General features: G+C 67.2%; 114 protein-coding genes, 9 tRNA genes and 1 riboswitch (1 of these 124 only partly in view). Of the genes, 38 read left to right on the top strand and 85 right to left on the bottom strand.

The features are described 5' to 3' along the window. Positions 1–17: 17 nt before the first annotated feature. Positions 18–650, bottom strand: a complete 633-nt coding sequence (gene rlmE, locus BLS66_RS11500) for a 23S rRNA (uridine(2552)-2'-O)-methyltransferase RlmE (RefSeq protein WP_005409014.1) — start codon at positions 648–650, stop codon at positions 18–20. Positions 651–715: 65 nt separating this feature from the next. On the opposite strand from rlmE, the gene yhbY reads away from it, so the two are divergent. Both yhbY and BLS66_RS11510 read left to right on the top strand, forming a co-directional pair. Continuing rightward, the gene (yhbY, locus tag BLS66_RS11505) at positions 716–1,021 is read left to right on the top strand and encodes a ribosome assembly RNA-binding protein YhbY (RefSeq protein WP_049469012.1); all 306 of its coding nucleotides are present in this window, start codon (positions 716–718) and stop codon (positions 1,019–1,021) included. 13 nt (positions 1,022–1,034) lie between these two features. Then, positions 1,035–1,409: an Mth938-like domain-containing protein gene (locus BLS66_RS11510; RefSeq protein WP_014646710.1), complete on the top strand. Its 375-nt coding sequence runs from the start codon at positions 1,035–1,037 to the stop codon at positions 1,407–1,409. A 27-nt stretch (positions 1,410–1,436) separates the two neighbouring features. On the opposite strand, the gene BLS66_RS11515 is transcribed toward BLS66_RS11510, so the two are convergent. From BLS66_RS11515 to surE, 5 genes are all read right to left on the bottom strand, one after another. Next, positions 1,437–1,925, bottom strand: coding sequence for a YqhG/Tai3 family protein (locus BLS66_RS11515; RefSeq protein ID WP_049469045.1), 489 nt, complete (start codon positions 1,923–1,925; stop codon positions 1,437–1,439). Between the two features lie 448 nt (positions 1,926–2,373). Continuing rightward, positions 2,374–3,159 carry a peptidoglycan DD-metalloendopeptidase family protein gene (locus BLS66_RS11520; protein WP_049464679.1) on the bottom strand — a complete coding sequence of 262 codons (786 nt, stop codon included), beginning with the start codon at positions 3,157–3,159 and terminating at the stop codon, positions 2,374–2,376. Further along, complete coding sequence (locus tag BLS66_RS11525) at positions 3,156–3,770, bottom strand: YqaA family protein (RefSeq protein WP_014036746.1); 615 nt, start codon at positions 3,768–3,770, stop codon at positions 3,156–3,158. Before BLS66_RS11525 ends, BLS66_RS11520 begins: the two co-directional genes overlap by 4 nt. An 18-nt stretch (positions 3,771–3,788) precedes the next feature. Next, positions 3,789–4,466 carry a protein-L-isoaspartate(D-aspartate) O-methyltransferase gene (locus BLS66_RS11530; RefSeq protein ID WP_053507014.1) on the bottom strand — a complete coding sequence of 226 codons (678 nt, stop codon included), beginning with the start codon at positions 4,464–4,466 and terminating at the stop codon, positions 3,789–3,791. Further along, positions 4,463–5,242 (bottom strand): 5'/3'-nucleotidase SurE, encoded by a 780-nt coding sequence (surE, locus tag BLS66_RS11535; RefSeq protein ID WP_049464682.1) that lies wholly within the window; start codon positions 5,240–5,242, stop codon positions 4,463–4,465. The genes BLS66_RS11530 and surE overlap by 4 nt, the downstream gene beginning before the upstream one ends. A 209-nt stretch (positions 5,243–5,451) precedes the next feature. Between surE and BLS66_RS11540 the strand changes: the two genes are divergently transcribed. After that, entirely contained in the window at positions 5,452–5,991 is a 540-nt protein-coding gene (locus BLS66_RS11540; protein ID WP_049464684.1) for a Smr/MutS family protein, read from the top strand. 122 nt (positions 5,992–6,113) lie between these two features. On the opposite strand, the gene truD is transcribed toward BLS66_RS11540, so the two are convergent. From truD to BLS66_RS11585, 9 genes are all read right to left on the bottom strand, one after another. Then, positions 6,114–7,145: a tRNA pseudouridine(13) synthase TruD gene (truD, locus tag BLS66_RS11545; protein ID WP_049464685.1), complete on the bottom strand. Its 1,032-nt coding sequence runs from the start codon at positions 7,143–7,145 to the stop codon at positions 6,114–6,116. Beyond that, positions 7,142–7,639, bottom strand: a complete 498-nt coding sequence (gene ispF, locus BLS66_RS11550; protein ID WP_049464687.1) for a 2-C-methyl-D-erythritol 2,4-cyclodiphosphate synthase — start codon at positions 7,637–7,639, stop codon at positions 7,142–7,144. The genes truD and ispF overlap by 4 nt, the downstream gene beginning before the upstream one ends. Positions 7,640–7,673: 34 nt before the next feature. After that, complete coding sequence (ispD, locus tag BLS66_RS11555) at positions 7,674–8,372, bottom strand: 2-C-methyl-D-erythritol 4-phosphate cytidylyltransferase (RefSeq protein WP_074725914.1); 699 nt, start codon at positions 8,370–8,372, stop codon at positions 7,674–7,676. Then, the gene (ftsB, locus tag BLS66_RS11560; protein ID WP_053506901.1) at positions 8,369–8,722 is read right to left on the bottom strand and encodes a cell division protein FtsB; all 354 of its coding nucleotides are present in this window, start codon (positions 8,720–8,722) and stop codon (positions 8,369–8,371) included. The genes ispD and ftsB overlap by 4 nt, the downstream gene beginning before the upstream one ends. Positions 8,723–8,726: 4 nt before the next feature. Next, positions 8,727–10,019, bottom strand: coding sequence for a phosphopyruvate hydratase (gene eno, locus BLS66_RS11565; RefSeq protein WP_053442798.1), 1,293 nt, complete (start codon positions 10,017–10,019; stop codon positions 8,727–8,729). 181 nt (positions 10,020–10,200) lie between these two features. After that, positions 10,201–10,548 carry a hypothetical protein gene (locus BLS66_RS11570; RefSeq protein WP_074725915.1) on the bottom strand — a complete coding sequence of 116 codons (348 nt, stop codon included), beginning with the start codon at positions 10,546–10,548 and terminating at the stop codon, positions 10,201–10,203. Next, positions 10,545–11,375: a 3-deoxy-8-phosphooctulonate synthase gene (gene kdsA, locus BLS66_RS11575; RefSeq protein WP_053463431.1), complete on the bottom strand. Its 831-nt coding sequence runs from the start codon at positions 11,373–11,375 to the stop codon at positions 10,545–10,547. The genes BLS66_RS11570 and kdsA overlap by 4 nt, the downstream gene beginning before the upstream one ends. Positions 11,376–11,464: 89 nt before the next feature. Next, positions 11,465–13,129 carry a CTP synthase gene (gene pyrG / locus BLS66_RS11580; protein ID WP_053506902.1) on the bottom strand — a complete coding sequence of 555 codons (1,665 nt, stop codon included), beginning with the start codon at positions 13,127–13,129 and terminating at the stop codon, positions 11,465–11,467. Positions 13,130–13,526: 397 nt separating this feature from the next. Beyond that, complete coding sequence (locus BLS66_RS11585) at positions 13,527–13,760, bottom strand: hypothetical protein (RefSeq protein WP_005416022.1); 234 nt, start codon at positions 13,758–13,760, stop codon at positions 13,527–13,529. A 160-nt stretch (positions 13,761–13,920) separates the two neighbouring features. Between BLS66_RS11585 and parE the strand changes: the two genes are divergently transcribed. The 3 genes from parE (at position 13,921) to BLS66_RS11600 (ending at position 18,191) form a co-directional block, all read left to right on the top strand. After that, positions 13,921–15,810 (top strand): DNA topoisomerase IV subunit B, encoded by a 1,890-nt coding sequence (parE, locus tag BLS66_RS11590; protein WP_049464702.1) that lies wholly within the window; start codon positions 13,921–13,923, stop codon positions 15,808–15,810. A 195-nt stretch (positions 15,811–16,005) separates the two neighbouring features. Next, on the top strand, positions 16,006–16,584 hold the full coding sequence (locus BLS66_RS11595) for a GNAT family N-acetyltransferase (protein WP_049464706.1): 579 nt from the start codon (positions 16,006–16,008) through the stop codon (positions 16,582–16,584). Positions 16,585–16,694: 110 nt separating this feature from the next. Then, entirely contained in the window at positions 16,695–18,191 is a 1,497-nt protein-coding gene (locus tag BLS66_RS11600; protein ID WP_074725916.1) for a S10 family peptidase, read from the top strand. Between the two features lie 349 nt (positions 18,192–18,540). Here BLS66_RS11600 and BLS66_RS11605 read toward each other — a convergent pair whose 3' ends face one another. Together BLS66_RS11605 and BLS66_RS11610 are read right to left on the bottom strand one after the other, a co-directional pair. Then, a complete protein-coding gene (locus BLS66_RS11605; protein ID WP_049464772.1) occupies positions 18,541–19,662 on the bottom strand; it encodes an inorganic phosphate transporter in 1,122 nt (373 codons plus the stop codon). 13 nt (positions 19,663–19,675) lie between these two features. After that, a complete protein-coding gene (locus tag BLS66_RS11610; protein WP_004152833.1) occupies positions 19,676–20,302 on the bottom strand; it encodes a DUF47 domain-containing protein in 627 nt (208 codons plus the stop codon). 292 nt (positions 20,303–20,594) lie between these two features. Here BLS66_RS11610 and BLS66_RS11615 point away from each other — a divergent pair, with 292 nt between their 5' ends. Both BLS66_RS11615 and BLS66_RS11620 read left to right on the top strand, forming a co-directional pair. After that, on the top strand, positions 20,595–21,899 hold the full coding sequence (locus tag BLS66_RS11615) for a hemolysin family protein (RefSeq protein WP_032959200.1): 1,305 nt from the start codon (positions 20,595–20,597) through the stop codon (positions 21,897–21,899). Beyond that, the gene (locus tag BLS66_RS11620; protein WP_074725917.1) at positions 21,883–22,542 is read left to right on the top strand and encodes an exopolysaccharide biosynthesis protein; all 660 of its coding nucleotides are present in this window, start codon (positions 21,883–21,885) and stop codon (positions 22,540–22,542) included. Before BLS66_RS11615 ends, BLS66_RS11620 begins: the two co-directional genes overlap by 17 nt. A gap of 561 nt (positions 22,543–23,103) precedes the next feature. On the opposite strand, the gene BLS66_RS11625 is transcribed toward BLS66_RS11620, so the two are convergent. From BLS66_RS11625 to BLS66_RS11640, 4 genes are all read right to left on the bottom strand, one after another. Further along, entirely contained in the window at positions 23,104–23,601 is a 498-nt protein-coding gene (locus BLS66_RS11625) for a pyridoxamine 5'-phosphate oxidase family protein (RefSeq protein ID WP_014646688.1), read from the bottom strand. Between the two features lie 67 nt (positions 23,602–23,668). Next, positions 23,669–24,664 (bottom strand): LLM class flavin-dependent oxidoreductase, encoded by a 996-nt coding sequence (locus BLS66_RS11630; protein ID WP_074725918.1) that lies wholly within the window; start codon positions 24,662–24,664, stop codon positions 23,669–23,671. A gap of 216 nt (positions 24,665–24,880) precedes the next feature. Continuing rightward, entirely contained in the window at positions 24,881–25,648 is a 768-nt protein-coding gene (locus tag BLS66_RS11635; RefSeq protein ID WP_074725919.1) for a sulfurtransferase, read from the bottom strand. A 356-nt stretch (positions 25,649–26,004) separates the two neighbouring features. Beyond that, complete coding sequence (locus BLS66_RS11640) at positions 26,005–26,370, bottom strand: DUF6164 family protein (RefSeq protein WP_074725920.1); 366 nt, start codon at positions 26,368–26,370, stop codon at positions 26,005–26,007. 69 nt (positions 26,371–26,439) lie between these two features. Between BLS66_RS11640 and BLS66_RS11645 the strand changes: the two genes are divergently transcribed. Both BLS66_RS11645 and BLS66_RS11650 read left to right on the top strand, forming a co-directional pair. Continuing rightward, positions 26,440–26,874 (top strand): FKBP-type peptidyl-prolyl cis-trans isomerase, encoded by a 435-nt coding sequence (locus BLS66_RS11645; RefSeq protein ID WP_053463440.1) that lies wholly within the window; start codon positions 26,440–26,442, stop codon positions 26,872–26,874. Further along, positions 26,861–28,108, top strand: coding sequence for a TIGR03862 family flavoprotein (locus BLS66_RS11650; protein ID WP_074725921.1), 1,248 nt, complete (start codon positions 26,861–26,863; stop codon positions 28,106–28,108). Before BLS66_RS11645 ends, BLS66_RS11650 begins: the two co-directional genes overlap by 14 nt. Positions 28,109–28,145: 37 nt before the next feature. Here BLS66_RS11650 and BLS66_RS11655 read toward each other — a convergent pair whose 3' ends face one another. From BLS66_RS11655 to BLS66_RS11670, 4 genes are all read right to left on the bottom strand, one after another. Next, positions 28,146–28,607: a GNAT family N-acetyltransferase gene (locus BLS66_RS11655; RefSeq protein ID WP_057493671.1), complete on the bottom strand. Its 462-nt coding sequence runs from the start codon at positions 28,605–28,607 to the stop codon at positions 28,146–28,148. 84 nt (positions 28,608–28,691) lie between these two features. Further along, positions 28,692–30,314: an FMN-binding glutamate synthase family protein gene (locus BLS66_RS11660; RefSeq protein ID WP_049468556.1), complete on the bottom strand. Its 1,623-nt coding sequence runs from the start codon at positions 30,312–30,314 to the stop codon at positions 28,692–28,694. A 55-nt stretch (positions 30,315–30,369) separates the two neighbouring features. Further along, positions 30,370–31,656 (bottom strand): nucleotide sugar dehydrogenase, encoded by a 1,287-nt coding sequence (locus tag BLS66_RS11665; RefSeq protein ID WP_074725922.1) that lies wholly within the window; start codon positions 31,654–31,656, stop codon positions 30,370–30,372. A gap of 143 nt (positions 31,657–31,799) precedes the next feature. Then, positions 31,800–32,234, bottom strand: coding sequence for a BLUF domain-containing protein (locus BLS66_RS11670; protein WP_049468552.1), 435 nt, complete (start codon positions 32,232–32,234; stop codon positions 31,800–31,802). Positions 32,235–32,365: 131 nt separating this feature from the next. Here BLS66_RS11670 and BLS66_RS11675 point away from each other — a divergent pair. Beyond that, positions 32,366–32,452, top strand: a tRNA-Leu gene (locus BLS66_RS11675). Positions 32,453–32,473: 21 nt separating this feature from the next. On the opposite strand, the gene hemN is transcribed toward BLS66_RS11675, so the two are convergent. Together hemN and BLS66_RS11685 are read right to left on the bottom strand one after the other, a co-directional pair. Next, on the bottom strand, positions 32,474–33,883 hold the full coding sequence (gene hemN, locus BLS66_RS11680; protein ID WP_053463579.1) for an oxygen-independent coproporphyrinogen III oxidase: 1,410 nt from the start codon (positions 33,881–33,883) through the stop codon (positions 32,474–32,476). 44 nt (positions 33,884–33,927) lie between these two features. Next, complete coding sequence (locus BLS66_RS11685) at positions 33,928–34,368, bottom strand: group III truncated hemoglobin (RefSeq protein WP_049468550.1); 441 nt, start codon at positions 34,366–34,368, stop codon at positions 33,928–33,930. A 179-nt stretch (positions 34,369–34,547) separates the two neighbouring features. On the opposite strand from BLS66_RS11685, the gene BLS66_RS11690 reads away from it, so the two are divergent. After that, entirely contained in the window at positions 34,548–34,835 is a 288-nt protein-coding gene (locus BLS66_RS11690) for a hypothetical protein (protein WP_049468548.1), read from the top strand. Further along, positions 34,832–35,872, top strand: coding sequence for a 4Fe-4S dicluster domain-containing protein (locus BLS66_RS11695; RefSeq protein WP_057493667.1), 1,041 nt, complete (start codon positions 34,832–34,834; stop codon positions 35,870–35,872). Before BLS66_RS11690 ends, BLS66_RS11695 begins: the two co-directional genes overlap by 4 nt. A gap of 9 nt (positions 35,873–35,881) precedes the next feature. On the opposite strand, the gene BLS66_RS11700 is transcribed toward BLS66_RS11695, so the two are convergent. Next, positions 35,882–36,118: a hypothetical protein gene (locus tag BLS66_RS11700; RefSeq protein ID WP_049468543.1), complete on the bottom strand. Its 237-nt coding sequence runs from the start codon at positions 36,116–36,118 to the stop codon at positions 35,882–35,884. A gap of 352 nt (positions 36,119–36,470) precedes the next feature. Beyond that, positions 36,471–36,680: a helix-turn-helix domain-containing protein gene (locus tag BLS66_RS11705; protein WP_074725923.1), complete on the bottom strand. Its 210-nt coding sequence runs from the start codon at positions 36,678–36,680 to the stop codon at positions 36,471–36,473. Between the two features lie 111 nt (positions 36,681–36,791). On the opposite strand from BLS66_RS11705, the gene BLS66_RS11710 reads away from it, so the two are divergent. Beyond that, on the top strand, positions 36,792–37,193 hold the full coding sequence (locus BLS66_RS11710) for a hypothetical protein (protein WP_053463447.1): 402 nt from the start codon (positions 36,792–36,794) through the stop codon (positions 37,191–37,193). A gap of 22 nt (positions 37,194–37,215) precedes the next feature. Beyond that, positions 37,216–37,278, top strand: a riboswitch (Fluoride riboswitch). 81 nt (positions 37,279–37,359) lie between these two features. Continuing rightward, positions 37,360–37,752, top strand: coding sequence for a fluoride efflux transporter CrcB (gene crcB / locus BLS66_RS11715; RefSeq protein ID WP_049468539.1), 393 nt, complete (start codon positions 37,360–37,362; stop codon positions 37,750–37,752). Positions 37,753–37,755: 3 nt separating this feature from the next. On the opposite strand, the gene BLS66_RS11720 is transcribed toward crcB, so the two are convergent. Continuing rightward, positions 37,756–38,589, bottom strand: a complete 834-nt coding sequence (locus BLS66_RS11720) for an AraC family transcriptional regulator (RefSeq protein WP_049468537.1) — start codon at positions 38,587–38,589, stop codon at positions 37,756–37,758. Positions 38,590–38,684: 95 nt separating this feature from the next. After that, positions 38,685–39,203, bottom strand: coding sequence for a P-loop nucleotide/nucleoside kinase family protein (locus BLS66_RS11725; protein ID WP_074725924.1), 519 nt, complete (start codon positions 39,201–39,203; stop codon positions 38,685–38,687). A gap of 261 nt (positions 39,204–39,464) precedes the next feature. Between BLS66_RS11725 and BLS66_RS11735 the strand changes: the two genes are divergently transcribed. Beyond that, a complete protein-coding gene (locus BLS66_RS11735; RefSeq protein WP_074725926.1) occupies positions 39,465–40,538 on the top strand; it encodes an alpha/beta hydrolase family protein in 1,074 nt (357 codons plus the stop codon). A gap of 179 nt (positions 40,539–40,717) precedes the next feature. Here BLS66_RS11735 and BLS66_RS11740 read toward each other — a convergent pair whose 3' ends face one another. The 5 genes from BLS66_RS11740 to BLS66_RS11760 all read right to left on the bottom strand — a co-directional run bounded on the left by BLS66_RS11740 (position 40,718) and on the right by BLS66_RS11760 (position 42,674). Continuing rightward, a complete protein-coding gene (locus BLS66_RS11740) occupies positions 40,718–40,987 on the bottom strand; it encodes a hypothetical protein (RefSeq protein WP_005415995.1) in 270 nt (89 codons plus the stop codon). 217 nt (positions 40,988–41,204) lie between these two features. After that, entirely contained in the window at positions 41,205–42,119 is a 915-nt protein-coding gene (locus BLS66_RS11745; RefSeq protein ID WP_074725927.1) for an ADP-ribosylglycohydrolase family protein, read from the bottom strand. A 121-nt stretch (positions 42,120–42,240) separates the two neighbouring features. Next, a tRNA-Cys gene (locus tag BLS66_RS11750) sits at positions 42,241–42,314 on the bottom strand. 66 nt (positions 42,315–42,380) lie between these two features. Further along, positions 42,381–42,456 (bottom strand) — tRNA-Gly (locus tag BLS66_RS11755). A 142-nt stretch (positions 42,457–42,598) separates the two neighbouring features. Next, a tRNA-Gly gene (locus BLS66_RS11760) sits at positions 42,599–42,674 on the bottom strand. 128 nt (positions 42,675–42,802) lie between these two features. Here BLS66_RS11760 and BLS66_RS11765 point away from each other — a divergent pair. The 4 genes from BLS66_RS11765 (at position 42,803) to BLS66_RS11780 (ending at position 45,924) form a co-directional block, all read left to right on the top strand. Continuing rightward, positions 42,803–43,204 (top strand): hypothetical protein, encoded by a 402-nt coding sequence (locus tag BLS66_RS11765; protein WP_057493625.1) that lies wholly within the window; start codon positions 42,803–42,805, stop codon positions 43,202–43,204. After that, positions 43,197–43,670: a hypothetical protein gene (locus BLS66_RS11770; protein ID WP_074725928.1), complete on the top strand. Its 474-nt coding sequence runs from the start codon at positions 43,197–43,199 to the stop codon at positions 43,668–43,670. The genes BLS66_RS11765 and BLS66_RS11770 overlap by 8 nt, the downstream gene beginning before the upstream one ends. 115 nt (positions 43,671–43,785) lie before the next feature. Continuing rightward, on the top strand, positions 43,786–45,480 hold the full coding sequence (locus BLS66_RS11775) for a hypothetical protein (protein ID WP_074725929.1): 1,695 nt from the start codon (positions 43,786–43,788) through the stop codon (positions 45,478–45,480). Beyond that, positions 45,481–45,924: a hypothetical protein gene (locus BLS66_RS11780; protein WP_074725930.1), complete on the top strand. Its 444-nt coding sequence runs from the start codon at positions 45,481–45,483 to the stop codon at positions 45,922–45,924. It begins immediately after the preceding gene. A 6-nt stretch (positions 45,925–45,930) separates the two neighbouring features. Here BLS66_RS11780 and BLS66_RS11785 read toward each other — a convergent pair whose 3' ends face one another. The 19 genes from BLS66_RS11785 to BLS66_RS11875 all read right to left on the bottom strand — a co-directional run bounded on the left by BLS66_RS11785 (position 45,931) and on the right by BLS66_RS11875 (position 65,859). After that, a complete protein-coding gene (locus tag BLS66_RS11785) occupies positions 45,931–46,851 on the bottom strand; it encodes an HlyD family secretion protein (protein ID WP_057493623.1) in 921 nt (306 codons plus the stop codon). Then, complete coding sequence (locus BLS66_RS11790; protein WP_074725931.1) at positions 46,848–47,576, bottom strand: ABC transporter ATP-binding protein; 729 nt, start codon at positions 47,574–47,576, stop codon at positions 46,848–46,850. Before BLS66_RS11790 ends, BLS66_RS11785 begins: the two co-directional genes overlap by 4 nt. 10 nt (positions 47,577–47,586) lie before the next feature. Next, positions 47,587–48,726, bottom strand: coding sequence for an ABC transporter permease (locus tag BLS66_RS11795; protein ID WP_053463476.1), 1,140 nt, complete (start codon positions 48,724–48,726; stop codon positions 47,587–47,589). Next, a complete protein-coding gene (locus tag BLS66_RS11800) occupies positions 48,723–50,186 on the bottom strand; it encodes an efflux transporter outer membrane subunit (RefSeq protein WP_049470087.1) in 1,464 nt (487 codons plus the stop codon). Before BLS66_RS11800 ends, BLS66_RS11795 begins: the two co-directional genes overlap by 4 nt. A gap of 367 nt (positions 50,187–50,553) precedes the next feature. Continuing rightward, positions 50,554–50,629, bottom strand: a tRNA-Gly gene (locus BLS66_RS11805). A gap of 113 nt (positions 50,630–50,742) precedes the next feature. Continuing rightward, the gene (locus tag BLS66_RS11810) at positions 50,743–51,849 is read right to left on the bottom strand and encodes an NAD(P)/FAD-dependent oxidoreductase (RefSeq protein WP_074725932.1); all 1,107 of its coding nucleotides are present in this window, start codon (positions 51,847–51,849) and stop codon (positions 50,743–50,745) included. A 138-nt stretch (positions 51,850–51,987) separates the two neighbouring features. Then, a tRNA-Gly gene (locus BLS66_RS11815) sits at positions 51,988–52,063 on the bottom strand. A gap of 235 nt (positions 52,064–52,298) precedes the next feature. Next, entirely contained in the window at positions 52,299–52,925 is a 627-nt protein-coding gene (gene pgsA, locus BLS66_RS11820; protein WP_049464736.1) for a CDP-diacylglycerol--glycerol-3-phosphate 3-phosphatidyltransferase, read from the bottom strand. 18 nt (positions 52,926–52,943) lie between these two features. Further along, positions 52,944–54,788: an excinuclease ABC subunit UvrC gene (uvrC, locus tag BLS66_RS11825; protein ID WP_049464739.1), complete on the bottom strand. Its 1,845-nt coding sequence runs from the start codon at positions 54,786–54,788 to the stop codon at positions 52,944–52,946. Then, entirely contained in the window at positions 54,785–56,197 is a 1,413-nt protein-coding gene (locus tag BLS66_RS11830) for a hypothetical protein (protein ID WP_074725933.1), read from the bottom strand. The genes uvrC and BLS66_RS11830 overlap by 4 nt, the downstream gene beginning before the upstream one ends. Beyond that, entirely contained in the window at positions 56,194–56,682 is a 489-nt protein-coding gene (locus BLS66_RS11835; protein ID WP_057493619.1) for a low molecular weight protein-tyrosine-phosphatase, read from the bottom strand. The genes BLS66_RS11830 and BLS66_RS11835 overlap by 4 nt, the downstream gene beginning before the upstream one ends. Continuing rightward, entirely contained in the window at positions 56,679–57,452 is a 774-nt protein-coding gene (kdsB, locus tag BLS66_RS11840; protein WP_074725934.1) for a 3-deoxy-manno-octulosonate cytidylyltransferase, read from the bottom strand. Before kdsB ends, BLS66_RS11835 begins: the two co-directional genes overlap by 4 nt. 75 nt (positions 57,453–57,527) lie before the next feature. Then, a complete protein-coding gene (gene lpxK, locus BLS66_RS11845) occupies positions 57,528–58,547 on the bottom strand; it encodes a tetraacyldisaccharide 4'-kinase (RefSeq protein WP_049464747.1) in 1,020 nt (339 codons plus the stop codon). Then, positions 58,547–60,295: a lipid A export permease/ATP-binding protein MsbA gene (gene msbA, locus BLS66_RS11850; RefSeq protein ID WP_057493616.1), complete on the bottom strand. Its 1,749-nt coding sequence runs from the start codon at positions 60,293–60,295 to the stop codon at positions 58,547–58,549. The genes lpxK and msbA overlap by 1 nt, the downstream gene beginning before the upstream one ends. Further along, a complete protein-coding gene (locus BLS66_RS11855; RefSeq protein WP_019658998.1) occupies positions 60,292–60,714 on the bottom strand; it encodes an ExbD/TolR family protein in 423 nt (140 codons plus the stop codon). Before BLS66_RS11855 ends, msbA begins: the two co-directional genes overlap by 4 nt. Before the next feature lie 3 nt (positions 60,715–60,717). Further along, entirely contained in the window at positions 60,718–61,380 is a 663-nt protein-coding gene (locus tag BLS66_RS11860; RefSeq protein WP_019658999.1) for a MotA/TolQ/ExbB proton channel family protein, read from the bottom strand. A 3-nt stretch (positions 61,381–61,383) separates the two neighbouring features. Beyond that, on the bottom strand, positions 61,384–63,783 hold the full coding sequence (locus tag BLS66_RS11865) for a DNA internalization-related competence protein ComEC/Rec2 (RefSeq protein WP_074725935.1): 2,400 nt from the start codon (positions 63,781–63,783) through the stop codon (positions 61,384–61,386). 59 nt (positions 63,784–63,842) lie between these two features. Beyond that, positions 63,843–65,186, bottom strand: a complete 1,344-nt coding sequence (locus BLS66_RS11870) for a sensor histidine kinase (protein ID WP_074725936.1) — start codon at positions 65,184–65,186, stop codon at positions 63,843–63,845. 1 nt (position 65,187) lies between these two features. Then, on the bottom strand, positions 65,188–65,859 hold the full coding sequence (locus BLS66_RS11875; protein ID WP_005415973.1) for a response regulator transcription factor: 672 nt from the start codon (positions 65,857–65,859) through the stop codon (positions 65,188–65,190). Between the two features lie 176 nt (positions 65,860–66,035). Here BLS66_RS11875 and BLS66_RS11880 point away from each other — a divergent pair, with 176 nt between their 5' ends. Then, on the top strand, positions 66,036–66,320 hold the full coding sequence (locus tag BLS66_RS11880; RefSeq protein ID WP_053463487.1) for a hypothetical protein: 285 nt from the start codon (positions 66,036–66,038) through the stop codon (positions 66,318–66,320). Between the two features lie 96 nt (positions 66,321–66,416). Here the strand turns inward: BLS66_RS11880 and BLS66_RS20765 are convergent, their stop codons facing one another. Then, on the bottom strand, positions 66,417–66,557 hold the full coding sequence (locus tag BLS66_RS20765; protein WP_164688803.1) for a hypothetical protein: 141 nt from the start codon (positions 66,555–66,557) through the stop codon (positions 66,417–66,419). Positions 66,558–66,739: 182 nt separating this feature from the next. Here BLS66_RS20765 and BLS66_RS11885 point away from each other — a divergent pair, with 182 nt between their 5' ends. Continuing rightward, complete coding sequence (locus BLS66_RS11885) at positions 66,740–67,048, top strand: hypothetical protein (protein WP_074725937.1); 309 nt, start codon at positions 66,740–66,742, stop codon at positions 67,046–67,048. 132 nt (positions 67,049–67,180) lie between these two features. Here the strand turns inward: BLS66_RS11885 and BLS66_RS11890 are convergent. The 3 genes from BLS66_RS11890 to uvrB all read right to left on the bottom strand — a co-directional run bounded on the left by BLS66_RS11890 (position 67,181) and on the right by uvrB (position 69,560). After that, positions 67,181–67,255: transfer RNA gene (locus tag BLS66_RS11890), tRNA-Val, on the bottom strand. Positions 67,256–67,353: 98 nt separating this feature from the next. Beyond that, positions 67,354–67,428: transfer RNA gene (locus tag BLS66_RS11895), tRNA-Val, on the bottom strand. 107 nt (positions 67,429–67,535) lie between these two features. Then, positions 67,536–69,560 carry an excinuclease ABC subunit UvrB gene (gene uvrB, locus BLS66_RS11900; protein WP_049464761.1) on the bottom strand — a complete coding sequence of 675 codons (2,025 nt, stop codon included), beginning with the start codon at positions 69,558–69,560 and terminating at the stop codon, positions 67,536–67,538. A gap of 128 nt (positions 69,561–69,688) precedes the next feature. Between uvrB and BLS66_RS11905 the strand changes: the two genes are divergently transcribed. Then, positions 69,689–70,234, top strand: coding sequence for a GspH/FimT family protein (locus tag BLS66_RS11905; RefSeq protein ID WP_074725938.1), 546 nt, complete (start codon positions 69,689–69,691; stop codon positions 70,232–70,234). Between the two features lie 52 nt (positions 70,235–70,286). Here BLS66_RS11905 and BLS66_RS11910 read toward each other — a convergent pair. The 11 genes from BLS66_RS11910 to grxD form a co-directional block, all read right to left on the bottom strand. Next, positions 70,287–70,363 (bottom strand) — tRNA-Asn (locus BLS66_RS11910). A gap of 47 nt (positions 70,364–70,410) precedes the next feature. Then, complete coding sequence (locus BLS66_RS11915) at positions 70,411–70,818, bottom strand: type IV pilin protein (RefSeq protein WP_053463490.1); 408 nt, start codon at positions 70,816–70,818, stop codon at positions 70,411–70,413. Positions 70,819–70,841: 23 nt separating this feature from the next. After that, entirely contained in the window at positions 70,842–74,594 is a 3,753-nt protein-coding gene (locus tag BLS66_RS11920) for a pilus assembly protein (RefSeq protein WP_057495214.1), read from the bottom strand. Positions 74,595–74,607: 13 nt separating this feature from the next. Beyond that, a complete protein-coding gene (locus BLS66_RS11925; protein WP_074725939.1) occupies positions 74,608–75,129 on the bottom strand; it encodes a pilus assembly PilX family protein in 522 nt (173 codons plus the stop codon). 5 nt (positions 75,130–75,134) lie between these two features. Then, entirely contained in the window at positions 75,135–76,292 is a 1,158-nt protein-coding gene (locus BLS66_RS11930) for a PilW family protein (protein ID WP_053506820.1), read from the bottom strand. 8 nt (positions 76,293–76,300) lie between these two features. Then, complete coding sequence (gene pilV / locus BLS66_RS11935; RefSeq protein WP_057495216.1) at positions 76,301–76,798, bottom strand: type IV pilus modification protein PilV; 498 nt, start codon at positions 76,796–76,798, stop codon at positions 76,301–76,303. Further along, positions 76,795–77,310, bottom strand: coding sequence for a pilus assembly FimT family protein (locus BLS66_RS11940; protein WP_053463494.1), 516 nt, complete (start codon positions 77,308–77,310; stop codon positions 76,795–76,797). Before BLS66_RS11940 ends, pilV begins: the two co-directional genes overlap by 4 nt. 160 nt (positions 77,311–77,470) lie before the next feature. Beyond that, complete coding sequence (ppnN, locus tag BLS66_RS11945; RefSeq protein ID WP_049467539.1) at positions 77,471–78,859, bottom strand: nucleotide 5'-monophosphate nucleosidase PpnN; 1,389 nt, start codon at positions 78,857–78,859, stop codon at positions 77,471–77,473. A 239-nt stretch (positions 78,860–79,098) separates the two neighbouring features. Continuing rightward, entirely contained in the window at positions 79,099–82,302 is a 3,204-nt protein-coding gene (locus tag BLS66_RS11950; protein ID WP_229301983.1) for a TonB-dependent receptor, read from the bottom strand. A gap of 232 nt (positions 82,303–82,534) precedes the next feature. After that, positions 82,535–83,311 carry an SDR family NAD(P)-dependent oxidoreductase gene (locus tag BLS66_RS11955; RefSeq protein WP_049467535.1) on the bottom strand — a complete coding sequence of 259 codons (777 nt, stop codon included), beginning with the start codon at positions 83,309–83,311 and terminating at the stop codon, positions 82,535–82,537. After that, on the bottom strand, positions 83,308–83,628 hold the full coding sequence (gene grxD, locus BLS66_RS11960) for a Grx4 family monothiol glutaredoxin (protein ID WP_049467533.1): 321 nt from the start codon (positions 83,626–83,628) through the stop codon (positions 83,308–83,310). Before grxD ends, BLS66_RS11955 begins: the two co-directional genes overlap by 4 nt. Positions 83,629–83,749: 121 nt before the next feature. On the opposite strand from grxD, the gene BLS66_RS11965 reads away from it, so the two are divergent. Then, positions 83,750–84,328 carry a superoxide dismutase gene (locus BLS66_RS11965; RefSeq protein WP_074725984.1) on the top strand — a complete coding sequence of 193 codons (579 nt, stop codon included), beginning with the start codon at positions 83,750–83,752 and terminating at the stop codon, positions 84,326–84,328. A 114-nt stretch (positions 84,329–84,442) separates the two neighbouring features. On the opposite strand, the gene BLS66_RS11970 is transcribed toward BLS66_RS11965, so the two are convergent. The 3 genes from BLS66_RS11970 to purE form a co-directional block, all read right to left on the bottom strand. Then, entirely contained in the window at positions 84,443–84,784 is a 342-nt protein-coding gene (locus BLS66_RS11970; protein WP_049467531.1) for a carboxymuconolactone decarboxylase family protein, read from the bottom strand. Positions 84,785–84,894: 110 nt separating this feature from the next. Then, complete coding sequence (locus BLS66_RS11975) at positions 84,895–86,043, bottom strand: 5-(carboxyamino)imidazole ribonucleotide synthase (RefSeq protein WP_074725940.1); 1,149 nt, start codon at positions 86,041–86,043, stop codon at positions 84,895–84,897. After that, entirely contained in the window at positions 86,040–86,543 is a 504-nt protein-coding gene (purE, locus tag BLS66_RS11980; protein WP_005412808.1) for a 5-(carboxyamino)imidazole ribonucleotide mutase, read from the bottom strand. The genes BLS66_RS11975 and purE overlap by 4 nt, the downstream gene beginning before the upstream one ends. Before the next feature lie 58 nt (positions 86,544–86,601). On the opposite strand from purE, the gene BLS66_RS11985 reads away from it, so the two are divergent. The 4 genes from BLS66_RS11985 to BLS66_RS12000 all read left to right on the top strand — a co-directional run bounded on the left by BLS66_RS11985 (position 86,602) and on the right by BLS66_RS12000 (position 89,254). Beyond that, complete coding sequence (locus BLS66_RS11985; RefSeq protein ID WP_005408847.1) at positions 86,602–86,871, top strand: Trm112 family protein; 270 nt, start codon at positions 86,602–86,604, stop codon at positions 86,869–86,871. Beyond that, on the top strand, positions 86,868–87,719 hold the full coding sequence (gene nadC, locus BLS66_RS11990; RefSeq protein WP_074725941.1) for a carboxylating nicotinate-nucleotide diphosphorylase: 852 nt from the start codon (positions 86,868–86,870) through the stop codon (positions 87,717–87,719). The genes BLS66_RS11985 and nadC overlap by 4 nt, the downstream gene beginning before the upstream one ends. A gap of 115 nt (positions 87,720–87,834) precedes the next feature. Next, on the top strand, positions 87,835–88,836 hold the full coding sequence (locus tag BLS66_RS11995; RefSeq protein WP_057495221.1) for a DUF2272 domain-containing protein: 1,002 nt from the start codon (positions 87,835–87,837) through the stop codon (positions 88,834–88,836). Positions 88,837–88,903: 67 nt separating this feature from the next. Beyond that, positions 88,904–89,254, top strand: a complete 351-nt coding sequence (locus BLS66_RS12000; RefSeq protein WP_005415950.1) for a DUF3301 domain-containing protein — start codon at positions 88,904–88,906, stop codon at positions 89,252–89,254. Between the two features lie 85 nt (positions 89,255–89,339). Here BLS66_RS12000 and BLS66_RS12005 read toward each other — a convergent pair whose 3' ends face one another. From BLS66_RS12005 to BLS66_RS12035, 7 genes are all read right to left on the bottom strand, one after another. Further along, positions 89,340–89,792, bottom strand: a complete 453-nt coding sequence (locus BLS66_RS12005) for a ClpXP protease specificity-enhancing factor (RefSeq protein WP_014646584.1) — start codon at positions 89,790–89,792, stop codon at positions 89,340–89,342. Between the two features lie 84 nt (positions 89,793–89,876). Next, positions 89,877–90,512 (bottom strand): glutathione S-transferase N-terminal domain-containing protein, encoded by a 636-nt coding sequence (locus BLS66_RS12010; protein ID WP_021203577.1) that lies wholly within the window; start codon positions 90,510–90,512, stop codon positions 89,877–89,879. Positions 90,513–90,646: 134 nt separating this feature from the next. Beyond that, positions 90,647–91,396, bottom strand: coding sequence for a cytochrome c1 (locus tag BLS66_RS12015; protein WP_032960911.1), 750 nt, complete (start codon positions 91,394–91,396; stop codon positions 90,647–90,649). Then, complete coding sequence (locus BLS66_RS12020) at positions 91,389–92,648, bottom strand: cytochrome b (protein WP_049467520.1); 1,260 nt, start codon at positions 92,646–92,648, stop codon at positions 91,389–91,391. Before BLS66_RS12020 ends, BLS66_RS12015 begins: the two co-directional genes overlap by 8 nt. Further along, positions 92,648–93,268: a ubiquinol-cytochrome c reductase iron-sulfur subunit gene (gene petA, locus BLS66_RS12025; protein WP_004151998.1), complete on the bottom strand. Its 621-nt coding sequence runs from the start codon at positions 93,266–93,268 to the stop codon at positions 92,648–92,650. Before petA ends, BLS66_RS12020 begins: the two co-directional genes overlap by 1 nt. Before the next feature lie 201 nt (positions 93,269–93,469). After that, positions 93,470–94,399: a lytic transglycosylase domain-containing protein gene (locus BLS66_RS12030; protein WP_049467518.1), complete on the bottom strand. Its 930-nt coding sequence runs from the start codon at positions 94,397–94,399 to the stop codon at positions 93,470–93,472. 46 nt (positions 94,400–94,445) lie between these two features. Beyond that, a complete protein-coding gene (locus tag BLS66_RS12035; protein ID WP_057495223.1) occupies positions 94,446–95,414 on the bottom strand; it encodes a helix-turn-helix transcriptional regulator in 969 nt (322 codons plus the stop codon). A gap of 80 nt (positions 95,415–95,494) precedes the next feature. Between BLS66_RS12035 and BLS66_RS12040 the strand changes: the two genes are divergently transcribed. Both BLS66_RS12040 and miaB read left to right on the top strand, forming a co-directional pair. After that, entirely contained in the window at positions 95,495–96,115 is a 621-nt protein-coding gene (locus BLS66_RS12040; RefSeq protein WP_049467515.1) for a glutathione S-transferase family protein, read from the top strand. A gap of 160 nt (positions 96,116–96,275) precedes the next feature. Next, the gene (gene miaB, locus BLS66_RS12045) at positions 96,276–97,694 is read left to right on the top strand and encodes a tRNA (N6-isopentenyl adenosine(37)-C2)-methylthiotransferase MiaB (RefSeq protein WP_049467513.1); all 1,419 of its coding nucleotides are present in this window, start codon (positions 96,276–96,278) and stop codon (positions 97,692–97,694) included. Positions 97,695–97,744: 50 nt separating this feature from the next. Here the strand turns inward: miaB and BLS66_RS12050 are convergent, their stop codons facing one another. From BLS66_RS12050 to BLS66_RS12060, 3 genes are read right to left on the bottom strand one after another with little or no spacing between them, the layout of a single operon-like run. Continuing rightward, positions 97,745–98,857 (bottom strand): ABC transporter permease, encoded by a 1,113-nt coding sequence (locus BLS66_RS12050; RefSeq protein ID WP_049467511.1) that lies wholly within the window; start codon positions 98,855–98,857, stop codon positions 97,745–97,747. After that, complete coding sequence (locus tag BLS66_RS12055) at positions 98,854–99,777, bottom strand: ABC transporter ATP-binding protein (RefSeq protein WP_049467509.1); 924 nt, start codon at positions 99,775–99,777, stop codon at positions 98,854–98,856. Before BLS66_RS12055 ends, BLS66_RS12050 begins: the two co-directional genes overlap by 4 nt. A 20-nt stretch (positions 99,778–99,797) precedes the next feature. Next, positions 99,798–100,754 (bottom strand): HlyD family secretion protein, encoded by a 957-nt coding sequence (locus BLS66_RS12060; protein WP_074725942.1) that lies wholly within the window; start codon positions 100,752–100,754, stop codon positions 99,798–99,800. A 396-nt stretch (positions 100,755–101,150) separates the two neighbouring features. On the opposite strand from BLS66_RS12060, the gene BLS66_RS12065 reads away from it, so the two are divergent. The 8 genes from BLS66_RS12065 (at position 101,151) to BLS66_RS12100 (ending at position 107,799) form a co-directional block, all read left to right on the top strand. After that, complete coding sequence (locus BLS66_RS12065) at positions 101,151–102,137, top strand: PhoH family protein (protein WP_049469470.1); 987 nt, start codon at positions 101,151–101,153, stop codon at positions 102,135–102,137. Beyond that, positions 102,134–102,619, top strand: a complete 486-nt coding sequence (ybeY, locus tag BLS66_RS12070) for an rRNA maturation RNase YbeY (protein ID WP_049469473.1) — start codon at positions 102,134–102,136, stop codon at positions 102,617–102,619. The genes BLS66_RS12065 and ybeY overlap by 4 nt, the downstream gene beginning before the upstream one ends. 48 nt (positions 102,620–102,667) lie before the next feature. Beyond that, the gene (locus BLS66_RS12075; RefSeq protein ID WP_057495228.1) at positions 102,668–103,273 is read left to right on the top strand and encodes a hypothetical protein; all 606 of its coding nucleotides are present in this window, start codon (positions 102,668–102,670) and stop codon (positions 103,271–103,273) included. Positions 103,274–103,348: 75 nt separating this feature from the next. Continuing rightward, the gene (locus BLS66_RS12080; protein ID WP_074725943.1) at positions 103,349–103,957 is read left to right on the top strand and encodes a hypothetical protein; all 609 of its coding nucleotides are present in this window, start codon (positions 103,349–103,351) and stop codon (positions 103,955–103,957) included. Next, the gene (locus BLS66_RS12085) at positions 103,957–104,565 is read left to right on the top strand and encodes a hypothetical protein (RefSeq protein ID WP_080355582.1); all 609 of its coding nucleotides are present in this window, start codon (positions 103,957–103,959) and stop codon (positions 104,563–104,565) included. Before BLS66_RS12080 ends, BLS66_RS12085 begins: the two co-directional genes overlap by 1 nt. A gap of 64 nt (positions 104,566–104,629) precedes the next feature. Beyond that, positions 104,630–105,511, top strand: a complete 882-nt coding sequence (locus tag BLS66_RS12090; RefSeq protein ID WP_049469485.1) for a CorC family transporter — start codon at positions 104,630–104,632, stop codon at positions 105,509–105,511. A 35-nt stretch (positions 105,512–105,546) separates the two neighbouring features. Next, on the top strand, positions 105,547–106,770 hold the full coding sequence (locus tag BLS66_RS12095; protein ID WP_143025158.1) for a lipoprotein N-acyltransferase Lnb domain-containing protein: 1,224 nt from the start codon (positions 105,547–105,549) through the stop codon (positions 106,768–106,770). Between the two features lie 6 nt (positions 106,771–106,776). After that, positions 106,777–107,799, top strand: a complete 1,023-nt coding sequence (locus BLS66_RS12100; protein ID WP_049469491.1) for a magnesium and cobalt transport protein CorA — start codon at positions 106,777–106,779, stop codon at positions 107,797–107,799. A 75-nt stretch (positions 107,800–107,874) separates the two neighbouring features. On the opposite strand, the gene BLS66_RS12105 is transcribed toward BLS66_RS12100, so the two are convergent. Then, the gene (locus BLS66_RS12105) at positions 107,875–109,239 is read right to left on the bottom strand and encodes an NAD-dependent succinate-semialdehyde dehydrogenase (protein WP_064238021.1); all 1,365 of its coding nucleotides are present in this window, start codon (positions 109,237–109,239) and stop codon (positions 107,875–107,877) included. 83 nt (positions 109,240–109,322) lie between these two features. Beyond that, positions 109,323–110,129: the 3' portion of an ABC transporter permease subunit gene (locus tag BLS66_RS12110; RefSeq protein ID WP_005415928.1), read on the bottom strand. 36 nt of this gene lie beyond the right edge of the window; 807 of the gene's 843 nt are visible here — the last part of the coding sequence; its start codon lies off the right edge, out of view; its stop codon occupies positions 109,323–109,325.

Consider the following 110,129-nt stretch of genomic DNA (forward strand, 5'->3'; position numbering starts at 1 on the left):
TTGCGTACAGTGCGAGCTTACTTCATGTGGGCGCGTTTTCCCTGACCCAAGGCATACACCTCGGGGGAGCGCTTGCGCGAGGCTTCCGGCTTGCGGATGGAGACCTTGTCGTACCGGCGGCGCATGTCGCGCACGTAGTCGTCAAAGCCCTCACCCTGGAACAGCTTGATCAGGAATGCCCCACCGGTCTTGAGGTGGTTGTCGGCAAAATCCAGGGCCAGCTCCGCCAGGTGCATCATCCGCGGCTGGTCGACCGCGCCCACACCACTCTTATTGGGGGCCATGTCCGACAGCACAAGGTCTACCGGCTGGTCCCCGAGCATGGCTTCAAACTGTGATAGGACGGCTTCTTCCCTGAAGTCACCATGAAGGAACTCCACGCCGGCCAGCGGCGGCATGTCCAGGATGTCCAGTGCCAGCACGCGACCGGTGTCGCCGATCTGTCTCCGAACCTGCTGAGACCAGCCACCGGGGGCCGCGCCAAGGTCGACCACCACCATGTGCGGCTTCAGCAGGCGGTCACGTTCGAGCAGCTCCTCGAGCTTGTAGGCGGCGCGCGAGCGCATGCCCTCGGCCTGCGCCTTCTTCACGAAGGGGTCGGAGAAGTGTTCCTTGAGCCAGCGCTGGCTGCTTTTGCTGCGGGTAGCCATTGAAAATAGGGGCTGATGGGGTCCTCATGATACCCTGATCGCCCCATTCAACCGTGTTTTCCTGCATGTCCATCGCCCTGACCGCCTCCCAGACCCGTTTCCTGCGCGGCCAAGCCCACGACCTGAAGGCCCTGCTGCAGACCGGCGGCAAGGGTGTGACCCCGGCCTTCATCGCGGAGCTGAACGAAGTGCTGGAGCGCCACGAACTGGTCAAGGTGAAGGTCGCCGCAGAGGATCGCGACGCCCGTGACGCGATGATCGGCGAGATCGTCGAAGCTACCGGGAGTGCACTGGTGCAGCGCATCGGCCACGTCGCGGTGCTGTACCGCCCGAGCAAGGAACAGCGTCAGATCGTGCTGCCGCGCGGCTGATCGTCCCACCGTCATGCAGCTGAACCACGAACCGCCGGATTACGCCTACAGCCTGCGCGCCGCCGATGGCCGCTCGGCCAAGGTGAATGACCAGGTGCTGGGCGGCAGTTTCTTCCTCACCCCGGACCAACTGGTCACGCACTGGCCGGTGGCAAGTGCCGCCGCGCTGCAGCTGGCGGACCTGGAGCCGATCCTGGCGCTGAACCCGGCGCTGATCGTGCTGGGCACGGGTGACCGTCAGGTGTTCCCGCCTGCGGTGGTGATGGCCGCCTGCCTGTCGCGTGGCATCGGCCTGGAGGTGATGAACAATCCGGCCGCCGCGCGCACCTTCAACATCCTGGCCGGCGAAGGCCGCAAGGTCGCCGCCGCCTTCATCCTGGAAGGCTGAATTCGAGGCGCCGGGTGCCGCCCGGCGCTAGCTGCGCGAAGGCGTGCAGCGGAACGCGGAGAACGCCTGCAGCCGACCGATCAGGTTGCCGCCCTGCCCCCAGCGGATTTCCATGACCTGCCAGTCCTGGCCCTGCCGCTGCAGCAGGACCCGGTCGGTCCAGCGATAGTCACCCACCGCCAGATCGACCGGGACCCACGTGGCGTTGCCGGTGGATCCGGGCATTCCCACGCTCACCGTCTGCGGTCGATCCGGCGCCATCAGGTAGGGACTCTGGTCGAGCATGTGCGGCTTCTCGTCAGGCGCAGCCAGTGTGGTACATGCCCGCTCGTAAGCGCGCTGCGCCTCGACCGCTGAGCGCAGGGCATCGCCCAGCAGCGGCGCAATGGCCGCGTCGTCCGACGCCGGCGCCTGGACGACAGCGTACAGGCGGGTAACCACCTCGCGCGGATCGGTGCTGGCGGCGGCCAGCGGCGCGACGATGAGCAGCGGCAGGAAGACGGCGAAGCGGCTCATACGGCACCGGGTTGGCTGGGTGCGCAGCAGCATGCCGCGTTCCGCGCCCGTCGGGAAGGTTGAGATACGTCTCTCAAACGCGCGCCTCGCCCGGCCCGACGCCACCAGGCGAGGACGCCGGGCGCGGCTCGGCGCTTGCGCATCCGGCGATCAACGCGCCGGGAGGTATTGCTGCGGGTCGACCGGCTTGCCGTTCTAGCGGGTGAGCTGACGGCGCTTGCGGCCCATGGGCCGTGCCGTCGGTGAACGCCCGGCGCGCTGCGCCGGGCCGGGGATCCGCCCAGATGGCGAACCCGCGATCAACGCGCCGGGAGGTATTGCTGCGGGTCGACGGGCTTGCCGTTGTAGCGGGTGAGCTGACGGCGCTTGCGGCCCATGGGCCGTGCCGTCAGTGAACGCCCGGCGCGCTGCGCCGGGCCGGGGATCCGCCCAGATGGCGAACCCGCGATCAACGCGCCGGGAGGTATTGCTGCGGGTCGACCGGCTTGCCGTTGTAGCGGATCTCGAAGTGGACCATGTCGCGGTTCGCGCCGGTGCGGCCCATCTCGGCGATCTGCTCGCCTGCCTTCACGCTCTGCCCTTCGTTCACCAGGCGCTTGCGGTTGTGGCCATAGGCCGACAGCCACTGGTCGCTGTGCTTGATGATGATCAGCTCGCCGTAGCCGACCAGGCCGGCGCCGGAGTACACCACCACACCGTTGGCGGCGGCCTTGACCGGCTGGCCGCTGGTACCGGCGATGTCCACGCCCTGCTTGGTCGCATCGCCGGCAACGTAGCGGCCGACGATGGCGCCATCGGCCGGCCAGCGCCAGGCGATATTGCTCTTCACCGGACCGGCCGGTGCCGGGGTCGGCGCAGTACTGCCAGCGCTGCTGCCACCCGGGCGCGGCGCAGTGACCACCGTGGTCGGCGCACGACCACCGCCCGCACCCGGCGGATACAGGCGGATCACCTGGCCCGGGTAGATGGTCGAAGGATTGTCCAGGCTGTTCCACGCGATCAGGTCGGCCGGCGTGATGTCATGGATGCGGGCCAGCGCATAGATGGTGTCGCCTTTGCGCACCACCACGGTCTGCCCGGGCTTGGGCACCGAGGTCTTCGGCGTGGTCACCGCACCGCCGGCACTGCCGCCGCCCGGGCGGACCACGGTGGCGGTGCCGCAGGCGGCCAGGGTGGAAACCAGCAACGCCAGCGCGCCGATGCGCACTCCCTTGCTCAGACGATCAGGACTCATGCGAACTTCGACCTCCATACAAGCCAGGCGATCAGCACCACCACCAGCGCGGTGGCAATCCAGCCCAGCGGTTCAATCCAGCGACGCAATGCCGCTTCGGCACGCGCACCACCGATACGGATCACCGCAGCCAGCACGAACACGCGCTTGCCGCGACCGATCAGCATGCTCAACAGATACTGCGGCATCGGCACGCCGACGATACCCGATGCCCACGTGAAGACCTTCATCGGGATCGGCATGAAGCCGCCCAGCACCAGGAAGGTGAACACCGCCCACGGCGATTCGGCCATCTTCGCCTGCACGGTGGTAATGCCCTGTTCGATCGCAGGCAACATGCCCAGCGCTTCGAACAGTGGCTTGATCGCCTCGAAGGCGTAATGCCCCAGCGCGTAGCCGACCAGTGCGCCGACCATCGAGCCCGCCAGGCTGAGGGTGGCGAACCACCAGCCCCGCTTGGGCTGGGCCACGCACATCGGCGCCAGCATCACCTCCGGCATCACCGGGAAGATGATGGCTTCGAAGAAACTCAACACCGTCAGGTAGGTCGGCGCGCGTTCGTGCGCCGCCCACTTCATCGCCCGCTCGTACAGCGGCCCGAAAATCTTCATGCAACCCTGCTCCGTGGATTAGTCGAGCATGCCAGACAGCAGCGGCACGAACGTGACCGGCGCCAGCACGCGTTGTTCGATGCTGCCATCGGGTTTGCGGTCCAGCTGCACCAGCGACTGCCCGCCCGGGCCACCGACCGGTGCGACCAGACGCCCGCCTTCGGCCAGCTGCCCGACCAGTTCGTCGACCAGCGCCGGCGCCGCGGCAGTGACCACGATGGCATCGAACGGACCGTGCTCGGCCCAGCCAGCGCGGCCGTCGTCATGCTTGGTGCGGATGTTCATGCCCAACGCACGGAAGCGCTTGCGCGCCTGGCGCAGCAGGTCGCCGATCCGTTCCACGGTGTAGACCTCCAGGCCCAGCGCGCCGAGGATGGCGGCCTGGTAGCCGGAACCGGTGCCGACTTCCAGCACCCGCTTCGGCGCGACCTGGAGGACCGCCTCGGTCATCCGCGCAACCACCCAGGGCTGCGAGATCGTCTGCCCGTGGCCGATCGGCAGCGCGGTGTCCTCATAGGCACGCGACGCCAGCGCTTCATCAATGAACAGATGGCGCGGCACCACGCGGATCGCATTCAAGGTGGACTCATCGGCGATGCCGGCCTCGCGCAGGCGGTCGACCAGGCGGTCACGCACGCGCTGCGAGGTCATGCCGATACCCACGGCCTCCGGCTGCAGTCGCAGGCGCGGACTCATGCCGGCTGGTCCAGCGCGGCGCTGAGGCCGCCGACCCAGCTGGCCACCTTTTCCAGGGCCTGGTAGCGGGTCAGGTCCACCTGGATCGGCGTGATCGAGATATGGCCGGTGCGCACGGCGTGGAAGTCGGTACCGGGGCCGGAGTCCTGCTCGCGGCCGGCCGGGCCGATCCAGTACACCTCGTTGCCGCGCGGATCCTTCTGCGCGATGCAGCCCTCGGCGCGGTGCCGGTTGCCGAGACGGGTGACCTCGAAGCCCTTCACCTCGCTCCACGGCAGGTCCGGCACGTTGACATTGAGGATGGTGTCGGCCGGCAGCGGATCGGCCTTGAGCCGGGTGACGATCTCCACCGCCGCGCGCGCCGCGGTTTCGTAGTGCTTCGGATCGTGGTTGCGGCTGACCAGCGACACCGCCACGGCGGGCAGTCCAAGGAAGCGACCTTCCATCGCTGCCGAGACGGTGCCGGAATAGATCACGTCGTCGCCGAGATTGGCGACATTGTTGATGCCGGACACGACAATGTCGGGCTCGAACTCAAGCAGGCCGGTCAACGCCAGATGCACGCAGTCGGTCGGTGTACCTGCCACCGAAACGGTGTAATGGTCGATGCGCTTGAGCCGGATCGGCAGGTCCAGGGTCAGCGAATTGCTGGCACCGGAGCGGTCGCGGTCGGGCGCGACCACCGTGACTTCGTGTCCAGCCTCGCGCAGCACCGAGGCAAGCATCCGGATGCCTGCGGCGTCGACGCCATCGTCATTGCTGACCAGGATTCGCATCTTCGATTTAACCGCTTGATTTTCCAAGAATTCGATTCCGTCACCGTGCAGTGTGGGCGGGACCGTCGCGCTCCCCTGCGGAAGCCGTCGACCCTGCAAGGGCATCGTCTATTGTGCCGCATGCGGGCCGCCGGTCCTACCCTGCCGGCGGTCACGACCGGCATCGAACCGTCATAGGCAGACCTGCGCCGGCGGTTTACCCTGTGCGCATGTCGCACCCTGAAGACGAAGATCCCGCCGCGCTGTTCCGTGCGGCCATCGGCGCAGTGACGCCGCTGCGCAAGGATGCCGAGCCGGCGCCTGCCGCGCCCCGGCCGAAACCACGCGCGCGGATGGCCGAACGTGACGAGGCCGAGGCAGCCGGCGAGTTCGCCCGGCTGCTGCGCGACAGTACTCCGCTGGAAGCTGGCGACGTGGCCAGCTATCGCCGCGACAACCTGCCGCCGCGCCTGTTCCAGCGCCTCAAGCGCGGCCAGTACTCGGTGCAGGACGAGCTGGACCTGCACGGTGCCACCGCCGCGCAGGCCGAAGCCCTGCTGCGCCAGTTCCTGCTCGAAGCGCATGCCCATGAGTATGGCTGCGTGCGCATCATCCATGGGAAGGGACTGCAGTCCGACGGCGGCGCGCCGGTGCTGAAGAACCTGGTCGACCGCCTGCTGCGGCTGCGCAACGACGTGCTGGCGTTCCATTCGGCGCCGACCGGCCAAGGCGGGACCGGCGCGGTACTGGTGCTGCTGGCACGGCGCTGAAAAAAGGGACGCCGTGTGTCCAGGTAGAGTCGACTGTCAGTCGACTGCTCTTCCAGCGGCAAGCGAATACCCCGCGCTGCGCGCGCAAGTCGACTGACAGTCGACTCTACCGCGCGCCCTGCTCAGGCCTGCGACGCGTCTTCGACGGGGCCGAGTTCGTGCAGTACGGCAGTGGCGTAGCAGCCCGGCGGCAGCGCGAACGAGAGTTCAAGTACATCACTGGCCAGCCACTGATGCTGCAGCAATGCCGGGCGCAGGCGCAGCGCGCGCCGTTCCTGCTTCAACCGCGCCTCTTCCAGGCCGGCCCGCAGCGCCTTCGATTCGTCGTCGTCCAGCGCGGCCAGCTCCAGCGCGCGTGCGGCATCGGCGCTGCGCAGCTCGCCCTCGCCCCACAGCGGCGCGCTGGGATGGATGTCGAAACGCGCCAGTCGCTCGGCCAGCACATCGGTGTACGGCTCGGGACCGAACACGCTGCGGCTGCCGTCGAGCATCCACACTTCACCCTGCAGCGGCTGATCCCAGTTGCCCTGCTCCACGCGCGCGGCGAGCACGCGGTTGAACAGCGCCGAACGGGCAGCCGACAGCAACAGCGAACGCTGGTCCTTGCGCATGCGGCGACCACCGAACATCGCCAGTGCCGCTGGCACGTTGCCGCCATCGCGCCCGAAGCGCTGTTCGCCGAACCAGTTCGGCAGGCCGCGTTCGGCAATCTGCTGCAGGCGTTCGCTGATTGCGGCGGCATCACCCCGCACCTCGCGCAGCACCAGCCTGAAGCGGTTGCCGGCCAGTGCGCCGCGCTGCAGCTTGCGGTTGTGCCAGGTCGCGTCGAGCACCTCGATCTCGTCGCTGGCCAAACCGGCCAGGTCCGGTGCGATGCGCTTGGGCAGGTGCACGCTGAAACGCTGGGTGGTGACCGCGTTGCGATCCTTCATGCCGGCATAGCTCACAGCCATCTCCGGCAGGCCCGCCCACGTGGCCAGCCGCTTGGCCACATGCACGGTGTTGGCACCGCGCTTGCGGATGTGCAGCAGCAGGTGCTCGCCTTCGCCGGTGGCCTCGAACGCCGGCAACTCGTCCACCTGGAAATCCTCCGGCGTGGTGCGGATGCGAGCCGACAGCAACGGCGCACCAAATGCCAACGGCAGCGGGATCATGCCGCCACCAGCAACACGACCGCCTGTGCGGCGATGCCTTCGCCACGGCCGGTGAAACCGAGCTTCTCCGACGTGGTGGCCTTGACGCTGACCGCATCCAGCGGCAGCTGCAGCAGGCCGCCGATGCGCTCGCGCATGGCCAGCGCATGCGGGCCGACCTTCGGACGCTCGCAGATCACCGTGATGTCGGTGTTGCCGACGCGCCAGCCCCGCTCGCGCAGCAGGCCGTCGCAGTGGCGCACGAAGTCACTGCTGTCGGCACCCTTCCAGCGGTCGTCACTCGGCGGGAAGTGCTGGCCGATGTCACCCAGCGCCAGCGCACCGAGCATCGCGTCGCACAGGGCATGCAGGATCACGTCGCCGTCGCTGTGCGCGAGCACGCCGCAGCTGTGCGGCACGTTTACCCCACCGAGCATGATGTGATCGCCCTCACCGAAGGCATGGACGTCGTAGCCCTGGCCGATGCGGACGGGCGGGAACGGTGCGGTGCTCATGGATGCAACCCTTGCAGCAGGGCCGCGCGGGCGGTCAGCCGGCGCGGCGGGAAAGTACGAATTCGAACCGGTCGAGATCGGCCGGAGTGGTGACCTTGAAGTTGTCCTCGCTGCCTTCCACCAGCAGCGGGCGCTGGCCCTGGCGCTCCATGGCCATGGCCTCGTCGGTGACTTCGACACCGGCGGCAGCGGCTTCGGACAGCGCGCGGCTGAGCTGGTGGCGGCGGAACAGCTGCGGCGTCAATGCACGCCACAGGCGCTCGCGCGGCTCGGTGCCATCGATGCCACCGTCGTCGCCGGCGCGCTTGAGGGTGTCGCGCACCGGTGCGGCCAGGATCGCCCCGACCGGGTCGGCACGACCGACTTCAAGCAGGCGGCCAAGGTCGGCCAGCGACAGGTTGGGCCGGGCCGCATCATGGACCAGCACGAACTCATCGGCGCGCACCGAATCCGGCAGCGCCTGCAGCCCGGCCAGCACCGAGGCGGCACGGGTTGCGCCACCGATGCAGGTCCGTACCGGCTTGCCGGCCCACTCATTCCAGCCGGGCCAGTCCGCATCGTCCTGGCCGATCACCACCATTGCCCCGGCCACGGCCGGGTGCGCCAGCAGGGCGTCCAGGGTATGGGCAAGCAGGATCTGCCCGCCCGCCTGCAGGTACTGCTTGGGCAGCGGCGCGCCGAAGCGGGTGCCGCGGCCTGCGGCCGGAACCACCACCCAGATCGCCGCGCTCATGGCACATCCGCCGGGTGTTCGCCCGCCGGCGCGTTGGCCCCTGCAGCAGGCTGCGCCGGAGCGACCGGCGCATCCTCGACCACGCGGTAGAACTTCTCGCCGGGCTTGATCATGCCCAGCTCGCTGCGCGCGCGCTCCTCGATGGCGGACTGGCCTTCCTTGAGGTCCTTCACTTCGGCAGCCAGCGCGTCGTTGCGCTGCTGCAGGCCCTCATTGTCCCGCTCCTGGTTGGCGACCTGGGCTTCGAGCATCATCACTTCGCCCGAATTGCCCGGACCGAACCAGAAGCGGTACTGCAGCCAGCCCAGCAACAGGGCCAGCACCAGCAGCATCCAGCGCCAGTCGCGCATCGGCTCAGCGCTTCAGCGAAACGAACGCGTCACGACCGGCGTAACGCGCGCCGGCGCCGAGGGCTTCCTCGATGCGCAGCAGCTGGTTGTACTTGGCCACGCGATCGCTGCGGCACAGCGAACCGGTCTTGATCTGGGTGGCGGTGGTGGCCACGGCGATGTCGGCGATGGTGGTGTCTTCGGTTTCGCCCGAGCGGTGCGAGACCACGGCGGCATAGCCGGCGCGGTCGGCCATGGCGATCGCTTCCAGGGTTTCGCTGAGCGTGCCGATCTGGTTGACCTTGATCAGGATCGCGTTGGCGGTGCCCGAATCGATGCCTTCCTGGAAGATCTTCGGGTTGGTCACGAACAGGTCGTCACCGACCAGCTGCACCTTCTTGCCGATGCGGTCGGTCAGCAGCTTCCAGCCGGCCCAGTCATTCTCGGCCAGGCCATCTTCGATCGTGATGATCGGGTACTGCGCGGCCCAGTCGGCGAGGAAGTCGACGAACTGCTCGGAGGTCAGGCGCTTGTTCTCGCCGACCAGGTTGTACTTGCCGTTCTCGAAGAACTCGCTGGAGGCCACGTCCAGGCCCAGCAGCACGTCTTCACCGGCGGTGTAGCCGGCCTTGCCGATCGCTTCGAGGATGGTGTCGAGTGCTTCGACGTTGCTGCGGAAGTCCGGCGCGAAACCGCCCTCGTCGCCCACCGCCGTGCTCAGGCCGTGGCCCTTCAGCACCGACTTCAGCGAATGGAAGATTTCGGTACCGGCACGCAGCGCTTCGGAGAACGAGGTGAAGCCGACCGGCAGCACCATGAACTCCTGGAAGTCGACGTTGTTGTCGGCATGCGCGCCGCCGTTGATGATGTTCATCATCGGCACCGGCAGCGACGGGGTCACCCCGGTCTTGGCCGCCAGGTACTGCCACAGCGCCTGCTTGTTCGACGCGGCAGCGGCGTGCGCGGCGGCCATCGAAACACCCAGCAGTGCGTTGGCGCCCAGCCGACCCTTGTTCTCGGTGCCGTCCAGATCGATCAGTCGACGGTCGAGGCCGGCCTGGTCGGTGGCTTCGAAGCCCTTCAGCGCGGCGGCAATCGTGGTGTTGACGTTGTCGACGGCCTTGCGCACGCCCTTGCCCAGGTAACGGGTCTTGTCGCCGTCACGCAGCTCGACCGCTTCCTTGGTGCCGGTCGAGGCGCCGGAGGGAACCGCGGCGCGACCGAACGATCCGTCCTCCAGGATGACTTCGGCTTCCAGCGTGGGGTTGCCACGGCTGTCGAGGATTTCACGGGCGTGGATGCTGCGGATCGTACTCATGGTCGGGCCGGTTACCTGTCTGGAGAGGGGGCGACAAAACGAATGCCGCGTGATTATCCCCGGCTGCCCGCCACTTGCCAAATGGCGCGGGCGCCGTCAGGCCAGACTGGCCCAGCAACGCGCCGCCAGCGCCGGCGCGATCAGACCCCGGGCCGATCACGCCTTGCCAGGGTCGCATTCATCAGAGCAGCCCGGAGAACAGGGCGCCGAGCCACAGCGAGAGCAGGATGATCGCCAGGCCGGCCGCCACCTTGCCACGGTTCAGGCGCCACGCCAGTCCGGCGGCAGCGATGCAGCCCACGGCCGCCACCAACTCCCCGATCAGCAGCGCGATGAAGCAGGCGCGCAGGTTGAAGCCGCTGCCACCATCACCCGGCGGGCGCACGGACGCGGCGCCGATCAGCACCAGCCCGAACATGCCCGCGGTGAACAGCACGGCCAGGCCCAGCGCGATCAGGCCCCACGGCCACTGCCTCCAGTGCCGGCGCTGACGCTGGCTTTCCAGCGCCAGCCACGGGTCACGGCTCACGCAAAGCGCGAGAAGCCGTGCTTCTTGGTGACCGCGTCGAGCTCCATCAGGGTCTCGAGCAGTGCTTCCATCTGGTCCAGCGGCCACGCATTGGGGCCATCGGACAGGGCCTTGGACGGATCCGGATGGGTCTCGGCGAACAGGCCGGAGATGCCCACTGCCACTGCAGCGCGCGCCAGCACCGGCACGTGCTCGCGCTGGCCACCGGAACTGGTGCCCTGCCCGCCCGGCAGCTGCACCGAATGGGTGGCATCGAACACCACCGGGCAACCGGTATCGCGCATCACCGCCAGCGAGCGCATGTCACTGACCAGGTTGTTGTAGCCGAAGCTGGCACCGCGCTCGCAGACCATGATCTGCTCGTTGCCGGTGGCCTTGGCCTTCTCCACGACCGGCTTCATGTCCCACGGCGCCAGGAACTGGCCCTTCTTGATGTTGACCGGCTTGCCGGCCGAGCACACCTTGCGGATGAAGTCGGTCTGGCGGACCAGGAACGCCGGGGTCTGCAGCACATCCACCACCGAGGCCACTTCGTCCATCGGGGTGTATTCGTGGACGTCGGTCAGCACCGGCACGCCGATCTGCTTCCTGACCTCGCCCAGGACCTTCAGGCCCTCTTCCATGCCCGGGCCGCGGAACGCGGTGCCCGAGGTGCGGTTGGCCTTGTCGAAGCTGGACTTGAAGATGAAGTTGACGCCGAGCTTGTCGGTGATTTCCTTCAGCTTGCCGGCGGTATCGAGCTGCAGCTGCATCGACTCGATCACGCAGGGTCCGGCGATCAGGAACAGGGGCTGGTCCAGCCCGACCTCGAATCCACACAGTTTCATGGCGTTTCCTTGTTGTCCGCGGCACCGGCCGGGCCGGTGCGCTGGGGGTTTAAGCATGCAGGATGGGGGCCGAAGCCCCCATTCACAAGTCAGGCGCGCGCTTCGGAAAGCAGCTTGCCGCCCGCCTTGCGCTCGCGCGCGGCACGGATGAAACCGATGAACAGCGGATGGCCGTCACGCGGCGTGGACAGGAATTCCGGGTGCGCCTGGCAGGCCAGGAACCACGGATGGGTATCGCGCGGCAATTCGACCACTTCCACCAGCGTGTCATCCATCGACTTGCCAGCGATCACCAGCCCCGCATCTTCCAGCTGGGTGCGGTAGCGGTTGTTGAACTCGTAGCGGTGGCGATGGCGCTCGGCGACCACGTCCTTGCCGTACAGCTCACGGGCCAGCGTGCCCGGCTTCAGGCGCTGCTCCTGCAGGCCAAGGCGCATGGTGCCGCCAAGATCGCTCTTGTCGTCACGCTTCTCGACATCGCCGCTGGCGGTGCGCCATTCGGTGATCAGGCCGATCACCGGGTTCGGCGACTGGCGGTCGTTCTCGGTACTGTTGGCGCCTTCCAGGCCGACCACGTTGCGCGCGTAATCGACGACGGCCGCCTGCATGCCGTAGCAGATGCCGAAGTACGGCACGTGCTGCTCGCGGGCGAACTTCGAGGTCAGCACCTTGCCTTCGAAACCACGGTCACCGAAGCCGCCCGGCACCAGGATGCCGTCGACATCGGCCAGTGCGGCCATGTCGGTGCCTTCCAGATCCTGTGCTTCCAGCCACTTCAGGTTGACCTTGGTGCGCTGGCGCAGGCCGCCGTGCTTCAGTGCTTCGCCGACCGACTTGTAGGCATCCTGGTGATCCACGTACTTGCCGACCACGGCGATGGTGACTTCATCCAGCGGATGCAGGGTCGCATCGACTGCGTCCTCCCACATCGACAGATCGACCGGACCGGCCTTGTCAGCCAGCTTCAGCTGGTTGACCACGATCTCGTCCAGGCCCTGCGCGTGCAGGCCCGACGGAATGCGATACAGCACGTCGACGTCCGGCACGCTGATCACCGCGCGCTCGGAGACGTTGGTGAACTGGGCGATCTTGCGGCGCTCCGAATCCGGCACGGTCTGTTCGGAGCGGCACAGCAGCACGTCCGGCTGGATGCCGATCGAGCGCAGTTCCTTCACCGAATGCTGGGTCGGCTTGGTCTTCAGCTCACCCGCGGCGCCGATGTACGGCACCAGGGTGAGGTGCATGAACAGCGCCTTCTCCGGGCCGCGCTCGGTGCGCACCTGGCGGATCGCTTCCAGGAACGGCAGCGACTCGATGTCGCCGACGGTACCGCCGATCTCGACCAGCGCGACGTCGTAGCCCTCGGTGGCCTCATCGATGCAGCGGCGGATCTCGTCGGTGATGTGCGGAATGACCTGCACGGTCGCGCCGAGGTAATCACCACGACGCTCCTTGCGGATCACGTTCTCGTAGATGCGACCGGTGGTGACCGAGTTCTTGCGGCTCAGGCGGGTACGCACGAAGCGCTCATAGTGGCCCAGGTCGAGGTCGGTCTCGGCACCGTCGTCGGTGACATAGACCTCGCCGTGCTGGAACGGACTCATCGTGCCCGGGTCCACGTTGATGTACGGGTCGAGCTTCATCATCGTGACCTTCAGGCCACGGGCTTCGAGAATGGCGGCCAGCGACGCGGCGGCAATGCCTTTGCCGAGCGAGGACACCACGCCGCCGGTTACGAAAATCAAGGGAGTCATGGCTGCAAGCATCCTGTCTGGAAATGGAAAACGGCAGCGCCACGCGCCGCCGGAGGGCGGGCATGGTGCTCAGAGGGGGTTTTCCGGTTCGCTGGAACAGCGAGGGAGTTGCGGATCCGCACGGCAAGCGCCGGACGGGGACCACCGTGCGAGGTCGGGGCGGCCGTGCCGGCCACATCGACCGTCACCTGCGACCCGCATTGCTGGCGGCCACGCTTGGCCGTGCCAGCCCATTCGCAAAGGGTGGACACGCACTTACTCCCGGAAAGCCATAGTTTACAGATTGATGGCCGCCAACCCAAGGGGCAGACGCCACGTTCCTCAAAAGAAACGCCCCGCTGGGCGGGGCGTTCCGGAGCGCAGCCCTTGTCGCAAGGGCGTCTGGCAGGCTGCGGGATCAGCGCTTCTTGCGCGCTTCCTCTTCCTCTTCCTGCTGCGGGGCCGGCTGGCCCTGCGCCTTCATTTCGGCATTGGCCTGGGCACGGCGCTTGGCCTTGGCGTCGGCCTCGGCCTGCGCCTTGTCGGCCTGGTCACCCTGCTGGGGGGCCGGCTGGCCGGCGTTCTGCGCCACCACCAGCGGCACTGCAACGGCGGCAGCGGCCAGGATCGCAATGGTCAGCAACTTCTTCATGGAGTCCTCCTCGCGGTATGGCTGGGATGTGCGGGCGCCGGCGTTCAGAATCCAGCGGCTGTCATTTTACCCCCTCCCCGCCATCGAGGCTGAACCGCAGGCGTGCAAAATCGCCGTCCAGACCGCACACTTGCGCGTCGCTCCGCGCTTTAGAACATAGATGAACGCCCGCTATAACGCCGCCGATATTGAAGTCCTGTCCGGCCTTGACCCGGTCAAGCGCCGTCCCGGCATGTACACCGACACCGCGCGCCCGAACCACCTGGCGCAGGAAGTGATCGACAACTCGGTGGACGAGGCCCTCGCCGGCCACGCCCGCTCGATCGAGATCACCCTGTACAAGGACGGCAGCGTGGAGGTCAGCGATGACGGCCGCGGCATGCCGGTGGACATCCATCCGGAAGAGAAGATCCCCGGCGTCGAGCTGATCCTCACCCGCCTGCATGCCGGCGGCAAGTTCAGCAACAACAACTACACCTTCTCCGGCGGCCTGCACGGCGTCGGCGTCAGCGTGGTCAACGCGCTGTCGACCCTGGTGGAGGTGCACATCAAGCGCGAAGGCGCCGAGCACCGCATCACCTTCCGCAACGGCGATCGCGCCACGCCGCTTGAAGTGGTCGGCAGCGTCGGCAAGAAGAACACCGGTACCCGCGTGCGCTTCTGGCCGGACCCGAAGTACTTCGATACGCCGAAGTTCGCGGTGCGCGCGTTGAAGCACCTGCTGCGCGCCAAGGCCGTGCTGTGCCCGGGCCTGACCGTGAAGCTGACCGACGAAGCCACCGGTGAAGTCGATACCTGGTACTACGAGGACGGCCTGCGCGATTACCTGAAGCTGGAACTGGGCGAACGCGAATCGCTGCCGGCCGACCTGTTTGTCGGCAACCTCAAGAAGGACACCGAGGTGGTGGACTGGGCCGTGGCGTGGCTGCCGGAAGGCGAGCTGGTGCAGGAAAGCTACGTCAACCTGATCCCCACCGCCCAGCATGGCACCCATGTCAACGGCCTGCGTACCGGCCTGACCGAGGCGCTGCGCGAGTTCTGCGACTTCCGCAACCTGCTGCCGCGCGGCGTCAAGCTGGCCCCGGAGGACGTGTGGGACCGCGTGTCGTTCGTGCTGTCGCTGAAGATGACCGACCCGCAGTTCAGCGGCCAGACCAAGGAACGCCTGTCCTCGCGCCAGGCGGCCGGCTTTGTCGAGGGCGCCGCCCACGACGCCTTCAGCCTGCTGCTGAACCAGAACGTGGAACTGGGCGAGAAGATCGCGCAGATCGCCATCGAGCGCGCCAGTGCACGCCTGAAGACCGAGAAGCTGGTCGTCCGCAAGAAGGTCACCCAGGGCCCGGCCCTGCCCGGCAAGCTGGCTGACTGCATCAGCCAGGACCTGTCCCGCACCGAGCTGTTCCTGGTCGAGGGTGACTCGGCAGGTGGCAGTGCCAAGCAGGCGCGCGACAAGGACTTCCAGGCGATCCTGCCGCTGCGCGGCAAGATCCTCAATACCTGGGAAGTCTCGTCCAACAGCGTGCTGGCCTCGGAAGAAGTGCACAACCTGGCCGTGGCCATCGGCTGCGACCCGGGCAAGGACGACATCACCGGCCTGCGCTACGGCAAGGTGGTGATCCTGGCCGACGCGGACTCCGACGGCCTGCACATCGCAACCCTGCTGACCGCGCTGTTCCTGAAGCACTTCCCGGCGCTGGTCGATGCCGGCCACGTGTTCGTGGCGATGCCGCCGCTGTTCCGCATCGATGTGGGCAAGCAGGTGTTCTACGCCCTGGACGAGGAAGAAAAGCGTTCGATGCTGGACAAGATCGAGCGCGAGAAGATCAAGGGCGCGGTCAACGTCACCCGCTTCAAGGGCCTGGGCGAGATGAACCCGAACCAGCTGCGCGAGTCGACCATCCACCCGGATACGCGCCGCCTGGTGCAGCTGACGGTGGACGATGGCGAACAGACCCGCTCGCTGATGGACATGCTGCTGGCCAAGAAGCGTGCCTCCGACCGCAAGGGCTGGCTGGAGTCGAAGGGCGACCTCGCCTCCCTGGAAGTCTGATACCGGCGTGGGGTCGGATCCGTTTCCTGACAGGAAACGGCTCTGACCCGGTTGCCCGGTAGTGCCGGCCGCTGGCCGGCAACCTCGACGGCCGGCCAGCGGCCGGCACTACCGGTTCATGCGCCCTTGGCATTACGCCCCCATCGGCAAACCCGGCAGCGCCATAATGCGCGTCCACCCGTGTGGACCATCGTATTGGCCAGCCACTCGCTGCTGTTCCCCGGCCTGCCGCTGCACAGTGCACGGCTGGTCCTGAGCCCGATCCGCCGTGACGACGCCGCCGCGCTGTTCACGCTGCAGTCCAACCCCGACGTGATGCGCTGGTGGAACCATCCGGCCTGGACACGCCAGGCCGAAGCACGCGCGCAGATCGACGATGATCTGGCCGCCCAAGCCATCGGCAGCCAGCTGAAGCTGGCGGTGCGTGAATCGCTGGAGGGTCCGCTGCTGGGCATCTGCGTGGTGTTCGCGGTGGACCGCGATGCAGCGCGCGCCGAGATCGGCTACCTGCTGTCGCCTGATCGGCAGGGACAGGGCTACATGCACGAGGCCCTGCAACAGGTGCTGGCCTACCTGTTCCGCACCCTGCACCTGCATCGGGTGGAAGCCGAGATCGATCCGCGCAATGCGCCATCCGCGCACGTGCTCGAACGCCTCGGCTTCCATCGCGAAGGCGTGCTGCGCCAGCGCTGGCGGATCCAGGGAGAACTGGCCGACTCGGCCGTCTATGGCCTGCTGGCCGATGACGAAGCGGCCGCCACCCTGCCGGCTTGACCCAATCTGGCCAGTCGTGGCCGCAACGCCACGCCATGCCTTTGGACACATACGGCATGGGCTGCCACCGGCCTAGCATCGGAATCCCCTTCCGCTGCCGATCCGGTGCCATGAAGTCCCTGCTGCTCACTGCCGCGCTCTGCGTCGGCCTGCTCGTCGCCCCTGCCAGCGTGCTGGCGGCGCCCGACGCCGACCCCAAGCCCGACCCGAAAGACGAGAAGACCGAAGCGCCTGCGCTGCCCGCCGATGCCTCGGCCCGCCAGAGCATGCGCCTGGCAGGCCGCACGCTCGACTACACCGCCACCGTCGGCACCCTGCCGGTGCGCGATGCCAAGGGCAAGGTGATCGCCGATGTGGTGTTCACCGCCTATACGATGCCGGGCAAGGACCGGCCGGTGACCTTCGCGCTCAACGGCGGTCCCGGCGCGTCGTCGGTGTACCTCAACATGGGCGCGATCGGACCCAAGGTGGTGACCTTCGGCTCCGAGGGTGACAGCGCGTCGGCGCCGGCGACCCTGCACGACAACCCGGGTACCTGGCTGGACTTCACCGATCTGGTGTTCATCGATCCGGTCGGCACCGGCTTCAGCCGCGCGCGCATTGGCGACGAGGAAGCGAAAAAGCAGCTGTACAACCCTGCCGCCGACATCGAATACCTGTCGCGCTCGATCTACGACTGGCTGCTGCGCAACCAGCGCATGGCATCGCGCAAGTACCTGACCGGCGAGAGCTACGGTGGCTACCGTGGCCCGCGCATCACCCACTTCCTGCAGACCCGGCTGGGCGTGGCGATGAACGGCCTGGTGCTGGTTTCGCCCTACCTGAGCCCGACCCTGGAAGACAACGCCGACGTCTCGCCGATGGCGTGGATGCAGACGCTGCCGTCGATCGCTGCCGCGCACCTGGAGCGCCAGGGCAGGTTGACCGATGCGGCGATGCGTGAGGTGGTGGAGTACACCCGTGGCGACTACGCCACCGCATTGATGAAGGGCCGCAGCGATCCGCAGGCAACCGAGGCGATGCTGCGCCGGGTGACCGAGCTGACCGGGCTGGACCCGCAGTTCGTGCGCCGTGCCGGTGGCCGCCTGGAAACGCAGGCCTACCTGCGCGAGGTGTTCCGCGACAAGGGCACGCTGGGCAGCCGCTACGACTCCAACGTGACCGCGTTCGACCCATTCCCGAATGATCCGGAACAGCGCGCCAACGATCCGCTACTGGACAGCATCATCGCGCCGACCACCACGGCGATGGTCGACTTCGTGACACGCGTGGTCGGCTGGAAAGTAGATGCGCGCTACCAGGCGCTGAACTACGACGTGAACCGGCTGTGGGACCGCAATGGCGAACTGCGCCAGGGCGCGGTGACCCAGCTGCGCCAGGCAGTGGCGATCGACCCGCACCTGCAGGTGCTGATCGTGCATGGCTGGAACGACCTGTCGTGCCCGTTCATGGGATCGATCCTGACCGTGGACCAGATGCCGACGATGGGCAGCAATCCGGACCGGGTGCAGGTGCGCAGCTATCCGGGCGGGCACATGTTCTACAGCCGTGCCGACAGCCAGGCGGCGTTCCGCAAGGATGTGCAGGCCCTGTTCCAACGGAATTGAGGGGTTCGGCCGGGCCTGTGGCCCGGCACCCGCTGACAGCAACGGCAAGATCAACGGCAAAGCTGGCTTCGTGAGGGCTTGCGAGGCGGGGTGGATAGGCAGGGCACGCCGTAAACCCGTCCATGGGGGCTCGATGGCGCCATCCATGGCGCCAACGGTCCTGCCTATCCACCCCACCCCGCCGCTGACAGGTTCCTGCTGCTGTTGGTGCCGACCGTTGGTCGGCACGCTGGATACCGAAGAATGATCGACCATGAAAAAAGCCCGCCGGAATCCGGCGGGCTTTTTCGATTGTCGGGGTCAGATCCCTTTCCTCAGGGGAAGGGCTCTGACCCCAGGGCTGCGGGCATCAGGTCCAGCCGAACAGCTCGAACAGCTTCAGGATCAGGTAGGCGCAGCCGCCGGCCGCCGGGATGGTCAGGATCCAGGCCCAGACGATGCGCTCGATCACGCCGAACTTCAGCGAACGCGGGTTCTTGGCGAAACCGACGCCCATGATCGCGGTGGAGATGCTGTGCGTGGTCGAGACCGGCATGCCGAAGTGGGCCGCCAGGGTCAGGATGGTGGCCGAGCTGGTCTCCGCGGCGAAACCGTGGATCGGGTGCAGCTTGACCATCTTGTGGCCCAGGGTCTTGATGATCTTCCAGCCGCCCGAAGCGGTACCGGCCGCCATCACCACCGCACAGGTCAGCACGATCCACATCGCGATGCCGTCACCGGCATGCGCGTCCGGGTGCATGAAGGCCAGCCAGGACGGCAGGTCATCCAGTGCGCCGGTGGCTTCGGCACCGATCAGGGTCATGGCGATGATGCCCATCGTCTTCTGGGCGTCGTTGTGGCCGTGGGCAAAGCCCATGTAGGCCGCCGACGCGATCTGCGCCTTGCCGAAGAACGCGTTGACGATGCGCGGACGGGCCAGGCGGCCGATGGCGCCACCGACCTTGGCCAGGCCGGCAATCAGCGCCCACAGCAGCACCATCACCACGATGCCGAGCAGGAAACCGGCGATCGGCGAGGTGATCATCGGCACGAACACCTTCCACAGCAGGCCCTTGTTCTGCGCCCAGCTGCCCAGGCGCTCGGACCAGATCAGCGCGTCCCAGTTGTTGTGGGCCGCGGCCAGGCCGGCACCGCAGAGGCCACCGATCAGCGCGTGCGAGGACGAGGACGGCAGGCCCTTCCACCAGGTGATCAGGTTCCAGATGATGCCGCCCAGCAGGGCGCACAGGATCACCTGCGGGGTGACCTCGACCACGTTGGTGTTGAGCAGGCCCGAGGCGATGGTCAACGCCACCGCGGTGCCGGTCAGCGCACCGATGAGGTTCATGAAGGCGGCCAGCATCACCGCCCAGCCGGGCGAGAGCACCTTGGTCGCCACCACGGTGGCAATGGAGTTGGCAGTGTCGTGGAAGCCGTTGATGAACTCGAAGACGAGCGCGGCCAGGATCACCACCAGGACAAGGGTCAACATGCGGCGGCGTCCGTCAGCTGTTCTTCAACACGATCTGGTACGCCACCACGCCGGCCTCGCGGCAGCGGTCGATGGCCTTTTCCAGGATCTCGAAGAATTCCTTCAGCAGGAACATCTGCAGGTTGTCCAGGCGGCCCGAATAGATGTCGCGGTACAGCTCGAGCATCAGGCGGTCGGCCTCGTTCTCCAGCGAGCGCAGCTTCTCGTTAAGCGCGGTCATCCGGTCCAAGTTCATGTGGCGCAGGTCTGCCACCATCTCCACCACCACGCCGGCGGCCTGTTCCAGCATCGCCGCGCGCGGCGCGAAGTCGATGTGCTCCAGGTGGGTCGTGGCCAGCGAATAGCGATCGGCGAACTTCTCGATCTGCTTCGGAATCTTGTACAGCGCCGAGCCCAGCGCTTCGATGTCTTCGCGCTCGATCGGGGTCATGAAGCTGTCCACCAGCGCCTGGCTGATCTTGTCCGAGGCGGCGCGTTCGCGCAGGCGGGCCAGCTTGAAGGCGTCCAGCGCGGGCTGGCGATCGGCCTCGCGCAGCATGGAATGCAGTGCCTTGGCGGCGTCGGAAGCCGCGACGGCAGCCTCATCGAGCAGGGTGTAGAACTGTTTGCCGGAACCGAAAATGGTCTGCAGAGAGAACATTGAGAAACCTGTCAGCCGTCGCGGGAAGGACGGCACCAGACGGAATTATGACGGCTAGATGACCATCACGGGTATCCCCGCCCCCTTTCGGGGCGCCGGAACCCCCAACCTGAACAGGCGGTTGCCACCCTGCCACGCCCCTTTGCTAAGATGCCAGCGCGCCTTCGGGCGCACCTTATGGACGACGACCCTTATCCCCCTGCGCCGCGCCGGACCCCGTTCCTGAGCGCCTGCCGCCATCGCAAGCACCCGCCCTCCCTGCCACCAACCGGGGACGACGCCCGTGTTTGAAATGATCCTGATTGTCTTCGCGCTTGTTCTGCTGAACGGCTTCTTCGCCATGTCCGAGATGTCGGTCATGACCTCGCGCAAGAGTCGCCTGAAGCAGATGGCTGCCACCTCCAAGCGCGCGGCCAAGGCGCTGGAGCTGTCGGAGAAGCCGGAGAGCTTCCTGTCCACCGTGCAGATCGGCATCACCGTGATCGGCGTGCTGACCGGCTACCTCGGCGGTGAGGCGCTGGGCGAGGCCTTCGCCGGCTGGATCCAGGGGCTGATGCCGGGGTTTGCGTACGCGGGCAACATCGGTACCGCACTGGCCGTCAGCCTGATCACCTTCATCACGCTGATCTTCGGCGAACTGGTGCCCAAGCGCCTGGCGCTGACCCGCTCAGAGGCGATTGCCGGCCTGGTCGCGATGCCGATGAGCTGGTTGGCCAAGCTGGCCCTGCCCTTCGTCTGGCTGCTGTCCAAGACCACCCAGCTGGTGCTGCGCCTGTTCGGCCTGGGCAAGGATGAAGTCGCCTCGGTGACTGAAGAAGAGATCCGCATGCTCGTGGCCGAGAGCCATGAAGCCGGCGTGATCGACGCCCACGAGCGCGACATGATGAACCGTGTCATGCGCCTGGGTGACCGCACCGCCGACAGCCTGATGACCCCGCGCAACCGCATTGCCTGGCTGGACACCCAGGCCGGGCTGGAGCGCAACCTGGAAATCATGGCCGAGCACGAGTTCTCGCGGTACCCGGTGTACCGCGACAACGACATGGACGTGGTCGGCGTGCTTGAACTGAAGTCGCTGGCCACGCGCATGGCGCGCGGCGACAACGCGCTGTTCCAGACCCTGCGCGAACCGCTGTACGTCTCCGAATCGACCCATGCGATGAAGCTGCTGGAGATCTTCCGCGAGGAACAGCAGTCGATGGCGCTGGTGGTGGACGAGTACGGCGAGATCCAGGGCCTGGTGACCATCAGCGACCTGATGGGCGCCGTCGTCGGCCGCCTGCAGGCGGTGGAGAATGCCGATGAAGACGCGCTGGTGGTGACCCGCGAGGACGGTTCGCTGCTGGTGGATGGCTCGCTGCCGATCGAAGACCTACGCGAGCTGATCGGCAGCAACGAGCTGCCCGATGCCGAGGACGGCGATTACTACACCCTGGCCGGCATGTGCATCCACTACTTCGGCCGCATCCCGCACGCAGGCGAGTACTTCGACTGGGCCGGCTGGCGCTTCGAAGTGGTCGACCTGGACGGTGCGCGGGTGGACAAGCTGCTGCTGCGCACGCTGTCCGACGAGCAGGCCGATGAGCTCACCGCCTGAGGCCGGCCAGGGTCCAGGCGGCGAGCGCCCGGCCTACCGCAACGAGGGCATCCGCACCCTGCTGGAGATGTTTGCCTCCGGCGACCCGGCCGAGCACATGCCGCTGGGCCAGATTCTCGGCAACCTGCAGCAGAGCGCGTTCGGCGTGTTCCTGTTCGTGGCGATCCTGCCGTCCTTCATCCCGATCCCGGGCATGGGCGGCGCGGTCAGTGGCCCGCTGGTGATCCTGATCGGCCTGCAGATGCTGTTCTGCCTGCGACGGCCCTGGCTGCCCGGTTTCGTCGCCCGCCGCGGGCCCAAGCGCGGCACCATGCACCGTTTCCTGGACCGCATCGACCGGCCGCTGCGACGCCTGGACAGGATGCTGAGGCCACGCCTGCCGCAGCTGCTGACGCCTCTCCCCGCCCACGCCTTCAGCGGCCTGCTGCTGGTGCTGCTGGGCCTGCTGCTGTCGTTGCCGATTCCCTTCACCAACTTCCTGTTCGGCTTCCAGCTGCTGCTGTTTTCGTTGGCGCTGCTGGAACGCGATGGCGCGCTGATGCTGTTCAACTGGATCGCCGCGTTGGCGGCGATCGCCTTCTTCGGTTTCAGTTCGGGGCAGCTGGTGGGTTACACGGTGGACCTGTTCCAGCGCTGGTTCTGAGCCGGAACCCGGTAGAACCGGCCGCTGGCCGGCCGCCACGTTTCCAGGTTTGCCGGCCAGCGGCCGGCACTACCAATACGGGACGACGGGCATCACCGACTGAGGCTGTTCAACTGGATCGCCGCGACGGTGGACCTGTTCCAGCGCTGGTTCCGAGCCGGAACCCGGTAGAGCCGGCCGCTGGCCGGCTGCCACGTTTCCAGGTCTGCCGGCCAGCGGCCGGCACTACCAATACCCGGACACCGATCATCACCGACTGAGGCTGTTCAACTGGATCGCCGCGACGGTGGACCTGTTCCAGCGCTGGTTCCGAGCCGGAACCCGGTAGAGCCGGCCGCTGGCCGGCTGCCACGTTTCCAGGTCTGCCGGTCAGCGGCCGGCACTACCCGTACCGGACATCGGTCATCACCGACTGAGGCTGTTCAACTGGCTCGACGCGACGGTGGACCTGTTCCAGCGCTGGTTCTGAGCCGGAACCCGGTAGAACCGGCCGCTGGCCGGCCGCCACGTTTCCAGGTCTGCCGGCCAGCGGCCGGCACTACCAATACCGGACGTCGGTGATCACCGAAGATCGATGAAGCCGTTGTCGGCCAGTTGCGCCGGCTCGTCCTGCACCGCCGACAGCACGAAATTCAACGCCTTGCCCAGCAGCGTGCCCGGACCATCCCAATACTCGGCCGAATCGGCCCGCACGTGGATCAGGCGCAGGTTCGGGTCGTCCTTGCCGCCGGGGAAGAACAGCTTCATCGCCGGCGACCACAGTTCCTCGATCTTCGCGCGGTCGTCAACGATGCGCGCGCGCCCTGCCACCGAGACGTAGGTGTTCTTCGAAGGCGAGGCATAGGCCACGTTGACGTGCGGATCAAGCGCGATCTCGGCAACCTTCGGGCTGTCGGCGGTGATGACGAACCACAGGTCACCGTCGAAGGTGACCTGCTGGGTGGCCAGCGGCCGGCTGTAGAGCCGCCCGTCGACGCCGGTGGTGGTGAACATCGCCACCTCCACGTCCTTGATCAGTTCGGCCAGCTGGGCGATGTGTTCGGCGCGGGTATCCGCCATGGGAGGCTCCAATGGGTAGAGCCCCCATCAGACCCGTCGCGGCTGCAACGGGCCGTGACGCCATTGTTCAGCCCGCGTGGCGGGCGTGCCAGGCCTGCATCGCCAGTTCGAACGAACGCAGGCGCGCGCGGTGGTCATACAGGTTGGCGGTGAGCATCAGCTCGTCCGGCGAGTGCCGCTCAACGAACGCGGCGATGCCATCGGCCACCTGCTGCGGATCGCCGAGCACGGTGCAGGCCAGGGCCCGCTCCACGCCGAGCTTTTCGTGCGGCTCCCAGAACGCTTCAATGTCGTCGATCGGCGCCGGAATCTTGCCCGGCCGGCCGCGGCGCAGGTTGACGAAACTCTGCTGCTGGCTGGTGAACAGGCGGCGCGATTCAGCCTCGCTGTCACTGGCGACGACATTCAGGGCCAGCATCGCTTGCGGCTGCTTCAACGTGGCTGAGGGGCGGAACTCGCGGCGGTACACCGCCAGCGCCTCGTCCATGGCGTCGGGCGCGAAGTGCGAAGCGAACGCATAGGGCAGGCCCATCGCGGCGGCCATGCGCGCGCCGAACAGGCTGGAGCCCAGGATCCAGGTCGGCACCCGCAGGCCACCGCCCGGAACCGCCTGCACCGCCTGCCCGGGCTGTACCGGCTCGAAGTAGTGCAGCAGCTCGCGCACGTCCTGCGGAAACTGGTCGGCGCTGTCAAAGTAGCGGCGCAGTGCACGCGCAGTCGGCTGATCGGTGCCCGGCGCACGGCCGAGGCCGAGATCGATGCGGTCCGGATACAGCGACGCCAGCGTGCCGAACTGCTCGGCCACCTGCAGCGGCGCATGGTTGGGAAGCATGATGCCGCCGGCACCGACGCGGATGCGCCGCGTGCCGCCCGCGACGTGGCCGATCAGCACGGCCGTGGCCGCGCTGGCGATGCCCGGCATGTTGTGGTGTTCGGCCAGCCAGTAGCGGCGGTAGCCCAGCGCATCGGCATGCTGGGCCAGTTCCAGCATGTTGGCGAAGGCGGCGGTGGTGTCACTGCCCTCGCAGACCGGGGCCAGGTCAAGGATCGACAACGGGATCATCAGCGGTTTTCCGTCACAGGATCCCCCCTGCATGGGGTCGGCCGGGCGCAGCGGCCAGTGCCGGTGGCAGGATGCTGATTCCCGCGGCGCGGGTTCGGCGCTGACCGGGCCGATCCGGGTGCCCTCATCCGCGACAAGCGCGATTGGTGGTGCCGGCCGCTGGCCGGCATTCAGGTAGAGGGCAGCCGGCCAGCGGCCGGCTCTACCGGAGCGCAGTCAGAACGCGCTCGGGCGCGGCTCCGGCAACGGCTGGTCGACCATCGGCTTCAGTTCCGCATCCAGCGCAATGCGCTCGTCGAACACGAAGCAGCGGCCTTCGTAACCCTCGCCGCCCACCTCCTCGAAGTACCCCAGGATGCCGCCGTCGAGCTGCAGGACGTTGTCCATGCCGTCGTTGACCATCCACAGCGCCGCTTTCTCGCAGCGGATGCCACCGGTGCAGAAGCTGACCACCGTGCTGTCCTTCAACGCTTCGCGGTGCGGCGCCAGCGCCTCGGGCAGCTCGGTGAACTTGTGGATGGGCAGCACCAGCGCATCCTTGAACGTGCCGTACTCCACTTCCTGCAGGTTGCGGGTATCGAGCATCACCACCGGCTTGCCGGCGTCGTCATGCCCCTGCCGCAGCCAGCGCTGCACGGTGGCCGGGGCGACCGCCGGTGCGCGCGGATAGTCCAGCGGCTGGCCGTCATCGCGACGGAAGCTGATGATCTCGTCCTTCACCTTGGCCTTCAGCCTTGCGAACGGCTGGTGCTCGCTGAGGCTGGTCTTGACCCGCATACCGGCGAAACGCACATCGGCGCGCAGCGCCGCGTAGAAGTCCTCGACCGCGTCCGGTGCACCGGCCAGGAACAGGTTCAGTCCCTCGCCCGCCACCAGGATCGTGCCCCGCAACCCGCCCGCCTGGGCACACGCCAGCAGCTGGTCGCACAGGGCCTGGGGGTGGTCGATGACGGCGAAATGGTAGGCAGCGGTGTTGGCGATCATCCCGCCATTTTAGCGCCTCCCGCCCGCACAGACAGATTCAGGGGTCAGCGCCCTCTGCACGGCAGAGGGATCCGGCCCCGGCAGGCACCCGAAACCTGTCAGAGGCAGGGCGGTGTGGGCAGGCGGGACCGTTGGCGCCATGGATGGCGCCATCGAGCCCCCAAGGGTGAGGGCGCTTTGCTTGCGAAGCACTGCTTCGCAAGCGCCCGAACGCACAGTCGCCAGCGGCTGGGCCGGACCGCGGAGCGGGGTTTACGGCGTGTCCCGCCTGCCCACACCGCCTGCCCGCCACGGATTGCCTGCTGTTGCTGTTGCCGTTGCATCGGCGGGTGCCGGGTGCAACCCGGCCGAACGCTCTACCCCCGCAACAGCACGAACGGCAGCAGCATCAGCGCCGCCGCAGCCACCATCCCCAGCAGTACCAGCACCACGTAGACCGGCCGCCGCCGGAACAGGCTGCCGAAGGTCTCCGCCGTGCCATCACGCAACGCCTGCTCGCGCTCGGCCCGCACGCGCACGCCGCGCGCCGCCTGGTACTCGGCCATCAGCGCCTTCGCGCGCGGATGATCGGCGTCCTCGCGCAGCCACAGGCCACCGTTGGAAATGCCCCAGGGGCTGGGTTCGGTGCGATACCAGGCGATGCCGTGCTGGTCGAGCAGCGTGCAGACATCGGCATATTCGTCGTCACCGACATTGCGCAGATTGAGCAGGAGTTTTGCCATGCCGCCATGATACCCGGCGCCGATGCGCTACCCTTGCCGCCCTCGACCTGCGCCTACCGGAGACGCCCGATGCGCCGCCTGCTGCTTCCCCTGCTGCTGTCCCTCGCCGCCGCTGGCTGCTCGACCGAACCGTCCGGCCCGCCGCCGGGGGGCACCCTGACCACCTTCGAGCGCATCGATACCGTCGCCGGCACCGGCACCGAAGCCGTTCCCGGCACCAAGGTCACCGTGCACTACACCGGCTGGATCTACGACAACCGAACCGAGACCAAGCACGGCAAGACCTTCGACAGCTCCTTCAAGCACGGCCAGCCGTTCACCTTCGCGCTCGGCGCCGGCCAGGTCATCCGCGGCTGGGATGAGGGCGTGGCCGGCATGAAGGTCGGCGGCAAGCGCACGCTGATGATCCCGCCGGACTATGGTTACGGCGACCGCGGGGTCGGCCCGATTCCGGCCGGTTCGTCGCTGGTGTTCGACGTCGAGCTGCTTGATGTCAAACCGTAATTCCGCCGATGCGCGTCGGGTTGCCGTGATCGGCGGTGGCCCGGCCGGCCTGTTCGCTGCCGAGCGCCTGCGCGCCGCCGGGCTGGACGTCGACCTGTACGAGGCGAAGGGGTCGCCTGGCCGCAAGTTCCTGATCGCCGGCAAGGGCGGGCTCAACCTCACCCACTCCGATCCGCGTCCGCTGTTCGACCGCCGTTACCGCGAACAGGCCGCTGCCGTGGGCCGCTGGCTGGACGGCTTCGACGCGCAGGCACTGCGCGACTGGGCGGCCGGCCTGGGCGTGGAGACCTATGTGGGCAGCTCGGGCCGCGTGTTCCCGGTCGACCGCAAGGCCGCGCCGCTGCTGCGCGGCTGGGTGCGCCGCCTGAAGGAACAGGGCGTGCGCCTGCATGCCAACCATCGCTGGATCGGCTGGAGTGACGACGGCGCGCTTCGCTTCGCCACTGAAGCGGGCGAAATCGAGGTTCACGCCGATGCCACCGTGCTGGCCATGGGGGGCGGCAGCTGGCCACAGCTGGGCAGTGATGGCGCCTGGGTCGCTGCCCTGCAGGCGCGTGGCGTGGATGTCGCGCCGCTGCAGTCGGCCAATTGCGGTTTCGATGTGGACTGGACGCCGTTCTTCGCCCAGCGCAACGCCGGCGCGCCGTTGAAGCCGGTAGTCGCGCACTGGATCGACCTGGACGGACAACCACAGTCGCTGCAGGGCGAATGCGTGGTCAGCGGATACGGCATCGAAGGCAGCCTGGTGTACGCACTGGCGGCGGATCTGCGCGAGACCGTCAACCGTGATGGCCACGCCATGCTGTGGTTGGACCTGGTGCCGGGCCGCGACGAGGCGCGCCTGCAGGCCGAACTGTCGCGCCCGCGCAAGGGCCGCAGCTTCGGTGAGCACCTGCGCCGCCAGGCCGGCCTGGACGCGGTGAAGGCCGCGCTGGTGTTCGAGTTGCTCGGCAAGGACGCGGGCAACGACCTAGCGTCGGTCGCTGCCACGCTCAAGCGCCTGCCGCTGCGGCTGCTGCGGCCGCGACCCATGGCCGAAGTGATCAGCACTGCCGGCGGCGTGCGCCTGGATGCGATGGACGACGGCCTGATGCTGCGGGCAGTGCCCGGCGTGTTCTGCGCCGGCGAGATGCTGGACTGGGAAGCGCCGACGGGTGGCTACCTGCTGACTGCGTGTTACGCCAGTGGCCTGCGCGCGGCCGAGGGCGTGATCGCGTGGTTGGCCGGGCGGTGATGCCTGCGTTGTAGCGTCGAGCAAGCTCGACGCTACATCACCACGGCCGGCGCATGCTCACCGAGGCCAGCGCCACGCCGCTGGGATGCGGGTAAGTCTCTTCGCGCACGCTGACAAAGCCCTGACGTTGATAGAACGGCACGGCATTGAGCGAGGCCGACAGCACCACCTCACGCCCGCGGTCTGCCATCGCCAGCAACCGCTGCATCAGGGCCTGGCCGATGCCCTGCCCACCGCGGTCCGGATCAACGAACAATGCATCGACTTCGTTGGCGTCGATATCGAACACGCCGAAGCCGAGCAGGCCGCCCTGCCCGTCCTCGGCCACCACGCAACCGCCCTGCCCCAGCAACCGCGCGTACTGCGAAGGTGGCGGCGATGCCGACCACGGTGCAATGACCTCGGGAGGGTAGTGACTGCTGCAGGTTTCACGTACACAACGCGTGCGCAGCGCCCACAGCGTGGCGACATCATCGATGGTGCCGGTCCTGAACTGCATCACGTCTCCTTGTAGCGTCGAGCCCTGCTCGACTGTTCTTCGTTCCAGACAAGCAGTCGAGCATGGCTCGACGCTACAGGGACATTAGCGCGACTTGCTGGCGCGCAGCGCCTGGATCTTCGGCGGCGGCTGGAACGAGTCGCTGCGCGCATCGGCCCAGAACGCATGGAACACCGCATGGTCGGGCACCTTGTGCAGCAGCTCACCGGGTTCCAGATAGCGGTACAGCGACGCCAGCGAGCGGATCTCCACGGGCGAAACACGACGCAGGATGTGCTCCGGCCCCAGCTCGGCCGGATCGTTCAGGCCCGCGGCACACAACAACTCCTTCAACGCATGCAGCGTGTGCTCGTGATAGCTGTACACCCGGGTGGCCTTGTCCGGTGCATCCAGGTGCTTCCAGCGCGCCGGGTCCTGGGTGGCGATGCCGGTCGGGCACTTGTCGGTGTGGCAGCTCAGCGACTGGATGCATCCCAGTGCGAACATGAAGCCACGACCGGCGTTGCACCAGTCGGCACCGAGGGCGATGGTGCGCGCGATGTCGAATGCACTGGTGATCTTGCCGGCCGCGCCGATGCGGATGCGCTCGCGCAGGTCCAGGCCGACCAGGGTGTTGTGCACCAGCAGCAGTGCTTCGTGCATCGGTACGCCGACATGGTCGACAAATTCGGCCGGTGCCGCGCCGGTGCCGCCCTCGGCACCATCGACGACGATGAAGTCCGGCAGCAGCCCGGTTTCCTGCATCGCCTTGGCGATGCCGAACCATTCCCACGGGTGGCCGATGGCCAGCTTGAAACCAACCGGCTTGCCACCGGACAGCTCGCGCAGCCGGGCCACGAACTGCAGCAGCTCGACCGGCGTGGAGAAGGCCGAGTGACGCGACGGCGAGACGCAGTCCACGCCCATTGGCACGCCACGGGTGGCCGAGATCTCGGCGGTCACCTTCGGTGCCGGCAGCACGCCGCCGTGGCCGGGCTTGGCGCCCTGCGACAGCTTGATCTCGATCATCCTGACCTGGTCGTGGGTGGCATTGGCGATGAAGCGCTCTTCGCTGAAGCCGCCCTTCTCGTCACGGCAACCGAAATAGCCCGAGCCGATCTCCCACACCAGGTCGCCGCCCATCTCGCGGTGGTACGGCGAAATCGAACCTTCGCCGGTGTCGTGGTAGAAACCACCGCGCCGCGCGCCTTCGTTCAATGCGCGGATCGCATTGGCCGACAGGGAACCAAAGCTCATCGCCGAAATATTGAACACGCTCGCCGAATACGGCTTTGCACAGTTGGCACCGATCAGCACGCGGAAATCGTGCTTGGCGATGGCGGTCGGCGCCAGCGAGTGGTTGATCCACTCATAATCCACCGCATAGGTGCTGCGCAGGGTGCCGAACGGCACCGTGTCCATCTCGTTCTTGGCGCGCTGGTAGATCAGCGCACGCTGCTGGCGCGAGAACGGCACGTCCTCCAGGTCGCTCTGCACGAAGTACTGGCGGATCTCCGGGCCGATCGATTCCAGGCCGTAGCGGAAATGCGCCATCACCGGATAGTTGCGGCGCAGCGTGCTGCGCTTCTGCAGCAGGTCCCAGGTCCCCAGCGCCACCATCGCGGCAGTCAGGCCGACGCCCCAGTACCAGGCTGGCCAGATCGTGGCCAGCCACAGGCAGATGGGAAACATCAGGATGGCGAGCAGGTAGACGATATACCGGTGCATGGCGTTCCTTGGTTGCAACTGCCTGCGAGTCTACCGCGCCGGCCAGCACCGGCGTTTACAGGCGAGCGTCAACCACATTGCGCGGCCAGGCCGATTTCACGTCGTAGACCAGGCCATCAGGTGCCAGCAGCGCCTGGATCTGCGCCTCGCCCATCGCCTTGAAACGGGCGTGGGCCACCGCCAGCACCACCGCGTCGTAACGCCCCGCCTGCGGCTCGGGCCGCCAGTCCAGGCCTGCATCGGCCAGTGCCGCCGGGCCGACCCACGGGTCGCTGACCTCGACCTCGGCGCCGGCATCACGCAGGCGCTGCGCCAGCTCGAGCGCGCGGCTGTTGCGCAGGTCCGGGCAATCCTCCTTGAAGGTCACGCCCAGCACCAGGATGCGCGACTGTGCGGGTGCGCGGCCGCGTTCGGCCAGCATCGCCAGCACCCGCGACGCCACATGTTCACCGACGCGGTTGTTGACCTGCCGCGCGGTGTGGATCAGGTCTGGGTGGTAGCCCACGCTCTCGGACTTGTGCAGCAGGTAGTACGGGTCCACGCCGATGCAGTGGCCGCCGACAAGCCCCGGCCGGAAAGGCAGGAAGTTCCATTTGCTGCCGGCAGCATCGAGTACATCCTGGGTATCGATGCCGAGCCGGTCGAAGATCAGCGCCAGCTCATTGACCAGCGCGATGTTGACGTCACGCTGGATGTTCTCGACCACCTTGGCCGCTTCGGCCACGCGCATCGATGGCGCCGGGAAGGTCCCGGCGGCGATGATGCGCTGGTACAGGCCATCGATCACCGCCGCCACTTCCGGCGTCGAGCCGGAAGTGATCTTGCGGATGTCGGCCAGGCGCCGATGGCGGTCGCCGGGACTGACCCGTTCCGGGCTGTAACCGCAGTAGAAGTCCACGTTGAAGCGCAGCCCGGAGACCTGCTCCAGCAGCGGCACGCAGACTTCTTCGGTGGTGCCGGGATACACCGTGGATTCGTAGATCACCAGGTCGCCCGCGCGCAGATGGCTGGCGATCAGGCGCGTGGCCGAACGCAGCGGCTCCAGGTCGGGCTGCTCGTAGGCATCGATCGGCGTCGGCACGGTGACGATGTAGACGTTGCAGGCATCCAGCAGGTCCGGCTCGCTGCCATACTGCAGCAGTTGCGCAGTGGCCAGCTCGTCGGCCTCCATTTCCAGCGTATGGTCCCGGCCATCGCGCAGCTCGGCGATGCGACCGGCATCGATGTCAAAGCCGAGGGTCGGCCAGTGCCGGCCGAAGGCCACGGCCAGCGGCAACCCCACGTAGCCCAGCCCGATCACCGCGAAACGCGGCGACTCCGCCGCCGACAGCGGCGCGCTCACTGGCGCATCCCGCGCAACCGATGAAATCGCATGCGCGCTGGCATGGCTTCGGCCGACCTGCTCATTCGCTGTACCACCCCGGGATGATCCACACCAGAAAGGCCCCAGCGTAACGGTCCGCGGGCCTCGCCGCCAAGGCGGGTTCAGGACCCCAGCGCGACCGCCGCCGGTTCCAGTTCACCGTCGGCGCCGGTCCAGGCCTGCAGCAGCCGTTCGAAACCACCGCTGCCGAGCAGGAAACCCGGCCACGCGGCGTCGACGATCTGTGCCAGCAGCTCCGCCTCGATGCGGCGGGTGCCCATCGACCAGCGCGGAAACGCCCGCTGCGCCACCGGTGCCCGGCACAGCACCTTCAGCTGGCCATGGCTGCGCGCGTTGACGATGCGCTGATACACCGAATCGATGCCATCCTCCGGCCCTTCCAGGTACTGCAGGAAACGGCTGCCATCGAACATCAGCACACCGGTGACACCGGCTACCCGGTTGAATGCCGTGGCGTCGGCCAGCACGCGGTCAAGATCGGTTGTCCGCAGATCGGCGCGGGCCTCACTGGCATAGGCAATCGCGTGCAGCGACATCGGGCAGCTCCCCCCCTGGGAACAATGGCTTGGACTATGACATGAACGGGAGCGACAGTTAAGCATGCCGCCGTCGTTCCGCAATCCGGCCGGAAATGCGCAGCTGGGCTACAATCGGCGCCGCGCTGCAGGCCCGGATGGCGAAACTGGTAGACGCATCGGACTTAAAATCCGCCGGGGGCAACCCCATGCCGGTTCGATTCCGGCTCCGGGCACCACGCCTTTCGCACCACGCAGCGTCAGATCGCACGCGAGTAGCGCGGCTGCTCATGCGCCGCACGCAGGTACGGGTCGAAGCACATCGCCAGCAGCCGCAGCAGCGGCCGCCCCGGCTCGCTGGCGCGCACCACACCGTCGCGGTATTCGGCCAGCCCGTCTTCCTGCAGCCGCTGCACCGAGCGCAGGTCTTCGGCGAAGTACTGCTCGAATGCGATGCCATGGCGCTGCCCCAGCATGGCGCCGTCCACCTCGCCCTGGCACATCAGCTGCTGGATCAGTTCGGCGCGCAGCTGGTCGTCGGCACTCAACGCTACGCCACGCCAGACCGGCAACTGGCCCTGGTCCACCGCGTCCTCCCACGACGGCAGGTCGCGCGGGTTCTGGCTGTAGGTGGCACCGATGTGGCTGATCGCACTCACGCCCAGGCCCAGCAGATCGGTGTCGGCATGGGTGGTATAGCCCATGAAGTTGCGATGCAGCTGGCCGGCACGCTGCGCGCGCGAGAGATCTTCTTCCGGCAGCGCAAAATGATCCATGCCGATGTACTGGTAGCCTGCGGCCGAGAGCTTCTCCACCGCCAGGCCCAGCAGCGCCAGCTTGTCTTCCGGTGAAGGCAACCGGCGTTCATCGATCTGCTTCTGCGCGCGGAACAGATGCGGCAGATGCGCATAGCCATACACCGCCAGGCGATCCGGGCGCAGCGCCAGCACCTGTTCGAGGGTGCGGCCGAATCCCTGCAGGCTCTGCCCCGGCAACCCATAGATCAGGTCGACGTTGACCGAACGCATGCCGCTGTCACGGCACGCACGCAGGATGTCCAGCGTCTGCTGCACGCCCTGCACGCGGTTGATCGATTCCTGCACCTGCGGATCGAAATCCTGCACGCCCAGGCTGGCCCGGTTGAAGCCCAGCCGTGCCAGCATCGCCACGTCGTGGGTATCGATGAAGCGCGGGTCGAGTTCGATCGAAAAATCGCGCTGCGGCGAATCGCTGAAGTCGAAGCGCCGGCGCAGGCCTTCCACCAGCGTGGTCATCGCCTCGGCATCGAGGAAGTTCGGCGTACCGCCGCCCAGATGCAGCTGGATGACCTCACGGCCATCCTCGAACTGCGGTGCCAGCAGATCGGCCTCGGCCAGCACGCGCGATACATAGCTGTGGCCACGACCGCGGTCGCGGGTGATCACCCGGTTGCAGCCGCAGTAGAAACAGGGACTGGAACAGAACGGCACGTGCACGTACAGCGACAACGCGCGGGCCAGCCGGTTGCTGTCGGCGATTGCCTGGCGCAGCGCCGGTGCGTCGAAGCCATCGTGGAAGTGCGGTGCGGTCGGATACGAGGTGTAGCGCGGCCCTGGCCGGTCGTGCCGGCGCAGCAGGTCGGGGTCGAAGGTCCAGGCCAGGCCACCGGCGGCGGGAGAGAACGTGTCCATGCGGCCAGCATCGCGCGGCCTGGCCGCAACCGCCTTGACCCAGATCAATCCCGGGCGGGGATCCCCAGCACCGGCAGGCCGACCTGTGGCCAGCGCAGCATCTGGTAGCGCTTCCAGAAGGTGTCACCGATGCGCGCGGCCACGTCGTTGGCCAGTTCCTGCATCGGCGCATTGCCGCACTCGGCAGTGGTGATGCGGAACAGCGCCAGCCAGCGGTCAAACAGGTCCTTGTCCAGCTCGATGGCCATGTGCTTGGACATCGGCGAGCCCTTGAAACGGCGCGTACCGCGCAGCATCGCAGACCAGAAATCGACCAGCTGCGCCAGGTGTTCCGGCCAGTCGCGCACATGCGCGTCGAACACCGGCCCCAACCGTTCTTCCCCGCGCACGCGCGCATAGAAATCGTGGACCAGGCGGGTCACTTCCTGCTCGCTGCAAAGCTCGGCCGAAGCGACGGGAAGGACAGGCGGCGGTGTTGCGTTCATCGGGGCACCCAGGGCTTGCCGGCAGTGTGCCGCGACAGGCCGGCACCACCGTTGATCCAGATCAATGTCGGCGCGGTCCACTGCACCTAGGCTGGCACGCCTGCAGGAAACATGCCCTGCGGATGCTGCGCCGGCCTCGGCGGAGTATACGCGCCGCCCTCATTCCGATCCGGGAAAGCATGAACAGACCCTCTCCCAGCCGTCGCCAGCAGCTGATCCAGCACTGGGGTGCCATTCTCTGGCCAAGCTTCATCGCGGCCGGCGTGGCCAGCGTGGTGTTCTTCGCCTTCGTCGACCCGCTCCGGCTGCAGGCGATCAGCTTTCCGGCTACGCCGATCAGCCGCGAACTGGGCTACACGGCAGGCTTCTTCATGTTCTGGACGGTGACGGCACTGTCCAGCGCGGTCACCTGGTACCTGCAACGGCCCATGCCCGGCGACGACGACGACGAGCTGCCACTGGGATGACCACGAAGCCCACCCGCCCCTGGCGTTGGCGCGGCATGCTCAGCGTGCTCGTGCTGGCCCTGTTCTATGCGCTGCCGTGGCTGCGTTGGGAGGGCCACCAGGCCGTGCTGCTGGACATCAACGCACGGCGCTTCGACCTGCTTGGCTGGACGCTGTGGCCAGGCGACGTCGGCGTGCTGATCGGGATGCTGGCCGTGATGGCGGTGGGGCTTGCACTGCTGACCCACCTGGCCGGACGCGTCTGGTGTGGCCATGCCTGCCCGCAGACGCTGTGGCGCCGTGCCTTCGACGGGATCGCACGCGGCATGGCCCGGGTGCTGCCGGTGCCGGCCGTAGGCCCCGCCACCCAGGTAGCCTGGGCGGTGCTCTCGCTGTGGACCGGCATCACCTTCGTCGGCCTGTTCAGCCCGATCAGCGAGCTGGTGGCAGCGGCACCGCGCGTCGGCTGGAGCGGCTGGGAAACATTCTGGGTGCTGTTCTATGCCGCAGCCACCTGGGGCAATGCCGGCGTGCTGCGCGAACAGGTCTGCCGATCGCTGTGCCCGTTTGCACGCATGCAGCCGTTGCTCACCGATCCGCATACACCGCGGATGCTGTACGACGCACGCCGGGGCGAACCGCGCGGCGCACGCCCGTTCGGCCTCGGCGGCGTGCTGGGCCGCGGCCGCGGCCTGCTCGACCCGGTGACCGCCCAGGACTACGTGTTCCGCGCGGCACATCCGCTGCTGGCCGGACCCATGCCGACCTTCAGCGCAGACCGCCTGGGTGATTGCAGCGATTGTGCCGCCTGTGTCCGCGCCTGCCCGATGCAGCTGGACATCCGCCAGGGACCGCAGGCCGACTGCCTGGCCTGTGGCGCCTGCCTGGACGCCTGTGCGCAGGAACAGCACCAGGCCGGTTTCGGGCCGGGCCTGGTGCGCTACTGCAGTCCGCAGGCAATGGCCGGGCAACCGCGGCAGTGGTGGCGACCGCGGACCCTGGCACTGCTGTCGATGCTGCTGGCGCTGCTGGCCTGCGGCGCCTGGCGCCTGCTGTGAATCAACCGGTCAACGCGGCCCGCTGGCGTGCGGCGGAACCAGCTGCGCACGCCGTACGATGCCGAGCTGCTCGATGATGAGCGCCATTTCATTGGTGAATTCGGTGCGCTCGGTCCCCTGCGGAACCAGGCGGTCAAGCACCTGCTGGTAGGTATCCCAGAACGCCGGACCGCATCCGTGTTTGTGATAACTGGCTTCCAGTTCGCGGCGTACCCGTTCAGCCAAGCCATGCATGCCGTATTCCATACGACCTCCGTTGGACTTGTTCTGCATCGTTGACGGTCTACCGACTCACTTGCGAGCTACTGAAAGACTCCCGGGCTTCACGTCCGGTTGATCCCAATTAGTCACAGATTTCACTACAGGTCAATTACATACGGCGACTTTCGTGATTGAAATTATTAATCGTTCACGAAATTACATACGGGGAGGCGGGTTCCCCGGATGGGCTGGACCCGACACAGCCTTCCATCCTCCATCCGCCGCTCCGTTAGGCATCGTCGATGGTCAATCCCGTGCCCATCGAACTTTCCTATGTTGCTAAGCATACTTTGCAAATGGCCCATGGGGTGTTGCATGCGACAAAAGGCGGCGTAACTCACGCCTGTTCGGGCTGTGTTGCCTGAGTTGCAGGGAACAGCTTGGGGTATCGCTGATGCAGGATGTATTGACGTAGCGCAGGAATCGGGAAATCCCGAGGCCATTGCGACACTGCGGATCGGCTTATGCCAAAGAAGCGCGCCAGTTCGGCGTCGGTCCGGAAACCCAGCCGGGTGCGCACCTGCCGCTTGCTCCAGAAATCGGTCACGGTCGGTCCTTCTGTTAACCAGACTTATTCTTGGAACAAGGGTTCTTTGCGATCCACGCGTTAAGCTGGCTTGCATAGATGAATACTCTCGGCCAACGACTCGCCATTGCCATGAAGAAAGCCGGCCACCCGCGCCCGGCCGATCTGGCCCGCGCCGCCGCTTCGACGACGGCAACCATCAGCAACTGGCTCAACGACCATGTCAGCCCCGCCCACGTGAAGGCCGAACAGCTGTTCCGCATCGCCGATGCGGCCAAGCTGGACGCGCGCGAATTGCTGTACGGCGTGAGCGGGCTTGGCGTCGGTGAGCGGGGCAACACCTATATCCCCAGCCAGGCCCACCTGGATGTCTGGCAGGACGCCTACGAACTGGTCAGCCACCTGGTGGAGGAGAAAGGGCTGGAGATCGACCATCGCCGCCACGCGGCCCTGGACCTGCTGGCCTTCGAGCTGCTGATGGACGGCTTCAGCCGCAGCAAGGTCATCCGGGTGCTGACGACCTCCATGACGTGAATGCACCGCCGCTGGTAGCATGGTCGGCGATGGGGATGGGGCTCCCCCGATAACCGCCTGAACGGCTGATGGCTCCTGCCAGGACGAACCGGCGTTCGTCGATGGCAGGCGGTGCCTGCCCTCGGCGTTCGCCATCGAATCAGCGAACCCGCACCCGAGGCACGTGATGCACGCACTGAACAACTACCTCCTGGTTTTCATCGGCGGCGGGCTCGGCGCCTGCGTTCGCCACGCCTGCAACCTGATGGGTGCGCGGGTAGCCGCTGGCAGTCCGTGGCCCTGGTCGACCTTCCTGATCAACATCAGCGGTGCGCTGCTGATGGGCGTGCTGGTCGAGGCCTTCGCCCTGCGCAACGGCGCGTCACCGCAGCTGCGCCTGCTGTTGGCCACCGGCATCCTCGGCGGCTACACCACGTTCTCCACCTACGCGCTGGAAATCGGCGTGCTGCTGCAGCGCGGGCAGCTCGGCCTGGCCGCGCTGTATGCCGGCGGCTCGGTGGCACTGGGCCTGGTCGGCCTGTTCGCTGGCATGAAGCTGGCCCGGCTGGTTCTGGGCTGAGGCTCAGGCCGCGCCCGCGCGCGCCTGCCCCCGCCACTCCCGCGGCGACTGCCCGGTGTGCGCCTTGAACGCGCGCGACAGTGCCGCCTCGCTGCCATAGCCCACTTCGTCGGCAATCCGCTTCAACGGACGCCCCTGACGCAGTGCCTGCTGCGCCAGGCCCACCCGCCAGCCCTGCAGGTACTGGCCCGGCGTGGTGCCCATGGCTTCGCGGAAGCTGGAGGCGAACACGCTGCGTGACATGCCGGCGACCTCGGCCAGGTCTTCCAGGGTCCACGACTGCGCCGGCGCCTCATGCATTGCCACCAATGCCAGCCGCAGCCGCGGATGACCCAGCCCGGCGAACAGGCCACCCCGCATCTCGCCCCCTTCCATCAGCTGGCGCAGCACCTGGATCATCACCACCTCGAACAACCGGTTGACCATCGCCGCACGCCCGCAGCGCTGCTCGAAGGCTTCTTCGAACAGCAGCTCCAGCGCGGCATTGCCGCCATGCAGATCCGTCAGGGGCATGCAGATGAAATCGGGCAACGCCGCGCTGATCGGGTTGAGCCGGCCGCCCTCGAAATGCAGGCTTGCGCAGGCCATGTCGGCGCCGTGCTGCGGATCGGTAACGAAGCGGTGCGGCAGCGGCCGCGGATACAGCAGCAGGCTCGGCACCTCGACCTGCACGGTATGCGGCCCATGCGTGACCTGGAGCGGGCCTCGCCTTACCAAATGCAGTTGGCCGGCCTCATCCTCGCCGTCCAGCGTGTTGATGCCGCACAGCGCGCCGGCATGGAACACCGAGGCGGTGACCGCGAAACGTTCCAGCAGAATGGCAAGGCGGTCGACCATGACGGGACTCCGGGTCAAGCGAGGCGAACTCAATGCGACAGATCGTATCGAAATCGGCGATTGAGTGGGCGGCAGCGGCTGAGTGACCGGCCGCGCTATGCCGGGCCTGCCCCGGTATAGCGCATCACCACGAAGCCCTCTTCCGCGGCCGGTGCAGCGAAGTGGCGGGTGATCCGTTCGAACTCCTCGTCGCTGGCCTGGAACGGATGCTCGCCGAGAGCATTGCGCGCGCGCAGCCGCGCCTTGCAGACCTCATCGGCAACGTCGAGGAAATGCAGTTGATGTGCGGCGCCAACCGGCGAGAACACTTCACGTGCCCACGCGCGGCTGGCTGGCGTATTGAATGGAAAATCGAGCACCACCGAAACACCGGCCTGCAGCAATGCGCGCAGATGATCGGCCAGCACATTGCGCAACGCGGCGGCGCGCTGCAGATAGTCGGCAATGGAATGGATTTCGCCCGGATACAGCGCCGCCAGCCATGCGTCTTCGCTGATCAATACATGGCGCGGCTTCAACGCCAACTGCTGCGACAGGGTGGATTTTCCAGCACCGATCTTGCCGCACACCAGGTGCAGGGTCGGCGCAGGGCCGTTCGATGAAAGGTCGTGCATCTGCGTTCTCCTTGGTGGATTCCACTACCCGGGAGAGCGCCGTATGCAACCCGCCTTCCCGGGCGGGTTGCTTGGCCGTGATGACCGCGCGCTACCCCGCCTTCCCGAAAGGAATGCGGATAATCGATGCGGTGCTGTGCAGGGCCATGCCGCCAGCATAGAGCGCAGTACGCCCGACCGGCAATGCCCTGCGGCAGTGCAGCGCGCGCAAGGTAGTGCGGGGATCTATGCTCGGGGCCATTCCCGCATGGAATGGCCCCGATGCACCCCTTGCTTCGATGTGCTCTTGCCCTCTGCCTGCTGCCTTGGATGACATCGCTGGCTGCACTACCGCCAGCAACGCGCACGCTCAGCGGCGAGCTGCGGGGCGCACCGTGGCGGCTGGATGTACCGGCCAATTGGAACGGCGACCTGGTGATGCTGGCCCATGGCTACGAACCGGTCGGCGTGCCGCGCACCGCACCCATGGCGGCCAGTGACAGCACCGCGCCACTGCTGGCAGCAGGTTACGCCGTCGCGCAGAGCGCCTATGCCAGCCAGGGCTGGGCAGTGGCCGATGCGATCACCGATACGGAACGCCTGCGCCAGCAGGCAGTGGGTGAACTCAGGCATGTCCGCCACACCTGGATGCTGGGATTCTCGATGGGCGGTGCCGTGACCATCGGCAGCCTCGAGCGCTTCCCACAACACTACGCAGGCGGTGTGTCGCTGTGCGGCGCCAATCTCAGTGGCGAACAGATCGCGTCCGATCTGCTGACCACGCTGGTCGCATTCGACTACTTCTTCCCCAAGGCCGATGGGCTACCGCCCGCCGGCCTGGTATCGCGCGAAGCCGCCGCGCTGCCACAGGGCGAGTTGTACCAGGGCATCGCCAGTGCGCTGCAGCGCGGTCCGCCGCACGCCGCTGTACTGGCGCGGCGGCTGCAGGTCTCCCCTGATGCACTGGCCGGCACGATCAGCCTGCACGCGCTGGTCCTGCACCAACTGGCTACACGGAGCGGCGGCATGCCGATCGGCAACATCGGCATGATCTACAGCGGATTCGGTGATGACGCCGCGTTCAATGCCGGCGTGCAGCGCATCGATCCCGTGCCTGCGGCGCAGGCGCAAGTGCGCAGCACGCTGGCAATGACCGGCGCACTGAAGCGACCGCTGGTGATCCAGTTCAACCACAACGACCCGACCATCGTGCCGCACATGCAGACGGTGTATCCGCAATTGGCCGCACGGGCTGGCGCACGCCCGCTGCCACGCGTGCTGCCGCCGGTGGGCGAAGGTCACTGCGGTTTTTCTGGAGCGCAGGTGGTCGACGCCTTGAAGGCAGTGCAACGCTGAGTCCAGCGCGTGCCGCAACGCATCGCATCAAGTACCTGCCGGAAGGGGCTGCTCTGGTGGCAGGGGGCGTTCAGCCGCCGGGGCCTCGGCCTTACCCGCGGGGTGCTGCACGATGCACGCGGCCCGATCGGCATCCAGGGCCAGGCGCTGACCGCGTGAGCGCAACGATGACGGCCCAATCAGCCGCCCAGCGTGCCCATCGTGAAGGTGTAGCCCGAGCTCATCAGGAATTCGCGCATGCGCATTTCCGCGCGCCGCGGTGAGGCCAGGTTGGCCGGCGCATACAGGGCATACACCAGGCCCGACCCTTCGATATGCTCGCGGCGCACTCCGCAGCGGGCGGTTTCCGAGGCGATGACCCATCCGTCCTTCAGCCGATCCGGGCCAATGGATTGCCCGTTCTTCAAGCGGAAGGTCAACCAGCGCACATCTGCCGTGACTTTGCTCATTTCCGTATCGCTCCCTGGCTGGAGCGATACCTGGTGCCCTTGCTCGCCATTGCAGCTCCCTGAGACGTGGAACCCGACCATAGCGCCTTCCCATGTCGTGGGCGGCTGAGACTGGCCGCCACGGCGCGGCCAACTGCCGCAGGGGACGCCCGTCGCGTCGGAAAGGGTGGCAGCCAAGAGCGCCGTGCCCGCGCAGTTCGCAGGCACTGGATGGGCCTTATGCGGTGCGGGCGATGCCTTGGTTGAGGGCGTGCAGCGCATCGGCCAGCGCCTGGATTTCGGTGCGCAAGGCCAGCCGCTGCAGCCATCTCTCAGGGATTCCGCGCGCGCCATGGAATGCGCCCGCCAGCTGCCCGGCGATGGCGGCCGTGGTGTCGGCATCCTCGCCAAGATTGGCCGCCTCGAGTACGACGGCTTCAAAGGCATCGTGGCGATCAAAGCACCAGAGCGCAGCTTCCAGACTGTCGACAACATAGCCATTGCCACGGATCTGCTCACGCGTCGCATCACGATAGCCGCCCGCTGCGATCTGCTGCAGCCGCGCGCTCTCGACGGGAACATCGCTGAGATCCAGCACTCCGTCGCGGGTGCTCCCCGCCAGCGCCCGCTCCAGCGCGACGGCCAGCAGGCGGCACGCCTCCAGGCACTCCTGCGCAGCGTGCGTGGTTCGCGAACTCAACGCGGCCATGGCTTGCAGATCGGGGGTCCCGGCGTAGCGCAACGCGACCGGCGCCAAACGCATGATCGAGCCATTGCCAGCGCTGCGCGGGTCGTCACTTCCCGCCAGCGGATGGCCATCCTGCAGAAACCGGTCGATGGCAGCCCGTGTCGCGATGCCGATATCGAAACACTCCCCGGTCGCACTCCAGTAACCATGCCGGTACCAGTTGGCGTAGCGGTTCATCTGATCGCGCGCGTCGAAGGTTTCGCAACGCACCAGGCTCTCGGCCAGGCACATCGCCATGGAGGTATCGTCGGTCCACTGCCCCGGCTGCAGCTGGAACGGCCCGCCACCCACCATGTCGGTGATCGGGGTGAAGCTGCCACGAGGCTTGAACTCCAGCGTGGTACCGACGGCATCGCCGCACGCGAGGCCGAGCAACGCACCCCGGAAGTGATCAATCTGGTTCATCAGGCAAGTGTAGCGCCGCCGCCTCCGCCATGACTGGCCGCCAGGTCGCGCAACGATCGCGCGAGCGGGAAAGCGATCGCAGCCAAGAAAAAAGCCCTGACCGGAGTCAGGGCTTTTCCATTGGAGGCCTCAAGCGGAATCGAACCGCTGTAAACGGATTTGCAATCCGGTGCATAGCCACTCTGCCATGAGGCCAACGTACTGCACGCCAGGAACACCGCCCTGACAAGACAAAACCCCAAGATGGGGCCTGTCGGAACATGGAGCGGGAAACGAGACTCGAACTCGCGACCTCAACCTTGGCAAGGTTGCGCTCTACCAACTGAGCTATTCCCGCGTAAGCCGACATGGTACCGGAAATCCGGGACACACACCAGCGATTTCACCTTTCTGACTGCGCGCAGAGCCTTGTGGCCCAACGTGCCCCGCCTTGCCGTGGCGGGAGAAAAACAAGGCCCCTGTCGGGGCCCTGTAGAATCTGGAGCGGGAAACGAGACTCGAACTCGCGACCTCAACCTTGGCAAGGTTGCGCTCTACCAACTGAGCTATTCCCGCAGATTCTTCGACCTGCGTCGAAGGAGCGCCATTGTGTCCAAATTCCTTCACGCCGTCAACAGTCTTCACATCATGCGGTCACGGGCGTCCGCAGTGGGGTACGCTGCCCCGCCCGGCCCCGCTCGCCCATGCTCCTTCGCGGCACGCCCCTGTTGATCGCCCTGCTGCTGCATCTGCTGGTGGCCCTGCTGTACTGGGCACTGATGCCGATGGGAATGAACTGGTATCGCGACCATTTCGGCTTTGCTTCACATCGTGACATCGGCTTGGGCATCGCCCAGTTCCATCTGTTCTGGATGTTCATTGGCGCCCAGCCGCTGATCGCGGTGCTGCGGCCGCTGTTTGCCAAGCTGCTGGTGCTGGCGATTCCCTTGGCGTTCGCGAGCTGGACACTGATGCACAACCATCCGCTCCGCCTGCTGTACTTCACCCTCGGGCCCGGCCTGCTGGCACTGGCCGCGATTGCCATTTCCGCGTGGTATGCATCACACAACCGCCTGCCTGCCACCACGGACACCACCAATGCCTAGACGCTACGTCCGCCTGTTCTGGCTGCTGGTTTCATTGACCTGGCTGGCGCTGATCGCGGCCTTGGTCAACGCCGGTTTCACCCCGGACTACTGGCTGCTGCACCACCTGGAAGGTGCCGAGTCGCCCTACCCGACCAGCACTGTCATCGTGTTCGCGTTGCTGGGCACGGTCGAACTGGTGGTGGCCGCCTTGATCGTGCGGCCGTGGAGACTGAAACGCCTGTGGCTGCGCCTGCTGATCGCCTTCGCCCTGCTGCTGCTGTGGTCGGTGCCGTGGATGCTGTCGGCGATGCACCAGCCGCCGGTACAAGGCATGCACCTGCTGTGGCTGCTGCTGTTGGACGTGGGCCTGCTGCTGGCGCTGTGCGGGGTGTCGGCGGTGAGCGCGTGGCGGGCGTTCATAAGCTCACCGCATGGCTGCCGCCGGGAGAAGACGCGCAGAGATGGCCTACGCATTTCAGAATAGTTGCATGGACCCGCAGCGGACCGGCGAAGGACAGTACCTGACCCGAGGCCCACAGCGCTGGCAGTACTTTCACTGCCGCTGCTCTGCATATGCCTCTGCCAAACCGGGATAAATCATGCAGCAGTCGAGCCAGCACGCATCACAGCTCCCCGACGACGCGGATCCGCTTGACGCAGCGTTGCCAGCAATGGCTGGAGACCGCCCGATTACGCCCTTGGAACTTGCCACGCGACTTTCCGCAGCCTGCCCCTTTCAGGTCGTCCGATACGCCGACATCAAGGGCGAGGTACCGCAGGACTCAACATACGCACCAGAGCACTACGTCTGGGCTGATCCCGATGAGTTGGTTCTCTTGGTTGATGGCGACCTGAAGCTCGACACGCTGGACCTGGACGACCCGCTGGCTCCGTGGCGGGAAGAAGATCTTGGTGCGTACATCCGTTTCATCTTGGTTCGCGGCAATGCAGAGATAGCACGCCATGTTCACAGCCTTGAAACCGACGGCGCATGCGGATTGCTTGTCTCGGGCGACCTGACGACAGCCAATGCCATCGTCGGCGGACAGGAAATCCGCGTAGGCGGCAACCTACTGGTCCGCGAGCTGTTCTGGGGCGACTACAACCACGGCGAACTGCACGTGGTCGGGAACACCCAGGCAGCGCTTCTCATTCAGACCGACTACTCCATGCAGTTCGATGGCTCGGTTCACTGCATTCGCAGGATGGACGACGAAGCCATCATTGACGACGGAATTGAGCAGATCATCGAACCCGATTGTCTGTTACGCGAATCCGAGGGTCCGGACAGCTTCTGGTCATTGGACGCGGGAGCCATGCTGCAAAGGCTCACTGCCGGGAAGAGCGTCATCCGTGCGGAGGGTCTGTCAGCGCGAGACCCGATGCTATGCACAATGAACCTGTTTGGCGATGCCACTGTCAGTGCAGAAAGCCTGCTACGCATTTGTGGAGAAGACATGCTTCCCATGGATACCCGGACATATGAATTCCACCGCAGCGGCATCTCACTTCTAGCGAGTGCTGGCACCGCCGACGCCCGCGTATACACCGTGCAGATGGAAGATCCTTCGAAGAACATCGCTGCACGCCTCGTAATGTGGCGCACCGATGCAACCGCCAGCACCACGGCCTCCTACATAGGAGGTGCTGGATCTGGCTGGAGCCTACTGAAGTACATCTGCAGCGATGCTGGACAGGATCAGCGCGAATGGGACGAGGTTGAGTCACATGACATCCAGCCACCCTTCATCGCACTCATCCTCGGCGGGTGGCGATTTCTTGAGGAAGGCGCATCGAACCGAAAAAGGACTGCGGAGACAATTTCAGCGGCCGAGATACGCGGTCTACTGGCGCTTCCGATCTGTCAGCCATACGACGACTATGGCGATGGTGACCGTTGCGGATTGTGGGTGGGTCACTGTCATGCGGCGTTTCGCCAAGAGAAACGCGGGCCCGGCGGCGAGGGGCCCATGCTCCGACTTTCACGGGAACTCCAACAGACCGACGGTAGCAGCGTCACCGAAAGCTACTACTACTACGTTGAGACCTGCATGGATGGACGGGAGCGCGTTCACATTCGTTACAAGGCAGACCTGCGCACTGAAGACTCGCCGGTTCAGATAGATCCTGTCGGAGGGGAGGCGTTGGCCGACGCACTACAACTTTTCAAGCGTGGCGCAAGGGAAATGCGCGGCACAAATTCAGGCCTACTGAAAGGAAGAACACCCTACTTCGCAAAAGATCATGCGTTCGCGGTGAACTTCTGGAAGCAGCAGGGATACCTGCCCGAGTAGATGCCAGAGTTCTTTCAGAAACCGACGGCAGTCCAGGCCTTCTGGCTATCCGCATCCGTTGTATGGCTGCTGCTGGCCTTCGCACTCATCCATGCCGGCTTCAAGCCAGACTACTGGCAACTGTGTCACATCGAGCCCGGGACACTGCCTTACCCCACAGATTCAGTCTTCACCTTCGCGCTGATCATTCTGGTGGAGATTGTTGTCCTGGGCCTGATCGTGCAGCCATGGCGGTTTCACCGCCTGTGGCTGCGGATGTTTGTCTGTGCCTTTCCCTGGCTGGGCTGGACAGTACTTTGGGGCGCGTCCGCCATGCACCAATCACCCGTGCGCGATGTGCATTTGAACTGGGTGCTCGCCGTTGCCGCCCTTCTTCTTGTGGCACTACTGGTCGTGGTCGCGGCCTCCGCCTGCCCGCGCCTACGCCGCTGGCTCAACGGCTGACCGGACCTACTTCCGGAACTCCACCCGCACATGCTGGCCGAAGCGTGCCTTGGCCTCGCCGTCGAACTCCAGCACGCACTCCACCACCTTGGCCACGCCACGCCCCGCGTCTTCAGGCAGGCGGGCCTGCGCGAACACCGGGCTGATGCGTACCACGCGTGCGGTCGGCAGCGTGCCGGTGTTCTCGGCACCATCGCTGTCCGGTACCACCGTCGCTTTCATGCCTACCTGCACCGCGTCGGCATAGGCGGCACTGAGTTCGGCACGCACCTGCAGCGGGCGTGCCGGCAGCAGCGAGATCGCCGGCTTGCCGGCCTGCACGAAGGCACCCAGGCCCGGCACCTGGCCGACCACGGTGCCGGCTTCCGGTGCACTCAACGACATCTGCTGCAGTTTCAACCTGGCGTGCTCCAGCTTGTGCTGGGCCATGTCGACCTGCGCACCCGCCACGTCGACGTCGGCGCGAACAACCGCCAGCTGCTGCCTGGCCGCATCGGCCTGCTGGTTGGATGACACCCCTTCGCTGGCGCCGGTGGACAGGCGGGTGGCGTTGCGCTCCAGTTCGCGCAGCTGCGCCTGGCTGCCCTTCAGGCGATCATTGGCCAGGGCCAGATCGGCGGTGGCCATCGCCACTTCCTGCTGCAGCAGCGCGCCATCCAGCGACAGCAGCAGCTGCCCCTTCTTGACCGTGGCGCCCTCCTTCACCGGCGCAGCGGTGATCGAGCCATCCACCGGCGGTGCAAGCGCGATCAGGCCGCCCTCGACATCGATGATGCCGCGCGCGACCGCAACCTTGCCGGCGGCGGCTGCATCGGCCTTGCCCGAAGGCGGCTGTACAGGCGCGGGCGCGTCCCTGGAACAGGCGCCGAGCAGCAGTGCCGCGGAGAGGGCCAGGCTGAGGGGAAGCAGGTGCGGCGTCTTGATCATGGGGCGGACTCTACGGTTTCGTTCTGGCGGCGGTCATCACGGACCATGCCGTCTTCCATGGCGATCACCCGATCCGCATGCCGGATCAGGCGCGGATCGTGGCTCACGCACAGCACGGTGGCGCCGTGCGCCCGCGCATAGCGATGCAGGATGTCGATCACGCGCTGACCGTTCTCGGCGTCCAGCGCGCTGGTGGGTTCGTCGGCGAAGATCAGCGTTGGCGACTTGGCGAAGGCACGGGCCACCGCCACGCGCTGCTTCTCACCGCCGGACAGCTGCGCCGGGCGCATGTGGCTGCGGTGGCTGAGGCCAACCTCTTCCAGCGCCCTGCGGGCCAGTGGTTCGCTTTCGCGATCGCGCATGCCGCGGTAGCCCAGCGGCAGCTGCACCTGCTCCAGCGCGGTCAGCGCCGGGAACAGGTTGAAGCCCTGGAACACGAAGCCGACATGGTGCAGGCGGAACCGCTCCACCTCGCCGCGGGTCATGTGCCCCACATCCTGGCCCAGCGCGTGCACCCGCCCACCATCGGGCGCGGACAGGCCGGACAGCAGCGACAACAGCGTGCTCTTGCCGCACCCCGAAGGCCCCGACACCAGGGTCAGCTCGCCGGGGTAGATGTCCAGCGACAGGCCACGCAGCACCGGCACCTGTACATCGCCGGACATGAAGCCTTTCTCCAGTGCGTCGGCCTGCAATGTGGGGGCGATGGCATGTTTGGAGGTCATCGGCCGGTCCTCAACGCAGCAGCAACGATGGATCGGAGCGGACCACACTGCGCACCGCCATGATGCTCGACAGCATGGCCATCACCGCGACCAGCGCCACGCAGCCCAGGATCACCATCGGCGTCAGCTGCACCGGTACGCGCTGGGTCTGCGCGATCAGCAGCACCACGGTACTGAAGGCCGCTGCCAGCAACATGCCTACGCCGCCGATCAGCAAGGCCTGCTCGAACACCACCCGTGCCAGCGCGTAGCGACCGGCACCGAGTGCATTGAGCGTGGCGTACTCGCGCACCGAGCCGGCCACCACCGAGGCGAATGACTGGTTGGTGATCACCGCACCGACGAAGCAGACGATGACCGCCATGAACAGCACCGCGATGCCGGCGCCGGTATCGAACAGCCAATATTGCTGCGAGCGGCTGGCGAACTCCGGCGCGGTCCAGAACTCGACCGGCGTCGCCTGGCCCATCGATGCAGACAGGCGATCGCGCACGTGACCGGCGAGGTCCGGCGAACGCAGGCCCGCCACGAAATAGGTACTGCCCTCGTGCGGATCCGTGCCGGCAATGGCGCGCGCGGTATCCAGCGAGGCCAGCACATTGACGCCGCCAAGGCCCCGCAGCCCCGGTTGCGCGGCGACCACGCGCACGGCCTTGCCGTTGATCCACGCGCGGTTGTTCTGCAGGTCCACGCCCAGCGTATCCAGGTCGGCGCTGTCGACGATCACCGCGCCGGGCTCGCGCAGCTGTGCGCGCAGGTCGGCAGGCAGGATGCGCGCGAACATCATTGCGTCGTCGCGGGTGGAGATGCCGGACAGGTACACCGACACGTTGCCGGTGCCCTGCGCGCCGGAACGCCATTCGCCGTCAACCCACTCGTAGGGCTCGACGCGGGTGACATCCGGGTCCATGCGCAGGTGGCTTTCCACGTCGGCGCTGATCGCATGGCCGTAGTTGACGCTCTGCGTGCCCGGGAAACCTGCCCAGATATCGGCCGAGGATGCCTTCACGTAGATCGCGGCGGTACCAAAGATGCCCAGCACCAGCGCCGCCTGCACGATCAGCAGCACGCCGGCAAAACACATCGCCAGCACCACCGGCAGGAACCGGCGCCACTCATAGGCCAGGGTCTTGCGGGCCAGCGCGATCATTGTGATGGCTCCCCAGCTCCGGCCGGCAGCGGCGCGCCCCCGAGGGCGCGGTACAGCGAGGCGAACGCCAGCACGCGTGCGCCCTGTGCACCGATGAGATCGGCCTGCGAGGCCAGTGCGGCACGCTGCGTGTCCAGACCCTCGAACTCGCTGGACAGGCCCAGCTGCACCTGCCGCACCTGGCGCTTGACCTGCTGGCGTGCGGCATCATTGGCCGCACGCAGCGACTGGATGCTGCTGTCCTGGCGCGCCAGGCTGCCCAACGCGCCCTCCACCTCGCTCACGCCTTCCAGCACCGCCTTGCGGTAGCCCAGCAAGGCGGCATCCAGTTGCTTCTCATCGGCATGGAAGCGCGCTCGACGCTGCCCCCAGTCCCACAGCGGAATATCGATGTACGGGCCGATCGACGGGCTGGAGTCGGAATTGGAACGGGCGTTCTGGGTGAGGTTGTAGGCGTACAGGATCGAGCCACCCAGGCTGATCCGCGGATACATCGCAGCGCGCGCCGCGCCCTTGCTGGCGGCGGCCTGCATCACTTCCGATTCGGCCAGCAGGATCTGCGGTCGATGTCGCAGCAGGTCAGCCGGGACCTGCTGCAGCGTGAACGCACCCAGCGTCGGCGGGGTGCGGTAGGCGTGCCAGGCCGGATCCGGACGCTCGCGGCCCAGCAGCAATGCCAGCGCACGGGCGGCGTTGTCGGCGTTTTCCCGCGCCTGCGCGATGGCCGCACGGGTGGCCGCCTGCCGCGCGCGCAGCCGTTCCAGCTCGCCCGGCTCATCCAGACGCAGCCGCTGCCGCACCAGCGCCAGCTGTTCGCCGCGGTCGTCCACGGCCTGCTGTCGGGCCAGCAGATCCTGCTGGGCCTGCGCTACGGTCAGGTCGAGATAGCTGCGTACCACATCGGCGATCACCGCCACCTGTGCGGCATTGCGCAGGGCCACGGCGTTGCCGGCCGAGGCCTGAGCGCTCAACTGCGCGCTCTCGGCGGCACCGAACAGGCCCAGGTCCCAGATCGCTTCGATGCCGGCATGGAAGTAGGTGTCGACAGCGGCAGCGTCCTGCACCTGCTTGGCGCTGGCGGTGATTTCCGGCAGGAAGCGCGAATCGGAGGTACCGGCGACGATCCGTACGGCCTGCAGCCGCAACGTCGCCTGCTGCAGGTCCAGATTGCCGGCGATGGCCTGATCGACCAGGCCGTCCAGCGCCGGGTCGGACAACACTTTCCACCACTGCCTGGCGTCCACCGCCACGCCCTGCCCCTGCGGCACCTGGGCCCAGGCGGTGGGTGTGCGGTCAGGCAGGTCCGGAACCGGTACCGACATGCAGCCGGCCAGCGCCAGGCTTGCAAACAATGCGCCGGGCCGCAGCAGCCCCTGCAGGGAGAATGCTCGCCCGGTCCTGGGCACCGCCACTGGAGTGATACGCCTGACCACCAGCCCGCCAACGTGTAGAAGGAGCATGAAGGCTACCGTGCGATTGTGGAGCGAACATGGAGAAATGGTCCGAAAACGGTCACAACACGCGTGCGGTTCAGGCAACGATGGCGCAGGCCTTTCGCCAGCCTTTCACTGCCTGCAGCAGGCGGAACACTGATGCGGATTCCAGGTCATTGCCTCTTGCAGCAGCCCACCTCGCGCCAGGGCTTCCGATCGTCCCCACGATCGCCGCGCCCCCGTCATGCCGATTGCGACGCAAATGTCGGAATCGCCCCCAGAGGCACACTTACCACGCCCACCATGAAAATGTCGTGGCCTGACTGTAGCGACCCGCGTGGCCAACGCCATGACAAACGAAAAACGCCCCCTTGCGGGAGCGTTTTTCTGAATCTGGAGCGGGAAACGAGACTCGAACTCGCGACCTCAACCTTGGCAAGGTTGCGCTCTACCAACTGAGCTATTCCCGCAGATTTCGTTCGACCTGCGTCGAAGGAGCGCTATTGTGTCGGGATTGCTGCACGGCGTCAACCGGAATTTTCACCTGTGCCACGGGGTAGCGTTCAGGCGCTTGGCCTTGGCTTCAGGCACGCAGGCCACGGCGGTGGAAGTAGACCTGCTCGGCAATGCGACGCGTGGCCGTCGTGTGCAGCAGCGCGTTGAGCGGCCAGTCGGCCTGCAGATGGTCCATCGCCCAGCGCAGCAGGCGCTTGCCATGGAAGGCCGGCGCCACCTGCCGCGCCACCCGCTCGGCGTCCGGCCCCTGGCCACGCAGATGCCGGGCAATCGCCTCGCCGACGGCCCAGCCATGCCGCCATGAGGAATGGATGCCCCCGGCCGAGAGCGGAGAGACGATGCCCGCCGCGTCGCCGGTCAGGACCACGCGCTGGCCGGTGATCGGCCCGTCCGGCCGGCCGCAGGGCACCAGCCCTGCGCGGGTGCCCGAGGGACGCGCCGAAGGCGGAATGCCGACCCCATCGCGCACGTGGTCGAGGAAGCCATCGATATCCGGCGGCCGTACCTGTTGCGGGTCATGACGCAGCGCCAATCCGACCTGCAGGCCGGTTGGATTCTGCGCGACCCAACCGATATAACCCGGCGCGTAGCGCTTGCTGACAAAGCAATGCAGCGCATTGCCCTGCGCCACCTGCAGGCCGGCGAACTCGCGCTCGACGCCGTAGAGGGTGTCGCGCACCTGGCCAAGGCCGGTGCGCTGGGCCACGCGTGAGCGTGCGCCATCAGCACCGACCAGATAGGCGCAGCGCCCTGCCCCTTCCACCTGCCAGCCGTCACCACAGCGACGAGCGTCGGTGAAGGACTGCTGCAGGCGCAGGTCGACACCGTTCGCGCGCAGTTCGCTGGCCAGCCAACGCATCACGTTCGGCGTATCGGTAGTGAGGAAGTAATAGCCCGGCGCGGCCAGCAACACGCTGCGCAGGTTCGGCGCATACAGGCGCACGTTGGCAACGCGCTGCACGAGGTGCTCGGGCATGCGCCCCAGCCAGGTCTGCTCCATCGCCTCTTTCACCACGATGCCGGTGGTGTGCAGGCGCTCGCCGGGGTCGGCCTTGCGTTCCAGCACGCAGACGCGCAGACCGTACTGGGCGGCAGCCAGTGCGCAGGCGGCACCGGCGAAACTGGCGCCGACGATGATGACGTCGTGGTCGTAGGCGGAGGGAGTGTGAGGCATTGCGGCATCGCCGTGGAGAATCGGAGATGCAGCTTCGAACTGCCGCGTGGCGAGCCGAAGGAGTGGCGGTGAAGTGGGGATGAAGCGCGGAATACGCAAACGAAAAACGCCCCCTTGCGGGAGCGTTTTTCTTGAATCTGGAGCGGGAAACGAGACTCGAACTCGCGACCTCAACCTTGGCAAGGTTGCGCTCTACCAACTGAGCTATTCCCGCTTGGGAGGCGAAATTCTACCTATTCTGGGAATGGCGTCAAGCGGTTTTTTCGGGGCCTGCGAGGCGCCTTGCACCGCGTATCCACGCATGGCGTGGATCTACTACAGCATCCCCGCACACCGATGGATCCGCATCCTTCGTGGATGCGGCATTTCCAGTGGATCCACGCCATGCGTGGATGGCAGCAACCGTGGTGTCAGAGCCCTTTCCTGCGGAAAGGGATCCGACCCCAGGCTCAGTTGCCCAGCTTCTTCTGCCGCGAGCGCTCGCGCGCGGCACGCTCATCCTCGCGCAGGCTCGGCCAGGCGGCGTGCAGGTACTGCAGGCCCGACCACAGGGTCAGCACCGCGGCGATGGCCAGGGTCCAGTCGCCGATGTGGAACACCGGCCAGCCCATCCAGATGTCCTGCACCGGCACGTTCGGCGCCACCGAGTACAGCAGGCACAGCAGCGCGACCATCTGCGCGGTGGTCTTGATCTTGCCGATCATCGCCACGCGCACCTTGGCGCGCTGGCCCAGCTCGGCCATCCATTCGCGCAGCGCAGACACCGCGATCTCGCGGCCGACGATCACCGCCGCCCAGAACGCCATCCACGGCGTCGGATGGCCCTGCACGATCAGGAACAGCGCCACTGCCACCATCAGCTTGTCCGCGACCGGGTCGAGGAAGGCGCCGAAGGCCGACTCCAGCTGGTAACGGCGTGCGATCCAGCCGTCGAGCCAGTCGGTGATCGCGGCCAGGCCGAAGATCGCCGCCGAAGCGAAGTTGGTCCAGGTATAGGGCAGGTAGAACACCAGCACCAGCACCGGGATCATCACGATCCGCAACAACGTCAGCCAGGTGGGCAGGGTCAACTTCATGCTTGCGTGCTTCTCTCTCTACTCGGCCGCATCGGGCGTGGCCAACCCGTGCAGGTTAGCGTAGATGCGTGCCGCGAGGGCGTCATTGATGCCTTCCACCTTGGCGATTTCGGCTTCGCCGGCCGCTTTCAGGCCCACCAGGCCGCCGAAATGCTTGAGCAGGCTGGCCCGGCGGCGCGGCCCGATGCCGGGGATGTCCTCCAGCTTGCTGGTCATCCGCGCCTTCTGGCGGCGGCCGCGATGACCGGTGATGGCGAAGCGGTGGGCTTCATCGCGGACCTGCTGGATGAACTGCAGCGCCGGGTTGGCCGCGCCCGGGCGCAGCTCGCGTCCATCGGGCATCACCAGCGCCTCATGGCCTGCGCGGCGCTCCACGCCCTTGGCCACGCCCACCAGCAGCACCCCTTCCACGCCCAGGTCGGCCAGTGCGGCCTCGGCCTGCGCCAGCTGGCCGGCGCCACCGTCGATCAGCAGGACGTCCGGCAGCACGCCCTGCTCTTCCACGGCGCGGCGGAAACGGCGGTCGATGGCCTGGCGCATGGCCGCATAGTCGTCGCCCGGCTCGATGCCGCTGATGTTGAAACGGCGGTACTGCGCGCGCACCGGACCGGCCGCGTCGAACACCACGCACGAGGCCACGGTGGCCTCGCCCAGCGTGTGGCTGATATCGAAGCACTCGACCCGCTTCACCGGCTCGGCCAGGCCGAGCATCTCGCGCAGCGCATCACTGCGTGCGTGCTGTGCGTTGCGGCTGTTGAGCTCCGTGGCCAGGGTCAGCTGCGCATTGCGGCTGGCCAGCTCCACGTAGCCGGCGCGCTCGCCGCGCACGTTCCACCTCAGCTGCACCTTGCGCTCGGCCGAGGCCGAGAGCGCGGCGACCAGCAGGTCGGCGTCGGGAATTTCGCGGTCCAGCAGGATCTCGCGCGGCGGCTCGAACTCGATGTAGTACTGCGAAACGAACGCGGCCAGCACTTCTTCCGGGCTCTCCTCACCATTGGTGCGGGGGAAGAACGGGCGGGTACCGAGGTTGCGGCCATCGCGGAACGCCAGCAGCAGCACGCAGGCCTGCGACCCCTGCATGGCCACCGCCAGCACGTCCAGGTCCGCGGCGCGACCGTCCACGTACTGCCGGGTCTGCATGCTGCGCAGCGAGGAAATCAGATCGCGCAGGCGCGCGGCCTGCTCGAACTCCAGCGCCTCGCTGGCGGCCTGCATCTGCTCGCCCAGCTCGCGGGTGAGCTCGTCGCTCTTGCCTTCAAGGAACAGGGCGGCGCGGCGCACCGACTCGGCGTACTCCGCTGCCGGCACCAGCTCCACGCACGGCGCGCTGCAGCGCCCGATCTGGTACTGCAGGCACGGCCGCGAACGGTTGCGGAACACGCTGTCCTCGCAGCTGCGCAGCTTGAACAGCTTGTGCATCAGGTTCAGCGTTTCGCGCACCGCAGTGACGCCCGGGTACGGACCGAAATAGCGGCCCGGAATGGCACGCGGGCCGCGATGCAGCGCGATGCGCGGCCAGTCCTCACGGGTCAGCAGCACATGCGGATAGGTCTTGTCGTCGCGCAGGGAGACGTTGTAGCGCGGCGACAGCGATTTGATCAGCTGGTTTTCCAGCAGCAGCGCCTCGGCTTCCGAGCGCGTCACGGTCACGTCCATGCGCGTGATCTGCGAGATCATCGACATGATCCGCGCATTCTTCGGGCTGCCGTTGAAATAGCTGCCGACACGGTTGCGCAGCGCGCGCGCCTTGCCCACGTACAGCAGCGTGTCGTCGGCGGCGTACATGCGGTACACGCCGGGTGCAGTGCTGAGCTGGGACGCGAAGGCCTTGCCGTCGAAGGCCGGGGCGGGAACGTCGGTCATTCGCTGATCGGGACTTCGCTGAGCACGCCGCTGTCGGGGTCGAATCGCAGCACGGCGTGGGCGTCGGTCTCCGCGATCCACACCGCCCCGGCGCCCACCGCCAGCCCGGCCGGGCCATGCAGGCGACGCGGCAGCGGCTGGGTGGTCAACTCACCGCCGCCCAGGCGCAGCGTGCGCAGGCGGCCATTGCCGCTATCGGCAATCCACAGCAGCGGCGCCTCCGGGCTCAGCGCAATGGCCTGCGGGAACTGCAGGCTGGCCTGCGCGCGCGGGCCGTCTTCACTGCCGAAGCGCCAAGGCCCCTGCCCGACCAGGGTCTGCACCAGATCGCCGCGCAGTTGCAGCGCACGGATCGAGGATCCCAGCGCATCGGCGACGTACAGCACCTGCTGCACCACGGCCAGCGCGGTCGGCTGGGCGAAGGCCGCCAGATGGCCGCTGCCGTCGCGCTCGTCGATGGCGCCGCTGCCGGCGCGCCACTGCAGGCTGCGCTGGCCGAGGTGGTAGCTCCAGATGCGGTTGTCGCCAGCCATCGCAATGTGCAGCTGGTTGTCGGCGATGGCCATGCCGACCGGATGGTCCAGCGAGACCTGCCGCGCCTGCGCCACCGGGCCTTCCACCGGCGCGCCGGGACGCCCGTTGCCACACAGCGTGTCAACGATGCCGGTCAGCAGGTTGATGCGGCGCACGGCATGGTTGCCGGTATCGGCCACGTACAGCGAATCGCGCTCCAGCACCAGCGCCTGCGGGCGGTGGAACGCCGCTTCGGCCAGGTTGCCATCCATGAAATCGGCGGTGCCGAGGCCGAACTGGCGCAGGATGCGGCCGCCGTGGCTGCATTCGAGAATGCGGTGATGGCCGCTGTCGGCGATGTACAGACGCTCGGTGCTGACCGCCAGCCCCAGCGGAAAACGCAGGGCCTGGCGCGGTTCCGGGTGCAGTTCGCTGCCGCCACGCGGCGGCGCCGACGGAGCGCCCTGGCACAGCGCGTTCAAGGCGCGTTCGAGTTCACCGGGTGCGCCCTGCCCGACCAGCCGTTGCTGTTCGCGACCCTGCGCATCCAGCAGCACCATGGTCGGCCAGGCGGTCACGCCGAAGCGGCGCCAGCCATCCCAGTCCGCGTCGAGGAGCACCGGCATGGCCAGGCCCTGGCGGCGCAGCAGCTTCAGCGCCGCGCTGGCGTCGCGCTCGAAGTCGAAGCGCGGCACCTGCAGCACCAGCGGCTGCAGCTTGCCGGGGTGGCGCGACAACCATTGGCCGAACTCGGCCAGGCGTTGCGCACTCCAGGCCGAGGCCGCGTTGACGAACAACAGCGCGACCGGCCGACCGCGCAGTTCGGTCAGGGTGCAGGGGGTGGCATTGAGCCAGGTGGCGAACTCGGGCAGGTCCGGGACGGGCTGGACGTTCATGACCCGATTATGCCGGAGTCGGCGTCATGCAACAGTCGTGCCACTGCACGTTTTGCAGCATCGTCGACCAGCGACCAGACCTGTTCGAAATGATCGCTGCCGCCGGTGTAGGGATCGGGGATCGCTGCCCGCCCCTGCCCGCCGGACCAGGGCAGGTACAACGCCAGCCGTTCACGCTGGGCCGCCGAGGCCAGGCGCCCGGCATCACGCAGGTTGGCCTCGTCGGCACACAGGACCCAGTCGAAACGGTCGAAATCCACGGTCTGCAGCTGGCGTGCGCGCAGGCCGCCGATGTCCACGCCGTGTCCGGCCGCGCAGGCGATCGCGCGGCGGTCCGGCGGCTCGCCCACGTGCCAGTCGCCGGTGCCAGCCGAATCGACCTGCACCCGCCCGGCCAGCGGCGAGGCGTCCAGGCGTGCGCGCAGCGCCCCTTCGGCCATCGGCGAACGGCAGATGTTGCCCAGGCAGACGAGCAGCAGCCTCATCGCGCGGTCGTCGCCTGCAGCAACGCCTCGGCCCGTTCCAGGTCCTCGGGCGTGTCGATGCCCGGCGGGAACGGTTCGGGCGAGATCGCCACGCTGATCGGGTAGCCTGCCTCCAGCACGCGCAGCTGCTCCAGCGATTCGACCTGCTCCAGCTGGCCCGGCGGCATCGCCGCAAACTGCTGCAGGAAACCGGCACGGTAACCGTAGATGCCGATGTGGCGCAGCCAGGCATGGCCTTCCGGCAGCGTGTCGCGGCTGCGCGCGAAACCATCACGGTGCCAGGCGATCGGTGCACGGCTGAAGTACATCGCCTCGTTGCGCACGTTGCGTACCAGCTTCACCACGTTCGGGTCGAACAGGGTGTGCGCGTCCTCGACGGTCGTGGCGAGAGTCGACATCGGCGCATTGCCGGCGACCAGCGCATCGGCCACCGCGCGGATGCCGGCCGCCGGTGCGAACGGTTCGTCGCCCTGCAGGTTGACCACCACCGTGTCACCGGCCCAGCCGGCGATGCGCGCGCACTCGGCCAGCCGATCGGTGCCGGAAGCATGCGTGGCCGCGGTCATCGCCACCCTCACTTCGGCCAGACCGGACAGCGCATCGGCGATGCGCGGGTCGTCGGTCGCTACCCAGACCTCGCGCGCGCCGGCCTGCAGCGCGCGGCGCGCCACATGCAGCACCAGCGGCTCACCGCCCAGCAGGCGCAACGGCTTGCCGGGCAGCCGCGAGGCAGCATAGCGGGCCGGGATGGCGACGACGAATTCGGTCATGTGGGCGATACTCGGCAGGCTTGTTACAACGGGAATGCGGCCAGCGGCGCGTGAATGCAAGCGCCACCGCGCCGCTCAGTTCGGTCGCAGCTTGTCCAGGCGATCGGTCAGCGCCACCCAGAACGCGGCGGGCAACTCGGCGCGCAGCGGAACCGCGTAGTGCCAGTCGTTGCCGAACGCACGGCATTTCACCGCGTCCTTCTCGGTCATCAGGACCGGCAGCTGGCTGCCGAAGGACAGGTCCTGCGGCTGGTAGGCCTGGTGGTCGGCGAACGCATGCGGCACCACGCCGATCCCGCGCGCGCGCAGCATGTCGAAGAAGCGTTGCGGATGCGCGATGCCGGCCACCGCATGCACGCGTTGGCCCTTGAAATATGCCAGCGGGCGCGCGCGGCCACCGGCCAGTGGCTGCGCACTGTCGATGTGCAGCGCCATCGGCCACTGGCCGAAGCCACAGGCCTGTGCCGCCGTCTCCTCATCGGCCTGGCCGAGGTTGACCACGCGGAAATCGCACTCGCTGGCGCGGCTGACCGGCTCGCGCAGCGGCCCGGCCGGAATCATCCGGCCATTGCCGTAGCGACGCTGCGCATCGACCACTTCGATCTCGATGTCGCGCGCCAGGCGATAGTGCTGCAGGCCGTCGTCGCAGACGATCACATCGCAGCCGGCCTCGACCAGCGCCTTGCCGGCCGCAACCCGATCACGGTCCACGCGCACCGGCACGCCGGTCTTCCAGGCGATCAGCACCGGCTCGTCACCGCCCTTGGCGGTCGGCGTATCGGCCTGCACCCACAGCGGTTTGTCGGCGTCTTCGCGACCGTAGCCGCGGCTGGCCACGCCGGGCTTCCAGCCGGCCGCGCGCAGGCGTTCGACCAGGGCGATGGTCAGCGGCGTCTTGCCGGTACCGCCGGCGGTGATGTTGCCGACCACGATGACCGGCACCGGCAGCGCGTGACGCTTGCGCCAGCCACGCCGATAGGCGCGCCGCCGCAGCGCGGTGACACCCGCGTACAGGGGCGCCAGCAGGCGCATGGCCCACGGAACCGGGGTGCCGTCATACCAGTACGGCGGGGTCTGGGTGCCCTTGCCGGCCATCAGTCCTGCCTTTCGCGGAACTGCATGCTGTGCAGGTGCTGGTACAGGCCGCCCAGCTCGAGCAGCTCCTTGTGGGTGCCACGCTCGACGATGCGGCCATGGTCCATCACCAGCACCTGGTCGGCGTGCTCGATGGTCGACAGGCGGTGCGCGATGACCAGCGTGGTGCGCTCCGGCATGAGGCGCTGCAGCGCATCCTGCACCAGGCGCTCGGACTCGTTGTCCAGTGCCGCAGTGGCTTCGTCGAGGATCAGGATCGGGGCGTCGCGCAGGATCGCGCGGGCAATCGCCAGGCGCTGGCGCTGGCCACCGGACAGCAGCGCGCCGTTCTCGCCGACCGGGGTCTGCAGCTGCTGCGGCATGCGTGCGATGAACTCCCAGGCATTGGCTGCTTCGGCCGCCGCACGGATCTGCTCATCGGTCGCCTCCATGCCATAGGCAATGTTGGCGGCGATGGTGTCATCGAACAGCATCACCTTCTGCCCGACGATCGCCACCTGCCGGCGCAGGTCGGCCAGCGGATAGTCATCCAGGGCCACGCCATCGAGGGTGATGACGCCGCCAGTGGGCTCGTAGAAGCGCGGAACCAGCCGGATCAGGCTGGTCTTGCCACTGCCGGAGCGGCCGACAATGGCCGTCACCGTGCCCGGCCTGGCGACGAAACTGATGTCGTCCAGGGCGATGCCACTGTCTTCGCGGTAGCGCAGCATGACGTGGTCGAACGCCAGCTCGCCCCGTACGCGCTGCACGCGCTGCTGGCCGTCGTCGCGCTCCACCGGCATGTCGAGGATGCCGAACAAGCGCTCGGCGGCGGAGACGCCGCGCGAAATCGAGGTCTGTACGCTAGTCAGTCGGCGCAGCGAGGGAATGATGGCCATCATCGAGGTCATCAGGCCCATGAACTGGCCGGCATTGAGGCGGCCGGCCAAGGCTTCGCGGGTCGACACCCAGACGATCACCGCCAGCGCCAGTGCGGCCAGGAACTGCACCACGCTGGACGCGGCGGCGCGGGTGACCTCGACCTTCATGTTCAGCGCCAGCATGCGGTTGGCCAGGCGCGAGTAGCGCGAGATCTCATGCTGCTGGGTGCCGTGCACCTTCACTTCCTGCTGCGCGGCCAGCGACTGCTCGGCAGTCTGCGCCATCGTGCCCATGCCGTCCTGGATGCCGCGGCTGATGCGACGGTAGCGCTTGCCCACGTAGGACACGATGCCACCGATCAGCGGCACCACCAGCAGCATCGCCAGGGTTACCTTGACGCTCATCTGCAGCATCACCGCCAGCATCGCGATGATGGTGAGGGTGTCGGCCACCACGGTCTTCAGCGCGTCGGCGCTGGCCTGGGTGACCTGTTCGGTATCGAAGTTGAGGCGGCTGACCATCACCGGCGTCGCTTCGGTGTCGAAGTGCGACGACGGCAGGTGCAGGTACTTCTGCAGCACCTGCTCACGCAGGTCGCGGACCACGCTGCGACCGGTCTTGGCCAGCGTGTAGTCGCTGACCCAGGTGGCCAGGCTGCGCATCAGGAACAGGCCGAGGATGGTCAGCGGCAGCACCACGGCCGCGCGCGGCTGCGGATCGACGAAACCCTCGTTGACCAGCGGCTCCATCAGCTTGGTGAAGTGATAGCCGGCCAGGGCTTCGACCACCATGGCGATGACCGCGCCCACCATGAACACCCAGTAGGTGCGGGTGTAGCCCAGCAGACGTTTGTAGATCGGCCACACCGGCGCGTGATGGGAACTCATGGACGCACCTCTGGCGCAGTTGCAATGGCGATACGACGGAAACCGAGCTGACCGAGCGCGTCCTGCGCAGTCACCACGGCCTGGTAGGGGGTGCGTGCGTCGGCGCGCAGCAGCACCGGCTGGCTGCGGTCGCTGCCGGCGACCGATGCGATGGTCTGCTTGACCGACTCGACATCGCTACGCAGCACTTCCTGGTCATTGATGAAATAGCGGCCTTCGGCGTTGATCAGCACGCTGAGCGAGCGCGGCGGCTCGTTGCTGGGCTGCTGGCTGGCGGTCGGCAGCTGCACCTGCAGCGTCGAGCGCGCATCGAAGGTGGTGGTGACCACGAAGAAGATGATCAGCACCAGGATGACGTCGATCAGCGGGACCAGATCGATATGCGGCTCATCCTGGGATCGGTCATTGCCGATACGCATCGATCAGGCCTTCGCCGTGGCAGCGTGGGCCGGTCGCGCCGGCGCGGCCGGGTTCATCACCCCGGGGCGACCGTCGAGCGTGTCCAGCAGGGCACTGGCTTCCTGTTCCATTTCCACCACATAGCCGTGGATCCGGCCCTTGAAATAGCGATGGAACATCAGCGCCGGGATGGCCACGATCATGCCGGTGGCCGTGCACACCAGCGCCTTGCCGATGCCGCCGGCCAGCTGGTTCACATCGCCCACGCCATGGTCGAGGATGCCCAGGAACATCTGGATCATGCCGATCACGGTGCCCAGCAGGCCCAGCAGCGGGCCGGCCGAGGCGATGGTGCCCAGCGCGTTGAGGAAGCGCTCCATGCGGTGCACCAGGTGGCGCCCGGTGTCCTCGATCCGCTCACGGATCTGGTCGCGCGGGCGGTTGCGGGCTTCCAGCGCAGCGGCCAGCAGCGCGCCCAGCGGCGAGTTGGCGCGCAGGGTCTGCAGGTGCGCCGGGTCAAGCTTGCCGCGTGCGGCCCAGTTGCGCACTTCCTGGCCAAGCCCGGGCGGCAGCACTTCCGTTCGCCGCAGGGACCAGAAACGCTCCAGGATGATCGCCAAAGCCAGTACGCCCAACAGCAGCAGCGGCACCATCGGCCAGCCACCGGCCTTGACCAGTTCCCACACGTTTCAACCCTCCGGCCCAACGGCCGCTTGTTCGATCGACGATAGGATAGCAGCCGACCGCGCCCGCCCAGCGGCATCCCACCACCGGGATGCATGGATGCGCTGTTCACGCAGCTGCAGCCCTTGTGCGCCAAGCCATACGCGGATCGCCCCGGACTCCGCGGTGGACACCACCTCGGCGCCCTGCGCCTGCCAGCGCCGGACCACGTCCCGACGCGGGTGGCCAAAGCGGTTCTGGTGCCCGGCCGAGACCAGCGCCAACCGTGGTGCCACCGCGGCCACCCACGGGGCACTGGAACTGCCCCCGCTGCCATGGTGCGGCACCAGCACCACGTCGGCCTTCAGCGCCGCCGGAGACGCCCGCAACAGCGCCTGTTCCGCCGGACGGCCGATGTCGCCGGGCAACAGGACCACGCCATGGGCGCTGGCCACGCGCAGCACGCAGCTGTCCTCGTTTTCGGCCCGCCGGCTGCCGGGATCCGGGTGCAGCACGTGGAAATCGACCCCGTCCCAGCGCCAGCTCAGGCCCCGCTGGCAACGCCCCGCTCCGGTGATCGAGCTGCCCGGCGGCGCCAGCAGTGGCAGTGCCGGCAGCTGTAGCCGCAGACCCGGCAGGTTGCCCGCGTGATCCAGGTCATCGTGGCTGAGCAATACGCGGTCAGGCGGCGCCTGGCCGAGTGCCCGCAGTGCCGGAACCAGAGTCCGCTCGCTCCCTTCGCTGCCGCTCGGCGGCCCGACGTCATACCAGAGCGCATGCCGCGCGGTGCGCAGCAACACCGCCGTGCCCTGGCCGACATCGTGCAGCAGCAGCTCCAGCTCCCCCTCGGCCGGCCGCTCGCGCAACGGCCACAACAGCGGCACGCACAACAGCAGGCCAGCGAGCCCGCCGCCGGCACCCCGTGGCAGCAGCCACCAGAACACCCCCAGCAGCGCCGCCGGCACTGCCCAGGCCGGTGCCTCGGCCAACCACCACATCGCCTGCGGATGCGCCGACAGGGGCTGCAGGGCCTGCCAGCTGACCTCGAACAGCCACGCCGCCACACGCCAGGCCCAGCGCCCGGCCCCGTCATGCAGCACCTGCAGGGCGGTACCCAGCAGCGACAGCGGCACCACCAGCAAGGTCCACCAAGGAATGACCGGCAGGTTCACCAGCGGCCCCAGCCAGGCGGTGCCACCGAACAGGGCGATGCCCAACGGCAACAGGCCGACGCTGGCCACGCCCTGCGCGGCCAGGAACCCACGCAGGTTGGCGGCCATCCCGCGCGGACGTCCCTGTGGCAGGCACCACGCCAGCCACAGCACGCCGCCGAAGCTGAGCCAGAAGCCCGCTGACAGCACCGACAGGGGCGCCGGCAGCAGCAGCGCCAGCGCCGCCAGCGCGAGTCCCTGCACGAGACCGAGCGGGCGCCGCCCGCTACGCGCCAGGGCCACCAGCCCGATCATCAGCGCCGTGCGCACGGTCGGCAATTCACCGCCGGCCAGCACCGCATAGCTCGCCGCGGACAGCGCCGCGGCGCAGGCCGCCGCCTGTGGACGCGGCCAATGCCGGGCCAGCAGGGGGCACAGCCACCACAGCCCTCGGCACAGCAACGCCCCCAGCCCCGCCACCACCCCGACATGGAACCCGGAAATGGCGATCAGGTGGGTCAGCCCCAGCGCCCGCAACTGATCCCAATCGGTGTCGGACAGGCCACGCGTATCGCCCAGGGCGAGCGCCTGCACGAAGCGCGCGGCCGGATGGGCCACCTGCAGGGCGATGGCGGCGCTGGTGCGCTCACGCCATGCCGGCAGGCCGCGCGCAGACTGCAGCGCGTGGGCACTGGCCGGCGCCCTCACCGTTCCAGTGCCAGCCACGCCACGCAGCAGCGCATGGCGCTCGCTGTCAAAACCCCCGGGATTGATCCGCGAGCGAGGGGCCCGCACACGCAGCGCCAACCGCCACTGCGCACCGGCCAGGACCTGCCTGCGCCGTCCCTCGGCAGCGGCGCTGGACCTGCCCTGCCAGCCGTCGTTCCAGGTGACCTGCAGGCGCTTGCCGCGCAGCGATGGCAGTTCGCTGCTCTCACTGACCTGCAGCAGGAAGCGGGTGCGCGCCTCGGCATGATCCGGCAGATCGATGACCCGGCCACTGACCACCACGTCCCGAGCCGGCTGGCCCGGTGGCAGCTGGTCCTGCAATGCCCAGTGCCCGTGCAGCGCTGCCCAGCCGGCACCGAACAGCACGACCGCCGGCAGGCGCCCGCGCCAGCGCAGGCCCCACCCCGCCATGCCAAGCACGACCATCACCGTGCAGACCCACAGCGGCGGCAGTTGCGGCAGCTGCACGCAGGCCAACGCCCCTAGCGTCAGCGCGGCAGCGCAGCCACTGCCCAGCAAGGGAGACGGGAAACGCTCGGCGGCCATGACGCCAGCGTGCCGCCGACGGCAGCAGGCTGCCTATCGGGACTTGCCCCGCAGTCGCATCAGCGCCGAACGCTTCCGCGATGGAAATTGACCCGGAAACTCGCACCGCCCCCCAGCGCCTCGCCGACGCTGACCGAGCCACCATGGTGCTGCACGATTTCCTTGACCAGGTGCAGGCCCAGGCCACTGCCGCTGCCCGCCGCGCGCAGGCGATGGAACGGCTCGAAGATCGCCTCGCGGTCGCCTACTGGAATGCCCGCGCCCTGATCGCTGACTTCCAGCACGCCGCGCGTGTCCAACCGCACGCAGATGGTGCCACGGCCACCACCATGCACGATCGCGTTGTGCACCAGATTGGCGATCACCCGCCCCAGCGCCAGGCTGTCGCCATGGATCCACACTGGCGCCTCCGGCGCGTCGACTTCGAATCCATAGCCGGCTCCCACCACCAGCGGCGCCAGGTCCGCTGCGGCCTCACGCACCAGCTGGGCCAGGTCCAGCCGCTGCAATGCGCCCACGTTGCGGTCCAGGCGCTGCAGGTCAAGCAGGTGCTCGGCAACATTGCCCAGCCGCGCCACGTCGGTCAGCAGCTGTGACTTCAACTCACCCTGCGGTAGCTGCGACAGGCGCGCCTGCACCACGGCGATCGGCACGCGCAGTTCGTGCGCCGCGTCGGCGAGGAACTTGTCGCGCGCGGCATAGCCCTGCTGCACCTTGTCGATGGCGTCGTTGAATGCTTCCACCAGCGGCGCCACTTCCGTCGACACCAGGCGCGCGTCCAGCCGGGCACCCGGCTGGCCGATGTCCAGCTCCTTGGCCTGCTGCGCGGAACGGCGCACGCCACGCATCGCACGGTGGATCACGGTCGGCATCACCAGCAAGGTGACCACGATCAACGGCAGGAAGAACCACAGGCCGATCAGCCGCAGCACCATCAGTGCGCCGTCCAGCAGCCCGCCCTTGGGTGCGCCTCCCACCATCACGGTGATGCGGCGCCCATCCTCGTTGCGGATCATCACCCGCGCCACGTCCAGATAGGGCGGCACCAGCGACCCGAGCTCGCTGGCACCCACGGTCGGCAGCCGCGCAAGCAGCGGCGCGTGGACCGCCGGGATGGTGCCGCGCTCAAGCCAGACGCCCTTGTCGTCGACCGCAGCGAACCAGAGATTGCCACCGGCGTCGGTATCGAGCGCGTCCCAGCGCGCCTGGTCCAGCACCAGGCGGCCGCCTTCGCTGTGCACCGCCTTGGCCACCGCCTCGGCAATGAACATGTCCATGCCCCAGGAGTCCTTGTCGCCCCAGGTCAGGATCAGGGCGACCACCGCGAACAGCACGGTGAAGGCCTGCGCCAGGAACAGGCGCCAGGCCAGGCCCAGGGTGATCGAACGGATCGGACGGGCCACCTCAGGCCTCCGCCAGCAGGTAACCGACACCCCGGATCACATGGATCTCCACGCCAGCACCGGCCTGCTGCAGCGCCTTGCGCAGCTTGGAGATATGCGCGTCGAGCGCATTGGACTGGATCTCATCGTCGAACCCGTACACCGCGGCCTCCAGCGCGCTGCGGGTGACCGTGCGCCCCTGCCGCATCGCCAGGGCCTGCAGTACCAGCACCTGACGCCGTGGCAGTGCCAACGGCTGGCCCTCCACCTGCGCCTGCAGCGATTCGAAATCGAATTCAAGCCGCCCCAACCGCAGGCTCGGCGTCACCATCGCTGACGGCCTGCGCGACACGGCGCGGATGCGCGCCATCAGCTCCTCGATCGCGACCGGCTTGACCAGATAATCATCGGCACCGACATCAAGGCCTTCGACCTTGTCGGACAGCGTGCCCTTGGCGGTCAGCATGATCACCGCCAGGTTTGGCCGCAACGCGCGCGCGGTGGCGACGAACCCGGCACCATCGCCATCGGGCAGCTGGCGGTCGAGCAGCAGCAGCTGGTGCACCGGTTCGCGCAACGCGAGCGCGGCCTCGGCCAGACTGCCGACCACATCGGCGACCACGCCCTGCCGCTCCAGGCCCGATTGCAGGGCGCGGGACAGATCGGGATCGTCTTCGACCAGGAGGATGCGCATCAGTCACTCGTCTATCGGAAACGCTGCCGATCATAGTGCCTGGCGCCCTGCTTTGGCGCCCATGCATGCCAGCGGCTGCAGGCGCAATGTTCTGACAATGTTGCCCCTTCAGCATGCGCAGCCATCCCCCGCAACGTGGCCGAACGATGCTGTCGCTGCCCCTGACAAGGACCCCCATGGCCTCCGTCTCCCACACTGCCGACGCCCACGCCATCCTGCGAGCGCCTGACCTGGACAGCGCCGAGCGCGCCTATCTGGGGCTGATGCCCGACCTCGAACACGTGAACGCACTGGCCCGTCGTGCCGTGGGCCTGTCACGCGTGGCCGACGCGGCACGCGGCTATGCGTTGTCGATGACCCTGGTCGGACTGCGCCTGCAGGAGCTGGAGATGGGCGAGCCGACGGCCAGGCAACATCGCCAGGCGACCCTGCACAGCCTGCGCGAGGCCTTCAGCGCCTGACGGCGCGCGCGCCTGGAGAGCGACGCGGCATCTTCGCGGTGCCACCGGCATCCGTCGCATCAGCGCGGCGCGCAAGCACTGCACGACCGCGTCACGTCAGCGCAACGTGCTCCACGCCAGCAGCACGCACAGGATCGCGACCCAGGCCACGGCCTTGAACGTGCCTTCCAGCATGTTGCCGCCAAACAGGCCCTCCAGCAGTGGATTGGGCCTGGACACCGGGACGTGATCGCTCATGCAGCAGTTCCTTTCCGTGGTGGCGCAGTTGCGCGGTAGCCCGGAGTCTACGCCTGTGCACCCCGGATTCATCGTCGCCTGCCTGCCTTTGGCGACGCATTCCGGGCCTTCGTCGCAGGCCGGCTGCGATACCCGGCGCGCCATGCCAGCCTGCACGCACTTTCCCGCTGGAGCACCGTGCCATGCCGATGCTTGCCCTGATGCTGCTGTTCTCCAGCCTGTTCGGCGACGGCGATGGCGGCGGTCCCACCGAGAACGCCCTGCGCACCCAGATCCTGCGCGTTGAGGCCGCGCAGGATGCGCACGGGGCCGAGCCGATGCAGCTCTATCACCTGCGCCCGGACCGTATCCTGCGCCTGGGCAGCCAGCGGCTGCCTGACCCGCACAGCGCAGCGCCCGATGCCGGGCCGGTCCAGGTCCGCGTGGCGCAGCTGTGGGAGCGCGTGGATGGGCGATGGCAGATCCGGCGTTCGATCAGCATCCACCACTGAATTCACGCCACTGAACCGGCGGGAGGTCCCCGCTTTCACGGGAAGGACAGGCCACCTCATCGGAACGAAAAAAGCCGGCCCAGGGGCCGGCTTTCATCGTTTCCACCGCTTCACCGGCGGACCGGGAGCAGGTGGTGGGCGGTACAGGGTTCGAACCTGTGACCCCTACCATGTCAAGGTAGTGCTCTACCGCTGAGCTAACCGCCCATCATGTTCTTGCCGCCCGCAGGCTGGCCTTGTTACGTAAAAACCCGGCGCCAGGGCCGGGCTTTGCAGTTCACGACAGTCCCCTTGCGAGGGCTTCGTGGTGGGCGGTACAGGGTTCGAACCTGTGACCCCTACCATGTCAAGGTAGTGCTCTACCGCTGAGCTAACCGCCCGTTTTTGCTTCTGCATTTCCGCGATTGCGTCGGTGCAGGCCGCGTATATTACGGATGCCGGCAGGGAAGCGCAACACTTTTGTGAAGATGGCGCTGCACTTCCACGTTCAGCCGAGGCTGGCTTCCTTCAGCTGCCGGATCTGGTCGCGCACGCGCGCGGCATCCTCGAACTCCAGGTCCTTGGCGTGCTGGTACATCTGCTGTTCCAGTGCCTTCAGACGCACCCCCAGCTGTGCCGGCGACAGCGAACGGTAGTCGGCCGCCTCTTCGGCCACGCCCGGCCGGCCCTTGCCCCGGCCCTTCTTTGCTTCCTTTTCGGCCGCATCCGAACGTGCGCCTTCCAGCACATCGACGATCGGGCGCGCCACCGAACGCGGCACGATGCCGTGCTCTTCGTTGTACTCGACCTGCTTGGCGCGGCGGCGGTCGGTTTCATCGATCGCCGCCTGCATCGAACGGGTGATCTTGTCGGCGTACAGGATCGCCTTGCCGCGCACGTTGCGGGCCGCACGGCCGATGGTCTGGATCAGCGAGCCGGTGGAGCGCAGGAAGCCTTCCTTGTCGGCATCCAGGATCGCCACGAGTGACACTTCGGGCATGTCCAGGCCTTCGCGCAGCAGGTTGATGCCGACCAGCACATCGAACTTGCCCAGGCGCAGGTCGCGGATGATCTCCACGCGCTCGACCGTGTCCACGTCCGAGTGCAGGTAGCGCACGCGGATGCCATGCTCGGTGAGGTACTCGGTGAGGTTCTCGGCCATGCGCTTGGTCAGCGTGGTGACCAGCACGCGATCACCGGCCTTGATGCGCGCGTTGGCCTCGCTCATCAGGTCGTCGACCTGGGTCCCGACCGGGCGGATCTCCACCACCGGATCGATCAGGCCGGTCGGGCGCACCACCAGTTCGGTGATCTCGTCACCCGCCTCGCGCAGCTCGTAAGGACCGGGCGTGGCCGACACGTAGATGCTGCGCGGGCAGCGCTCCTCCCACTCCTCGAAGCGCAACGGACGGTTGTCCAGCGCCGACGGCAGGCGGAACCCGAATTCGACCAGGGTTTCCTTGCGCGAGCGATCGCCCTTGAACATGGCGCCGATCTGCGGAATGGTCACGTGCGACTCGTCGATCACCAGCAGCGCATCCGGCGGCAGGTAGTCGAACAGGGTCGGTGGCGGCTCGCCGGCCTTCTTGCCGGTCAGGTGCCGGGAGTAGTTCTCGATGCCGTTGCAGAACCCGACCTCGGCCATCATCTCGATGTCGAACTGGGTGCGCTGCGCCAGGCGCTGCGCCTCGACCAGCTTGTTCTCGGCGTACAACTGCTCGAGCCGTTCCTTCAGCTCGACCTTGATGGTTTCCACCGCGGCCAGCACACGCTCGCGGGTGGTCGCGTAATGGGTCTTGGGATAGACGGTGAAGCGCTGCATGTTGCGCAGCGTCTCGCCGGTCAACGGGTCGAACATCGTGATCTTCTCGACCTCGCCGTCGAACAGCTCGATGCGCAGCGCCTCGCTGTCCGACTCGGCCGGGAACACGTCGATCACTTCGCCGCGTACGCGGAAGGTACCGCGCTGCAGCTCGTATTCGTTGCGCGTGTACTGCAGCTGGGTCAGGTGGTTGATCAGGTCGCGCTGGTCGATGCGTTCGCCCTTGGACAGGATCAGGCGCAGCGACAGGTAGTCTTCCGGTGCACCCAGGCCGTAGATCGCCGACACCGTGGCCACCACGATCGCATCCGGGCGCGACAGCAGGGTCTTGGTCGCGGCCAGGCGCATCTGCTCGATGTGCTCGTTGATCGAACTGTCCTTCTCGATGAAGGTGTCCGACGAGGGCACGTAGGCCTCCGGCTGGTAGTAGTCGTAGTAGCTGACGAAGTACTCCACCGCGTTGTGCGGGAAGAAGGCCTTGAACTCGCCATACAGCTGCGCCGCCAGCGTCTTGTTCGGCGCCATGATCAGCGTCGGCTTCTGCACGTTCTGGATGACGTTGGCGATCGTGTAGGTCTTGCCCGAGCCGGTGACGCCGAGCAGGGTCTGCTTGGCGATGCCGGCCTCGAAGTTGCTGGTCAGCTTGGCGATGGCATCGGGCTGATCGCCCGCCGGCGAGTACGGCGAGACAAGTTCAAAACTGTCGCTCATGGTGTTGCCAGTTCCCGGGGAAGATGAGTATACGAGGCGTGGGGTGACGGCTGGCTGAGGGGTCTCCGGGCAGCCCGCCGCGGAGCTTCCCGATGGCAGCCGCCGGGCCAGGCGCGGAGGCTGAATGCATGCGCCCTGCCCACGCCCCCTGCCCCGTCGGCCCCCGCCCAGCGCGGGGCGTTCACCTGACCGAACTGCTGGTGGTGGTCGCGGTGCTGGCGGTGCTGCTGGCCGCGTCCTGGCCGGCGCTGCAGCCCCTCCTGCTGCGGCAACGCGCCGATGCACTGCAACTGAACCTGCACGCCAGCCTGTCCGGCGCCCGCAGCGAGGCCTTGCGCAGGCGCGAGCTGATCGGCGTCTGTGCAAGTGTCGACGGGCTGCACTGCAACGACGACTGGAGCGCCGGCTGGATCATCTACCGCAGCGGCGAGCAGCGCGGGGAGCCCGTGTCGCCAGAGGCGATCCTGGTCCACCACACCGGGCGTCCGGACATCGCGGTCGTAGCGCGGGCAAGCAGCGGGCGCCCCCGGTTGTTCTTCCAGCCAGACGGACGCAGCCCGGGAGCCAACCTGACCCTGCGCATCTGCGCGGGTGGCCGGCTGCACGGCGCGCTGGTCGTCAACAACGGCGGCCGCACCCGAAGCGAACGCGCAGATCGCAATGCACCCTGCTGAACACCTGCACGAAAAAGCAGAAGCCGCGATTTCTCGCGGCTTCTGCAGTATCTGGCGCCCGAAGTTGGACTCGAACCAACGACCCCCTGATTAACAGTCAAGTGCTCTAACCGGCTGAGCTATTCGGGCGGGGAGGCGCATTGTACTGACCGACTACACGAAGATCAACACCTGATTCACCAGCAGCTGGCCACACCGCCGCTGGCCGTCTTGCGGTTGGCCTGGTCCACGCTCAGGGTGCCGCAGCTGTCCTTGGCCTGCGTGCCTTGCGGAGTGGCCGTGATCGTGAAACTGGAGCCATCCCCCTTGTAATCCAGGTTGTAGCGCACGGTACCGCCATCGCGTGGCGACACCTTGGTCGGCAGCGCGTAGCCGGTGTAGGAGTTGTTGCTGGTGTGGTAGCGCTCGGCACGTTGTGCATACTCGGCCAGGTCCGCCTTCACCACGGCGCGATGCGAGCGCCGAACGTATTCCTGGTAGGAGGGAATGGCGATGGCCGCCAGGATACCGATGACGATCACCACGATCATCAGTTCGATCAGCGTGAAGCCAGCCGCGCGGCGAGGCATGGTTGTGTGCAGCATGGGCGTGGATCCTCGCACTTGGGTTACTGGAGCTGGCGCCAGGACTGGCGACCACACGGGTAAGGCAGGTAGAGCGACTGGCTGCCTGCCGCGCCGACGGCCATCCAGCAGGAGCTGCCTCCGGGCGGCGCCTTGTTGTCCGTCGGACGTGGCAGCACCGACAGCGAGACGTCACGCACCGGCGCGGTCCCTCCCGTCTTCAGCGCGATCGCTGCGGTCCCTGCCCCGGGCTGGCTGCCGGCCGGTGAGCCATAGCGGACGTTCTCCAGCATCGGCAGGCCGCTGATCGACGACAGTCCGAACAGCCAGTTGGAACCACTGGTCGAACAGCCGACCGTTTCCATGTTGGGCACATAGGTCGGCATGAAGACAATGCCGCTGACCAGGATCGGGTTGCCTACCGCGCGTTCGCCGTTGCCAGCGGGAAGTTGAATCATCCAGCCACGCGCGTTGGCCGGCGCCACGCCTGCAGTGATCTTGCGTTCATCGCTGCTTGTGGCGGCGGCGGCTGTATACGGAACGAGATTGGCAGCGGTCACCGTGGAGGTCACCGTCTTTCCCGACAGATCGTTTACGGCGTAGAGCGCCTGCTGCGACTTGTCATCCTTGTCGCTGGTGAACGAGAAGCTACCGGTGCCGAAATAGAGCATTACGCCGCCCGAGGGGCCGGTCGCTGCGGTCATGCCACCGGTGATCGGCTGGCGGTAGGTCTTGCCGGAGGAGTCCTGTGCCGCCTGGCTGGTGAACATCGGCACCGTCAGCGTGGTGTTCGCACTGCTGGTCAGGTCGAACTTCCACACGGCACCGCGCTGGTCGGCGGCATACACGGTGTCGGCCAGCCCATCACGGCCGCGCGCATCCTGGTTGGCGCCGGTCCAGCGATCGACCACCACGACATTGCCCAGCCCATTATCCCCGGAGATGCCGGCGCCCGAGGTGCCCTCGACCGCTTCGATCATGCGGATGTCGCCTGTGGCCATGTCGACAACGAACAGCACGGCCTTGCCATTGGCACTGCCATAGCCGTTGCCAAAGATCGCCTTCCAGGCCACGCCGGTGCCGCTCTTCACCGGCACGATCACCGGCTTGCCCAGCACGAAACCGATGTTGTTGCGCACCTCGTCCCTCAGCGACGCGTTGACGTCGCTGATTTCCCACAGCACGTTGCCGGTGCCGAAGCTGCCCGGCGTGGTGACGTCCAGTGCGAACACCGAACGACCGCCCGCACCGGTGGTGCCAACCAGGCTGGTCTGCCAGGCGGTGCCGTTGAACGTATCGGACACCGTCACCGGACCGTCGACGTAGTAGCGGTGGCGGAAGGTCTGGTCAGCCGTGTCGGACTTGTAGGGGAACAGCAGGTTGGCCATGTGGCCCAGCGCGGTGGCCGGGATGTAGGCAAACGTCTCCGTACCGCCGGTGCCGTCCTGCTTTGCATCGGCCTTCATGCCGCCGTCGAAGGCATGCAGCATGCCGTCGTTGGCGCCGACATAGACCATGTACCGCTGCGACTTGGCCTTGGTCGCCAGGTAGTCGGTGTAACTCTTGGCGTAGGTGCCGCCGAGCTGGCGATAGCCGTAGTCGTCCAACGGCGAACTCACCACCGGCGCCGAGTTGACGATGTCACCCAGCGGCGTGGTGCGGTCACGATACTTGCCACCGTTGCGGACTTCGGTCGAGCTGTCGGCCATGAGGTAGTTGATCGCGCTGGCCAGGTCGGCCTTGATCGCCGTCAGCTTGTCGGCGGAGCAGACCAGCATCGTCGCGTACTTGCCGCTGGGCTTGCTGCACAGATCCTGCAAGCTGATGCGGGCGCTGTTGAAATCCACCGGCGAACCCAGCTTGTTGGCGACAATGCGGCGGCCGGACGAGGACAGGCGGCTGGACGCCTCCCACACCTCGGTGAGCTCGGCCACCTGGTCAGCGTTGACCTTGACGCTTGACGCGGTCAGCTTGCTCGACCAGTCGGTACCACTGTTGGTGATGTCATAGCGCGGGGTGACCGCCAGTGAGCCGGTACCGATGCGCGCACCACTGATGCCGATCGTCCCTGATGGCGATGCACCACCGGTAATCGAGGACAGCACCCGGCGCATGGCCTCGGTGACGTCTGCCGGCGTCTGTGCGTTGATGAACTCGCCACGGCTGTTGACGGCAGCATGCCACAGTTCATCGATGACAGTACCGTCGTCCACGTTTATCGGGTTGCCGTTGCCGGCCCAGTTCGGCGGGTTCTTGTAGGGATCGTCGGTGGCGGCCTGGTTGACGCCGTAGATCTTGCCTTGCGCGCCCAGGGTCACGCCGTAGAAGTTCATGTGCAGGTCGGTCTGGCAATCCAGTCGCTTCCAGTCCGGGCTGCCCTTGTCCAGCGAATTGCACTTGTCACTGACCGGCACCTGCCCTGCCGGGAAGCCGGTCCCGGTGCGCAGGGGCGTGCGCGCGCCGGCGTAGGCCGCCGCCGCGATGTCGGCGATGGTATTGCTGTAGCCATCGGCGAACGGAATGGACGGCAGGTGGGTCGAGTTCACCGAGTCGGCATCACCGAAACCGCTGTTCGCCGTATTGCCGGAGTTGGTGTAGCCGTCGGTGAACAGCATGCCGCCATTGCGCTGGCAGGCCAGCTGGACCGGCGCGCCGCTATCGGTACGGCGGAACTGGTCCACCAGGTACTCCACGGCGCGACGATTGGGCGTGCCACCACTGGCGGTCAACCCGTAGATCTGCGAGTACAGGTCAGCCCGGTTGGTGACCATGTCGTACATGGTCGCGTTGCTGAGCTTGTTGATGGTGAAGTAGCCCACGCGCATCGTATCCACGCTCACCAGTGCGGCAGTCGACGAACCGACAATGGCCAATACGCGATTGCGGTGATACTGGAACCAGTTGGCAAAGTTCTGGATCGCGGCGTTGTAGGCCGCGGAACTTGAATAGTTGCCTGACTTGATCTGGTAGCGGCGCATGTCGCAGCCGGGGCCACAAGCCCCTGCGATCAGTGGCCGGCTGGCATTGTCGGTCTTGTAGCCCGCCGGTGCCGGCGCCGCCGCTGGCAGGTAGAACGTGGCCGGGAAATAGGTCACCGCATAGGTGGTGTTGCCGGTGTTGCTGATCGCCGCCGTGCTCCAGCCTCGGCCGGTGTAATAGGAGTTGCCGGTTCCGGACAGGTCGGGAATCCGCATGCCGCTGACGAACTGGAACTGCTCCGCCGTCGTGGAACGGTCGGTCGTCATGTTGTAGACGGCGTTGTAACCACGCTGGCCCGAGCGCGGATCGGCACGGGTCTGGGTGATCGAGGCATCGGCCCACAACGTGCCATCGGCATTGGTCCACGGCCGGTACGTCACGTCCGGGTTGAAGTAGCTGGCGTTGTAGACATGGGAACGGGCAAAGCCGTAGATGTCCAGCGGCGGAATGGCGCGACCCGGCGAATATTCCTTGTTGAAATCCGCGTGTGGGTACAGATAAAGGTAGCAGTCCACTGAATTGGTCGAACACGCCGAACCGACACTGAAGAAGCTTCCGTCATTGTTGAAGAAGCTTCCGGTGCTGGTGTTCCAGCGCATGCGGCCGTCACCGCCGGGGAACATGCGTTCGAAATTCATCGAACCCGAATCGTCCACGGCCATGATGAAGGCCGGCGTCGCGCGCGTCTGCACGTTCATCGGCTCCTGCGCCAGCACGCCCTGCGCCTGTGCCGCGAACAGGGTGTGCGCCAGGTAGCCCCCAGCGGCGAGAATGGCAAGGCCAGCGCCTGCCAGGATCCTGCGGTTGCGAGTGTTCATGGGTTCCCCACCCTTACAGCTTGAATACGGTATCGATCGCCGCACGCGACGTCGCATCACTGGTGGTATCACCGGCATAGGTCGTGATCTGGTAGACCGGCGTCGGCTTTTCCACCGTCTTGCCCATGTCCAGTGCACCTTCGCCCTGGATGCACCCCTGGATCTCACGGACATAGATCGCCGGCTTGCTGCTCAGCTTGGTTTTCGCGATCCAGGCCGACGGGTCGAAGCCGTCGTCGCACTGCTGGTTGATGTCGGAGGAAACCACGGCCGGATTGGCACCGGCATCCTTCCGGTTTGCGATGTTCTCCACCGCGTTCTCGGCGCTGCGGGCCGCGCCTTCGGCGTTCTGGAACGCCATGTTGGTCGCCCGGTAACCGGCTGCCATACGCTCCTGCATGCCGGCCACCTGCATGCCGATCACGCCCAGTAGAGCCAGCAGCACCAGCATGATCAGCGCGACGTAGAGAACAGCACCCTGCTGCCGTGCCTGGGCAACGAAGGGGCGGCGCCTGGAGGAAGGATAAGTGCGCATGGTCGTCAGTTCCCGAACAAGCGGTTGCGCAGCGCAACGGACGCTTCATAGGCGCCACGGTGGCGCTGGTCGTAAGGATCGGCCGGAGCGAAACCCACTCCCAGGATGGCTGGATAAGTGGCCGCGCTGCCCGGTGCTTCGGCCGACGCACGCTGCGGACTGCGCGCCAGCAGGCCGACCTGCACCATGCCGACGCGTCGCCATTGCGCCGCGGCGGCAGCGTCGGTGCCGGTGCTCACCGCACTGGCCACGCGCTGGTCCACGATGCGCCCGGTCGGCGGCGTGGGCAGGGAGATGTTGGTGGTGGCATCCAGGCCGTACAGGAACTGCATGTTCTCGATGCCTTCCACCAGCTCCTCGCCGTCGGCATAGCCACCGGCGCCATTGGCACGTGCCCGGTAAAGCGCCGGCTCGCCATTGGGGTTGCTCGCGATGTAGTACGCCATGCCATCGGCGCGATACAGCATGGTCATTGCGTTGTTGATCGAATAGTTGCTCAGGTCGACCTTGTCGACCTTCACGGTCGAACCGCTGATGGTCGCCGGGAACACGTCGGCACGGGTGCAGTCGGCCACGCCGAAGACCGTCGGCGTGCCTGCGGCGTTGGCCTTCAGTCGGGCCATGCCATCACTGGAGACGGTCAGCGTGGTCGCGCCCGCGGCCACGGAGATGCCGGTCACCACGGCCCCTTCCGGACTCATCAGGCGCAACACCAGGATGTCGCTGCCCGGCAACGGTGCCGGCTTGAGATTGGCGATGCTCTTCGGAACCGACTGTGCCGCGCTCCACGCCCGCCCCAGCGTCAGCGTGGTGCCCGGCGCAGTACCTGCTGCCTCGTAACCCTGCACCGGCACCGAGAAGTCCAGTGGGTCGCCACTGCCGGAGCTGATACCCAGGTGGTAGCCGACATCGCCGGTGTTCTTGACCAGGTGCGCCTGGTCGTTGACGCAACCAAAATGGCCGGCCATGCGCAGGTCACGCTGCAGGAAATCCAGTGCGAAACGCGCGTTCTCCTGCGTGCGGGCCGCGCCTTCGGACAGGCGCGATGCCGCACGCGAAGCGATGAAGATCTGGGTGACGCCCAGCATCAGGACCAGGCCGATGACCATGGCAATCATCAGTTCGATCAGCGACAGGCCTCGGGCGCGCGAAATTGGACTCATGGGCATGTTCACAGGAAGGTCGTCAGGCCGAAGGTGGTGAGGCTGTCGGGGTCCTTCGGATCCCAGCGCTGGTCACCCCAGCTGATCGCCACGGTGACCTGACCGGTGCTCTGCACGAAGGTCACCTGTGCACTGGCCTTCTCGCCCAGCGTGCGCGCGACCTCGCACTGCCAGCGCGCCACGTTCGTCTTCGGCGTCACGGCGGCGCCGGTCGGCCAGGCGCAGGCGCCGTTGGGCTTCACTGATCCGGCCGAGAACGAGGCCGAGGAATAGGCGCCTCCGGCCAGGGTGTCGGTGCGCTGCGCGCGCATCAGCTCGATCAGGTCATTGGCCAGGTTGGTGGCCTGCGTCCGGTAGTTCGCGCTCTGCACGAAGCGGACGTTGGTGGTCTGCAGCAGGGCGAAGCCCAGCAGCCCGAACGCCAGGATCAGCACCGCCACCATCACTTCGATCAGGCTGAAGCCGCCCTGCGAAGAACGTGGGCGGGCAAGGTTGCGGCGGCTCATGAGCAGGTTCCCTTGGTCACCCGGACCTGGCCGGATTGGTTGATCGTCAACGTGCTTTTCGATTCACCGGCCTTGCACGCATCCGGCGACAGCACCAGCGTCTGATCAGCAACAGCCCTGCGCCGGCCCCGCCCGTCGAAGGCGATGACCGCGCCCGGTGGGCCGACCACGCTCAGCTGCGGGTTGCCCTGCGAGAAGCGCAGCGCCACGTCATTGCCGCCCATCTGACCGTCGCCGTCCAGGTCCGACCACGCCAGTACCCCCTTGGTCCAGTCGCCATCGCAGGCTTTGCCATCGGCACTGCCACAGACACCGCCACCGGTGCTGTTGCGGATGCCCTCGCTGCGGGCCAGGTTGGCCAGCGCGATCAGCTCGTTATTGGCGGTCGCCAGCCGGTTCGAGCGGATCATGTTGCGGAAGCTCGGATAGGCGATCGACGCCAGGACCACGAAGACAGCCAGCGTGACCATCAGTTCAACCAGCGTGAAGCCGTTTTGCCGGCGCAAAGACATTGGACGCTCCCCAGCGTGTTGGTGGCCACGATGGGCCATCGCCCCGCCACCGGCAAGCGGCGGCAGGATGAACGGTCAATCCGGGGCGACGGGCGTCAAAGGCTTGACGTCCACCCTCCCCGACCGGTGCCGGCGCGATCCCCATCGCGCCGGCCCGGGTTCAGGCCAGCACCTGGTAGCAGGGCTGGTATTCGCCGGAGATCTTCATCCGGCGCTGCTCGACGAAGGCGCGCAGCAGCGCGTCCAGCGCCTGCATCATGTCCGGGTCACCGTGGATCTGGAACGGCCCGAACTGCTCGATGCGGCGCATGCCGTCCTCCTTCACGTTGCCGGCCACGATGCCCGAGAACGCCCGGCGCAGGTCGGCCGCCAGCGCGTGCGGCGCACGCCCGTGATGCAGGTCCAGCGCCGCCATTGCCTCGTGGGTCGGCACGAACGGCTGCTGGTACTCCCACGGAATCTCGATCGACCAGTTGAAGAAGAACGAGTCCTTCTGCGCCAGGCGGTGTTCGCGCACGCGCTTGATGCCACTGGCCATCTTCCTGGCCACGGCCACCGGGTCGCCGATGATGATCTCGTAGCGCTCGGCAGCCTCGTCGCCCAGGGTCAGGCGGATGAAGCGGTCGATCTGCTCGAAGTATGGCGCTGCCACGGTCGGGCCGGTCAGGATCAGCGGGAACGGCAGGTCCTTGTTCTCCTCGCGCAGCAGGATGCCGAGCAGGTACAGGATCTCTTCGGCCGTGCCGACGCCACCGGCGAACACGATGATGCCGTGGCCGATGCGGACGAAGGCCTCCAGGCGCTTCTCGATGTCCGGCATGATCACCAGATGGTTGACGATCGGGTTCGGCGACTCGGCCGCGATGATGCCCGGCTCGGTCAGGCCGATGTAGCGCGTGACGGTGCGGCGCTGCTTGGCATGGGCGATGGTCGCGCCCTTCATCGGGCCCTTCATCGCGCCCGGGCCGCAGCCGGTGCAGATGTCCAGGCCGCGCAGGCCCAGCTCGTAACCCACCTGCTTGGTGTACAGGTACTCGTCGCGCGAGATCGAGTGGCCGCCCCAGCACACCACCAGGTTCGGATCGCCCGGGTTGAGGATGCGCGCGTTGCGCAGCAGGCCGAACACCGCGTTGGTGATGCCCTCGGACGACTCCAGCTCGGCCGCGTAGGCCGGGCCCATCTCGATGGCCATGTAGGCCAGGTCGCGCACGACGGCGAACAGCAGTTCGGCGACACCGCGGATGATCTCACCGTCGACGAAGGCCATCGCCGGTGCGTTGACCAGGTCGATGCGCACGCCGCGATCCTGCTGCGCCACCTGGATGTCGAAATCAGGGTAGAGGTCGCGCGCCGCGCGCGGATCGTCCGAGGCGCTGCCGCTGGTCAGCACGGCCAGCGCGCAGCGGCGCAGCAGCTCATGCATGCCGCCGGCGGAGGCATCGCGCAGGCGTGCCACTTCGGCCCGCGACAGCACGTCCAGCCCACCGCGCGGGTAGATCCGCGCATCCTGCACCGGCAGCGCACGGGCTGATTTTTCGTTCGTGGTCATATCCAATTTTTCGCTTCCTTCAAGGTTTCCGACTTTACTGCCGCCCCCTTAAAAAGCAAAACGGCCGGGAAGCCCGACCGTTGGATGTGTGCTGCCCGCGTTCGCCTGGGCGGCGTTGACGCCGCGCACATTTCTGGATGCTACGCCGTTGCCCGACACCCTGCAAGGACTTTCGCCTGAACGGAAAACGGCCGGGTTTCCCCGGCCGTTTCCGTTTACAGCAGCGCTACGTCAGTGCATCAGAACTGGTAGCGGAAGCCCAGCTGCAGCGACCACTGCGAGACACCGACGTCGAAGCCGTCTGCGTCGTTGTTGGCCACCGTCGGCAGGTCAGCGCCGCGGAAGTTGTAGACGTACTTGCCGTCCTTCATGCCCTGCAGGGTAGCCACGCGCGCATCGGCGAAGAAGCCGTAGTCGTAGATGTTGCCCCACTTCTTGTTGAGCATGTTGCCGACGTTCTGGATGTCCAGCCACACTTCCGACTTGTGACCCTTCATGAAGCCCGGCAGCTGCTGGCTGATGCGGATGTCGAAGGTGTTGATCCAGCCGGTACGGAACTGGTTGGCCGGAGCGTAGCCGCCTGCGTACTTGGCCAGCTGCGGGTTGGCCGCCAGCCATTCGTAGAACGACTTCTCCATTGCCGCATCCGGGGTGAAGGTGCTGCCCACCAGATTGCCGAACAGAACCTCGCCCGGGTTCGGCACGTAGAACAGGTCGTTTGCGGCACGGCCGTCGCCGTTGGCATCGTTCACGTACACGTAGCTGTACGGACGGCCGCTGCGGCCCTCGTACACCAGACCGACCTTGGTTTCGTAGTCGCCGAAGAACTTGTGCTTCCAGTTCAGCGAGCCCGACAGGCGGTCACGGATCTGGTAGCGCGAGGTGTTCTCGGTTTCGCTGTTGGCGTTGAAGGCGTACTGGTAGTTCCAACCCGAGCTTGCAGTGGAGCTGGTCAGCGAGCCCACTTCGGTAGCGTCGGTGTAGGTGTAACCGATGTTCCAGGACCAGTCACTGGCGTCCGACCACGGCTTGCTCAGCGACACGGTGAACTGCGAGGTGCGGCCCTTGTCGGTGTTGGCGATTTCGTAGACGGCGTCGTAGCCGCGGTTCCGCCCGAAGCGGGCATCGCTGTTGGTCCACAGGTTGCCGTTGCGCGACGCAGCGTAATAGAGCTCACGACCGTCCGGACCCAGCTGCTGCACCGGGCCCAGGTTCAGGTTCCTGTAGTACAGGGCATCCTTGACCTTGGTGACCAGCAGCTCGGCCGAAGCCACGATGCCGTACCACGGGGTCTCATGATCGAAGGCCAGGTTGGCCTTGTACACCGACGGCATCTTGAAGTCGCTGCCGACGAAGTTGACGTTCTGACGGTTCGAGCCCGGGGTGGTCGGGACCGGCTGGCTGTCCTTGTTCCCGTTGAACGGCAGCGTGCGATCGTAGGCAGTGTAGGCGTACACCGAATTGTTGAAGCCGGTGGCCGAGTAGCTGTTGCTCAGCCACACCTGCGGCGCATCACCCTGGAACAGGCCCACGCCGCCGCGCAGCTGGGTCGGACGCTCGCTGTCGAAGGTGTAGTTGAAACCGACGCGCGGCTGGATCAGGAACTTGTTGCTCAGCACCTCGCTGTTGTCGCGACCGAAGAAGGTCGAGGCTGCAGCGTTGTAGGTCGGGGCCGGGCTGGTGTCGGCACGGTCGGCACGCACGCCCAGGGTCAGGGTCAGGTTGTTGTTGACATACCAGGTGTCCTGCACGAACAGGGCCAGGTTGCTGTACTTGTAGTCAGCCGGAATCGAGCCCGGGGTGCGCTCCGGGTTGTAGTTGTAGCTGCTCCAGCGGCCAGCGGCGAAGTTGTCCAGGCCGTAGAAGGTGTAGGCACCCCACGAGTTGGCGCCGAAGTAGTTGTAGATGTCGTTGGTGTCGTACGAGGCGCCGAACTTGACGTCGTGGTCACCCAGGGTCCAGGTGGCGGCGGCGTAGTAGTTCCATGCCTTGGTCTCGAGGATGTTGTCCTGCGAATTGACCTCGGTACCCAGGTACAGCGAATCGCCCGACGGCGCAGCCTCGTTGCCGCCGAAGTAGATGCGGATGCTCGGCGCGCCGGTGGACACGTTGCGGATCGCCGAGTACTCGCGGTACGACGCCTTCAATTCGGTCGAGAAGTTCGGGGTCCAGTCACTGAACAGCTGAGCGACGTAGCTCTCGTTGGTCTTGTCATGCTGGTACCAGTACGAGCTCAGCGAGGCCGAACTGGTGGTCATGCCGTTGATGCGCAGCTTGCTCTGGTCGATCTTGCTGTAACGGATGTTGGCGCGGTGGTTCTCGCTGATGTTCCAGTCCAGCTTCAGCGCGTACTCTTCCATCTCCGTGTCGCCGTTGCTTTCCAGGCCACCGGCGTTGATGCCATAGCCCTGCGCGATCTGCTGCGCGCGGGTCACGTCGGCCAGGGTGAACTGCGGGTTGGCCTTGCCCAGCGCGGTGCCGCTCAGGTCGGCGCCCGGGGCGGCCTGCTTGAACTTTTCGTAGTTGGCGAAGAAGAACAGCTTGTCCTTGACGATCGGGCCGCCCAGGGTCATGCCGTAGGTTTCTTCCTTGGTGAAGCCCTTGAACGGCTGGCCTTCCGGGTTGTCGCCGAACCAGTCGCCATCACGGTAGGTGCCGTACACCGAACCGTGGAATTCATTGGTACCCGACTTGGTCACCGCGTTGACGGTGGCACCGGCGGCAGCAGCGATGCTGACGTCGTAGTTGGACAGGTTGATGTCCAGGGCTTCGATGGCTTCCATCGCGACCGGCTGGCGGCGGGTCGGCATGTTGTTGCCTTCCAGGCCGAAGGTGTCGCTGGCCGAGACGCCGTCGATGTTGATCGAGTTGAAGCGCGGGTTCTGGCCACCGGCCGAGATCGAGCCCGAGGCGCGATCGATGAAGGTCACGCGCGGATCCAGGCGCATCAGATCCTGGATGTTGCCGCCGATGGACGGCGCAACTTCGATCTGCTGCTGGCTGATGTTGGTGCCCGAGCCCATCTTGGTGGCGCTGAACACTTCCGAACCACCGCCGACAGCGGTGACCTGCACGGTGTCCAGGTTGGTCGCGGCGAGGTCGCCGGCCAGGGTGGCATTGATGGTGCCGGTCTGGTTCACGCCCAGGTAGACGCCATCTTCGGTCTTGGTGCCTTCACCCGGCTTGGTGATGGTGATCGAGTACGGACCACCCACGCGCAGGCCGCGCGCGTTGTAGCGGCCGGCCGCATCGGTGGTCGCACGCGAAACGGTGCCCGACTCGGTGTGGGTGATGGTGACTTCAGCGCCGGCAACGGGCTGGCCGCTGCGGGACACGACCTGGCCGCCGACACCGGCAGAGGTGCTCTGGGCGAAGGCGGGGGCGGCGGCAAGTGCAGCCACGAGACCAAGGGTGAGCTTGGACATCCGGAGTGGGTGGGTCATTTTTCGGTAGCCTCGATGCGAGTTGGCGATGGCGGAAAAAAAGCGCATCCAAGCAGCCCTGCGGGTGGCTGATCGGAGAGTTATCTGGGGTTCCCTACCGCTCGGCTGAAGGCAGCCCTAACGGTTAACACTAGATTAACACGCTACGCCATCAATGTGACGGTTGTGCGACAAACGGCACCGGTTCGCAACGCAATCGTGACGGGTTCTTCACTCTGCCTTTCCATGGGACTCACTTTTCCCGGGCCATCCCACTGGCATCAAGAATCTGCCCACGCCAGGCGCTCCCGGCCCCGGACAACAGGGTCACCGCCGCTGCCGCTGCGGCTTCCGGGCCTTGCGCAGCCGGGTCCTGGTCGACGGAATAGGCACGTGCGCGCAGCGCCGTGCGCAGGGGGCCGGGGTACAGGCCGCTGACCCGGACGGGACTGCGGCCCAGTTCATCGTGCAGGCTGGCGATCAGGCCACGCAGGCCGTGCTGGGCCACGCCGTACCCTCCCCAGTAGGCCTGCCCCACCCGTTCAGGGGCATCGACCGCGAACACCAGGGCGGCATCCTCGCGCTGTCGCAGCAGCGGCAGGCAGGCCTGGGCCAGCCAGGCCGGGGCCGTCAGGGTGACATGGACCGCGCGGGCGAAGCTGGCTGGGTCGGCCAGCTCGAACGGGGTCAGCCCCGGGAAATGCGCGGCGCAGACCAGCAGGCCGTCCAGCCGCCCCAGCTCGCGCTGCAGGGCCTGGGCCAGTTCGGCGTAGTCGTCGGGGCCGGCACCTTCCAGGTCCAGCGGGTACAGCAGGGGTTCCGGGCCGACCGCCTGGACCTGGGCATAGACCCGGTCCAACCGGCGCGGCTTGCGCCCCAGCAGGACCACGGTGGCCCCGGCGGCTGCGGCAGCAACCGCCGCGGCACTGCCCAGCCCGCCGCCGGCCCCGGCAACCAGCACCACGCGGTCCTGCAACGGGCGGCCATCGAACGCCCCGTCAGTCGGTGACGTCGACGGCCAGGCACTCATCCCTGGGTCGCCTCTTCGACGATGCGCTTGAGCTCGCCGGATTCAAACAGTTCCATGACGATGTCGCAGCCGCCGATGAGCTCACCGTTGATGAACAGCTGCGGGAAGGTCGGCAGGTTGGAGAAGCGCGGCAGGTTGGCACGGATCTCCGGTTCCTCGAGCACGTTGACGGTGCGCAGGGCGACAGCGCCGGCCGCCATCAGCGCCTGCACGGCGCGACTGGAAAAGCCGCACATCGGGTACTGCGGGGTGCCTTTCATGAACAGCACGAGCGGGTAACGATCGACCTCGGCCTGGATTTGCTGCATCACCGCCACAACCACACTCCTTGCTTCGCCGGACAACCCGACCGTGATGGTCGGCTAGACTGCCCACGGTAGCCGCCATTGTAAGCGGATGGAACAGGCTGCCGCCGTCCCCCTGGCCACGAACCTGTCCATGCCCGTCGAATTGCCTGCCCTGCCCTACCTCTCCGGCTCCCTGCAGCCGCACCTGTCCGCGCAGACCGTGGAGCTGCATCACGGCCGCCACCACCGCGCCTATGTCGACGCGGTCAATGCCGGCACCCTCGGCACCGAGTGGGAGGAGGCGTCACTGGAAGAGATCGTGCGCCATGCCCAGGGCGCTCTGTTCGATGCGGCCGCCCAGGCCTGGAACCATGGCTTCTACTGGCAGTGCCTGCGCCCGCGCGGCGGCGGCGAGCCGCAGGGCCGGCTGGGCGAGCTGGTCAAGCGCCAGTTCGGCGACGTACAGCGCCTGCGCGAGGAGTTCAACCGCACGGCGCTGGGCCTGTTCGGCTCGGGCTGGGTGTGGCTGGTGCAGCACCCCGGTGGCCAGCTGGGCATCCAGGCCACGCGCAATGCCGGCACGCCACTGACCGGCGAAAGCACCCCGCTGCTGTGCTGCGATGTCTGGGAGCACGCCTACTACACCGATTACCAGAATGATCGCGCGCGCTACCTGGACGGGTTCTGGCAGCTGGTCAACTGGGAATTCGCCGAGAGCCAGCTGCGCTGAGGCAGCGGCTCGGTCACCGGGTAGTGCCGGCCGCTGGCCGCCAGCCCACTGGACGTACAAGGATGCCGGGGTTGCCGGCCAGCGGCCGGCACTACCGAAATGCAGAGCGGAGCGTCACGCGCTCTCGTGCGCGGCCACCGCATCCATCACCCGCGCCGAGTACACCAGCGCGGCGCCGGCGTTGAGCGACACCGCCACGCCCAGTGCTTCGGCGATTTCCTCGCGGCTGGCGCCCTGCTTCAGCGCTGCGTCCACATGCACGGTGATGCAGCCGTCGCAGCGGGTGGTCACCGCCACCGCCAGCGCGATCAACTCGCGGGTCTTGGCATCAAGGTGGTTGGTCTGGGCGCCGGCGTTGGCCAGGGTGGCGTAGCCCTTGATCGTGTCGGGCGAGAGCTTGCCGATCTCGCCGATACGACCCTTCAGTTCCTTGCGGTAGGCATTCCAGTCGAGCATGGTCGTGACTCCTGTAAAGGAGCTCCACGCTACCACCGGAAATGTTGCGCCAATGCCTGCACCGGCGCGCCACATCGTTGCATTGCCGGCCAGCGGCCGGCACTGCCGGCTCAGCGGTTGCGCAGCGCGTGCACCGCGGGTGCGACCTGGGCCTGACGGTCCAGCTCCAGGCCAATCTGGTCCAGCGCATCGGCCAATGCCACGGCATCATCGTCGCGCAGGGTGGCGTGGCCGACCTTGCGGCCCTCACGCGGCTGCTTGCCGTAATCGTGCCAATGGCCGCTGGCCTGGGCCAGTACCGGTGCCGGGTCGGGCATCTCGCCCAGCCAGTTCAGCATGCAGGCATGGCCGAGCATGCGGGTGCTGCCCAGCGGCAGGCCCAGCACGGCACGCAGGTGGTTCTCGAACTGCGAGGTCTCGCTGCCTTCGATGGTCCAGTGGCCGGAGTTGTGCACGCGCGGCGCCATCTCGTTGGCCAACAGCTCGCCATCGCGGCAGAACAGCTCCAGCGCGAACACGCCGACGTACTGCAGGTGCTCGGCGACACGGCGCGCGTAGCCGATGGCCGCCTGCTGCTCGGCGTCGGACAGCACCGCCGGCGCCACGCTGGCCGACAGCACGCCATCGACATGCCAGTTGCCGGTGATCGGCCAGGCCTCGAAGCTGCCATCGCGGCCACGCACGGCCACCACGCTGACCTCGCGCTGGAAGGCGACGAAGCCCTCCAGGATCAGCCCGGTGCGCTCGACCTGCGCGCCCAGCGCCTCCCAGGCGGCGTCGACGTCGGCCTCGCTGCGCAGGCGGAACTGGCCCTTGCCGTCGTAGCCCAGACGGCGGGTCTTGAGGATGCACGGCAGGCCGAATTCAGCGGCCTTCGCCGCCAGCTCGTCGCGGCTGCGGATGTCGGCGAAGGCCGGCAGCGGAATGCCCAGCTGCTGGAACAGGGTCTTCTCGCTCAACCGGTCCTGGGCCACCGCCAGCGCAGCCGGCGGCGGGTAGACCGGCACGCGGCCGGCCAGGAACTGCGCACTGTCGGCGGGCACGTTCTCGAAATCGAAGGTGACCACGTCGACCTTGGCGGCGAAGTCCGCCAGCGCCTGGCGGTCATCGAAGGCACCGACGGTGAGCGGCGCCAGTGGGCCGCTGCAGGCGTCGGCTGCCGGGTCGTACAGTTCGAAACGCAGCCCCAGCGGCGCACCGGCCAGGACCATCATGCGGGCGAGCTGGCCGCCGCCCAGGATGCCGACGGTCAGGCTCATTGGCGCGGATCGTCGTGGGCCATCACGTCTTCGGTCTGGCGTGCACGGAAGGCGTCCAGCGCCTGGCCGATCGCCGGCTGGTCGCTGGCCAGCATCGCCGCCGCGAACAGCGCCGCGTTGGAGGCGCCGGCATTGCCGATGGCGAAGGTGGCGACCGGAATGCCGGCCGGCATCTGCACGATCGACAGCAGCGAGTCCATGCCGTTGAGGGCCTTGGACTGCACCGGCACGCCCAGCACCGGCACGGCGGTCTTGGCCGCGATCATGCCCGGCAGGTGCGCGGCCCCGCCGGCACCGGCGATGATCGCGCGCAGGCCACGCGGGCCCGCCTGCTCGGCGTAACTGAACAACACATCCGGGGTCCGATGCGCGGACACCACCTTCACTTCGAACGGAACACCCAGGGCTTCAAGCTTCTGGGCGGCGTGCTGCATGGTTTCCCAGTCGGAACGGGAACCCATGACGATGCCGACAAGCGGCGCGATCGGGTTGGGGGTCATTGGCCGTCACCTGCCTTAAAGACGTATTCTAGCCATCTTCCACGCAAGACGAAGAACCATGGATCGCAAGCTGCTCGACCTGCTGGTGTCGCCGGACACCCGCCAGCCCCTGTCCCTGCTGGATGGCAAGGGCCTGGAAGCCCTCAACAAGGCCATCTCCGCCGGCGCGGTGAACAAGGCCGATGGCAACCCGCTGGCGCAGCCGCTGCGCGAAGCGCTGGTCACCCGTGACCGCAAGCAGGTGTTCCGCGTCGACGACGGCATCCCGGTGCTGCTGGCCGAGGAAGCCATCCCGACGGCCCAGATCGCCGACTTCCCGGCCGCATGAGCACGCTGCCGACGCCGGATGCGGCCCTGGTCGCCGCCGATGTCGCGCGTGCACTGGCCGAGGACCTGGGCAGCGGCGACGTCACCGCTGCCCTGCTGCCCGACCAGGCTGACAGCGCCTACCTGCTGTGCAAGCAGGACGCGGTGATCGCCGGGCGGCCCTGGTTCGACGCCACCCATCGCGCGCTCGACCCCGATGTGCGCATTGAATGGCACATCGCCGAAGGCGATGCCGTCACCGCCGGCACCGTGCTGGCGCTGCTGCACGGGCGCAGCCGCAGCCTGGTCAGCGCTGAGCGCACCTCGCTCAATTTCCTGCAGACGTTGTCCGGCACCGCCACGACCACCGCCCGTTACGTGGCAGCGGTGGCCGGTACCGGCACGCGCATCCTCGACACCCGCAAGACCCTGCCCGGCCTGCGCCTGGCGCAGAAGTACGCGGTGCGCTGCGGCGGTGGCGAGAATCATCGCTTCGGCCTGTACGACACGGTGATGCTGAAGGAGAACCACATCCGTGCCGCCGGTTCGCTGGCCGCGGCGGTGGCCGCCGCACGCCGTGAGTGGCCTGCGCTGCCGCTGGTGGTCGAGGTCGAAGACCTGGCGCAGCTGCGCCAGGCACTTGAAGCCGGGTGCGAACGCATCCTGCTGGACGACTTCAGCCCCGACCTGCGCCGCGAAGCCGTACGCATCACTGCCGGCCGCATTCCACTGGAAGTCTCCGGCAGCGTCGGCCTGGGCGGCCTGCGCTCGATCGCCGAGGATGGCGTCGACTGCATCTCCATCGGCGGCCTGACCAAGCACGTGCAGGCGATCGACCTGTCGTTGAAGCTGGGCCCGCCACCGGGCTGAGGCCCGGCGTGTGGTCCGATCCCTTTTCCATGGGAAAAGGGATCGGACCCCGTTCTCACACCCGGCGTTCACGACAGCACTGCGACGCTGCGGGCATCCCCCACAGGAGCCGCGCATGCGCCGGATGCTCTTGCCTGCCTGTCTGCTGCTGGCTGCGGCGCCCCTGTCCGCAGCGGCCGCCGAAGCCTGCGATGTGCCGCCCCGCTTCGGCCTGAGTCCGTTGGCGGTGGCCATCCGCAATACTGCCTGCAATGAACACCGGCTCTGGTTCCGGCCTTTCATCGATCGTGATGGCCGTGCGGCGAGTCTCAGTGTCACCGAGGCCGAGAACGAACACCTGGCCGACAACGGACTGATCGCCTGGCAGCGCGTGGCCGGCTACTGGCGCAACAGCGGCACGCTCAACGCCATGGGCAGCATCGCCGGCGCCAGCAGCTGCCTGGCACCGCTGGGCACGCGCTATACCGACAGTGACTGCCGCGCGTTCCTGGTCGACAACCCGTGGTCGGCCGCCTTCATTTCGTGGGTGATGGTGCGTGCCGGTGTGCCCGGCTTCAATACCTCGCCACGCCATATCGACTACATCCGCGCCGCGTACCAGGGCGGCCCCTCGGGCGTGCCGTACAGGCTGGTCGACCCGGCCACGGCCAAACCCGCGCCCGGTGACCTGCTGTGCTTCCTGCGCGACCGTAGCAGCACGCTCAGTTACAGTGGATTGGTGCAGGCGCTGGGCAACGGTTCGGTGGGCCACTGGAAATCACATTGCGAAGTGGTGGTGGCCGCCAACCTCGGCGGCGACCAGACCCTGTACCTGGTCGGTGGCAACGTGATGAACACCGTGGCGATGCGGTTGCTGCCGCTGGATCGTACCGGGCTGATCAAGCTGCCGCCGGCGCGCGAACGCAACAGCACCGGCATTGACCCCAGCTGCACCCCGGGGCGTGAGGACGAATGCAGTTTCAACCGCCAGGACTGGGCGGCCCTGCTGCAGCTGACCGCGACTACGCCCTTGGCGATGCCTTCGCCCAGCACAGCACCGATGCAGGCAGTGCCGGCCACGGTGCCGGCCACCGCACCCCCATCACCGATGACCGACCCGCAGCCGCCAAGGCGGTGACACAGGCGCTTGATCCAGCACGCATTCGCCGCCATCTTTGCCGGATCCACCTCTGACGGCTGACGCCATGCCCACCCTGCTGCTGTTGCTGATTGCCGGCGGAATCATCTACTTCTTCTGGAACGCCGCGCGCTCGGCCGCCGAGCGCGCGGTGGAACTGGGACGCAATGCCTGCCGCGCCGCCGACGTGCAGTGGCTGGACCAGGCGGTGCACGCCACCGGGTTGCGGCTGTCGCGTGGCGAGGATGGCCGGCTCGGCTTCGAACGCACCTTCAAGTTCGAGTATTCCTACGATGGCATCGACCGCCACGTGGGCCGCATGGTGCTGCGTGGCGACCAGTTGATCTCGTTCACTGGCCCCGGTGCCGCGCGGATCAGCCAGATCCGGCCGGATGTGGAGGATGCCGAGGATGTCTAGGGTTTAAGGATGTCCTGACCAACGGCAGGCACCCACCGCAAACGGGCAAAGAAAAACGCCGCCCATCGGGGCGGCGTCGGAAGGGTTACTTGACCACGCGCAGGTTCGGGCGGCCCTTCGGCGGCGGGCTGGCCGGCGGCGTATCGTCCGGTGGCGTGCCGTCCTCATGCAGCAGCTCGTCGCTGGTCGGCGCGGTTTCGCTGCCCGGGATGTCATCCGGCAGCGCCATGCCCTGCCCGGTCTCGCGGGCGTAGACGGCCAGCACGGCGCTGATCGGCACCTGCACCGGGTAGCTGGTACCGGAGAAGCGCGCCGAGAAGCTGACCATCTCGTTGTCGATCATCAGCCGCACGACAGCACGTTCGGCGATGTTGAGCACGACCCGGCCATCCTTGACCGCCGAAGGCGGGACCTGCACGCCGGGAACGCCGGCGTCGACCAGGATGTGCGGGGTCAGCTGGTTGTCGTTGATCCATTCCACCAGCGCCCGCAGCAGGTACGGGCGGTGGCTGGTCATGTGGAAGAAGTCTTCGGTCATGCGTGAAGTGTACGCGCCCGGCGGCCTGCCGGGGCGGATCGCCTGCACGCCGGTCGGCGTGCAGACGGGTACTGCATGGGCCGGTCAGGCCGGCAGGTCGCGCAGTTTCTTTTCCTGCTCGGTCAGGCTGCGGACGAAACCGGGGTGGCGGAAGATGCGGTTGCCGTAGTCCTCGATCGCCTTGCCATCCTTCGGCAGCGGAACATCCAGCGACTGCAGGCGCCAGATGATCGGGGCCATGGCGCAGTCGGCCAGGCTCATTTCCGGGTTGAGGAAGAACTTGCTGGCCTTGAACAGCGGCAGCGAGGCCGTCAGCAGTTCCTTCAGGCGCTTGCGACCGGCCTCGGCCTGGGTCTTGTTGCCCAGCTGGATGGCCTGCACCTGCGGCACCCAGTCGTGCTCGATGCGCAGCATCGCCAGGCGGATGCGCGCACGGGACAGCGGATCGACCGGCATCAGCGGCGGATGCGGATAGCGCTCGTCCAGGTATTCGCTGACCACCGAGGCGGCGTACAGCACCAGTTCGCGCTCGACCAGGGTCGGCACCGAATGGTACGGATTGAGATCGATCAGGTCTTCAGGCGGGTTCTGCGGATCGACCGGGACAAAGTCGAAGGTGACCCCCTTGGCCGCCAGGACCAGGCGTACACGGTGGCACAGTACGTCGTCGTTCGAGGAAAACAGCGTCAGTGTATTGCGCATGCGTACGCTCGCCGCCATCAAAGGCTCTCCCACGACAGGAGACCGCCTGCCGCATCGGCGCCGCCGGCACCGTGCCGGCGGTCGACTCCTCCCCGAGTGTGCAACCGGCCATCACAAAAGCCAATAGGCCCGTGCGATGGCCGGCGGCAGAATCAGTGGACGTCCTTCCAGTATTCCTTCTTCAGCAGGTACAGCAGGAAAGTCAGCAGGGCCAGGAACAGGATCACCCACACGCCCAGCTGCTGGCGCTTGAGCGCGGCCGGTTCACCGGCGTATTCGAGGAAGTTGGTGATGTCCCGCACGGCCTGATCGTACTGGCCGGCATCGACCGACCCGGGCGTTTCGATTTTCAGGCCGGTCACCGGCGGGTCCATGCCGGGCGCTTCCGCCTTGCCGTGCACCGCATGCTGCAGGCCCTGCATCTCCCACAGCGGGTTGGGCATGGAGGCATTGGCGAACAGCGCGTTGTTCCAGCCCAGCGGGCGGCTGCTGTCCAGGTAGAACGACTTGAGATAGGTGTAGACCCAGTCACTGCCCCGCACGCGCGAGATCAGGCTGAGATCGGGCGGCATCTTGCCGAACCACTTCTCCGCGTTCTCCTTCGGCATCGCCACCGGGATCGGGTCGCCGATCGCCGAGCCGGTGAAGTTGAGGTTGTTCATCACCTCTTCCTCGGTCAGGCCCAGGTCCTGCGCCATCCGCGAATAGCGCAGGTACTTCAGCGCGTGGCAGCCGGAGCAGTAGTTCATGTACAGCTGCGCGCCGCGCTGCAGCGAGGCGCGGTCACCCAGGTCGTTGCCGGCCTGCAGCAGCGGAGTGCCGCCCTCGGCGGCGGAGGCCAGGAAACTGCCCAGCATCAGGGTGGCCGCCAGGGCCAGCCGGACCATCCAGCGCTCAGTCATGCGTGGTCACCCTCTCCGGTACCGGCTTGGTCTTGTCCAGCCTTGTCCATAGCGGCATGGTGATGAAGAACGCGAAATACAGGAAGGTCAGCACCCGCCCGATGTAGGTCTCGTGCACGTCGGTACCCGGGCCGGAACCAATCACGCCCAGCCACACGAAGCACACGGCCAGCACGCCCAGCATCACCTTCGAGATCCAGCCGCGGTAGCGCACCGATTTCACCTTCGCCTTGTCCAGCCACGGCACCAGGAACAGGATCGCGATGGCCGAGAACATCACCAGCACGCCGCCCAGCTTGTTCGGCACCACGCGCAACATCGCGTAGTACGGCGTGTAGTACCAGACCGGCTTGATGTGTTCCGGGGTCACCAGGCGGTTGGCCTCGGTGAAGTTGTCGTGCTCCAGGAACAGGCCGCCGAAACCGGGGGCGAAGAAGATGATGAAGGCAGCGATGATCAGCAGGAAGCCGGCGCCGACGCCATCCTTGAGCGTGTAGTAGGGATGGAACGGGATGCCATCGGCCGGTGCATTCGGCGACCAGCGGTTGCCCTTGGGCCCCTTCTTGATCTCAACGCCATCGGGGTTGTTCGACCCCACTTCGTGCAGCGCGCCCAGGTGCAGCACCACCAGCAACAGCAGCACCAGCGGCAGCGCGATGACGTGCAGCGCGAAGAAGCGGTTGAGCGTGGCGTCACTGGGCAGGTAGTCACCCATGATCCATTCGGTCAGGCCGTTGCCGATCACCGGTATCGCGCCGAACAGCGAAATGATCACCTTGGCGCCCCAGAACGACATCTGTCCCCACGGCAGCACGTAGCCCATGAAGGCTTCGGCCATCAGCACCAGGTAGATCAGCATGCCGAGGATCCACACCAGCTCGCGCGGCTTCTGGTAACTGCCGTACAGCAGGCCGCGGAACATGTGCAGGTAGACCACGATGAAGAACAGCGAGGCACCGGTGGAATGCATGTAGCGGATCAGCCAGCCCCACTCCACATCACGCATGATGTATTCGATGGAGCCGAACGCCTCGGCGGCGTTGGTCTTGTAGTGCATCGTCAGGAAGATGCCGGTGACGATCTGGTTGACCAGCACCAGCAGCGCCAGCGAACCGAAGTAATACCAGAGGTTGAAGTTCTTCGGCGCGTAGTACTCGCTGACGTGCTTGCGATAGACCGGCATCAGGCCCGGCGCGCGGGCATTGACCCAGTCGGCCACGCCGCTGGCGGTACGGCTGAGGATATTGGCCATCAGGCAGCCCCCTGCGGATCGACACCGATGATGATGGTGTTGTCGTCCTGGTAGTGGTGCGCGGGCACCTTCAGGTTGATCGGCGCCGGCACGTCCTTGAAGACGCGGCCGGACATGTCGAAGCGCGACTTGTGGCAGGGGCAGAAGTAGCCGCCCTTCCACTGCGGGTCATAGGGCTCGGGCCGGATCTCGGCGACCATTTCCGGCGAGCAGCCCAGGTGCGTGCACAGGCCGACCAGCACGGAGATGTCCGGCTTGATCGAGCGCAGCTCGGGGTTCTGCTTCAGCACGTAGTCCGGCTGCTGGTCCTTTTCGCCGGACTCGGGGTCCTTGAGGCGGCCGTCCAGCCCGTGCAGCGCATCCAGGATCGCCTTGGACCGCTTGACGATCCAGATCGGCTGGCCACGCCATTCCACGATCAGGCGTTGGCCTTCCTGCAGGGCGCTGATGTCGGCTACCACCGGTGCGCCGGCAAGCTTGGCGCGGGCACTGGGGTTCCAGGATTTGATGAAAGGAACGGCGGTGAAGCCGACGCCGACGGCGCCCACCACGGCTGTGGTGGCAGAAAGAAAACGCCGACGTCCGGTGTTGACTGGATCGTGTACCCCATCGTTGGCCATCCGGCACTCCGATATTGATTAGGTAGCTTTAAGGCTGCCAGCGGATCCGGTGGGGGCCAGAGCCGCATTGAATCGCGGTCGAGTGTAGCGGAACCGTCGCGCGCCACACAACGCATTGCAACAACATTGATTGCGGGGGTTGCCGGCCAGCGGCCGGTCGGTACCGGCCATTGCCCAGGGGTTGCCGGCCAGCGGCCGGCACTACTGGTGCGTCAATGCGGTGCGGTAACGCTCGGCCAGCTGCCCGACCCGGCGTACGTAGTACTGGGTTTCGCTGTAGGGCGGCACGCCGCCGTGGCGGTCGACCGCGCCTTCGCCAGCGTTGTAGCCGGCTGCGGCCAGGGTCAGGTCGCCATTGAAGCGCTTCAGCAACCACGCAAGATACTGCACGCCGCCGCGGATGTTCTGTCCGGCGTCGTACGCATCGCTGACCCCGAAGCGCGCGGCGGTCGGCGGCATCAGCTGCATCAGCCCCTGTGCGCCGGCGCGGCTGAGCGCGGTCGGGTTGTAGGCCGATTCGGCGTGGATGATGGCCCGCACCACCGCCTCCTCGACGCCGAACTCGCGTGCGGCCGAGGTGATCTCGGTCTGGAACGCGGTGGTGTTCAGGCGCACCGAACCGAAGTCCACGCGCGGGTTGACGCCGCAGGCGTAGCAGCGCTCCATGAAACTGTAGCGGATGGTGCGCACCGGACCGAGGTTGGCCACCTGGGTGGGCCGTGCGCTGGTGTAGTGGCGCACGCCATCCTTCATGAAGGAATAGACCTGGCCGCTGACCATGCGCCCGCTGCGCGAGGCGACCGGGGGCGCTGGCACGGCCGCAGGCGCCGGTGCAGGCGAGGCCGCGGGCGCCACGACCGGGGCCGCCGCACTGGCGGCCACGGCCACCGGATTGCGCTCGATGCTGGCCACGGTGGTCGGCGCCGGTTTCGGCGCGGCCACCACCGGGCGCGGTGCCGGTCGGGTGTCGCGGCTGTAGCTGATGGTGCTGCAGCGGGCACCGGCCACACGCTTGCTGACATAGCTGGTGACCCCGTCGGCGCCCTGGCACTTGAACAGGGTGCCCGCACTGGCCGGCGCAGCGGTCAGCGCAGCGATGATGATCGCCGTTGTCCCCAGTATCCCCTTCATGGCGGCGAGTGTCCCAGCTTCGCCGGGGCTTGCCAAGCGACGCCGCTCAGCCTGTGACCGGCGGCACAGCCAGCACCTGCCCCAATCCGGCCAGGCGCTGTGCCAGTTCATCGCGCAGGCCCGGCGGCGTGGTCCACAACGCTACCGGCACCCGGTCCAGGCTGAGGATCTGCGCCAGCATCATGCCGCGGCTCTCGGCGCCCATGCGCAGCAGGCAATGGTCGGGACCGTCGGCCTCCAGCACGCCACACCAGGGCGGGATGCGGCCTTCCAGCTCGGCGTGGCTGCCGGCCAGGCGCACGATGGCCTGCAGCGCGAAAGGCGCCTGGCTGACCGCCTGCCGCACCATCACATCCGGCGGTGCGGGCGTGCGGCGATGCATGCCCGGCGCGGAGCATTCGCGCACCGCGCCCATCCGGTCCACGCGCAGGGTGCGCCAGTCCTGCCGGCCCAGGTCCCAGGCCAGCAGGTACCAGCGCCGCCCGTAGTTGACCAGGTGCTGCGCCTCGACCTCGCGCTGGGTCACCGCCTCCTGCGCGCTGCGGTATTCGAAGGCCAGCCGTGACGCCTGCCGGCAGTGCTGGGCCAGCCGCCCGAGCAGGCGTGCATCGGTGGACGGAAGATCGGACAGGGTGGCGGTGGCGGCATGCACCTCGCCGGCCTGCTGGCGGCGACGGGTCGGCACCAGCGGGTCGAGCTTGGACAACAGGCCACGGGCGGTGTCGTCGATGCCGGCGACGGTCGCGGACGCGGCCCGCAGGGCGATCGCCAGGGTGGTCGCCTCCTCCTCGTCCAGCAGCATCGGCAGTATCGGTGCCCCTGCCCCCAGCTGGTAGCCGCCACCGACCCCCGACGAGGCCCGGACCGGATAGCCCAGTTCGCGCAGCCGCTCGATGTCACGCCGGATGCTGCGCCGGTCCACGCCCATGCGCTCGGCCAGCTCGGCCCCTGACCACTGGCGGCGGGCCTGCAGCAGGGCGATCAGGCGCAGCAGTCGATGGGCGGTATGGCGCATGAAGGATCGAGGACAGAAGTCGTCCGCAATAGTGCCCCAGGATGGCCTCCAGTTCACCACCCACCGCAAGGAGCAATGCCATGTCCTCACGCCAGATCACCCTGTACCACGCCGCCCGTTCCCGCTCGAGCGGCGCGGTGGCCCTGCTCGAAGCGCTGGGTGCCGACTACCGCATGCAGGTGCTGGACCTGAAGGCTGGCGCCAACCTGGCCCCGGCCTATCTGGCCATCAACCCGATGGGCAAGGTGCCGGCCATCGTCCACAACGGCGCGCTGGTGACCGAACAGGTGGCCATTTATCTGTACCTGGCCGACCTGTATCCGGAAGCCGGGCTGGCGCCGCCGATCGGCGACGCCCTGCGCGGGCCCTACCTGCGCTGGATGGCCTTCTATGGCGCCTGTTTCGAGCCGGCGATGATCGACAAGGCGATGCATCGCGAGCCGCCACCGCGCCTGATGTCGCCGTACAACGATGCGGAGACCGTGCTGCAGGTGGTCGAGGCCCAGCTGGCGCAGGGCCCGTACCTGCTCGGCGAGACGATGAGCGCCGCCGACGTGCTGTGGGGCAATGCGCTGGCCTGGACCACGGCCTTCGGCTTGGTACAGCCGGCGCCGGCCACGGCCGATTACATTGCACGGATGAGCGCGATGACCGCCTTCGACCGTTCGCGGCAGATCGATGCGGAGCTGGCGGCGGCGTAAGCGCGGTTGCAGTAGATCCGCGCCATGCGTGGATGAACCCGTTCGCGGCGCCTGCGGTACGGAATGCAGCCAGGCATGGCCTGGCTCTACCGGGCCGGCGCACGCGCCGGGATGCGGGTAGAATTGCCCGCTTTCCCGCCACCCGAATGGATTAAGCGCCATGACCGGGACGCCAGACGTCTTTCCGCCCGCCACGCCGGACGGTACCCCGCTCGTTGCCCTGCCCGCTGGTCCGCGCAAGCCCGACCAGGTCAAGGGCAAGCTGTACATCAAGACCCACGGTTGCCAGATGAACGAGTACGACTCGGCCAAGATGGCCGACGTGCTTGCCGCCAGCGATGGCCTGGAACTGACCGACAGCCCGGACGACGCCGACGTCATCCTGGTCAACACCTGCTCCATCCGCGAGAAGGCGCAGGAGAAGGTGTTCAGCCAGCTGGGCGTGTGGAAGGGCCTGAAGAACAAGGGCCGCGAAGTCATCATCGGCGTCGGCGGTTGCGTCGCCTCGCAGGAAGGCGAAGCGATCATCAAGCGCGCGCCGTTCGTCGACCTGGTGTTCGGCCCGCAGACCCTGCATCGCCTGCCGGAGCTGATCCGTGCACGTCGCGAGCAGAAGCGCCCGCAGGTCGACATCAGCTTCCCCGAGATCGAGAAGTTCGATCGCCTGCCCGAGCCGCGCGCCGAAGGTCCCTCGGCATTCGTGTCGATCATGGAAGGCTGTTCCAAGTACTGTTCGTTTTGCGTGGTGCCCTACACCCGCGGCACCGAAGTCAGCCGCCCGTTCGAGGACGTGGTGGTGGAAGTAGCGCAGCTGGCTGCACAGGGCGTGCGCGAGATCAACCTGCTCGGGCAGAACGTCAACGCGTATCGCGGGCCCTATGGCGACGGTGAGTTCGCCGACCTCGGCCTGCTGATCCGTACCATCGCCGAGATCGATGGGGTCGGCCGCATCCGCTTCACCACCTCGCACCCGCTGGAGTTCAGCGACTCGCTGATCGACGCGTTCCGCGACGTCCCGCAGCTGGCCAACTTCCTGCACCTGCCGGTGCAGGCCGGCAGCGACCGCGTGCTGTCGGCGATGAAGCGTGGGTACACCGCACTGGAATTCAAGTCGAAGATCCGCAAGCTGCGCGCGGTGCGCCCGGACATCTCGATCAGCTCGGACTTCATCGTCGGCTTCCCCGGCGAGACCGACGCTGATTTCGAAAAGACCATGAAGCTGATCGAGGACATCGGCTTCGACCACAGCTTCTCGTTCATCTATTCACGGCGCCCGGGCACGCCGGCCGCGGACCTGGAGGACACGATCAGCGATGCCGAAAAGCACGCGCGCCTGTCGCGCCTGCAGGAGCGCATCAACGCCCATGCCGCCGGCATCTCCGAGAAGATGGTCGGCACCGTGCAGGCCGTGCTGGTGGAGGGGCCGTCGCGCAAGAATCCGAACGAGCTGACCGGCAAGACCGAGAACATGCGGTCGGTGAATTTCCCGGCGCCTGCGCGGTTGATCGGCCAGTTCGTGGATGTCCTGATCACCGAGGCGCTGACCAACTCGCTGCGCGGGCGCGTGGTGGCGGAATAAGTCCCCGGTAAAGGGGATCGGAGCCCCTGCGGGGATCCGACCCCCTGCCTTCAATCCAGGCGCTTGCGGAAACGCAGGATCGCCAGGGTCATCATCACCCCGATGAAGGCCAGCAGCGCCAGTGCATCCGGCCACAGCTCCCACAACGGGGCGCCGCGCAGCATGATGCCGCGCACCAGGCGCAGGAAGTGGGTCAGCGGCAGCACTTCGGCCAGCCACTGCACCGGCCGCGGCATGCCCGCGAACGGGAACATGAAGCCCGACAGCAGGATCGACGGCAGGAACAGGAACAAGGTCATCTGCATGGCCTGGAACTGCGAGCGCGCGCGCGTGGAGATCAACAGGCCCAGCGCCAGGTTGGCCAGCACCAGCAGTACCGCGGCCAGATAGATATCGAGCAGGCTGCCGCGAATGGGTACCTGGAACAGCCACGTGCCCAGCACCAGCACCAGCGTGGTCTGCAGCAGGCCGATGGCTGCATAGGGCAGCACCTTGCCGACCATCAGTTCGCTGCGTGACACCGGCGTGGCGATCAGCAGCTCCATGTTGCCGCGCTCGCGTTCACGCACCACCGCCACCGCGGTGAACATCACCAGGGTCATGGTCAGGATCACCCCGATCAGGCCCGGCACGATGTTCACCGCCGAACGCCGCTGCGGGTTGTAGAAGCTGGTCACGCTGATTGGTCCACTGGCGATGCTGCCTTCGCGCAGTGGCCGCGTGTTGCTGGTCGGGCGCGTGTCCAGCGGCACCTGCGCCAGCTGGATCGCCGCGCTCTGCACCACGGTGTCGCTGCCATCGACCAACACCTGCACTGCTTCGCGACCGTCGAAGCGGCGACGCTCGAAGTCGGCCGGCACCACGATGCCGACACTGATCTCGCCGCGGCGCAGCGCCTGCATCAGCTGGTCCGGTGTGTAGGCCTCGCTGCGCGGCGTGATCACGCCGGTGGCCACCATGTCCTGCACCAGCGCGCGCGAAGCGGCGCTGTTGGCCTGGTCGGCGACACCCGCATCCAGGTGGCGCAGGTTGAGATTGATCGCATACCCGAACAGCAACAGCTGCATCACCGGGATGCCGACGATCATCGCCAGCGTGATGCGGTCGCGGCGCAATTGCCGCAACTCCTTGAGCATGATCGCCCACAGCCGGCGCAGGTTCATGCCGCCGGCTCCCGGCCGCGACCACGGGTGGCCGCCACGAACACGTCTTCAAGGTTCGGCGCCACCGTCTCGATGCGGGCCTGCGGGTCAGCGTTGGCCAGCGCACGGCCCAGCACCGCGATGTCCGCCGCTCCCTCATTGCACAGCACGCGCAGATGGGTACCGATCTGCGCCACGCTGAGCACACCGGGCAGATCGGCCAGTGCGCGGCTGGCCAGGCGCGGCTGCGACGCGGTGACCTGCAGCGTGCGCCCTTGCAACCGCGCGCACAGCTCAGCCGGCGTGCCATCGGCCACCAGCGCGCCGCGATCCAAGATCGCCAGCCGGTGGCAGCGCTCGGCTTCGTCCATGTAATGGGTCGACACCAGCACCGTGGTGCCGGCGTCGGCCAGTTCGAACAGGGCTTCCCAGAAATCGCGGCGCGATTCCGGATCGACCGCACTGGTCGGCTCGTCCAGGAACAGCAGCTCGGGCGAATGCACCACCGCACCGGCCAAGGCCAGGCGCTGCTTCTGGCCACCGCTGAGGGTACCGGCCAGCTGGGGCTGACGGTCGTGCAACCGGTACTGCTGCAGCAGCGCCTCCACCCGCTGCCGGGCCTGCACGCGCGGCAGGTCCTGGATCGCAGCGAGGAACTCCAGGTTTTCGCGCACCGACAGGTCTTCGTACAACGAGAAGCGCTGGGTCATGTAACCGATCCGGCGGCGCAGTGCTTCCGCCTGCTCCGGCACGGACAGGCCCAGCACCTCGATCCGCCCAGCACTCGGCTCCAGCAGCCCGCACAGCATGCGGATGGTGGTCGACTTTCCGGATCCGTTCGGCCCCAGGAAGCCGTACACCTGCCCGCGCGGCACGCTCAGGTCGACGTTGTCCACGGCCAGCAGGTCACCGAAGCGGCGGGTCAGGCCCCGCGCGTGCACCGCGATGTCGCCGCCGGTGTTCAGAAGCGCACCTGGACCGGCACCCCGGCCGGAAGCGCCTGCATGTCGGCGGCTGCATCCACCTCGATCTCGGCGAGGTAGCTCAGGCGCTCGACGTCATCGCCAGTCAATGCGTAGTAGGGGGTGAATGAAGGCTCGCTGCGGATCGCGCGCACGTGCCCCTGCAGTACGGTACTGCCCCCTTCCAGCTGTATCTGCGCGGCCTGCCCGACCTTGACCTGCAGCCGCAGCGGCTGCGGCAGGTAGACGCGCGCATGGGGGCGCTCGCCCACCAGCATCACCACCAGCGGCGCACCGACCGGCGCCTGGTCCCCCTGCCGGTAGGGCAAGGCATCGACCACGCCATCACGCGGCGCGCGCAGCTGCAGCTTCTGCAGGTTGACCCCCTGCAGCACCTGCTGCGCCTGCGCAGCATCGGCGGTCGCCTGGCCCTGGGCGATGTCCTGCGCGCGGCTGCCGTGCACCCGCTCCAGCCATGCCTGCTCGGCAGCCCGTACGCTGGCCTCGGCATTGCCGGCGGCGGCGCGTGCGCGGTCCAGTTCGGCAGCGGCGATCAGGCGCTGGCGTGCCAGCGGCTGCACCCGACGGTAGTACGCGCTGGCCTCGGCGGACTGCGCTCGCAGCGCGGCCAGCTGCGCCTGGGCCTGCGCGATCTGTTCCTGGCGCGGGCCGATCCTCAGTTCTTCCAGCTGCGCCTGCGCGCGCGCCGTGTCGGCCTGTGCTGCGGCGAACTGCGCACCGCCGCGGGCGGAATCGAGCTGCATCAGCACGGCCCCGGCCTTGACCTGCTGGCCCTCGCGCACCTCCACCGAGGAGATCACCTCGGCCGCCGGCGCAGGCACCGTGATCCGGTCCCATTCCAGCGTACCCAGTGCAACCGACGGCGCCTGGCCGCACCCGGCCAGCAGGCCGAGGCCCGCCAGTCCGGCGCCACGCATCCGCTTGCCGATGCCCATGCCATCCCCTCCCGCGACAGCGCCACGGTGCCATGCCGCCCGTGCACCCGCAATGATCCCGATCAGCCTTGACGGTTTTTTCACCACGCAGCGCCAGGCCTCGTGCCACAAGGCTCGGCCCCATCTATCCACAGGTTCGTTGCACCGCCGTCCACATCGCATGTGGAAAACCCGCTGGCGCCTGGCCATATTTTCACCACGACATCATCTCCCTTGTGGCACAAGCGCTGCGAAGGACTATCCACAGCTTTCCGCAGCCGCGGTCCACACCGGGTGTGGAAAACCGCGTGGTGCCACACTGTTCCGATGCGCACGCTGGCCGCTTGCCCTGCACGCGCGTAACCTTGTCATCCCGAGTCCATCGCGGTGGACGGCGAACCCGCCCCACCCCAAGCAATGAAAAGCATCGAGCATCGAGACTTCAGCCTGTCGCCGGAAGACAACGAGCGGCTGGCCAACCTGTGCGGCCCCTTCGATGGCCATCTGCGCCAGATCGAGCTGAAGCTCGGTGTGGAGATCGCCAATCGTGGCTTCGTGTTCCGTATCAGCGGGCCCGGCGAGGCGATCGTCGAGGCGCAGAAGCTGGTCGAGGCGCTGTACGCCGAAGCCGGCGAGACTGTCTTCGACAACCATGCCATCCACCTGCGCCTGGCGCAGGCCAATGTCGAACAGATCGCCGAACGCTCGTACGAGGCACAGGAGGTGGCGATCAAGGTCAAGCGCGGTACCGTGCGTGGCCGTGGCGCCAACCAGGCCCGCTACCTGCACCAGATCGCCACCCATGACATCAACTTCGGCATCGGCCCGGCCGGCACCGGCAAGACCTTCCTGGCCGTGGCCAGCGCGGTCGAAGCGCTGAACGAATCACGGGTACAGCGTTTGATCCTGGTGCGCCCGGCGGTGGAAGCCGGCGAGAAGCTGGGCTTCCTGCCCGGCGACCTGAGCCAGAAGGTCGACCCCTACCTGCGACCGCTGTACGACGCCCTGTACGAGATGATGGGCGTGGAGAAGGTGGTCAAGCTGCTGGAAAAGAACGTCATCGAGATCGCGCCGCTGGCCTACATGCGCGGCCGCACGCTCAACGATGCCTTCGTGATCCTGGACGAAGCGCAGAACACCACCATCGAGCAGATGAAGATGTTCCTGACCCGCCTGGGCTACGGCTCCACCGCCGTGGTCACCGGCGACCTGACGCAGACCGACCTGCCCAAGCACGTGAAGTCCGGCCTGCGCGACGCCATCGATGTGCTGCGCGACGTCGAAGGCGTCAGCTTCACCTTCTTCGAGTCGCGCGACGTGGTCCGCCACCCGCTGGTGGCGCGTATCGTCAGCGCCTACGACCGCCGCGACCTGCATCAGATCCAACCTGGAGCAACTCCATGACCCGTGGTCCCGTGCGACTGGACGTCGCCGTCAGTTATGCCCTGCCGCGTACCGGCCTGCCGGCGGCAGTCAGCTTCCGCAAGTGGGTGGCCGCTGCGCTGAAAGGCCGCATCCGCGAAGCCGACCTGGCCATCCGCGTGGTCGATGCCAAGGAAGGGCAGTCACTGAACCGCCATTACCGCGGCAAGGACTACGCGACCAACGTGCTCAGCTTCCCGGCCGAAGTGCCCGAAGGCCTGCCCAAGGGTGTCAAGTTTCCGCTGCTGGGTGACCTGGTGATCTGCGCACCGGTGGTCGCCCGCGAGGCAGAGGAACAGGGCAAGGCGCTCAACGCCCACTACGCGCACCTGACCGTACACGGCGTACTGCACCTGCTCGGCTGGGACCACGAGGACGACAAGGAAGCCGACGCGATGGAGCAGCTGGAGCGTGAGATCCTGGCCGAGCTCGGCATCGCCGATCCCTACGCCGGCGAGCGCTGACGTCGGGCTCTGTTCCGAGCCCACGCACTCACGGAAGAGGAGCGCAGCATGACCCTGCCCGCACTTGTGCTTGCCGCGCTGCTGCAGTCCGGGGCAGGCCTGATGCCCGATCCTGACCGTCCCTCACCGTTCCCCGCCAGCGACAGCGAGGCTGACATCGCCGCAAAGATCGCCGAACTAAGGGCGTTCTTCGGCAGCAGCGAGCGCGACACTCGCGATATCGTCGCCACTGCCCAACAACGGGCGCTGATCGAGCGCCTGGAAGCGCGACACGCGGCACGCCTGGCCGGTATCTGGGTGGACAACGCAACGGGCTGGAACGTCGTGGTGCGACTGACCGGCGCCGTACCCGCGGCCGATGAGACACATCCAGGGGCGGCTGGCCCGCAACACGTGCACTACGTCACTGGCGCCGCGATGACCGAAGTGGAGATGAGGCGCCGCCTGCACGCACAGCAGGACTGGCTGCGGGCCCAGCTGCCGGACCTGTTCGGCTACCGCCTGGATGTCATGACCGGGGAGCTGGAGGTGGAGCTGCGGGAACCAGCGAACCGCGCGACGACAATCGCCGTGCGCGACCGCCTGCAGATGCAACTGGGCTACCCGGTCAGGCTGCGCTGGTACCCTGCGACATCGCAGCAGCGGTCGCCCTGATCCAGCCGGCCCGTAGGCGCCGGTCCGCGCGGCGCGCTATTGTTTGCCCCCGGCATCGGGCGCAGGGAACCATGGATGACCTCGGAAAATGACTTGATGGCGTTTACGATCGGCCTGGGCCTATTCGCCGTTTTGCTGCTGCTTGGCACTTATGCCGTGCGCCGCATCATTGCTCGGCCCGCCGGTGGCAGGCACTGGCTGCTGCGCAGCCTGGCCCTGCTCTCGGCCTCGTGTCTGCTGGTCGGGCTGGCGGTCGGCTTGATCGGCCCCCACCTCACGGATAGACCGGAACCCGCCCACCCGCCCGGGCTCTGGGAAACGTCGATGATGCTGATACTGGTCGGCGCTGCGACCCTGCCGGTGCTGTGGCGGACGGTGCTGCAGCAGCGGCTTGGCCGTCCGGTCAACACGCTTCCGTTCTTCCATGCGAGCCGCACCTCGCTGCTGGTGCTGTTCGCGCTGGCCGTGATCTACATGAAAGTAGCGAGGACAACAGCGTCGGAACTGATGCCCTGGCTGACCAGCCCGGGCCTGTGGCCGGCGGTGGCGCGCATCGCGGGGCAATCGATGCAGATCACCATGCTTGCGGTCGTGCTGACCCTCTCACTGATGGTCGTGCGGCGGGCGGTGACCGGTTTCCTGCGCCTTCTCACCGGGCCGTTCAGGCGCTCGCCGGGGCTATGATGGCAGACCTCCGTCTACGGAATCCGCCCGTGTCGCTGCGCTGCTGCCTGCCTCTGCTGTATGTCCTTGCGGCCCCATCCGCTTTCGCCTCCAGCCTGGACCTGCCCGCCCTGATCGAGTGCCGCCAGGGCGTGGCCGAGCAGGCCGCGCTGGCGCCCCTGCTGGCTGATCCGCTGAAGGCCGTGGCCCAGGGCCTGCAGCCGCTGCCGCAGGGCAACCAGTTCATGAGCGAGTACCGCCTGGCCCAGCCGATCAGCGTGTTCGGCGCCCGCACCGAACGGGTCGCCGTGGCCGGGTCCAGCGTCATGGCCATCCTCGACCAGGCCGATCCGCGGCCACTGGCCAGGCAGCTGGGGCTGGAGACCGGCTACGACCAGGACGGCAAGTTCATGGCCGGCCGCGAGCTGGTCAGCCGGGACGTGACCGACCCGAAGACCGGCGAGGCCCAGATCGAATCGATCATCCTCAGCGTCTCTACCGTGGCCTCCCATCCGGGCAAGACCCTGGCTGGCTGTACCTACAGCCTGGACCTGCCCGAGGAAGAGGCCCCCGCCCGGCCTGAACTGGCCCCGCCACCGATCACCGGGCCGGGCAGCGACGGTCGCTGACAGGGCGCCACATCCTGCTAGACTTGGGCCATCGCCCGGCTTGCCGGGTGCCCTTTTTCCAGAGATGTCAGAAGACGACAGTAGTAGCTCCGCACAGGAGCCCAGTGAAAAGAAGCGCGGCTGGCTTGAACGCCTGACCTCCGCCTTCTCCGGCGAACCCCATACCCGCGACGAGCTGGTCGCTGTCCTGCACACCGCGCAGGAAGAGGGTCTGATCGCCGCCGATACCCTGAAGATGATGGAAGGCGCCATTGCGGTGGCCGAGCTGACCGTGGGCGACGTGATGATCTCGCGCTCGCAGATGGTTTCGCTGCCGGTCGAAGCGCCGTTCCTGGAACTGATGAAGCAGGTGGTCGAATCCGGCCATTCGCGCTTCCCGGTGCACGGCGAGAACAAGGACGACATCCTTGGCATCCTGCTGGCCAAGGACCTGCTGCGCGGCGTGGTCGCCGACAACGGCCCGGCCAACGTGCGCGAGCTGCTGCGCCCTGCGGTGCTGATCCCGGAGGCGAAGAAGCTCAACGTGCTGCTGAAGGAGTTCCGCCTGTCACGCAACCACATGGCCATCGTGGTCGACGAGTACGGCGGTGTCGCCGGCCTGGTCACCATCGAGGACGTGCTGGAACAGATCGTCGGCGAGATCGACGACGAGCATGACGAGGCCGAGGATCCGTCGGCGCAGATCGCCATCCAGTCCGACGGCCAGTACGTGGTCGACGCACTGACCCCGATCGGCGACTTCAACGAGCGTTTCGGCGCCACGTTCTCCGACGAGGACTACGACACCATCGGCGGCCTGGTCACCGAGGCCGTGGGCCATCTGCCGGAAGTCGGCGATGAGCTGGCCCTGGACCGCTTCATGTTCCGCGTGGCCCGCGCCGATGCGCGCCGGGTGCAGGCCTTCCACGTGACCGTGCTGCCGCCGGACGCGCAGGACGACGCTTGAAGCGCGGCGGCCCCGTCCTGGCACTGCGCCTGACGATGTGGCTGGCACTGTGCGTGCTGGCCATGGTCCTGCCGCTGGCTGCCTTGGCGCAGCCGGCGGCGAGCACGCCCGCGCCTGCCGCCGCCGGCACCGAGGCCGTGGCCCCGCGCATCGGCGTGGTGACCATGCAGCCGGGCACGGTGTTCTTCGAGCGCTTCGGCCACGATGCCATCGTGGTGATCGATCCGCTCAGCGGCCAAGCGACCTCATACAACTTCGGCTATTTCGATCCGTCCGAGGACGATTTCATCAGCCGCTTCGTGCGCGGCGACATGATGTATTACCTGGTGGCGCTGCCGCTGCAGCAGGACCTGTCGTACTACGACGAGACCGGCCGCGGTGCCAGCGTGCAGTGGCTGGACCTGCGCCCGGACCAGGCGCGTGCGCTGGCCGCCGACCTGGCCGAACGGGCCAAGCCGGAAAACGCGCGCTACCACTACGACTACTACACCGCCAACTGCGCCACGATGGTGCGCGACACGGTGGACAAGGCGCTGGGCGGCGGCCTGCAGTCGCAGCTGTCGGGGCGCTCGCGCGGCAATACCTACCGCAGTGAATCGGTGCGCCTGGCCTCGCCGGCGCCGTGGATGTGGCTGGGCTTCGATGTCGGCCTCGGGCCGTTCGCAGACCAGCCGCTGTCGCGCTGGCAGGAAGCCTTCGTGCCGATGCGCCTGGCCGACGCGCTGCGCCAGGCACGCAACAGCGACGGCCGGCCGCTGGTACAGTCCGAACAGGAACTGCTGCCGCACCGCATCGATCCGGAGCCGAAGGAATTCGCGCGCCGCTGGTGGCCGTGGCTGCTGCTGGGGCTGGTCGTGGCCGGCGGCGTGCTGGCGCTGCGCAACCGCCCGCGCCTGCTGGCCGGGCTGGCCCTGCCGTTCTGGCTGCTGTGTGCCATCGCTGGCAGCCTGCTGGTGTTCCTGTGGGGCTTCAGTACCCACTACGCCGCCTGGGCCAACCGCAACCTGCTGCTGCTTTCGCCGCTGGCCGTGCTGCTGCTTCCGGGCGCGATCGCACTGCTGCGCCGGCGCGTGCCGGGCCGCATGTTCAGGGTCGTGCTGTGGCTGCTGGCGGTACAGGCCGTGGCGGCACTGGTACTGCACTGGCTGAGCCTGCAGGCGCAGTACAACGTGCAGTGGATCGTCCTGCTGCTGCCGGTGCACGCGGCGCTGGCCTGGGTGCTGGGGCGCCGTCCTCACTTGTCCGAAACACGGCGCTGACGCACGATGGCGGGCATGTCATTGCCCGCCTCCGCTTCCGCCCCGGCTTCGGCCAACCCCGCCTGCGTCATCAACTGCGTCCACTACGATGACGAGGGCAAGCGCCACGACATCGGCCTGGATGCCATCAGCGACGTCATTGCCAGCGGCAACGGCTTTGTCTGGGTCGGCCTGTACGATCCCAACGACGATGTACTGCTGAAGCTGCAGGAAGAATTCTGCCTGCACGACCTGGCCATCGAGGACGCGCGCAACGCGCACCAGCGGCCCAAGGTCGAGACCTACGGCAATTCGATGTTCGTGGTGGTGACCACCGCGCAGATGGTCGACGAGCGCATCCAGTATGGCGAAACCCATGCCTTCCTCGGCCCGCGCTTCCTGGTGACGGTGCGCCACGGCGCCTCGCTGTCGTACGCGCCGGTGCGGGCGCGGGTCGAGCGTGAGCCGCAGCTGCTGAAGATGGGCCCGTCGTACTGCCTCTACGCAGTGACCGACTTCGTGGTCGACAACTACCTGCCGATCGTGCACCGCTTCCGCGACACCCTGGACCTGCTGGAAAAGGACATCTTCGCCGAGAACTACAAGCGCAGCACCGTGGTGCGGCTGTACGAGCTCAAGCGCGAACTGAACAAGATGCGGATGGCGGTGGCACCGCTGCAGGACGTACTGGCGCAGCTGCGCCGCTACCAGGGCGAACTGATCCCCGACGAAGTGAAGCTGTACATCCGTGACGTGCACGACCACGCGGTGCGCATCAGCGATGTGATCGACACCCTGCGCGAGATGCTCGGCACCGCGCTCAGCGTCAACCTGTCGCTGGTGACGCTGGCGCAGGGCGAGACGGTCAAGCGCCTCGGCGCCTGGGCCGCTCTGCTGGCGGCGCCGACGCTGATCACCAGCTGGTATGGCATGAACTTCAGCCACATGCCGGAGCTGAGCCAGCCGTGGTCATATCCGCTGATGATTGTCGGCGTGGGCGGCGTGTGCGTGGGCCTGTACCGGTTGTTCAAGCGCGCGAAGTGGCTGTGACCCGCTGCTGGTAGCGCCGGCCGCTGGCCGGCAATCGGGGCAATGCCGGCCAGCGGCCGGCACTACCCTTCGGCATCAAGCCACGTAGACGGTCTTGATGTTCATGAACTCGTGGATGCCGTGGTCGGCCAGTTCCCGGCCGAAGCCGGACTGTTTGCTGCCGCCGAACGGCAGCCGGGCGTCGCTCTTGACGATGGCGTTGACGAACGCGGCGCCACACTCCATGCGCTGCGCGAACGCTTCGCCGCGCACCGGGTCGCGCGTCCACACGCTGCCGCCCAGGCCGAAGCGGGTGTCGTTGGCCACGCGCAATGCCTCGGCCTCGTCGGCGACCCGGATCACCGCAGCCACCGGTCCGAACAGTTCCTCGTCGTAGGCCGGCATGCCCGGGCCGACCTGGTCGAGCACGGTGGCCGGATAGCCTGCATGCGTGCCGGCGATCGGCTCGCCACCGACCCGCACCCGCGCGCCCTTGGCCACGCTGGCCTGCACCTGCTTGTGCAGTTCATCGCGCAGGTCGGCACGGGCCATCGGCGCCAGCGTGGTACCACGCTCGTCCGGGTCGCCGTACTGGCGCTGGCCGGCCGCTTCGACAAAGCGCCGGGTGAACTCATCGGCGACCGCTTCGACCACGATGAAACGCTTGGCGGCAATGCACGTCTGCCCGCTGTTGTCGAAGCGCGACTTCACCGCCGCGGCCACCGTCCTGTCCAGGTCGGCGTCATCGAGCACCACGAAGGCATCGCTGCCGCCCAGCTCCATCACCGACTTCTTCAGCTGGCCACCGGCATTGGCCGCGATCGAGCGCCCTGCCCGCTCGCTGCCGGTCAGCGTCACCGCCTTCACCCGCGCGTCGCGCAGCACCTCGGCCGCCTGGTCGTTGTCGATGTGCAGCACGTCGAATACGCCCTCCGGCAATCCTCCATCACGGCACACGGCCAGGATCAGGTCAGCGCACTGCGGCACGTTGCTGGCGTGCTTGAGCAGCGCCACGTTGCCGGCCATCAAGGCCGGTGCAAGGAATCGGAATACCTGCCAGATCGGGAAATTCCACGGCATCACCGCGAACACGCAGCCGATCGGCTCGTAGCGCACGTAGCTGCGCTGGGCTTCGGTGTCGATCAGCTGCGGCTTCAGATAGTCGGCCGCGTGGTCCGCGTAGTACTCGCAGGCGGCCGCACATTTGTCGACTTCGGCCAGCGCTTCGGCCTTGAGCTTGCCCATCTCATGGGTCATCGCCTGCTGCAGGTCGTCGCGGCGCGTGCGCAACTGCGCCGCGATCTGGCGCAGGATCGCGCCGCGTTCCTGCAGCGAACGCTCGGCCCAACCGGGGAACGCATCGGCGGCGGCCTGCAGGCGCTGCTCGATGTCAGCAGCGCCCATCAGTTCATGGCGGTAGGTCACCTGGCCGGTGGCCGGGTCGATGATCTCGACGGTCATGGGGGGTCTCCATCAAAGTGACCCCCATTGTGCGCCGCCGGCCGTGAGCCGGATGTTGCCGGCGCTGTCGACAGACCGTGTGCTCAGCCGTTGTCCTGCCGTGCCAGCTGCAGGTCACGCTGGCGCCGCTTCTCGGCGCGGGCGTTGATGTACCAGCCGATCACTGCAGCGATCGACACGGCCGACACCAGCAGCGTGGCCAACGCGTTGATCTTCGGGCTGATGCCCATGCGCACCGAGGCGAACACTTTCATCGGCAGCGTGGTCGAGCCCGGCGTGGCCACGAAACTGGCCACCACCACGTCATCCAGCGACAGCGTGAAGGCCAGCAGCCAACCCGCCACCAGAGCCGGCGCGATGATCGGCAGGGTGATGCGGGTGAATACGGTCAGCCGGCTGGCACCGAGGTCCATCGCCGCTTCTTCCAGCGACAGGTCCATTTCCTGCAGGCGCGAGGACACCACCACGGTGACGAAGCATAGGGTGAAGGTCACGTGTGCGATCCAGATGGTGGCCAGGCCACGCGCGGGGAAGCCGGGAATCGCGCCCATCGAGGCCAGCAGCGCCATCAGCGAGAAGCCCAGGATCACATCCGGCATCACCAGCGGCGCGGTGACCAGCGCACCGAACAGCGGCTTGCCCCGGAAACGCTTGAAACGGGTCATCACCATCGCCGCCAGCGTGCCCAGCACGGTGGCGGTGCAAGCGGTCCAGAACGCCACCACCAGGCTGGTCCACATCGCATCCATCAGCGCACGGTCGGCGAACAGGTCGCTGTAGGCACGGGTGGAGAACCCGGCCCAGACCATCGCCAGCCGCGAACTGTTGAACGAATAGAACATCAACAGCAGGATCGGCAGGTACAGGAAGGCGAAGCCGAGCAGCAGCAC

This window comes from Stenotrophomonas pavanii (genome assembly GCF_900101175.1).
Classification (GTDB): domain Bacteria; phylum Pseudomonadota; class Gammaproteobacteria; order Xanthomonadales; family Xanthomonadaceae; genus Stenotrophomonas; species Stenotrophomonas pavanii.

Coding starts and splice junctions, on each gene's coding strand:
- BLS66_RS11615 (WP_032959200.1), top strand. CDS start 20,595: ATGATCCTGATTGTCTTCGCGCTTGTTCTGCTGAACGGCTTCTTCGCC.
- BLS66_RS12050 (WP_049467511.1), bottom strand. CDS start 98,857: ATGAACCTGCGCCGGCTGTGGGCGATCATGCTCAAGGAGTTGCGGCAA.
- BLS66_RS11985 (WP_005408847.1), top strand. CDS start 86,602: ATGGATCGCAAGCTGCTCGACCTGCTGGTGTCGCCGGACACCCGCCAG.
- rlmE (WP_005409014.1), bottom strand. CDS start 650: ATGGCTACCCGCAGCAAAAGCAGCCAGCGCTGGCTCAAGGAACACTTC.
- BLS66_RS11855 (WP_019658998.1), bottom strand. CDS start 60,714: ATGCGTATCGGCAATGACCGATCCCAGGATGAGCCGCATATCGATCTG.
- BLS66_RS11885 (WP_074725937.1), top strand. CDS start 66,740: ATGCCGATGCTTGCCCTGATGCTGCTGTTCTCCAGCCTGTTCGGCGAC.
- BLS66_RS11745 (WP_074725927.1), bottom strand. CDS start 42,119: ATGAACCAGATTGATCACTTCCGGGGTGCGTTGCTCGGCCTCGCGTGC.
- surE (WP_049464682.1), bottom strand. CDS start 5,242: ATGCGAATCCTGGTCAGCAATGACGATGGCGTCGACGCCGCAGGCATC.
- BLS66_RS11865 (WP_074725935.1), bottom strand. CDS start 63,783: ATGGCCGCCGAGCGTTTCCCGTCTCCCTTGCTGGGCAGTGGCTGCGCT.
- msbA (WP_057493616.1), bottom strand. CDS start 60,295: ATGAGTTCCCATCACGCGCCGGTGTGGCCGATCTACAAACGTCTGCTG.
- BLS66_RS11765 (WP_057493625.1), top strand. CDS start 42,803: ATGCTCCTTCGCGGCACGCCCCTGTTGATCGCCCTGCTGCTGCATCTG.
- BLS66_RS11875 (WP_005415973.1), bottom strand. CDS start 65,859: ATGCGCATCCTCCTGGTCGAAGACGATCCCGATCTGTCCCGCGCCCTG.
- BLS66_RS11925 (WP_074725939.1), bottom strand. CDS start 75,129: ATGCGCACTTATCCTTCCTCCAGGCGCCGCCCCTTCGTTGCCCAGGCA.
- BLS66_RS11800 (WP_049470087.1), bottom strand. CDS start 50,186: ATGCTCCTTCTACACGTTGGCGGGCTGGTGGTCAGGCGTATCACTCCA.
- BLS66_RS11880 (WP_053463487.1), top strand. CDS start 66,036: ATGGCCTCCGTCTCCCACACTGCCGACGCCCACGCCATCCTGCGAGCG.
- BLS66_RS11970 (WP_049467531.1), bottom strand. CDS start 84,784: ATGCTCGACTGGAATGCCTACCGCAAGGAACTGAAGGGTCGTATCGGC.
- BLS66_RS11660 (WP_049468556.1), bottom strand. CDS start 30,314: ATGCACCGGTATATCGTCTACCTGCTCGCCATCCTGATGTTTCCCATC.
- kdsA (WP_053463431.1), bottom strand. CDS start 11,375: ATGAAACTGTGTGGATTCGAGGTCGGGCTGGACCAGCCCCTGTTCCTG.
- BLS66_RS12035 (WP_057495223.1), bottom strand. CDS start 95,414: ATGCGCCATACCGCCCATCGACTGCTGCGCCTGATCGCCCTGCTGCAG.
- truD (WP_049464685.1), bottom strand. CDS start 7,145: ATGATCCCGCTGCCGTTGGCATTTGGTGCGCCGTTGCTGTCGGCTCGC.
- BLS66_RS11920 (WP_057495214.1), bottom strand. CDS start 74,594: ATGAACACTCGCAACCGCAGGATCCTGGCAGGCGCTGGCCTTGCCATT.
- ispF (WP_049464687.1), bottom strand. CDS start 7,639: ATGAGCACCGCACCGTTCCCGCCCGTCCGCATCGGCCAGGGCTACGAC.
- crcB (WP_049468539.1), top strand. CDS start 37,360: ATGCACGCACTGAACAACTACCTCCTGGTTTTCATCGGCGGCGGGCTC.
- BLS66_RS11955 (WP_049467535.1), bottom strand. CDS start 83,311: ATGAGTGCCTGGCCGTCGACGTCACCGACTGACGGGGCGTTCGATGGC.
- BLS66_RS11965 (WP_074725984.1), top strand. CDS start 83,750: ATGCCCGTCGAATTGCCTGCCCTGCCCTACCTCTCCGGCTCCCTGCAG.
- BLS66_RS12100 (WP_049469491.1), top strand. CDS start 106,777: ATGGCGGGCATGTCATTGCCCGCCTCCGCTTCCGCCCCGGCTTCGGCC.
- BLS66_RS12010 (WP_021203577.1), bottom strand. CDS start 90,512: ATGGCGGCGAGCGTACGCATGCGCAATACACTGACGCTGTTTTCCTCG.
- BLS66_RS11790 (WP_074725931.1), bottom strand. CDS start 47,576: ATGACCTCCAAACATGCCATCGCCCCCACATTGCAGGCCGACGCACTG.
- BLS66_RS11700 (WP_049468543.1), bottom strand. CDS start 36,118: ATGGAATACGGCATGCATGGCTTGGCTGAACGGGTACGCCGCGAACTG.
- BLS66_RS11795 (WP_053463476.1), bottom strand. CDS start 48,726: ATGATCGCGCTGGCCCGCAAGACCCTGGCCTATGAGTGGCGCCGGTTC.
- yhbY (WP_049469012.1), top strand. CDS start 716: ATGTCCATCGCCCTGACCGCCTCCCAGACCCGTTTCCTGCGCGGCCAA.
- BLS66_RS11685 (WP_049468550.1), bottom strand. CDS start 34,368: ATGAACGCAACACCGCCGCCTGTCCTTCCCGTCGCTTCGGCCGAGCTT.
- purE (WP_005412808.1), bottom strand. CDS start 86,543: ATGACCCCCAACCCGATCGCGCCGCTTGTCGGCATCGTCATGGGTTCC.
- BLS66_RS11630 (WP_074725918.1), bottom strand. CDS start 24,664: ATGATCCCGTTGTCGATCCTTGACCTGGCCCCGGTCTGCGAGGGCAGT.
- petA (WP_004151998.1), bottom strand. CDS start 93,268: ATGGCCAACGATGGGGTACACGATCCAGTCAACACCGGACGTCGGCGT.
- BLS66_RS12075 (WP_057495228.1), top strand. CDS start 102,668: ATGACCCTGCCCGCACTTGTGCTTGCCGCGCTGCTGCAGTCCGGGGCA.
- BLS66_RS12060 (WP_074725942.1), bottom strand. CDS start 100,754: ATGGGCATCGGCAAGCGGATGCGTGGCGCCGGACTGGCGGGCCTCGGC.
- BLS66_RS11740 (WP_005415995.1), bottom strand. CDS start 40,987: ATGAGCAAAGTCACGGCAGATGTGCGCTGGTTGACCTTCCGCTTGAAG.
- BLS66_RS11950 (WP_229301983.1), bottom strand. CDS start 82,302: ATGACCCACCCACTCCGGATGTCCAAGCTCACCCTTGGTCTCGTGGCT.
- eno (WP_053442798.1), bottom strand. CDS start 10,019: ATGAGTACGATCCGCAGCATCCACGCCCGTGAAATCCTCGACAGCCGT.
- BLS66_RS11725 (WP_074725924.1), bottom strand. CDS start 39,203: ATGCACGACCTTTCATCGAACGGCCCTGCGCCGACCCTGCACCTGGTG.
- BLS66_RS11810 (WP_074725932.1), bottom strand. CDS start 51,849: ATGCCTCACACTCCCTCCGCCTACGACCACGACGTCATCATCGTCGGC.
- BLS66_RS11540 (WP_049464684.1), top strand. CDS start 5,452: ATGTCGCACCCTGAAGACGAAGATCCCGCCGCGCTGTTCCGTGCGGCC.
- hemN (WP_053463579.1), bottom strand. CDS start 33,883: ATGGACACGTTCTCTCCCGCCGCCGGTGGCCTGGCCTGGACCTTCGAC.
- BLS66_RS11785 (WP_057493623.1), bottom strand. CDS start 46,851: ATGATCAAGACGCCGCACCTGCTTCCCCTCAGCCTGGCCCTCTCCGCG.
- BLS66_RS11710 (WP_053463447.1), top strand. CDS start 36,792: ATGAAGAAAGCCGGCCACCCGCGCCCGGCCGATCTGGCCCGCGCCGCC.
- miaB (WP_049467513.1), top strand. CDS start 96,276: ATGACCGGGACGCCAGACGTCTTTCCGCCCGCCACGCCGGACGGTACC.
- BLS66_RS11975 (WP_074725940.1), bottom strand. CDS start 86,043: ATGAGCCTGACCGTCGGCATCCTGGGCGGCGGCCAGCTCGCCCGCATG.
- BLS66_RS12020 (WP_049467520.1), bottom strand. CDS start 92,648: ATGGCCAATATCCTCAGCCGTACCGCCAGCGGCGTGGCCGACTGGGTC.
- parE (WP_049464702.1), top strand. CDS start 13,921: ATGAACGCCCGCTATAACGCCGCCGATATTGAAGTCCTGTCCGGCCTT.
- BLS66_RS11525 (WP_014036746.1), bottom strand. CDS start 3,770: ATGAAGATTTTCGGGCCGCTGTACGAGCGGGCGATGAAGTGGGCGGCG.
- BLS66_RS12095 (WP_143025158.1), top strand. CDS start 105,547: ATGTGGCTGGCACTGTGCGTGCTGGCCATGGTCCTGCCGCTGGCTGCC.
- BLS66_RS11905 (WP_074725938.1), top strand. CDS start 69,689: ATGCGCCCTGCCCACGCCCCCTGCCCCGTCGGCCCCCGCCCAGCGCGG.
- BLS66_RS12105 (WP_064238021.1), bottom strand. CDS start 109,239: ATGACCGTCGAGATCATCGACCCGGCCACCGGCCAGGTGACCTACCGC.
- BLS66_RS11930 (WP_053506820.1), bottom strand. CDS start 76,292: ATGAGTCCAATTTCGCGCGCCCGAGGCCTGTCGCTGATCGAACTGATG.
- BLS66_RS12030 (WP_049467518.1), bottom strand. CDS start 94,399: ATGAAGGGGATACTGGGGACAACGGCGATCATCATCGCTGCGCTGACC.
- BLS66_RS12015 (WP_032960911.1), bottom strand. CDS start 91,396: ATGACTGAGCGCTGGATGGTCCGGCTGGCCCTGGCGGCCACCCTGATG.
- uvrC (WP_049464739.1), bottom strand. CDS start 54,788: ATGACCGACGTTCCCGCCCCGGCCTTCGACGGCAAGGCCTTCGCGTCC.
- BLS66_RS11605 (WP_049464772.1), bottom strand. CDS start 19,662: ATGTTGACCCTTGTCCTGGTGGTGATCCTGGCCGCGCTCGTCTTCGAG.
- kdsB (WP_074725934.1), bottom strand. CDS start 57,452: ATGACCGAATTCGTCGTCGCCATCCCGGCCCGCTATGCTGCCTCGCGG.
- BLS66_RS12080 (WP_074725943.1), top strand. CDS start 103,349: ATGACCTCGGAAAATGACTTGATGGCGTTTACGATCGGCCTGGGCCTA.
- ftsB (WP_053506901.1), bottom strand. CDS start 8,722: ATGCGCGACTGGCGCTGGATGCTGCTGGTGCTGGCCCTGTTGCTGGGC.
- BLS66_RS12000 (WP_005415950.1), top strand. CDS start 88,904: ATGCCCACCCTGCTGCTGTTGCTGATTGCCGGCGGAATCATCTACTTC.
- BLS66_RS12005 (WP_014646584.1), bottom strand. CDS start 89,792: ATGACCGAAGACTTCTTCCACATGACCAGCCACCGCCCGTACCTGCTG.
- BLS66_RS11830 (WP_074725933.1), bottom strand. CDS start 56,197: ATGAACGTCCAGCCCGTCCCGGACCTGCCCGAGTTCGCCACCTGGCTC.
- BLS66_RS11940 (WP_053463494.1), bottom strand. CDS start 77,310: ATGTCTTTGCGCCGGCAAAACGGCTTCACGCTGGTTGAACTGATGGTC.
- BLS66_RS11645 (WP_053463440.1), top strand. CDS start 26,440: ATGCGCCGCCTGCTGCTTCCCCTGCTGCTGTCCCTCGCCGCCGCTGGC.
- BLS66_RS11775 (WP_074725929.1), top strand. CDS start 43,786: ATGCAGCAGTCGAGCCAGCACGCATCACAGCTCCCCGACGACGCGGAT.
- BLS66_RS20765 (WP_164688803.1), bottom strand. CDS start 66,557: ATGAGCGATCACGTCCCGGTGTCCAGGCCCAATCCACTGCTGGAGGGC.
- BLS66_RS11530 (WP_053507014.1), bottom strand. CDS start 4,466: ATGAGTCCGCGCCTGCGACTGCAGCCGGAGGCCGTGGGTATCGGCATG.
- BLS66_RS11610 (WP_004152833.1), bottom strand. CDS start 20,302: ATGTTCTCTCTGCAGACCATTTTCGGTTCCGGCAAACAGTTCTACACC.
- BLS66_RS11650 (WP_074725921.1), top strand. CDS start 26,861: ATGTCAAACCGTAATTCCGCCGATGCGCGTCGGGTTGCCGTGATCGGC.
- BLS66_RS11640 (WP_074725920.1), bottom strand. CDS start 26,370: ATGGCAAAACTCCTGCTCAATCTGCGCAATGTCGGTGACGACGAATAT.
- BLS66_RS11735 (WP_074725926.1), top strand. CDS start 39,465: ATGCACCCCTTGCTTCGATGTGCTCTTGCCCTCTGCCTGCTGCCTTGG.
- BLS66_RS11585 (WP_005416022.1), bottom strand. CDS start 13,760: ATGAAGAAGTTGCTGACCATTGCGATCCTGGCCGCTGCCGCCGTTGCA.
- BLS66_RS11915 (WP_053463490.1), bottom strand. CDS start 70,818: ATGCTGCACACAACCATGCCTCGCCGCGCGGCTGGCTTCACGCTGATC.
- BLS66_RS11520 (WP_049464679.1), bottom strand. CDS start 3,159: ATGAGTCCTGATCGTCTGAGCAAGGGAGTGCGCATCGGCGCGCTGGCG.
- BLS66_RS11635 (WP_074725919.1), bottom strand. CDS start 25,648: ATGATCGCCAACACCGCTGCCTACCATTTCGCCGTCATCGACCACCCC.
- BLS66_RS11655 (WP_057493671.1), bottom strand. CDS start 28,607: ATGCAGTTCAGGACCGGCACCATCGATGATGTCGCCACGCTGTGGGCG.
- BLS66_RS11670 (WP_049468552.1), bottom strand. CDS start 32,234: ATGTCGCTGCACGCGATTGCCTATGCCAGTGAGGCCCGCGCCGATCTG.
- BLS66_RS11625 (WP_014646688.1), bottom strand. CDS start 23,601: ATGGCGGATACCCGCGCCGAACACATCGCCCAGCTGGCCGAACTGATC.
- BLS66_RS11690 (WP_049468548.1), top strand. CDS start 34,548: ATGAACAGACCCTCTCCCAGCCGTCGCCAGCAGCTGATCCAGCACTGG.
- BLS66_RS11995 (WP_057495221.1), top strand. CDS start 87,835: ATGCGCCGGATGCTCTTGCCTGCCTGTCTGCTGCTGGCTGCGGCGCCC.
- pyrG (WP_053506902.1), bottom strand. CDS start 13,129: ATGACTCCCTTGATTTTCGTAACCGGCGGCGTGGTGTCCTCGCTCGGC.
- BLS66_RS11600 (WP_074725916.1), top strand. CDS start 16,695: ATGAAGTCCCTGCTGCTCACTGCCGCGCTCTGCGTCGGCCTGCTCGTC.
- pilV (WP_057495216.1), bottom strand. CDS start 76,798: ATGAGCCGCCGCAACCTTGCCCGCCCACGTTCTTCGCAGGGCGGCTTC.
- BLS66_RS12040 (WP_049467515.1), top strand. CDS start 95,495: ATGTCCTCACGCCAGATCACCCTGTACCACGCCGCCCGTTCCCGCTCG.
- BLS66_RS11770 (WP_074725928.1), top strand. CDS start 43,197: ATGCCTAGACGCTACGTCCGCCTGTTCTGGCTGCTGGTTTCATTGACC.
- BLS66_RS11780 (WP_074725930.1), top strand. CDS start 45,481: ATGCCAGAGTTCTTTCAGAAACCGACGGCAGTCCAGGCCTTCTGGCTA.
- BLS66_RS11835 (WP_057493619.1), bottom strand. CDS start 56,682: ATGAGGCTGCTGCTCGTCTGCCTGGGCAACATCTGCCGTTCGCCGATG.
- BLS66_RS12065 (WP_049469470.1), top strand. CDS start 101,151: ATGAAAAGCATCGAGCATCGAGACTTCAGCCTGTCGCCGGAAGACAAC.
- BLS66_RS12085 (WP_080355582.1), top strand. CDS start 103,957: ATGGCAGACCTCCGTCTACGGAATCCGCCCGTGTCGCTGCGCTGCTGC.
- ybeY (WP_049469473.1), top strand. CDS start 102,134: ATGACCCGTGGTCCCGTGCGACTGGACGTCGCCGTCAGTTATGCCCTG.
- BLS66_RS11720 (WP_049468537.1), bottom strand. CDS start 38,589: ATGGTCGACCGCCTTGCCATTCTGCTGGAACGTTTCGCGGTCACCGCC.
- BLS66_RS11510 (WP_014646710.1), top strand. CDS start 1,035: ATGCAGCTGAACCACGAACCGCCGGATTACGCCTACAGCCTGCGCGCC.
- BLS66_RS11515 (WP_049469045.1), bottom strand. CDS start 1,925: ATGAGCCGCTTCGCCGTCTTCCTGCCGCTGCTCATCGTCGCGCCGCTG.
- BLS66_RS11620 (WP_074725917.1), top strand. CDS start 21,883: ATGAGCTCACCGCCTGAGGCCGGCCAGGGTCCAGGCGGCGAGCGCCCG.
- BLS66_RS12090 (WP_049469485.1), top strand. CDS start 104,630: ATGTCAGAAGACGACAGTAGTAGCTCCGCACAGGAGCCCAGTGAAAAG.
- pgsA (WP_049464736.1), bottom strand. CDS start 52,925: ATGAAGTTGACCCTGCCCACCTGGCTGACGTTGTTGCGGATCGTGATG.
- lpxK (WP_049464747.1), bottom strand. CDS start 58,547: ATGGCCGGCAAGGGCACCCAGACCCCGCCGTACTGGTATGACGGCACC.
- nadC (WP_074725941.1), top strand. CDS start 86,868: ATGAGCACGCTGCCGACGCCGGATGCGGCCCTGGTCGCCGCCGATGTC.
- ppnN (WP_049467539.1), bottom strand. CDS start 78,859: ATGACCACGAACGAAAAATCAGCCCGTGCGCTGCCGGTGCAGGATGCG.
- ispD (WP_074725914.1), bottom strand. CDS start 8,372: ATGAGCGCGGCGATCTGGGTGGTGGTTCCGGCCGCAGGCCGCGGCACC.
- uvrB (WP_049464761.1), bottom strand. CDS start 69,560: ATGAGCGACAGTTTTGAACTTGTCTCGCCGTACTCGCCGGCGGGCGAT.
- BLS66_RS11695 (WP_057493667.1), top strand. CDS start 34,832: ATGACCACGAAGCCCACCCGCCCCTGGCGTTGGCGCGGCATGCTCAGC.